101 protein-coding genes, 5 tRNA genes and 3 rRNA genes (2 of these 109 running past the window's edge) are annotated in these 115,343 nt (G+C 44.5%); 57 read left to right on the top strand and 52 right to left on the bottom strand.

The features are described from left to right. From tsf to pyrH, 3 genes are all read left to right on the top strand, one after another. Positions 1 to 722 carry the 3' portion of a translation elongation factor Ts gene (tsf, locus tag GO620_RS13890; RefSeq protein WP_157526971.1) on the top strand. It extends 130 nt beyond the left edge of the window, so 722 of the gene's 852 nt are visible here — the last part of the coding sequence; its start codon lies off the left edge, out of view; its stop codon occupies positions 720 to 722. A gap of 266 nt (positions 723 to 988) precedes the next feature. Then, positions 989 to 2,101 (top strand): N-acetylglucosamine-6-phosphate deacetylase, encoded by a 1,113-nt coding sequence (gene nagA, locus GO620_RS13885; protein ID WP_157526972.1) that lies wholly within the window; start codon positions 989 to 991, stop codon positions 2,099 to 2,101. Between the two features lie 12 nt (positions 2,102 to 2,113). Next, a complete protein-coding gene (gene pyrH, locus GO620_RS13880) occupies positions 2,114 to 2,818 on the top strand; it encodes a UMP kinase (RefSeq protein ID WP_157526973.1) in 705 nt (234 codons plus the stop codon). A 450-nt stretch (positions 2,819 to 3,268) separates the two neighbouring features. Here the strand turns inward: pyrH and GO620_RS13875 are convergent, their stop codons facing one another. From GO620_RS13875 to GO620_RS13865, 3 genes are all read right to left on the bottom strand, one after another. After that, positions 3,269 to 4,021 carry a hypothetical protein gene (locus GO620_RS13875; protein WP_157526974.1) on the bottom strand — a complete coding sequence of 251 codons (753 nt, stop codon included), beginning with the start codon at positions 4,019 to 4,021 and terminating at the stop codon, positions 3,269 to 3,271. Positions 4,022 to 4,092: 71 nt separating this feature from the next. Next, positions 4,093 to 4,818, bottom strand: a complete 726-nt coding sequence (locus GO620_RS13870) for a YebC/PmpR family DNA-binding transcriptional regulator (protein ID WP_157526975.1) — start codon at positions 4,816 to 4,818, stop codon at positions 4,093 to 4,095. Positions 4,819 to 5,078: 260 nt separating this feature from the next. After that, positions 5,079 to 6,026 (bottom strand): NAD-dependent epimerase/dehydratase family protein, encoded by a 948-nt coding sequence (locus tag GO620_RS13865; RefSeq protein WP_157526976.1) that lies wholly within the window; start codon positions 6,024 to 6,026, stop codon positions 5,079 to 5,081. Positions 6,027 to 6,190: 164 nt separating this feature from the next. Between GO620_RS13865 and GO620_RS13860 the strand changes: the two genes are divergently transcribed. The 9 genes from GO620_RS13860 (at position 6,191) to GO620_RS13820 (ending at position 13,406) form a co-directional block, all read left to right on the top strand. After that, positions 6,191 to 7,198 (top strand): aspartate-semialdehyde dehydrogenase, encoded by a 1,008-nt coding sequence (locus tag GO620_RS13860; protein ID WP_157526977.1) that lies wholly within the window; start codon positions 6,191 to 6,193, stop codon positions 7,196 to 7,198. A 179-nt stretch (positions 7,199 to 7,377) separates the two neighbouring features. Continuing rightward, positions 7,378 to 8,277, top strand: a complete 900-nt coding sequence (locus GO620_RS13855; RefSeq protein WP_157526978.1) for a LysR family transcriptional regulator — start codon at positions 7,378 to 7,380, stop codon at positions 8,275 to 8,277. A 54-nt stretch (positions 8,278 to 8,331) separates the two neighbouring features. Then, positions 8,332 to 8,886 carry a type 1 glutamine amidotransferase domain-containing protein gene (locus GO620_RS13850; protein WP_157526979.1) on the top strand — a complete coding sequence of 185 codons (555 nt, stop codon included), beginning with the start codon at positions 8,332 to 8,334 and terminating at the stop codon, positions 8,884 to 8,886. A 43-nt stretch (positions 8,887 to 8,929) separates the two neighbouring features. Beyond that, positions 8,930 to 9,148 (top strand): hypothetical protein, encoded by a 219-nt coding sequence (locus GO620_RS13845; protein ID WP_157526980.1) that lies wholly within the window; start codon positions 8,930 to 8,932, stop codon positions 9,146 to 9,148. Next, positions 9,145 to 9,579, top strand: coding sequence for a type II toxin-antitoxin system VapC family toxin (locus tag GO620_RS17505; protein WP_157526981.1), 435 nt, complete (start codon positions 9,145 to 9,147; stop codon positions 9,577 to 9,579). The genes GO620_RS13845 and GO620_RS17505 overlap by 4 nt, the downstream gene beginning before the upstream one ends. Further along, on the top strand, positions 9,579 to 11,060 hold the full coding sequence (gene crtD / locus GO620_RS13835) for a 1-hydroxycarotenoid 3,4-desaturase CrtD (protein WP_157526982.1): 1,482 nt from the start codon (positions 9,579 to 9,581) through the stop codon (positions 11,058 to 11,060). Before GO620_RS17505 ends, crtD begins: the two co-directional genes overlap by 1 nt. A gap of 25 nt (positions 11,061 to 11,085) precedes the next feature. Continuing rightward, positions 11,086 to 11,700 carry a 1-acyl-sn-glycerol-3-phosphate acyltransferase gene (locus GO620_RS13830; RefSeq protein WP_157526983.1) on the top strand — a complete coding sequence of 205 codons (615 nt, stop codon included), beginning with the start codon at positions 11,086 to 11,088 and terminating at the stop codon, positions 11,698 to 11,700. Continuing rightward, a complete protein-coding gene (locus GO620_RS13825; RefSeq protein ID WP_200230193.1) occupies positions 11,701 to 12,789 on the top strand; it encodes a glycosyltransferase in 1,089 nt (362 codons plus the stop codon). It begins immediately after the preceding gene. After that, positions 12,768 to 13,406: a carotenoid biosynthesis protein gene (locus GO620_RS13820; RefSeq protein WP_157526984.1), complete on the top strand. Its 639-nt coding sequence runs from the start codon at positions 12,768 to 12,770 to the stop codon at positions 13,404 to 13,406. Before GO620_RS13825 ends, GO620_RS13820 begins: the two co-directional genes overlap by 22 nt. A gap of 4 nt (positions 13,407 to 13,410) precedes the next feature. Here the strand turns inward: GO620_RS13820 and recN are convergent, their stop codons facing one another. From recN to GO620_RS13805, 3 genes are all read right to left on the bottom strand, one after another. After that, entirely contained in the window at positions 13,411 to 15,066 is a 1,656-nt protein-coding gene (gene recN, locus GO620_RS13815) for a DNA repair protein RecN (RefSeq protein WP_157526985.1), read from the bottom strand. Positions 15,067 to 15,279: 213 nt separating this feature from the next. Beyond that, entirely contained in the window at positions 15,280 to 17,520 is a 2,241-nt protein-coding gene (locus GO620_RS13810; protein ID WP_157526986.1) for a M56 family metallopeptidase, read from the bottom strand. A gap of 5 nt (positions 17,521 to 17,525) precedes the next feature. Then, complete coding sequence (locus tag GO620_RS13805; RefSeq protein ID WP_157526987.1) at positions 17,526 to 17,909, bottom strand: BlaI/MecI/CopY family transcriptional regulator; 384 nt, start codon at positions 17,907 to 17,909, stop codon at positions 17,526 to 17,528. A 158-nt stretch (positions 17,910 to 18,067) separates the two neighbouring features. Here GO620_RS13805 and GO620_RS13800 point away from each other — a divergent pair, with 158 nt between their 5' ends. Beyond that, a complete protein-coding gene (locus GO620_RS13800) occupies positions 18,068 to 19,249 on the top strand; it encodes a DUF418 domain-containing protein (RefSeq protein ID WP_157526988.1) in 1,182 nt (393 codons plus the stop codon). A gap of 14 nt (positions 19,250 to 19,263) precedes the next feature. Here GO620_RS13800 and porD read toward each other — a convergent pair whose 3' ends face one another. From porD to GO620_RS13780, 4 genes are all read right to left on the bottom strand, one after another. Continuing rightward, positions 19,264 to 20,160 (bottom strand): type IX secretion system protein PorD, encoded by an 897-nt coding sequence (gene porD / locus GO620_RS13795; RefSeq protein ID WP_157526989.1) that lies wholly within the window; start codon positions 20,158 to 20,160, stop codon positions 19,264 to 19,266. Further along, on the bottom strand, positions 20,157 to 21,359 hold the full coding sequence (gene coaBC / locus GO620_RS13790; RefSeq protein WP_157526990.1) for a bifunctional phosphopantothenoylcysteine decarboxylase/phosphopantothenate--cysteine ligase CoaBC: 1,203 nt from the start codon (positions 21,357 to 21,359) through the stop codon (positions 20,157 to 20,159). Before coaBC ends, porD begins: the two co-directional genes overlap by 4 nt. Before the next feature lie 428 nt (positions 21,360 to 21,787). Beyond that, positions 21,788 to 22,132, bottom strand: a complete 345-nt coding sequence (locus tag GO620_RS13785) for a DNA-directed RNA polymerase subunit omega (protein WP_157526991.1) — start codon at positions 22,130 to 22,132, stop codon at positions 21,788 to 21,790. Between the two features lie 23 nt (positions 22,133 to 22,155). Then, a complete protein-coding gene (locus GO620_RS13780; protein WP_157526992.1) occupies positions 22,156 to 23,082 on the bottom strand; it encodes an outer membrane protein assembly factor BamD in 927 nt (308 codons plus the stop codon). Positions 23,083 to 23,940: 858 nt separating this feature from the next. Between GO620_RS13780 and GO620_RS13775 the strand changes: the two genes are divergently transcribed. The 5 genes from GO620_RS13775 to rrf all read left to right on the top strand — a co-directional run bounded on the left by GO620_RS13775 (position 23,941) and on the right by rrf (position 29,596). Beyond that, positions 23,941 to 25,462: ribosomal RNA gene (locus tag GO620_RS13775) — 16S ribosomal RNA — on the top strand. A 402-nt stretch (positions 25,463 to 25,864) separates the two neighbouring features. Further along, a tRNA-Ile gene (locus tag GO620_RS13770) sits at positions 25,865 to 25,939 on the top strand. A 104-nt stretch (positions 25,940 to 26,043) separates the two neighbouring features. Then, positions 26,044 to 26,117 (top strand) — tRNA-Ala (locus tag GO620_RS13765). A gap of 287 nt (positions 26,118 to 26,404) precedes the next feature. Continuing rightward, positions 26,405 to 29,291: ribosomal RNA gene (locus GO620_RS13760) — 23S ribosomal RNA — on the top strand. A 193-nt stretch (positions 29,292 to 29,484) separates the two neighbouring features. Further along, positions 29,485 to 29,596: ribosomal RNA gene (gene rrf, locus GO620_RS13755) — 5S ribosomal RNA — on the top strand. The 16S, 23S and 5S rRNA genes sit together here with 2 tRNA genes alongside, the layout of an rRNA operon. Positions 29,597 to 30,379: 783 nt before the next feature. Here the strand turns inward: rrf and GO620_RS13750 are convergent. Continuing rightward, positions 30,380 to 30,772, bottom strand: a complete 393-nt coding sequence (locus tag GO620_RS13750; protein WP_157526813.1) for an acyl-CoA thioesterase — start codon at positions 30,770 to 30,772, stop codon at positions 30,380 to 30,382. Between the two features lie 79 nt (positions 30,773 to 30,851). Beyond that, positions 30,852 to 34,169: a TonB-dependent receptor gene (locus GO620_RS13745; protein ID WP_157526814.1), complete on the bottom strand. Its 3,318-nt coding sequence runs from the start codon at positions 34,167 to 34,169 to the stop codon at positions 30,852 to 30,854. A 324-nt stretch (positions 34,170 to 34,493) separates the two neighbouring features. On the opposite strand from GO620_RS13745, the gene GO620_RS13740 reads away from it, so the two are divergent. The 3 genes from GO620_RS13740 to GO620_RS13730 are packed head-to-tail and all read left to right on the top strand — an operon-like array spanning position 34,494 to position 40,166. After that, positions 34,494 to 37,619, top strand: coding sequence for a SusC/RagA family TonB-linked outer membrane protein (locus GO620_RS13740; RefSeq protein ID WP_157526815.1), 3,126 nt, complete (start codon positions 34,494 to 34,496; stop codon positions 37,617 to 37,619). 15 nt (positions 37,620 to 37,634) lie between these two features. After that, a complete protein-coding gene (locus GO620_RS13735) occupies positions 37,635 to 39,215 on the top strand; it encodes a SusD/RagB family nutrient-binding outer membrane lipoprotein (RefSeq protein WP_157526816.1) in 1,581 nt (526 codons plus the stop codon). Positions 39,216 to 39,233: 18 nt separating this feature from the next. Further along, positions 39,234 to 40,166 (top strand): DUF4397 domain-containing protein, encoded by a 933-nt coding sequence (locus tag GO620_RS13730; protein ID WP_157526817.1) that lies wholly within the window; start codon positions 39,234 to 39,236, stop codon positions 40,164 to 40,166. A gap of 136 nt (positions 40,167 to 40,302) precedes the next feature. Here the strand turns inward: GO620_RS13730 and GO620_RS13725 are convergent, their stop codons facing one another. After that, complete coding sequence (locus tag GO620_RS13725) at positions 40,303 to 40,686, bottom strand: START-like domain-containing protein (RefSeq protein WP_157526818.1); 384 nt, start codon at positions 40,684 to 40,686, stop codon at positions 40,303 to 40,305. 178 nt (positions 40,687 to 40,864) lie between these two features. Here GO620_RS13725 and GO620_RS13720 point away from each other — a divergent pair. From GO620_RS13720 to GO620_RS13705, 4 genes are all read left to right on the top strand, one after another. Then, positions 40,865 to 40,938, top strand: a tRNA-Met gene (locus GO620_RS13720). 40 nt (positions 40,939 to 40,978) lie between these two features. Next, on the top strand, positions 40,979 to 41,236 hold the full coding sequence (locus GO620_RS13715; protein WP_157526819.1) for a GIY-YIG nuclease family protein: 258 nt from the start codon (positions 40,979 to 40,981) through the stop codon (positions 41,234 to 41,236). Positions 41,237 to 41,392: 156 nt separating this feature from the next. After that, a complete protein-coding gene (locus GO620_RS13710) occupies positions 41,393 to 42,841 on the top strand; it encodes an LptF/LptG family permease (RefSeq protein ID WP_157526820.1) in 1,449 nt (482 codons plus the stop codon). Positions 42,842 to 42,925: 84 nt separating this feature from the next. Continuing rightward, positions 42,926 to 44,131 (top strand): bifunctional 3,4-dihydroxy-2-butanone-4-phosphate synthase/GTP cyclohydrolase II, encoded by a 1,206-nt coding sequence (locus GO620_RS13705; protein WP_157526821.1) that lies wholly within the window; start codon positions 42,926 to 42,928, stop codon positions 44,129 to 44,131. On the opposite strand, the gene GO620_RS13700 is transcribed toward GO620_RS13705, so the two are convergent. Continuing rightward, complete coding sequence (locus GO620_RS13700; RefSeq protein WP_244139494.1) at positions 44,128 to 48,585, bottom strand: translocation/assembly module TamB domain-containing protein; 4,458 nt, start codon at positions 48,583 to 48,585, stop codon at positions 44,128 to 44,130. The two genes, GO620_RS13705 and GO620_RS13700, sit on opposite strands and share 4 nt — an antisense overlap. 64 nt (positions 48,586 to 48,649) lie before the next feature. Between GO620_RS13700 and tsaD the strand changes: the two genes are divergently transcribed. Further along, on the top strand, positions 48,650 to 49,654 hold the full coding sequence (gene tsaD / locus GO620_RS13695; protein WP_200230160.1) for a tRNA (adenosine(37)-N6)-threonylcarbamoyltransferase complex transferase subunit TsaD: 1,005 nt from the start codon (positions 48,650 to 48,652) through the stop codon (positions 49,652 to 49,654). Between the two features lie 101 nt (positions 49,655 to 49,755). Further along, on the top strand, positions 49,756 to 49,932 hold the full coding sequence (locus GO620_RS13690; RefSeq protein ID WP_157526823.1) for a hypothetical protein: 177 nt from the start codon (positions 49,756 to 49,758) through the stop codon (positions 49,930 to 49,932). A 227-nt stretch (positions 49,933 to 50,159) separates the two neighbouring features. On the opposite strand, the gene recA is transcribed toward GO620_RS13690, so the two are convergent. The 4 genes from recA to GO620_RS13670 form a co-directional block, all read right to left on the bottom strand. After that, positions 50,160 to 51,167, bottom strand: a complete 1,008-nt coding sequence (gene recA / locus GO620_RS13685) for a recombinase RecA (RefSeq protein ID WP_157526824.1) — start codon at positions 51,165 to 51,167, stop codon at positions 50,160 to 50,162. 404 nt (positions 51,168 to 51,571) lie between these two features. Next, positions 51,572 to 52,333, bottom strand: coding sequence for an endonuclease III (gene nth, locus GO620_RS13680; protein WP_157526825.1), 762 nt, complete (start codon positions 52,331 to 52,333; stop codon positions 51,572 to 51,574). 309 nt (positions 52,334 to 52,642) lie between these two features. Further along, complete coding sequence (locus tag GO620_RS13675; protein WP_157526826.1) at positions 52,643 to 52,840, bottom strand: hypothetical protein; 198 nt, start codon at positions 52,838 to 52,840, stop codon at positions 52,643 to 52,645. 71 nt (positions 52,841 to 52,911) lie between these two features. Further along, on the bottom strand, positions 52,912 to 53,496 hold the full coding sequence (locus GO620_RS13670; RefSeq protein ID WP_157526827.1) for an RNA polymerase sigma factor: 585 nt from the start codon (positions 53,494 to 53,496) through the stop codon (positions 52,912 to 52,914). Positions 53,497 to 53,782: 286 nt separating this feature from the next. Here GO620_RS13670 and GO620_RS13665 point away from each other — a divergent pair, with 286 nt between their 5' ends. Both GO620_RS13665 and uvrA read left to right on the top strand, forming a co-directional pair. After that, positions 53,783 to 54,016: a hypothetical protein gene (locus tag GO620_RS13665; RefSeq protein WP_157526828.1), complete on the top strand. Its 234-nt coding sequence runs from the start codon at positions 53,783 to 53,785 to the stop codon at positions 54,014 to 54,016. Between the two features lie 313 nt (positions 54,017 to 54,329). Beyond that, complete coding sequence (gene uvrA, locus GO620_RS13660) at positions 54,330 to 57,152, top strand: excinuclease ABC subunit UvrA (RefSeq protein ID WP_157526829.1); 2,823 nt, start codon at positions 54,330 to 54,332, stop codon at positions 57,150 to 57,152. A 113-nt stretch (positions 57,153 to 57,265) separates the two neighbouring features. Here the strand turns inward: uvrA and GO620_RS13655 are convergent, their stop codons facing one another. Further along, positions 57,266 to 58,651 carry an NAD(P)H-hydrate dehydratase gene (locus tag GO620_RS13655; RefSeq protein ID WP_244139413.1) on the bottom strand — a complete coding sequence of 462 codons (1,386 nt, stop codon included), beginning with the start codon at positions 58,649 to 58,651 and terminating at the stop codon, positions 57,266 to 57,268. A 204-nt stretch (positions 58,652 to 58,855) separates the two neighbouring features. Between GO620_RS13655 and GO620_RS13650 the strand changes: the two genes are divergently transcribed. Together GO620_RS13650 and GO620_RS13645 are read left to right on the top strand one after the other, a co-directional pair. After that, positions 58,856 to 59,383, top strand: coding sequence for a DUF2911 domain-containing protein (locus GO620_RS13650; protein WP_157526831.1), 528 nt, complete (start codon positions 58,856 to 58,858; stop codon positions 59,381 to 59,383). Positions 59,384 to 59,646: 263 nt separating this feature from the next. Beyond that, positions 59,647 to 61,515, top strand: coding sequence for a CocE/NonD family hydrolase (locus GO620_RS13645; RefSeq protein ID WP_157526832.1), 1,869 nt, complete (start codon positions 59,647 to 59,649; stop codon positions 61,513 to 61,515). Positions 61,516 to 61,520: 5 nt separating this feature from the next. Here the strand turns inward: GO620_RS13645 and GO620_RS13640 are convergent, their stop codons facing one another. After that, complete coding sequence (locus GO620_RS13640; protein WP_157526833.1) at positions 61,521 to 61,781, bottom strand: hypothetical protein; 261 nt, start codon at positions 61,779 to 61,781, stop codon at positions 61,521 to 61,523. A gap of 35 nt (positions 61,782 to 61,816) precedes the next feature. After that, entirely contained in the window at positions 61,817 to 62,479 is a 663-nt protein-coding gene (locus GO620_RS13635; RefSeq protein WP_157526834.1) for an MBL fold metallo-hydrolase, read from the bottom strand. A gap of 112 nt (positions 62,480 to 62,591) precedes the next feature. On the opposite strand from GO620_RS13635, the gene GO620_RS13630 reads away from it, so the two are divergent. From GO620_RS13630 to GO620_RS13620, 3 genes are all read left to right on the top strand, one after another. Further along, positions 62,592 to 63,026, top strand: coding sequence for a LexA family protein (locus tag GO620_RS13630; protein ID WP_157526835.1), 435 nt, complete (start codon positions 62,592 to 62,594; stop codon positions 63,024 to 63,026). After that, complete coding sequence (locus GO620_RS13625; RefSeq protein ID WP_157526836.1) at positions 63,010 to 64,263, top strand: Y-family DNA polymerase; 1,254 nt, start codon at positions 63,010 to 63,012, stop codon at positions 64,261 to 64,263. The genes GO620_RS13630 and GO620_RS13625 overlap by 17 nt, the downstream gene beginning before the upstream one ends. Before the next feature lie 73 nt (positions 64,264 to 64,336). Then, the gene (locus GO620_RS13620) at positions 64,337 to 64,945 is read left to right on the top strand and encodes an SOS response-associated peptidase (RefSeq protein WP_157526837.1); all 609 of its coding nucleotides are present in this window, start codon (positions 64,337 to 64,339) and stop codon (positions 64,943 to 64,945) included. Between the two features lie 91 nt (positions 64,946 to 65,036). Here the strand turns inward: GO620_RS13620 and GO620_RS13615 are convergent, their stop codons facing one another. The 4 genes from GO620_RS13615 to GO620_RS13600 all read right to left on the bottom strand — a co-directional run bounded on the left by GO620_RS13615 (position 65,037) and on the right by GO620_RS13600 (position 69,045). Beyond that, entirely contained in the window at positions 65,037 to 67,331 is a 2,295-nt protein-coding gene (locus tag GO620_RS13615; protein WP_157526838.1) for a TonB-dependent receptor, read from the bottom strand. A 61-nt stretch (positions 67,332 to 67,392) separates the two neighbouring features. Then, entirely contained in the window at positions 67,393 to 67,710 is a 318-nt protein-coding gene (locus tag GO620_RS13610) for a hypothetical protein (RefSeq protein ID WP_157526839.1), read from the bottom strand. Positions 67,711 to 67,913: 203 nt separating this feature from the next. After that, complete coding sequence (locus tag GO620_RS13605; RefSeq protein ID WP_157526840.1) at positions 67,914 to 68,495, bottom strand: non-canonical purine NTP diphosphatase; 582 nt, start codon at positions 68,493 to 68,495, stop codon at positions 67,914 to 67,916. Position 68,496: 1 nt separating this feature from the next. After that, positions 68,497 to 69,045, bottom strand: a complete 549-nt coding sequence (locus GO620_RS13600) for a hypothetical protein (protein ID WP_157526841.1) — start codon at positions 69,043 to 69,045, stop codon at positions 68,497 to 68,499. Between the two features lie 174 nt (positions 69,046 to 69,219). Between GO620_RS13600 and GO620_RS13595 the strand changes: the two genes are divergently transcribed. From GO620_RS13595 to GO620_RS13585, 3 genes are all read left to right on the top strand, one after another. Further along, on the top strand, positions 69,220 to 70,590 hold the full coding sequence (locus tag GO620_RS13595; RefSeq protein WP_157526842.1) for a peptidylprolyl isomerase: 1,371 nt from the start codon (positions 69,220 to 69,222) through the stop codon (positions 70,588 to 70,590). 1 nt (position 70,591) lies between these two features. Then, positions 70,592 to 71,560, top strand: a complete 969-nt coding sequence (locus GO620_RS13590) for an AAA family ATPase (protein WP_157526843.1) — start codon at positions 70,592 to 70,594, stop codon at positions 71,558 to 71,560. 244 nt (positions 71,561 to 71,804) lie between these two features. Then, positions 71,805 to 72,266: a cupin domain-containing protein gene (locus GO620_RS13585; protein WP_157526844.1), complete on the top strand. Its 462-nt coding sequence runs from the start codon at positions 71,805 to 71,807 to the stop codon at positions 72,264 to 72,266. Positions 72,267 to 72,351: 85 nt separating this feature from the next. Here the strand turns inward: GO620_RS13585 and ku are convergent, their stop codons facing one another. Beyond that, entirely contained in the window at positions 72,352 to 73,119 is a 768-nt protein-coding gene (gene ku, locus GO620_RS13580) for a non-homologous end joining protein Ku (RefSeq protein WP_157526845.1), read from the bottom strand. A 194-nt stretch (positions 73,120 to 73,313) separates the two neighbouring features. On the opposite strand from ku, the gene GO620_RS13575 reads away from it, so the two are divergent. Next, positions 73,314 to 74,357: an NAD(P)-dependent alcohol dehydrogenase gene (locus GO620_RS13575; protein WP_157526846.1), complete on the top strand. Its 1,044-nt coding sequence runs from the start codon at positions 73,314 to 73,316 to the stop codon at positions 74,355 to 74,357. A 570-nt stretch (positions 74,358 to 74,927) separates the two neighbouring features. Here GO620_RS13575 and GO620_RS13570 read toward each other — a convergent pair. Beyond that, complete coding sequence (locus GO620_RS13570) at positions 74,928 to 75,911, bottom strand: pyruvate dehydrogenase complex E1 component subunit beta (protein WP_157526847.1); 984 nt, start codon at positions 75,909 to 75,911, stop codon at positions 74,928 to 74,930. A 223-nt stretch (positions 75,912 to 76,134) separates the two neighbouring features. Continuing rightward, complete coding sequence (locus tag GO620_RS13565; protein WP_157526848.1) at positions 76,135 to 76,998, bottom strand: hypothetical protein; 864 nt, start codon at positions 76,996 to 76,998, stop codon at positions 76,135 to 76,137. 246 nt (positions 76,999 to 77,244) lie between these two features. On the opposite strand from GO620_RS13565, the gene GO620_RS13560 reads away from it, so the two are divergent. From GO620_RS13560 to GO620_RS13550, 3 genes are all read left to right on the top strand, one after another. After that, complete coding sequence (locus GO620_RS13560) at positions 77,245 to 77,931, top strand: SIMPL domain-containing protein (protein ID WP_157526849.1); 687 nt, start codon at positions 77,245 to 77,247, stop codon at positions 77,929 to 77,931. Between the two features lie 39 nt (positions 77,932 to 77,970). Further along, positions 77,971 to 78,918, top strand: coding sequence for a helix-turn-helix transcriptional regulator (locus GO620_RS13555; protein WP_200230134.1), 948 nt, complete (start codon positions 77,971 to 77,973; stop codon positions 78,916 to 78,918). A gap of 76 nt (positions 78,919 to 78,994) precedes the next feature. After that, positions 78,995 to 79,486 (top strand): DinB family protein, encoded by a 492-nt coding sequence (locus tag GO620_RS13550; RefSeq protein WP_157526850.1) that lies wholly within the window; start codon positions 78,995 to 78,997, stop codon positions 79,484 to 79,486. A 294-nt stretch (positions 79,487 to 79,780) separates the two neighbouring features. On the opposite strand, the gene GO620_RS13545 is transcribed toward GO620_RS13550, so the two are convergent. From GO620_RS13545 to GO620_RS13520, 7 genes are all read right to left on the bottom strand, one after another. Beyond that, on the bottom strand, positions 79,781 to 81,100 hold the full coding sequence (locus GO620_RS13545) for an MFS transporter (protein ID WP_200230128.1): 1,320 nt from the start codon (positions 81,098 to 81,100) through the stop codon (positions 79,781 to 79,783). A 61-nt stretch (positions 81,101 to 81,161) separates the two neighbouring features. Further along, a complete protein-coding gene (locus tag GO620_RS13540; RefSeq protein ID WP_157526851.1) occupies positions 81,162 to 82,550 on the bottom strand; it encodes a M20/M25/M40 family metallo-hydrolase in 1,389 nt (462 codons plus the stop codon). Between the two features lie 363 nt (positions 82,551 to 82,913). Beyond that, positions 82,914 to 85,019, bottom strand: coding sequence for an ATP-dependent DNA helicase RecG (gene recG, locus GO620_RS13535; protein WP_198173621.1), 2,106 nt, complete (start codon positions 85,017 to 85,019; stop codon positions 82,914 to 82,916). A gap of 5 nt (positions 85,020 to 85,024) precedes the next feature. Further along, positions 85,025 to 85,957, bottom strand: coding sequence for an EamA family transporter (locus GO620_RS13530; RefSeq protein ID WP_157526853.1), 933 nt, complete (start codon positions 85,955 to 85,957; stop codon positions 85,025 to 85,027). Further along, positions 85,957 to 86,337 (bottom strand): RidA family protein, encoded by a 381-nt coding sequence (locus GO620_RS13525; protein ID WP_157526854.1) that lies wholly within the window; start codon positions 86,335 to 86,337, stop codon positions 85,957 to 85,959. The genes GO620_RS13530 and GO620_RS13525 overlap by 1 nt, the downstream gene beginning before the upstream one ends. Continuing rightward, entirely contained in the window at positions 86,334 to 86,477 is a 144-nt protein-coding gene (locus GO620_RS17380; RefSeq protein WP_317198306.1) for a DUF6728 family protein, read from the bottom strand. The genes GO620_RS13525 and GO620_RS17380 overlap by 4 nt, the downstream gene beginning before the upstream one ends. Before the next feature lie 66 nt (positions 86,478 to 86,543). Continuing rightward, complete coding sequence (locus GO620_RS13520) at positions 86,544 to 87,872, bottom strand: OmpA family protein (RefSeq protein ID WP_157526855.1); 1,329 nt, start codon at positions 87,870 to 87,872, stop codon at positions 86,544 to 86,546. Positions 87,873 to 88,016: 144 nt separating this feature from the next. On the opposite strand from GO620_RS13520, the gene GO620_RS13515 reads away from it, so the two are divergent. Next, entirely contained in the window at positions 88,017 to 89,306 is a 1,290-nt protein-coding gene (locus GO620_RS13515; protein WP_157526856.1) for an aminopeptidase P N-terminal domain-containing protein, read from the top strand. Here the strand turns inward: GO620_RS13515 and meaB are convergent. Genes meaB through GO620_RS13495 form a run of 4 tightly spaced genes read right to left on the bottom strand, consistent with a single transcriptional unit; the run spans position 89,303 to position 93,119 of the window. Beyond that, positions 89,303 to 90,187 (bottom strand): methylmalonyl Co-A mutase-associated GTPase MeaB, encoded by an 885-nt coding sequence (gene meaB, locus GO620_RS13510; RefSeq protein ID WP_157526857.1) that lies wholly within the window; start codon positions 90,185 to 90,187, stop codon positions 89,303 to 89,305. The genes GO620_RS13515 and meaB overlap by 4 nt on opposite strands. 9 nt (positions 90,188 to 90,196) lie before the next feature. Next, positions 90,197 to 90,994, bottom strand: coding sequence for a DUF5672 family protein (locus tag GO620_RS13505; RefSeq protein ID WP_157526858.1), 798 nt, complete (start codon positions 90,992 to 90,994; stop codon positions 90,197 to 90,199). Then, positions 90,994 to 92,049 (bottom strand): glycosyltransferase family 4 protein, encoded by a 1,056-nt coding sequence (locus tag GO620_RS13500; protein ID WP_157526859.1) that lies wholly within the window; start codon positions 92,047 to 92,049, stop codon positions 90,994 to 90,996. The genes GO620_RS13505 and GO620_RS13500 overlap by 1 nt, the downstream gene beginning before the upstream one ends. 14 nt (positions 92,050 to 92,063) lie before the next feature. Then, positions 92,064 to 93,119, bottom strand: a complete 1,056-nt coding sequence (locus GO620_RS13495) for a glycosyltransferase family 4 protein (RefSeq protein WP_157526860.1) — start codon at positions 93,117 to 93,119, stop codon at positions 92,064 to 92,066. Positions 93,120 to 93,169: 50 nt separating this feature from the next. Between GO620_RS13495 and GO620_RS13490 the strand changes: the two genes are divergently transcribed. Both GO620_RS13490 and GO620_RS13485 read left to right on the top strand, forming a co-directional pair. After that, positions 93,170 to 94,150 carry a glycosyl transferase family 90 gene (locus GO620_RS13490; protein ID WP_157526861.1) on the top strand — a complete coding sequence of 327 codons (981 nt, stop codon included), beginning with the start codon at positions 93,170 to 93,172 and terminating at the stop codon, positions 94,148 to 94,150. 88 nt (positions 94,151 to 94,238) lie between these two features. Then, positions 94,239 to 96,068 (top strand): ABC transporter ATP-binding protein, encoded by a 1,830-nt coding sequence (locus GO620_RS13485; protein ID WP_157526862.1) that lies wholly within the window; start codon positions 94,239 to 94,241, stop codon positions 96,066 to 96,068. Positions 96,069 to 96,092: 24 nt separating this feature from the next. Here the strand turns inward: GO620_RS13485 and GO620_RS13480 are convergent, their stop codons facing one another. Further along, positions 96,093 to 97,073: a GlxA family transcriptional regulator gene (locus GO620_RS13480; RefSeq protein WP_157526863.1), complete on the bottom strand. Its 981-nt coding sequence runs from the start codon at positions 97,071 to 97,073 to the stop codon at positions 96,093 to 96,095. A gap of 156 nt (positions 97,074 to 97,229) precedes the next feature. Here GO620_RS13480 and GO620_RS13475 point away from each other — a divergent pair, with 156 nt between their 5' ends. Genes GO620_RS13475 through GO620_RS13460 form a run of 4 tightly spaced genes read left to right on the top strand, consistent with a single transcriptional unit; the run spans position 97,230 to position 99,041 of the window. Further along, complete coding sequence (locus GO620_RS13475; protein ID WP_157526864.1) at positions 97,230 to 97,613, top strand: VOC family protein; 384 nt, start codon at positions 97,230 to 97,232, stop codon at positions 97,611 to 97,613. Between the two features lie 48 nt (positions 97,614 to 97,661). Then, positions 97,662 to 98,072 (top strand): DoxX family protein, encoded by a 411-nt coding sequence (locus GO620_RS13470; protein WP_157526865.1) that lies wholly within the window; start codon positions 97,662 to 97,664, stop codon positions 98,070 to 98,072. A 2-nt stretch (positions 98,073 to 98,074) separates the two neighbouring features. Next, complete coding sequence (locus GO620_RS13465) at positions 98,075 to 98,632, top strand: SRPBCC family protein (RefSeq protein ID WP_157526866.1); 558 nt, start codon at positions 98,075 to 98,077, stop codon at positions 98,630 to 98,632. Beyond that, a complete protein-coding gene (locus GO620_RS13460; RefSeq protein ID WP_157526867.1) occupies positions 98,619 to 99,041 on the top strand; it encodes a VOC family protein in 423 nt (140 codons plus the stop codon). Before GO620_RS13465 ends, GO620_RS13460 begins: the two co-directional genes overlap by 14 nt. 54 nt (positions 99,042 to 99,095) lie before the next feature. On the opposite strand, the gene GO620_RS13455 is transcribed toward GO620_RS13460, so the two are convergent. From GO620_RS13455 to GO620_RS13445, 3 genes are all read right to left on the bottom strand, one after another. Next, entirely contained in the window at positions 99,096 to 99,980 is an 885-nt protein-coding gene (locus GO620_RS13455; protein WP_157526868.1) for a class I SAM-dependent methyltransferase, read from the bottom strand. Positions 99,981 to 100,087: 107 nt separating this feature from the next. Continuing rightward, positions 100,088 to 100,840 carry an ABC transporter ATP-binding protein gene (locus GO620_RS13450; protein ID WP_157526869.1) on the bottom strand — a complete coding sequence of 251 codons (753 nt, stop codon included), beginning with the start codon at positions 100,838 to 100,840 and terminating at the stop codon, positions 100,088 to 100,090. Beyond that, positions 100,837 to 101,568 carry an MlaE family ABC transporter permease gene (locus GO620_RS13445; RefSeq protein ID WP_157526870.1) on the bottom strand — a complete coding sequence of 244 codons (732 nt, stop codon included), beginning with the start codon at positions 101,566 to 101,568 and terminating at the stop codon, positions 100,837 to 100,839. The genes GO620_RS13450 and GO620_RS13445 overlap by 4 nt, the downstream gene beginning before the upstream one ends. Positions 101,569 to 101,643: 75 nt before the next feature. Here GO620_RS13445 and GO620_RS13440 point away from each other — a divergent pair, with 75 nt between their 5' ends. From GO620_RS13440 to GO620_RS13430, 3 genes are read left to right on the top strand one after another with little or no spacing between them, the layout of a single operon-like run. After that, positions 101,644 to 102,348, top strand: coding sequence for an SDR family oxidoreductase (locus GO620_RS13440; RefSeq protein WP_157526871.1), 705 nt, complete (start codon positions 101,644 to 101,646; stop codon positions 102,346 to 102,348). Positions 102,349 to 102,367: 19 nt separating this feature from the next. After that, positions 102,368 to 102,964, top strand: a complete 597-nt coding sequence (locus GO620_RS13435; protein WP_157526872.1) for a PspC domain-containing protein — start codon at positions 102,368 to 102,370, stop codon at positions 102,962 to 102,964. Further along, positions 102,961 to 103,953 carry a LiaF transmembrane domain-containing protein gene (locus GO620_RS13430; protein ID WP_157526873.1) on the top strand — a complete coding sequence of 331 codons (993 nt, stop codon included), beginning with the start codon at positions 102,961 to 102,963 and terminating at the stop codon, positions 103,951 to 103,953. The genes GO620_RS13435 and GO620_RS13430 overlap by 4 nt, the downstream gene beginning before the upstream one ends. A gap of 86 nt (positions 103,954 to 104,039) precedes the next feature. Here the strand turns inward: GO620_RS13430 and obgE are convergent, their stop codons facing one another. From obgE to GO620_RS13410, 4 genes are all read right to left on the bottom strand, one after another. Further along, the gene (gene obgE / locus GO620_RS13425) at positions 104,040 to 105,044 is read right to left on the bottom strand and encodes a GTPase ObgE (protein ID WP_157526874.1); all 1,005 of its coding nucleotides are present in this window, start codon (positions 105,042 to 105,044) and stop codon (positions 104,040 to 104,042) included. A 158-nt stretch (positions 105,045 to 105,202) separates the two neighbouring features. Then, positions 105,203 to 105,775 (bottom strand): adenylate kinase, encoded by a 573-nt coding sequence (locus GO620_RS13420; protein WP_157526875.1) that lies wholly within the window; start codon positions 105,773 to 105,775, stop codon positions 105,203 to 105,205. A gap of 56 nt (positions 105,776 to 105,831) precedes the next feature. Continuing rightward, positions 105,832 to 105,905, bottom strand: a tRNA-Arg gene (locus GO620_RS13415). Between the two features lie 94 nt (positions 105,906 to 105,999). After that, a complete protein-coding gene (locus tag GO620_RS13410; RefSeq protein WP_157526876.1) occupies positions 106,000 to 106,461 on the bottom strand; it encodes a redoxin domain-containing protein in 462 nt (153 codons plus the stop codon). 135 nt (positions 106,462 to 106,596) lie between these two features. Here GO620_RS13410 and GO620_RS13405 point away from each other — a divergent pair, with 135 nt between their 5' ends. The 5 genes from GO620_RS13405 (at position 106,597) to GO620_RS13385 (ending at position 110,540) form a co-directional block, all read left to right on the top strand. Next, entirely contained in the window at positions 106,597 to 106,845 is a 249-nt protein-coding gene (locus tag GO620_RS13405) for a hypothetical protein (RefSeq protein ID WP_157526877.1), read from the top strand. A 16-nt stretch (positions 106,846 to 106,861) separates the two neighbouring features. After that, positions 106,862 to 107,173: a hypothetical protein gene (locus GO620_RS13400; protein WP_200230121.1), complete on the top strand. Its 312-nt coding sequence runs from the start codon at positions 106,862 to 106,864 to the stop codon at positions 107,171 to 107,173. A 34-nt stretch (positions 107,174 to 107,207) separates the two neighbouring features. Further along, positions 107,208 to 107,558, top strand: a complete 351-nt coding sequence (locus GO620_RS13395) for a TfoX/Sxy family protein (RefSeq protein WP_157526879.1) — start codon at positions 107,208 to 107,210, stop codon at positions 107,556 to 107,558. Positions 107,559 to 107,654: 96 nt separating this feature from the next. Then, positions 107,655 to 110,099, top strand: a complete 2,445-nt coding sequence (locus GO620_RS13390; RefSeq protein WP_157526880.1) for a TonB-dependent receptor — start codon at positions 107,655 to 107,657, stop codon at positions 110,097 to 110,099. 120 nt (positions 110,100 to 110,219) lie between these two features. Continuing rightward, complete coding sequence (locus GO620_RS13385) at positions 110,220 to 110,540, top strand: hypothetical protein (protein WP_157526881.1); 321 nt, start codon at positions 110,220 to 110,222, stop codon at positions 110,538 to 110,540. Positions 110,541 to 110,611: 71 nt separating this feature from the next. On the opposite strand, the gene GO620_RS13380 is transcribed toward GO620_RS13385, so the two are convergent. Then, on the bottom strand, positions 110,612 to 112,135 hold the full coding sequence (locus GO620_RS13380) for a S41 family peptidase (RefSeq protein ID WP_157526882.1): 1,524 nt from the start codon (positions 112,133 to 112,135) through the stop codon (positions 110,612 to 110,614). Positions 112,136 to 112,295: 160 nt separating this feature from the next. Between GO620_RS13380 and GO620_RS13375 the strand changes: the two genes are divergently transcribed. Next, positions 112,296 to 112,383 (top strand) — tRNA-Ser (locus GO620_RS13375). A gap of 146 nt (positions 112,384 to 112,529) precedes the next feature. Here the strand turns inward: GO620_RS13375 and GO620_RS13370 are convergent. From GO620_RS13370 to GO620_RS13355, 4 genes are all read right to left on the bottom strand, one after another. Then, positions 112,530 to 113,399, bottom strand: coding sequence for a GNAT family N-acetyltransferase (locus tag GO620_RS13370; RefSeq protein ID WP_157526883.1), 870 nt, complete (start codon positions 113,397 to 113,399; stop codon positions 112,530 to 112,532). Positions 113,400 to 113,561: 162 nt separating this feature from the next. Continuing rightward, the gene (locus tag GO620_RS13365) at positions 113,562 to 114,026 is read right to left on the bottom strand and encodes a DUF6428 family protein (RefSeq protein WP_157526884.1); all 465 of its coding nucleotides are present in this window, start codon (positions 114,024 to 114,026) and stop codon (positions 113,562 to 113,564) included. Between the two features lie 39 nt (positions 114,027 to 114,065). Then, entirely contained in the window at positions 114,066 to 114,395 is a 330-nt protein-coding gene (locus tag GO620_RS13360; RefSeq protein ID WP_157526885.1) for an ArsR/SmtB family transcription factor, read from the bottom strand. Positions 114,396 to 114,460: 65 nt separating this feature from the next. Beyond that, positions 114,461 to 115,343: the 3' portion of a sensor histidine kinase gene (locus GO620_RS13355; RefSeq protein ID WP_198173622.1), read on the bottom strand. The gene runs 254 nt beyond the window's last position; the window shows 883 of its 1,137 coding nt (coding positions 255-1,137); the start codon falls outside the window, past its right edge; it ends in the stop codon at positions 114,461 to 114,463.

The raw sequence follows: 115,343 nt of genomic DNA, 5'->3' as shown, positions 1-115,343 counted from the left end.
GAAAAAAAGGTGCTAAAGTAGCAGCAAGCCGCAGCGACCGCGAAAGCAAAGAGGGTGTAGTTATTGCACGTACTTCTGCTGATGGCAAAAACGGTGTGATCATTGTTCTTAGCTGCGAGACAGACTTTGTTGCTAAAAACGCTGAGTTTATTGCTTTTGGTAACGCTGTAGCTAATGAGGCGGTACAACAATTACCGGCTTCTTTAGAAGAGCTAGGCCAGTTAGAAGTTGATACAGAAACCAGCCGTGTTAAAATTGCTGATGCAGTTTTAGACATGACAGGTAAAATTGGCGAGAAGATCACTGTTAGTACTTACGAAGTATTGACCGGCGAAAAGATCATCGCTTACATCCACGGTAACTTTCGTTTAGGGGTATTGGTAGGATTAAGCGCAAACGTAGCCGGTGCTGATGAAGCAGGTAAAGACGTTGCTATGCAAATTGCAGCTATGAACCCCGTTGCGGTTGATAAAGACGGTGTTGATGCCAACACTGTTGAGCGCGAGATTGCGATTGCCAAAGAGCAGATCCGTGCAGAAGGTAAACCAGAGGATATGGTAGAAAAGATCGCTCAGGGTAAACTGAACAAATTTTACAAAGATTCAACCTTGTTGAACCAGGAGTTTGTGAAAGACCCTTCAAAAAATATTTCTCAGTTCCTAAACGGCGTTGAGAAAGGGCTCACCGTTACCGCATTTAAGCGGGTTGTTTTAGGAGCTTAATTTATTTATCCCCTCGTTTTTAAAACGAGGGGATTTTTTTTGCTTAAATATTCACATTTGTCATTCCGAGTGTGGCGAGGAATCTTCTGCAACGTTTCGTTTGTTCCAGTTGTTATCTGGAGGAAGCACTAACGCATAAGACCCTTCAACAAGCTTAGGGTGATAAAACTGATAAAAAAGTCCCTCTCCTTGGGAGAGGGATTTAGGGAGAGGTGTATAACACACCCCCAACCCCTCTCAAGAGGGGAATAAAAAGAGGCTTAATTATGCAAACCTACTTACATAACCTGCAACTGATAGACGACGGCGCGATCACCGTTGGGAAAGCCATTGTGCTCGACGGTAAGACTATCAAAGCTATCATCAACGAAGCCGACATTCCTGCAGACGCAGAGAAGGTGGACCTAAATAATAACTATGTGGCGCCCGGCTTGCTTGATCTGCAGATCTACGGCACGGGTGGAAAGTTGTTCGGCGGCACGCCAAGTGAAGAGGCGTTGGCGCAAATGGAGAGAGACCACCTGGCACAAGGCACTGTCGGTTTCTTCGCTACAATTGCCACCAATAGCGATGAGATAGTTGAGCAAGGTATCGCGGCAGCGAAGGCCTATCGCAGCAAGGCCAATGGTATTTTTATGGGCTTGCATCTGGAAGGGCCGTTTCTTAACCCTAAGAAGCTTGGCGCCCACCCGGCCGAGTTTATTCAGAAAGCGACGGTTGAAAAAGTAAAGCGTTGGATAGAGTCCGCCGAAGGCGAAATAAAAATGATGACCATCGCGCCCGAATTACAGGATCAGGACGTGATAGATTACCTGTATAACGCCGGTGTGATCATTTCTTCAGGGCACAGCAATGCCACTTATGCCGAAGGAAAAGCTTTTTTAAATAGACCAATACCTGCGGTTACCCACTTGTTTAATGCTATGCCGCAAATGCATCACCGTGAGCCGGGCTACATTCCGGCGATATTCGAGGAGCGGCCGTACACCAGCATTGTGGCCGATGGCATGCATGTAGATTTTGCTATGGTACGTTTGGCCAAACGCGAGCTGGGCAATAAGCTGTTTTTAATCACCGACGCGGTTACCGAAACTAATGAAGGTGTTTACAAACACCGCCTGATAGATGGAAAATATGTAATGCCCGATGGTACGTTGTCCGGCTCGAGCTTAACCATGCTAAAAGCTGTACAAAACTGTGTCGAATATGCGTATATAGATCTGGCAGAGGCTATCAATATGGCTTCTTTATACCCAGCGCAACTGGCCGGCCTTAACAAAGGCAGAATTGCCGAAGGCTGCGATGCAGATTTAATTATTTTTAATGATACTTTTGAAGTCGCCGGGACATGGTTTGGCGGCCGGTACTTTCAAGCATAAAACCTTTATTAGATGAAATACAAAAGAATATTACTTAAGCTAAGTGGCGAAGCTTTGTTGGGCGAGCGCCAGTATGGTATTGACAATAACCGCGTTTTGCAATATGCGCATGACATTAAAAAAGTGTTAGACGCGGGTATTGAAATAGCGATAGTTGTTGGTGGTGGTAATATTTTCAGAGGTTTAAGTGCAGAAAAATCGGGCATGGAACGAGCCCAGGCAGACTATATGGGTATGCTGGCCACAGTGATCAACTGCATGGCGCTGCAAACTTCGCTCGAAGGTATTGGTGTAGATACCCGCCTACAGTCGGCTATAAAAATGGAACAGATCTGCGAACCTTACATTCGCCGCAGGGCTATGAGCCACTTAGAGTCGGGCAAAATAGTAATCTTTGGTGCCGGCACAGGTAACCCATATTTTACTACAGATACGGCTGCGTCTTTGCGTGCTATCGAGATCAAAGCAGATGTGGTTTTGAAAGGAACCCGTGTTGACGGCATCTACACTGCCGATCCGGAAAAAGATCCATCAGCCACACGCTACGACGAGATCTCTTTCCAGGAAGTTTACGACAAAGGCCTAAATGTAATGGACATGACGGCAATTACATTATGCCAGGAAAACAACTTGCCGATCATTGTTTTCGATATGAACAAACCCGGAAACTTTGAGCGCATTGCCAACGGCGAACATATTGGTACGTTGGTGAAATAATTTACCCCCTCTATTCTTACAACCCGTCATTGCGAGGAATGAAATGACGAAGCGATCTAAATTTACAGGGCGGTGAGCAATTTTGGGTATTTCCCACATCGCTGCGCTTCTCGCGATGACGTGCTGTAAAAAATGTTTTCCGAATTGTTTCGGCATCTCAAATGCCCTATTTGTTGTGTCATGCTGAGCCTGTCGAAGCATCTGTACAATAATCTTATAGTTATCATTTTTGAACGCCTTAAATCCCGTAGCTATCGGATTATTTGGCAAACGCCTAACGCATAAGATGCTTCGCCAGGCTCAGCATGACAAAGTGTATGATCTCGTCATGCCGAACTTGTTTCGGCATCTCAAAGGTCATTCAAGTTTTATTTCTTAAAGCGGAGAGGGAATCGAGTTCTTTCAGGTGGGATGCCGAAACAAGTTCGGCATGACAGATTGATAATAAAATTATTTCTGCGGAGGTTTAAACCTCGGCGTAAAGCCAACTTTAGGTTTTGCAGGTTCGTCAACCTTAGGCTCTTCACTAGCGTCTTGAGGCGACTGCTCTGTCGGTTTAGCACTGGTAATCCCCGCTTTAAACCTCGGCGTAAAGCCAACTTTAGGTTTAGCCGGTTCTTCAGATTGTGGCTCTTCTTTAGCCTCGTCGGCTGATTGCTCGGTTGGTTTTGCAGTAGTCACTCCTGCCTTAAACCTTGTTGTGAAACCAACTTTCGGCTTTGCCGGTTCTTCAGCTTTCGGCTCTTCTTTAGCGTCTTCGGCTGATTGCTCTGTTGGTTTAGCAGTAGGCACTCTTGCCTTAAACCTTGGTGTGAAACCAACTTTCGGCTTTGCCGGTTCGTCAACCTTAGGCTCTTCACTAGCGTCCTCGGTTGGCTGCTCTGCAGCTTTGGAAGTTATAGCCCCAGATTTAAATCTTGGTATAAAGCCAACTTTTGGATTTTCTATAGCGGGCTCGGTAAGCGACTCAACAATGGTTTGCTCCGCGATAGGGTTTTCAATGATCACCTTCTCTACCTTAGGTTCCGGCGGTAAAACGTATTGCCTGCGTAATTTATTGAACCAGTACTTCTTGGTATGGTCGAAGCTTTTTTCGCCCATGGCGGCGTAGTGGCTCTTAAATTCTTCAAAAAGAGCAGGCTCTGCCTGCTGTAAAAGCGGCAGGTTTATCTTTTTCTTCTTAAAAAATTCTTCGAAGGTCATATGTTTAGCCTCACCCAACCCTCTTCAAAGGAGAGGGCTTTTTATTATCCCCTTTAGGGGGTATGAGGGTTTTATTCCGCCATGTTATGGTAAACCGCCTGCACGTCGTCGTCCTCTTCCAATTTATCTATGAGTTTTAAAGCGTCAGCAGCTTGCTCTTCGGTAACTTCTGCGGTAGAAAGCGGAATGCGCTCTAATTTAGCCGAAATGGTTTCGATGCCTAACGCCGCCAAAGCGGTTTGCATCTTGCCAAAATCTTCAAACGCCGTATGGATAACGGCAACATCTTTACCCTCTTCATTGGCTTCAACAAACAGATCCTCCAATCCGGCGTCTATCAGTTCAAACTCCAGTTCTTCCAGGTCGCGGTCGCCCGGATCAAACGTAAAAACCGACTTACGGCTGAAAATAAAATCCAGCGAACCTGTCTTGCCTAAGGTTCCGCCTACTTTGGTAAAATAACTGCGCACATTAGCTACTGTACGGTTGGTATTGTCAGTAGCGGTTTCAACTAATATAGCAACGCCATGTGGCGCGTAACCTTCATAAACGATCTCGTCATAATTAGAAGAATCTTTGCTTACTGCGCGTTTAATGGCTGCTTCAACACGGTCTTTAGGCATGTTTACCGCCTTGGCATTTTGCATGGCAGTACGCAGGCGCGAATTGGTTTCGGGGTGGCCGCCACCTTCTTTCACTGCCATTACAATTTCTTTCCCCAAACGGGTAAACTGCACGGCCATTTTGGCCCAGCGCTTAAATTTTCTCTCTTTTCTAAATTCGAATGCTCTTCCCATATTTATAATTACACTGATGTAATTGATTACACCGGTTATTCCGATTTGTCATTAAGTCCCGATTGTTATCAGGAGAAGCAAAGAATCTTTTTCGGGATTCTTTACCTGTGCTAAATTTATTTGGCGTTCCCCTGCTACGCAGGGTCGGGCTATACAGTACAAGTCCTCATGCTGCTCAAGCAGCATTCCGGGCTTTCCCTTTCTATCCCTAACGCAGCTTTATTAATTATGTAACTGGCAACTACTCACCACTCACATAATTAACTATTCGCCAAGTTTATTAACATCGCTTCCACCATTCGCGGCAGATCATATTCCGGCTGCCAGCCCCAGTCCTGCTGCGCTCGGCTATCGTCTATTGTCTTTGGCCAGCTGTCTGCAATCGTCTGCCTCGGGTCGCCATCCACGTAACTTAATTCAAAATTGGGTATATGTTTTTTGATCTCTTCACCAAGTTGTTCGGGAGTGAAACTGATACCCGCTAAATTATAACTTGACCTTATCTTAACCTGCTCCGCCGGCGCGTCCATCAATGTAAGCGTGGCGCGTATCGCGTCGTCCATGTACATCATGGGCAAAGCGGTTTGTGCCGATAAGAAACTGCTATAGCTTTTGGTTTTTAACGCCTCATGAAATATGTGTACCGCGTAATCTGTTGTACCGCCGCCGGGCGCCGCCTTCCAACTGATCAGGCCCGGGTAACGGATGCTGCGCACGTCGACACCGTGTTTATTAAAGTAATATTCGCACCAGCGCTCTCCGGCAAGTTTGCTGAAACCATAAACCGTATTTGGGTCCATTACGCAATATTGCGGCGTGCTTTCTTTTGGAGAATTAGGCCCAAACACCGCGATAGAACTTGGCCAGAATACCCGGCCCACATTAAATTCAACAGCCAGGTCCAGCACATTTAAAAGCCCCGTCATATTTAACTCCCACGCCATTTTTGGTTTTTGCTCACCTACGGCAGATAGGATCGCGGCCAATAAGTAAACCTGCGTTGGTTGGTGTTTCTGGAATATATGATGCAGGTTATCCTGATCTAAAACATTGGCGAACTCATAAGGGCCGCTATGGCGAATAGCATAACCTGCGTTATTAATGTCTGAAGCGACAACTTGTTCTGCACCGTATTTTTTGCGCAGCGCTAAAACCAGTTCTGTCCCTATCTGGCCGTTAGCTCCAATCACTAAGATCTTTTCGTTCATGCAAAACGCGTTAAAAAACAAAGGTAAAAATTTGCATCAAATGCGTTTGAAATATTCCTTTACCCATGTGCTGTAAAGGTTTAAACGGCCTGCAAAGCGGCATGTTTGCCAAAAAATGCGATATTTGAAACTCAGGTTTAATTTTTAAATATTTTAATCGCAAAATGAAAGTCGCTGTAGTAGGTGCTACCGGTTTGGTGGGCACTAAAATGTTGCAGGTTCTGGCAGAACGCAACTTCCCCGTAACAGAATTGATTCCCGTAGCATCGGCCAAAAGTGTAGGTAAAGAAGTTACCTATAAGGGTAAGCCGTATAAGGTGGTTTCTGCCGGAGATGCGATTAAGCAAAAACCCGACCTGGCCCTGTTTTCTGCAGGTGGTAGCACGTCACTTGAGCAGGCACCCATGTTTGCTGATGCGGGCATTACGGTGATAGACAACTCCTCCGCCTGGCGTATGGACCCAACAAAAAAATTGGTAGTCCCTGAAGTAAATGCTGATGTATTGACCGCTGATGATAAGATCATAGCCAACCCAAATTGTTCTACCATACAAATGGTAGTGGCTTTAAAACCACTGCACGACAAATATCAGATCAAACGTGTTGTGGTATCCACCTACCAATCGGTAACCGGTACAGGCGTTAAGGCTGTTGACCAGCTAATGAACGAGCGGAAAGGGATTGACGGACCTATGGCATATCCTTACAAAATAGATTTGAACGTGTTGCCGCATATAGACGTTTTCCAGGATAACGGCTACACCAAAGAAGAAATGAAAATGGTGCTGGAAACCAAAAAGATAATGGGCGATGACAGCATACGCGTTACGGCAACCACCGTGCGTATACCTGTAATGGGCGGCCACTCAGAGTCGGTTAACATAGAGTTTGCAAATGATTTTGACCTTGCGGAAGTACGTGAAATATTAAGCAAAGCGCCGGGCGTGATTGTGGTGGACGATGTAGCTAACCTGCAATACCCAACCCCGCTTGAAGCACACGAGAAGGACGAAGTTTTTGTGGGCCGCATCCGCCGCGACGAAACCCAGCCCAATACGTTAAACTGCTGGATAGTATCTGACAACCTGCGTAAAGGTGCTGCTACCAATGCCGTGCAGATCGCAGAATACCTGGTTGCTAACCACCTGATAGGTGTAGCGCAGGAAGCGTAGTTTTTATTTCGAATTTCGAATGTTCGATTTCGAATTTAAAATATAGGCCCTGCTATAGCGGGGCTTTTTTATTTGCTCGTCGCTATTAGGATACTTAATTACTTTAGTGCCGGTGTTACCCTGAGCTTATCGAAGGGTCGACATGACAAGTTGGAGTATTTAAATTATCTTAGTCGAAAATGATCTCCTTTAGCCACCGGGTATTTCTGGAAGTTGCTACCAACTTAAGTTTTTCTAAGGCGGCACAGGTGCTTTTTATTACCCAGCCGGCTATCAGCAAGCACATCAAGTCAATGGAAGACCAGTACAAACTTCCGTTGTTCGAACGTAAAGGCAATAGCATCATTTTAACAGAGGCGGGCAAAAAATTATATGACCACTTGTTGCAGGCTGTAGAGATTGAGCGCAAGATAGAATACGATCTTTCTGTGCTTAACAATATCTCGCAGGCACATGGGCATCTGCGTTTGGGTGCCAGTACAACCGTAGCACTTTATGTACTGCCATCTATACTATCGGGCTTTCAGCAAGAATATCAAAATGTAGATGTTTTGCTCGTGAACCGCAATTCGGAATATATACAAAATGCCCTGTTAAGCCACGAAGTAGACGTTGGAATTATAGAGGTAGACAGCAAGCTAACTACCATAGCTTACAAACCGTTCATGAGCGACGAGGTTATACCGGTATGTTCCGCTAAAAGTCCGTTGGCAGGTAAAAAGCTGTCGCTTAAACAGCTGCAAAAAACGCCCGTTGCACTTCGCGAAAGAGGCTCGGGCACACTTAATAGTTTGCTTAAATCATTGGCGGCATTAAACATTTCCCCTGCCGACCTTACAGTAAAAATAAGGCTGGGTGGTACCGAAGCCTTAAAAAATTTCTTGCTGGCCGACCATTGCCTTGGTTTTATGCCGCGACCATCAATTGTAAGGCAACTTGCAGAAGGCGATTTGGTAGAAGTGCCTATAGAGGGGCTAAAGATCACGCGCGATTTTTATTTTATCCGTCGTAAAGGCACAGAAGATTATGGCCTCACCAGTAATTTCATTAATTACGCCCTTGATGCAATAAAAAGTTAAGCAGCCCGAAACCTTAAGCCCGGTGTTGATGTTGCTTTGTATATTAACATTTTTATGGGACAGCTTAATAACAAAGTAATCGCGATTCTTACAGAAGAAGGTTTTGAACAAGTAGAACTTACCGAGCCTAAAGAAGCGCTCGAAGAAGCGGGTGCAACCGTGCATGTGATCTCGCCTAAAAGCGGAAAGATCAAAGCTTGGAACAAAGACAATTGGGGAATCGAGATTGATGTTGATATTGAGTTGAGCAAGGCCAACACAGACGATTATGACGCGTTGGTTTTACCAGGCGGCGTGTTAAACCCGGATAAGCTACGCCAGAATAAAGAAGCGGTTTCATTTGTATCTACCTTTTTGGAAGAAGGCAAACCAGTTGCCGCCATTTGCCACGGGCCACAAATGCTGATAGAGACAGGCATGATTAGCGGCAAAACCTTAACATCGTTTCCATCCCTGCAAACCGATTTGAAGAATGCCGGCGCGAATTGGGTAGATGAAGAAGTTGTTGTAGATAACGGCTTGGTGACCAGTCGCCGACCGTCTGATCTAAATGCCTTCAACAGCAAAATGATCGAAGAGATAGCAGAGGGCGTGCACGAGCTGGATTAAACATCGTTTACACTTTAACAAAAATGATTTGTTATTTTTGAGTATGGTACAGTTAAAAGGGGTATATAATCATGGAGATATCATCTTCGAAGAAAAGATAGCATCGTCCGGCCCCCAAAAAGTTATCGTTACTTTTTTAGATGAGCCATCGGATGATGAGCAACTGTCTTCCTATTCTTTTTCAAGGTCGCGTAATAGTCTGAAAAATGTTTCCGCAATTTTTTCGGCGGCAGTGATTGAGGAGCGCAGAAACGAATTGTGAATATATACATTGACACCTCGTCTTTATTTAAGCTTTATCACGAAGAATCTGGAAGCGATGAACTGCTTAAGTACCTGGAAGCAGTTCAATCTTTAAATTTTTTTATATCGGCAATCACGCCTATTGAATTTACTTCGACGTTATATAAAAAGCTGAGAACCAAAGAAATTGATTTGAATACATTGCAGGTTCTTGAAGATTGTTTCCGAACAGATATTGACAAGTTTCAAATTGTCCCGATAAGCGCCGGCATAAGCCAACTAACATCACAGCTTTTTTCAAGATATGGCCAGAGGGGTTTAAGATCACTTGACGCGTTACAGCTTTGCTCATCTTTATTAGTAAAGCCGATTATTGACGTGGTTATAACTTCTGATAATTTATTAAGTAGTTTTTTTCGGAGTGAGGGTTTTGAAGTTTTTGTGTGTTGATGCCAAAAAAGAAAGCAATAGTTATTGGCGCCGGTATTGGCGGAATTGGTGTTGCGATAAGATTGGCCGTTAAAGGTTATGCAGTGGAAGTTTTTGAAGCCAATAGCTATGCCGGCGGCAAACTTACCTGGTTTGAAAAAGACGGATATTTTTTTGATGCTGGCCCCAGCTTATTCACCATGCCGCAATATGTCGACGAGCTATTTGCATTGGCCGGTAAAGATCCACGGGCACATTTTAACTTCTCACGGTTAGACATTATCTGCAATTATTTCTTTGCCGACGGTACAAATTTGATCCAGCATGCTGATCAACAAAAAACGGCCGATGAGTTTGAAAAGAAAACTAATGAACCTGCTGTCTCGATTAACACATTTCTAGATAACAGCCGTAAAATTTATAATGCTACACACGGCATCTTCTTAGAACGCTCGCTTCATCGCCTTAGCACTTACTTTAACCGGGATGCCTTTGCTTCTTTCTCAGATCTGTTTAAGATTGATCCCATGCGGACTATGCACGAGGCAAATGAAACTGCATTCAGCGATGCGCGTGTGGTGCAGTTCTTCGACAGGTATGCAACCTACAATGGCTCTAACCCATACCAGGCGCCGGCTACGTTAAATGTGATTCCGCATTTAGAAAATGGTTTGGGTGCATGGTTTCCAGAAGGCGGGATGCGATCAATAACGGATTCTCTTGTCTCCCTGGCTGAGTCGATCGGCGTAAAGATGAACTATAACTCGCCTGTTGAGGAAATTACTACGAAAGGCCAAAAAGTAACGGGCGTAATCGTTAACTCGATCACTCGTAACGCCGATGTGATCGTAAGCAATTCTGATGTTTGGTTTACCTACAACAAACTGCTAAAAAAAAGGCCGGAACTTGCTCCGAAAAAGATCCTGCAACAAGAGCGCAGCAGCTCCGCGTTGATATTTTACTGGGGTATTAATAAACAATTTGTGCAGCTGGATCTGCATAATATTTTCTTTAGCGCTGATTATAATACAGAGTTTCAACACATCTGGGAAAACAAGACCATTAGTGATGACCCCACAGTTTACGTAAACATCAGCAGCAAATGCAAACCTGATGACGCGCCACTTGGACATGAAAACTGGTTTGTGATGATCAACGTTCCGGCAAACATTGGCCAGGATTGGGACGCTTTGATAACTAAAGCCCGCGCGGATATCATCAAGAAATTGTCGGCAGTACTCAAACGAGATATTGGCGCCTTGATCACTTGCGAATCTGTACTCGACCCGCGAAGTATTGAGGGCAGAACATCGTCATATCAAGGTTCCATTTACGGCAGCAGCTCCAACAGTAAGTTTGCCGCGTTTTTGCGCCATGCCAATCGATCATCGAAACTGAAAAATTTATTTTTCTGCGGCGGCAGCGTGCATCCCGGCGGTGGCATTCCGCTTGCGCTGCTGTCGGCTAAAATTGTGAGTGACTGGGTGCCCGATCCGGCCTGATTTTGTATTTTGCGTTGTCGCAACCATGATCAAACCCGCCCGAAATATTTTTATCTCAACATTTTTCGAACGTTACATCAGCTTTATTCTTAGTCGCGATTTTCAAAAGATCAACGTTAACAGTATTGAGGTTAGTCGGGATAAGTCGGTTCTGTTGCTGGCAAATCATTATAGTTGGTGGGACGGCTTTATTGCTTTTTATATCAATAAAAAACTTTTTAAGAAAAAGGCGCATGTAATGATCATCGAGACGACAGCGCGCAAGTATGCTTTTATGAAATATTTGGGCGCTTATACAGTTAACAAAGGCACTAGGGATATGATCACTTCTTTGGATTATACTGCCGAGTTGCTGACAAACCCGGCTAATTTGGTGTTGTTATTCCCGCAGGGCAAAATATACTCCAACTTTGCTGATAGCGTTGTGTTTAGTAAAGGGCTGTCAAGGATCATAGAAAAAGTGACCGGGAAATTTGAAATCGTTTATGCGGCAAGCTTCACGGAAACATTACATCACAAAAAACCGACTGTAAACGTTGCCCTTAAAAAGGCCAAGGCTTTAAAGTTTGAAGGAATGGAACAGGAGTATAACGCGTTTTATAAAGAAGTCCGCGACAGGCAAAGCAAAATAGTTATATAAGTGGTCATCATTTTATCTGTTATATTCTTTTTCCTGATCCTGCGCTTTGCCGTAACGCTGTTCAATTTTGTATCTAACCCAAAACTGAGGCGAGTGGTGCGCCATTATCATGATAAAGTTTCCATCCTGATCCCTGCCCGCGACGAGGCCGCTGACATCATTTTCCTTTTAGAATCGATAAGGGACCAGGACTACTTGGACTATGAAGTGTTGATTCTCGACGATAACTCATCTGATGATACATATTTTTTGTGCCAAGCTTTTGCCGCTAAGCACCCTAAATTCAGGGTGATAAAAGGGGAACCATTGCCTGCAAATTGGCTGGGCAAGAACTATGCATGCTATCAGCTGGCTCACGACGCAACGGGGAGATATTTGATGTTCATAGACGCAGATGAGCAGATCTACAAAGGCCTGATCAATAGTGCTGTGCACCGCATGCAGCAAAACAAATTAGCCTTGCTTAGTTTGTTTACAGACCAGGAGATGCTTACCTGGGGCGAAAAACTGGTGGTGCCGTTAATGCATTATACTTTACTAAACTTGTTGCCTTTAAAGCTTGTTTACTTTTTAAAGAGCCCACTATTTGCCGCTGCAAGCGGGCAGTTTATGCTTTTCGATGCCGAAGTCTACCGCCAAAACCAATGGCATGAGCAGGTGCAGGCAGCAATTGTAGAGGATATAGAGATCATGCGAAATGTTAAAGCCGCCGGTTACAGAGGCGAAGCTTTGCTGGCTAATGGTTTGATCAGCTGCCGCATGTACACGGGTTATAAAGAGGCAATTGATGGCTTCAGCAAAAATTTTCTCGCTGCTTTTAATTATAACATTTTGGGCTTGCTCATTTACCTGGTGCTGGTGATCGGCGGGCCATTGATCATTATTTCGACGCTTAATCTGCAACTGATAGTTTTCATGTGTGGCATTATTATGCTTGGCAGGTCGATGATCGCGTTTGCGGCCGGGCAGGATAAAAATTACAATATGCTTCTGCATCCTGTCCAAATGGTTAATATGGCCTACATAGGGTTTCTTGCTATACAGCGCCACCTTACAAAAACGAATGTATGGAAAGGTCGGCGGGTTTAGATGCTGCCCTGATAAGGGCAGTGATCATTATTCATGCGGTGGGTTTTGTGGGCCTTGCCATTCCAACAACGCAGCCTATTTTTTTGGCATTAGTGCCTTATCATTTGCTGACGATGTTCGGCATCTTGATTTTCAGTTATACCGGCAAGCTGTCTAAAGTGCTATTCTTAGCATTAATACTATTTATTCTAGGTTACATTGCCGAGTACATTGGTGTGCATACAGAGATATTATTTGGCAAGTATGCTTATGGGCCGACGCTTGGATTCAGTGTCGCAGGCATCCCCCTTGTAATGGGTATCAATTGGTTCGCGCTTATTTATGCAGCAGGTATAGTACTAAGCACCAAATTGGAAAATTTATTGCTGCGAATTTTAATCGGCGCCGCGTTGCTTGTATTACTTGATGTACTAATAGAGCCCATTGCTATAAAATTTAACTATTGGCACTGGAACGAAGGCATAGTACCTATTCTCAATTACGTATGCTGGTTTATAGTCGCTTCGATGTTTTTGGGGATATTTGAACTCTTTAGGTTTCAAAGTCAAAACCGGCTGACGTTGGTATTTCTTATTACCCAATTTGTATTTTTCGCTTTGCTGAATTTTGTGATCTGATGGACTAAGCACCCAGCAGTTCCCTCGCATTTTGCAAGGCGCTTTCGCCGGGCTTGTCGCCGCTTAACATCTTGGCTATTTCGGTAACACGTTCGTCATTGGTTAACTGCCTGATGCGTGTTTTGGTAGTCTCGCTGTCATCATCCTTGTAAACAAAGAAATGGCTGTCGCCTTTGCTGGCAATTTGCGGCAAGTGGGTTATGGTAATTACCTGAAGGTTTTTCGTTAGTTGCTCCATTACACGGCCAACCTGGTCTGCCACCTGGCCAGACACACCCGTATCTATCTCGTCGAATATGATTGTAGGCAAAGCGGTGTTTTTTGCAATAAGCGACTTAATGCTCAACATTAAACGTGACAGTTCACCACCCGAAGCAACTTTGCTCATCTCTGAAAGCGCATGGCCCTTATTGGCAGTAAATGTAAATCTTATTTGATCTGTGCCAGTAGCAGTAAGTTCATTAACGGATGCTATGCTAACTTTTAGCTGAGCCGAAGCCATACCCATTTCTGCAAGTGTCTGCATTACCTGCGTTTCTATTTCCGGGATGGCGTTTAAACGGCCTTTATTTAACTGTTTTGCAAGTTCTTCAAGTGCCGATTTCTGCGCAGCAATATCAGCCTGTAATTTTTCTATTTCCTCGTCGCCGAAAATAGCTTGCGCAATTTTACCGGATAGGTCGTTCTGCAGCGTAAGTAATTCTGCGTTGGTATTTACCCGGTGCTTCTTTTGCAAATTATAGATCATGCTCAGGCGGGTGTTCACCTCTTCGGCGCGGACTTCGTTGGTTTGGGTTTGCTGCTCTAAATTTCCTGCCTCGGCGGAGATATCTTTCAGTTCAATGATTACGCTTCCCAAGCGCTCTTTTAACTCAGCTATCGCCGTATTAAATTTTTCAAGGGACGTCAATTGCTGGCTCGCCTCTTTCAACATGGCCAAGGCATTAGACTCACCGTCTTCCAACAGAAAACTCGCGTTCAGCAGATTGCGCTTTATTTCCTCAGCGTTATTTAAGGTGTTTAGCTCTTGTTCCAGCGGTTCCTGTTCGTCGGGGTCGAGGTTTGCTTTTTCCAACTCATCAAATTGGAATTGATAATAATCCAGATCAGCTTTTGCTTTTTCACTGTCAGCCTGCAACTGTTTTAAACGGCTAATGTCGGCCCTGTAAGTCTTGTATCGCGACTGATAATCTGCCATCTGCTTTTCATGTTTCGCAACGGCATCAACCACCATTAATTGAAACGCCGGGTCATTAATTTCTGCCGTAGCGTGCTGGGAATGTATGTCGATCAGCCTCTCGCCAAGGGCTTTTAATTGATTTAAATTGACCGGCGAGTCGTTAATAAACGCCCGCGACTTGCCATCAGCAGAAATCTCACGCCTTAGAATGGTCTCATCTTCGTAGTCTAAGTCGCTGTCGTCAAAAAAACCTTTCAACTGCAGCGAGGCAATACTGAAATGCCCCTCGATAATGCATTTTTTTTGCTGATTAAAAAAGTACCGGCTTTCTGCCCGCTGGCCAAGTATTAAAGACAAGGCACCCAAAATAATGGATTTACCCGCGCCTGTTTCACCTGTAAGGATATTCAGTCCGGCAGAAAATTCTATTTGCAGGGTGTCAATTAAGGCGTAGTTATTTATAGAGAGCTGTTTAAGCATAAAAAAAGTATCCCCGGTGATGAGGATACTAAATTACAACTTTTAAGACCTATGCCCAATCTTTTCAAGACCATAGCCTGCAAAGCGGTTCGACCTCTCCCCAACCCCTCTCCGAAAGAGAGGGGCAAAAAGACTCGATATTCAGGCCTCTGACGGGCTCAGCCTAATAGCTCCACCCAAACCTCCTCGGTAGGGAGGCCTTTATGATGGCTCTTAATTTTTACCGGTTGTATCTTGCGCAGAGATACCGTAAGGATGAGTTTTCTCCCAATCTGCTTTTTTCTGTTTAAACTCGGGTGTTTGCGTATATTCCTTCATTTTTGCACCAAGCTCTTTCATTTTACCTTTTAATTCTTTCAGCTTCGGGTCTTGGTTATAGTTGCGCATTTTAGCGCCCATAGCGCGCATTTGTTCCTCGGCAGCTTTTATTTGTGGATCATGATTGTAGTTACGCATCTGATCGCCCAAGTTGCGCATGTTATCGCGCATTTGCTTCATTTCAGGATTATCATTATTCAGGCGCATTTGCTGGCCTAGGTTTTTCATCTCAATTTGCAGATCTTTAATCTTCGGGTTATTATAAGCCAAACGCATGCTGTCGCCCATGGCGCGCATCAAAGCAGATTTAGCTTTCCGATCTGGAGAATTATAAAGATTACGCATCTCATTACCTAACTTTTTCATCTGCTCCTGGGCATCCCTAACCTCAGCAGGCGTATGTTGCTTGAGCTCCTCTTCATACTGGCGATACTTGCCATCTTTGTCATCACGGTAATTGTGGTTTTCAGGAATACCATATTTCTTTTCCAGTTCGGCATTTAGCTTTTTAAACTCGGCGCTTTCATAGTAAGCACTCATCTTTTTGCCCGCCTCTTCCATCTGCTTACCAAGCTTTTCGCCCTGGCCATTGTCGTTAAAGGCAGCAGCGTATTCTTTGCCCACGCGCTCCATGTCGGCATTGGCTTTTTTCATTGCCGGGGAATTATAGTAGGCTTCCATCTGCTTGCCTATCTCTTCCATGCGGCTTTGCGTTTTTTTGTAGGCGGTGCTGTTATAATACTCTTCCATCTTTTTGCCGTAGGCTTCCATGTCCTGCTGCATTTTCTTGTACGATGGGTTATTATAATAATCTTCCATGTACTTGCCCGATCTCTCCATGTCGCTTTGCATTTTTTTGTATTCGGAGCTGTTAAAATGGGCTTCCATTTCCTTGCCATAGGTTTCCATTTCTTTACCCATAGCTTCTAATTTTGGGTCGCGGAAACCGTTGTCGTAGTAATCACCGCCATTATAATTCCACGAGGTGCGCGGGCCCTTTGGCGGTTTAGGTGGCTTTGGCAAATGTTTATTGATCTTTGGCGGCTTAGGTACTACGGGTGTAGTATCCGCGGAAGCGAACATGGCTCTAATAGCCGGCTTAATTGACTTTACAGACAGTTTGCCGTTGCCAATAGCCGGGTTAAACCAGGCAACACTAAGTGACGATGCGATAAGTATAGCAACCGCAGCCATTAAGTGGCGCATGTTGGTAATTGGTTTTTTGGTTTTCATGATTCTTTCAATGCGGGTTAATAAATGATACTTTTTGCCTGTTGCGGCGAGGGCCAGTGGTAAGTGGACAGTTGTGTTCTGCTCTATTTTCAAAAGAGCCTGCGCATAAACCAAAGGTTCGCTGGTTTGGGCTACAACCATATCGTCGCAAGCGTCCTCGCGGTAATGGTCTATTAAACGGTTTATTAGGTATACAAAAGGGTTAAAGAAGAATAGTACAGACATGATCTGCTGTAGGGCATTCACCAGGTAGTCACTACGTTTTACATGCGATAGTTCGTGCAGCAAGATGGCTTCCACTTCTTTAGCAGACAGGTAAGTGGTCATAGATATTGGCAGCATGATCATGGGTTTGATATATCCGGCTACACAAGGCACATCTATCCGTTCTGACAATCCGGCCAGTACTTTTTTCTTCAGGTGGATCTCTTTTGACAGCTTCTCGACCACGGCTTGCAGCCTGATGTTACTGGTGATGCTTTGTTTAAGCTGCTTAAGCTGTATCCATGCTGATGCCAATCTTAAAGAATGGAACGTTACACCCAAGGCATATGCAGTTGTGATGTATGGCAGATATTTGTCAATGGTGATCTCATACCTGTCGCCGGCGCTGGCCAGATGCTTTAATGTAGTAATAAGCGGTAAGTGCGGCTGGGTTGTAAAATTGGTTGAGTGGCTAATGACCCAGTTGTAATGCGACGCCTGATCGAACAACGTGTAAACAAACCACAACGTCGCGTAATAAAGCGCAGCTACACTAATGTTATGTTTTACTGCTGCCGAAAAGTTGATAGCACCTGATAATATTATGCGCACTACCAGCCAGATAAGCAGGCATTGCCATAGTGAGTGGATTATGCTTACCGCGAAAACTTCACTTAGGTTGTGCAATAACGTTTCCATATATTTTATTTATTAGGGTTTTCAAATTGGTCAAGGTACTTGCGTATGGCATCCAGTTCGTCGGCAGAAGCACGATGCTGGCCTAATGCCTGTATTACCAGATCTGCGGTAGAGCCTGTAAACACCGTATTGATGATCTTATCCAATGCTGTCTTCTGTGCGTCTTTCCGACTAACCAATGCCCAATAGACGTGCGTTTTTACCGAAGCGTTGCGCTCTAACAAATTCTTTTCATGCATGATTTGCATTAGCTTAAGCGTGGTAGTGTAACCCGACTCTTTGGTCTTGGTCAATTCTTCGTGTACTTCGCGAACGGTAGCTTCTCCTTTTTCCCAAAGGATGTTTAAGATCTCCAGTTCGCTTTCAGTAGGTTTTATGTCGGATTTCATTATATACGAATTTCTTCGTACAAATATCTACGACAACTTTCGTATTTGCAAGAGTTTTTTGAAAAAAAATTCTTTTCTTTAAAAGTGCAATGTCAGGACAATGGTTAAAGAAAGGCTTACCGATCTCATATACAACGTACAATCTTCATGAAAAGATTATGAAAGAACAAGCAGCAGCGCCTATCCGCTCGTCTAACCGGGTGGCCATTATAGATATACTTAGAGGCTGGGCGATATTGGGAGTTGTGTTGGGTAACTACACCGACTACAGCTTTATGGGCAAAGAAGTGAAGATAAAGCCCGATGTTGCTTCAACTATTTTAGAGGGGATAGACCAATACGTGTTTGCAGCAAAGTCGTGGACATTACTAAGCGTGCTGTTTGGTTACGGGTTTGCGGTAGTAATAGCCAACGTAACGGCTAAAGGAAAAAGCCCTGTGGCGTTCTTTATTAAGCGTATGTTTTGGCTGCTGGTTATTGCATTTGTGAACTCTGCTTTTTGGTTCGGTGATATTCTAAAGGACTACGCCGTACTTGGATTATTATTACTACTTTTTTATAAAGCATCAGCAAAAACTGCTTTTTACAGCGGCTTGGTTTTACTTATATCCATTCCTTTAGTTGGCGTTTTTGTAGCTAACCAATTTCCATCTGATTATTACGGCGCAGGACTTAAACATGTGCTGCCCTTATACTACAGCCACAATTGGGCAGACATGTTTAAAATGAACTTGTTAGGCACCTGGTATCTTGAAGTATTGCTGCCGGGCTATGCGATCACAGTACATGTGATGATGTTTGCGTGTATGCTGTTTGGGTTTAGCGCACAGCGCATAAATCTCTTCAGCCGACTGCCGGAATTTAAAAAACCAATAAAGCAAACCTTTTGGATCAGCTTGGCCGCTGCGACCTTGATTAACTTGATTATCCTGGTCGTAATAAACAATAATCGGCCGGTATTTAAATATTTTAAGCCCCGTTACTGGGCCGTTTTTGCTACCATGATCGTGATCCTGTCCGGTATTTGTTGGTTATACATCAATAATAGATTGCGCGGTTTTTTTGCAGGCATGCAGGCTGTGGGTAAAATGACTCTAACCAACTATATGACACAAAATATAATAGCAGTTTTCATATTCTTAAATGTTGGGTTTGGCTTATTCAACACTCAGCCATATTGGATTTATATTGCTATTGCTATTTCAGTTTTTGCGATCCAAATACCATTGAGCATTTTGTGGCTAAAGCACTTTAATTATGGCCCCGTAGAATGGATATGGCGCCAGTTAACTTATGGTAAACGATTGCCCTTAAAAAGAGAGAAAACAGAAGAACTGTAATTAATAGATCTGCACTAATTTTTCTGAAGACGGGCGTATTTCGGCCCATTGGACGGGTCTGCCTGCAACAATAGATTGTACACGCCGGCTTTTTCCTGCGGCGACGATGCGCTAAAGATGTTTACTAACTCGTCCGACTTGGCGGTGAAAAATAATGTTGGTAAGGTTGCCCCTAACCGCTGGCGATCTAACTGTGTCAGTATCGGTAATTGGTTTAAGATGTTTTTCCGGGCGACGGATGGATTGTCGGCCATCAAATCCAAACCATTGCGGTGATACTCATAAATAAAGTTACGCAGCGGAATGTAGGTTTTATTACCCAGGTTTTCTGATAGCCAGTAACGGTTAAAGTTATTATCAAAGGCTTTCCATCCTTTATAAGCTGAGGTTTGCGCGTTAATAACTACGGTTTGCGCATTGGCAAAATAAGGAGTGCCGCCATAGCGGGAAAAGCTGTCATAATCAAACCCTAAAATAATATAAGCATAATAGGCCATGATAGAGCTTAAGTTACTCTGAAAGTTCTGATTACTGTAATCAATGGTTTGGCCTTCGGTGTAAGTAAAGTCTACGTCTTTATCATTGATAGTAAATATCGTGCTGGTATAAGATGAGTTAAAAACAGGTCTCGACGATTGCACCTGTAGCTCACCTGTGAAATTGCTTGCGCCATCCCAAGAGGTTACGTTGAGCAAAAAGTTGCAGTCTATCTTCTCATTATTAGCAAACTGATCTACGCTCCATTTACGGCCCGCTAAAAACTCACGCATTGCCGTTTCGAGCGATGAAAATATCCGGCGGTTAGTGGTGGCGACCTTTGGTGCCAAAACCTGTACGCGCGCATTAAGGTCTTGCGCCCCGGCCTTGTAAGCCAACAAAGTAAAAACAAAAAGGGTAAGCAGTTTTCTCATGCTTGTATTAGTTCTATCAATTTAGCACAAATATCTTTAGCGGTGTCGGTTTTGCTCTTTAAAGGATAAACCGTTTTCTGCAGCGACTTATCAATGATGGTTACCTTATTTGTATCGGTTGCAAAACCGGCGCCTGCATTGTTCAGCGAGTTGAGCACGATCATGTCCATATTCTTATTTTGCAATTTTGAGATGGCATTTTGCTCTTCATCATTTGTTTCCAGCGCAAAGCCAACCAAAACCTGGCCGTCTTTTTTTAGCTGACCTAATTTCTTGATGATATCTACAGTGGGCTTCAGCGCTATATTCAATTCCGCATCTTTCTTTTTAATCTTTTGCGCCGATGGCGATGCAGGCGTATAATCGGCCACCGCGGCGGACATGATACAGGCATCAGCTTTGGCAAAGTTATCTGTACACACTGTCAGCATCTCCTGAGCGGACGTAACGTTAATGCGTTTAATGTTTTTGTATTCCGTTGTTAAAGCAGTTGGGCCGCTGATCAAAGTTACATCGGCGCCCAATTGCGCCAGTTCTTCGGCAATAGCAAACCCCATTTTCCCTGATGAATGATTGCCTATAAAACGCACGGGGTCTATAGCTTCGTATGTTGGGCCCGCAGTAACCAAAACTTTGTAACCATTCAGTTTTAGTTTGCTTCGAACAGCTTCATTCAAAAATGAGACTATGTGCTCCGGTTCGGCAAGGCGTCCGTCGCCATGCAGGCCGCTGGCCAATTCTCCGCTCTCGGGCGCGATGAGAATGTTACCCGCGGATTGAAGCGTTTTAATGTTTTGTTGTGTTGACGGATGCGCCCACATATCCAAGTCCATCGCGGGCGCAAAATATACCGGGCATCGTGCCGAAAGGTAAACAGCCGTCAGCAAGTTATCGCAAATGCCGCCGGCCAGTTTGGCTATTGTATTGGCACTGGCGGGAGCAATAAGCATTATATCAGCCCACAAGCCCAATTCTACATGGTTGTTCCACTCGCCGCTTTCCTTATTAAAGTAATCTATCGGGACAGGACTTTTAGATAAGGTTGCCAAAGTTAGCGGCGTGATAAATTCTTTGGCAGCGGGAGTCATTACAACCTGCACCTCCGCTCCTTCCTTTATCAGCGAGCGTACAATCAAAGCCGCCTTGTAAGCCGCTATGCTTGCGCAAACACCCAACAGTACTTTTTTACCCTTTAGCATTTATGTTGCTAAGATATAGAAAAAGCGCGTTAGGCAATTGCTTGCGTTAGGGATAGCGATGGAACCCAGCAGTGCCGCGCCAGCAGCACTAGCAGTTGGAATACTTTGGTTGGCTCAGTACAGGTCCAGCCCGGGCCATCCCGATGACCATTAGGAGAAAGGTAACGCCCTGTATAACACTCCAACCCCTTTCAAGAGGGGAATTAAACCGCATGTTTCTTAAAGCGCCTCTCCAGCGGAATGTTTAGGCGAAGCGAAAATGCTGAATAATCCCGCACGTGCGGGATTCGCATCTCCCGATAGCTATCGGGACTGAATAACAAATGTTTTTCGAACTCCCTCTCCTTTAGAGGGGATGAGGTGAGGCGCTACAATAAAGCCCCATCCACTCATCATGAACAGGGCTTAATTTTCAAAAAGTAAGGCGATTATAAGCCTTCGTTTAACGCGTCTTTTTGCGGGTTGCGGTAGTACACCTTTTCCTCTAAAAATTCATTAATGGCAACCAATGTTGGTTTCGGCATTTTTTCGTAATGCTTAGATATTTCTATCTGCTCGCGGTTTTCAAAAACTTCTTCCAGGTTGTCATTTGCAGATGCAAACTCAGACAGTTTCTGGTGAAGTTCTTCTTTAATGTTGTTTGATATTTGGTTTGCCCTTTTAGACATGATCACTATAGACTCATAAATGTTGTCTGTTGATCTGTCAAGGTCGCGCAGGTCGCGGGTAACGGTGCTGCCTGCTACGGTGTGCTTGCTATTTGGTGTGCTCATATCTTTGTTGTTAAACGTTAATATTATGGCATTTTTTCGTTGCCGTTCCCTTTTTCAGAAGGGGGTTGTGTTTTTGTAGTGTCTTTGCTTGCTATTTTTTTTGCCAGCTTAGGGTCGGTAACGGCAGCTGCAATAAGGCGTTTGGCACGGTCTATTGCTTGCTGGCTGTCTTTCTTATAATCGTTAGCGCTACGAACATATTTGCTTTGCGGGTACTTCTCTGTAAACTGGTCTGCAAATTGTATTGCCTGGCCAAACCGTTCTTCTTGTTTGTATTCAAGGCTATGCTCGGCATATTTATACTGTGCCTCAATGGTCAGGTAATCCATTTCCTCGGCAAACTTGGTATCCGGATAATCGCGTAAAGCATTTCCGAAAGCAATAACAGCCGATTGATAATCGCTGATGGTCAAATACAATTTTGCGTTGGCGTAAGCTTTCTCTTCTAACTTAAAACGCAGGTTCTCTATCAATTTAGAAGCTTCGGCAACACGGTCGCTCTTAGGATATAAGTTAATAAATAACTGCAGCGATTCGATAGCCTTTTGTGTATTGTCCTGGTCTAAAGAATAGATAGGCGAATCAAGGTAAAAGCAATATGCCGACATAAAACGGCACTCTTCTGCTCTCGGGCTTGTTGGGTATGTTTCTGCAAAGTTTTTAAAGTGGTAACGTGCAGAAGTGTAATCCTTTAATTTATAGTTCGCGTAAGCATAATAGTAAAAGAGATCCTCTGCCCCTTCGCGGCCTTTATAACGCGGGGTAAGGTCTTCAAATAATACAAGTGCTTTAGAGTAGTCTTTCTTATTATAGTATTTAACCGCTTCCTGGTATTTCTTAGCTACGTCATTACTGGCTTTTAGTTTTTCGAAACTGCTTTTACAGCTGCCTATAGTGATTATAAAGGCGGCTAACAAGCTCAAAAAGACAGTGCTTTGTTTTTTAAACATCCTGCAAAGATAACTGATTAATATAAATACGTCAATTTTTTATTGATTGCTAAGATATATAGGCTTATAATAACGCCTATTTATTTAACATTCTTTAACGCCGGCAGCCGCCAGAAAGTGTATGCCTGCATTTGTTTGCGTTGCAGTGATATTTTTTGTTGCTGATTTGCAGCGTCTTACTGATAAAGTGTGTAATTATTACACAAACCATTTGCAGAAACTAAAATGTTGCCTACCTTTGCAGCCCGCAAACGAAGTAATGCGGGTTTGTTCATTGACACGGCGATCATAATATTTTCAGGAAGCAATCATGCGACCTTGAAATAAAAGCCGGGAAAAATAAAAAATAAAATTTTGGAGATAAGAAAAAGGTTTCTACCTTTGCAGTCCCAAAACGGAGGGAGCCCGATAAGGGTGAGAAACTTAAAGCGATTTTAAGTTTTGAAATTTGACAAGTTAAGCTTTAAACAGAGTTAAAATTAAAAGCTTATTGACGCCAAAAGCAACAATGAGTAACTAAACTGACAACGGATAAAGATTATCATACGAGCCACCCTGAGAAGCAAGTGGCGATAAAGTTCTTTTTTTAAGATAACATGTAGCGTAGCGGGAGGGTTTATCTACGGATAAGCTCACCACCGGAAGAGACCTTGAGGAAAAGGTAAAGAGATCAGCGATGATCACCAATAAAGATTCTGGGGATACTGTATAAAGATAATATGATGAGTGAATGGAGAGCGGTGAGTGGAGAATGGTTTTAGGACCAGGAACTACTTAACAACTCACAATGAACCACTCACCAACAAATACAGATTTCTATTTTGAGTGAATAGGGTCTGGATACAAACAAAACATTTTACAATGGAGAGTTTGATCCTGGCTCAGGATGAACGCTAGCGGCAGGCCTAATACATGCAAGTCGGACGGGATTCAGGAGCTTGCTTCTGATGAGAGTGGCGCACGGGTGCGTAACACGTATGTAACCTACCTTTATCAGGGGGATAGCCTCTCGAAAGAGAGATTAAGCCCGCATAAAATCACAGTACAGCATTGTACAATGATCAAATATTTATAGGATAAAGATGGGCATGCGGAACATTAGCTAGATGGCGGGGTAACGGCCCACCATGGCGACGATGTTTAGGGGATCTGAGAGGATGGCCCCCCACACTGGTACTGAGACACGGACCAGACTCCTACGGGAGGCAGCAGTAAGGAATATTGGTCAATGGGCGGAAGCCTGAACCAGCCATGCCGCGTGCAGGAAGACGGCCCTACGGGTTGTAAACTGCTTTTGTACGGGAATAAACCCAGATACGTGTATCTGGCTGAATGTACTGTAAGAATAAGGATCGGCTAACTCCGTGCCAGCAGCCGCGGTAATACGGAGGATCCGAGCGTTATCCGGATTTATTGGGTTTAAAGGGTGCGTAGGCGGCCTGTTAAGTCAGAGGTGAAAGGCGGTAGCTTAACTATCGGAGTGCCTTTGATACTGACGGGCTTGAATACAGCTGAGGTAGGCGGAATGTGACAAGTAGCGGTGAAATGCATAGATATGTCACAGAACACCGATTGCGAAGGCAGCTTACTAAAGTGTGATTGACGCTGAGGCACGAAAGCGTGGGGATCAAACAGGATTAGATACCCTGGTAGTCCACGCCCTAAACGATGAATACTCGATGTTGGCGATATACGGTCAGCGTCTAAGCGAAAGCGTTAAGTATTCCACCTGGGGAGTACGCCCGCAAGGGTGAAACTCAAAGGAATTGACGGGGGCCCGCACAAGCGGAGGAGCATGTGGTTTAATTCGATGATACGCGAGGAACCTTACCCGGGCTTGAAAGTTAGTGAATGAGACAGAGACGTCTCAGTCCTTCGGGACACGAAACTAGGTGCTGCATGGCTGTCGTCAGCTCGTGCCGTGAGGTGTTGGGTTAAGTCCCGCAACGAGCGCAACCCCTATGTTTAGTTGCCAGCATGTAATGGTGGGGACTCTAAACAGACTGCCTATGCAAATAGAGAGGAAGGAGGGGACGACGTCAAGTCATCATGGCCCTTACGTCCGGGGCTACACACGTGCTACAATGGATGGTACAGAGGGCAGCTACCTGGCAACAGGATGCCAATCTCAAAAAGCCATTCACAGTTCGGATCGGGGTCTGCAACTCGACCCCGTGAAGTTGGATTCGCTAGTAATCGCGTATCAGCAATGACGCGGTGAATACGTTCCCGGGCCTTGTACACACCGCCCGTCAAGCCATGGAAGCTGGGGGTGCCTGAAGTGCGTAACCGCAAGGAGCGTCCTAGGGTAAAACCGGTAACTGGGGCTAAGTCGTAACAAGGTAGCCGTACCGGAAGGTGTGGCTGGAATACCTCCTTTCTGGAGCAGTATCCCAAACAGAATTACGCCTTAAGACAAGGTTATAAAGAAGGTAAAGAGCTGCGCCGCATGTTATACTTAAAAAGATATTAAAGTTTGGTAAATGGCCAAAGGTTAAAAGTGGAAAGGTAAACGCCAAACGGCGGTACCCATGAACTAATGACCAATGAACCAATAAACCAAACAAAAAGGAAACCCGGAAGATGAAGCCATCAGAGGGTGCTTGTGCAGACCATAGCCGATGGACGATAGATCATAGGATATACTGCATAATTAAACAAAGCACAAGACAATGATTGGCAGAAAGTAGTCGTAAAGTCAACGGTCAATAGTCGGTAGTCGGAAACAACATCGGGCTATGGGCTATAAGCTATGGACTATGGACTGCGAAGCAAAAGAAACAGTCTCGTAGCTCAGTTTGGTTAGAGCACTACACTGATAATGTAGGGGTCAGCAGTTCAAATCTGCTCGAGACTACAGCGAATGACAGAATGGGGTAATGATAGAATGATAGAATGGGCACTACGTAAGTAACCATTCACACATTCACTCATTATAACATTCACTCATTAATCTAACACGGGGGATTAGCTCAGCTGGCTAGAGCACCTGCCTTGCACGCAGGGGGTCAACGGTTCGAATCCGTTATTCTCCACTAGCCCAATGTGCGAATGAGGGAATGTGAAATGTGCGAATGATAATTCATTTACACATCTGCACATCATCAGATATGCACATCGGCGAACGTTCTTTGACATATTGGAAGAAGTAATTGAAGAAAAAACTGAGAAACAACAGTAGGGAAGTTGTTTAGTAGGTATCAAGTACTGAGTATCAAGTAGCAAGACTTCGGTCTTGATTCTTGTATCTTGATTCTTGACTCTGAAAAACGACCGAACAAATAATAAAGACATACCATAGCGAGCAAAAGCGTTATAGGTAGAAGAAAGTAAGAAAGGGTACACGGGGGATGCCTTGGCTCTCAGAGGCGATGAAGGACGTGATAAGCTGCGATAAGCTCGGGGGATTAGCAAATATGAATTGATCCCGAGATTTCCGAATGGGGAAACCTATCCATTTGAAGAATGGATGCATAAATGCGCGAACCTGCTGAACTGAAACATCTAAGTAAGCAGAGGAAGAGAAAACAATAGTGATTTCCTGAGTAGTGGCGAGCGAAAGGGAAGAAGCCCAAACCGTTGTTGTTACGGCAATAGCGGGGTTGTAGGACTGTGACATGGTACATTAACGTGAAGCTGAAGAGGTTGGGAAACCTTGCCAGAGAGCATGAGAGCTGCGTAAGCGTAAGCAATAATGACCTAACAGGATCCTGAGTACCGCGAGGTTGGAGACGCCTTGTGGGAATCAGCCGGCACCATCCGGTAAGGCTAAATACTACTGAGAGACCGATAGTGAACCAGTACCGTGAGGGAAAGGTGAAAAGAACCCCGAACAGGGGAGTGAAATAGAACCTGAAACCGTGTACTTACAAGCGGTCGGAGCCCGTAAGGGGTGACGGCGTGCCTTTTGCATAATGAGCCTACGAGTTACTCTTCTCTGGCAAGGTTAAGTGTTTAAGGCACGAAGCCGAAGCGAAAGCGAGTCTGAACAGGGCGTGCAGTCAGAGGAGGTAGACGCGAAACCTTGTGATCTACCCATGACCAGGTTGAAGGTGCGGTAACACGTACTGGAGGACCGAACCGATAAACGTTGAAAAGTTTCCGGATGAGTTGTGGGTAGGGGTGAAAGGCTAATCAAACTGGGAAATAGCTCGTACTCCCCGAAATGTTTTTAGGAACAGCGTGGCGGTAAAGTTATTAAGAGGTAGAGCTACTAATTGGGTGCGGGGGAGTCAAATCCTACCAAATCCAGATAAACTCCGAATGCTTGATAATATACGCTGCAGTGAGGCTCTGGGTGCTAAGGTCCAGGGCCGAGAGGGAAAGAACCCAGACCATCAGCTAAGGTCCCAAAATTACCATTAAGTTGAACTAACGAGGTCCGGCTGCACAGACAGCTAGGATGTTGGCTTGGAAGCAGCCATTCATTTAAAGAGTGCGTAACAGCTCACTAGTCGAGCGGCCGGGCATGGATAATAATCGGGCATTAAATGGTATACCGAAGCTATGGATTTGTACTTTACAGTACATCTGGTAGGGGAGCATTCTGTTGGCGGTGAAGCATGACACGACAAGTGCATGTGGAGCTTACAGAAAAGCAAATGTAGGCATAAGTAACGATAAGGCGGGAGAGAAACCCGCCCACCGAAAGACTAAGGTTTCCTGATCAACGCTAATCGGATCAGGGTTAGTCGGGGCCTAAGGATAACCCGGGTGGGGATTCCGATGGACAACTGGTTAATATTCCAGTACTTTTTACAACTGCGATGCAGTGACGGAGTAGTGACACATCCGCGTGCTGACGGAATAGCACGTTAAAGGCAGTAGGTATAGGTTTCATTGTAAAGTACGTGAGACTTGCTGAAAGCTGATAGTACCGCGAACCTTCGGGGGAGTGGATAGTGATGGTAATCAGACTTCCAAGAAAACCTGCTAAGCTTCAGGTTGTAAAAACCCGTACCGTAAACCGACACAGGTAGTCGAGGAGAGAATCCTAAGGTGCTCGAGTGAATCATGGCTAAGGAACTCGGCAAAATGGCCCTGTAACTTCGGGAGAAGGGGCGCTTGTAGCAATACAAGCCGCAGTGAAAAGGCCCAGGCGACTGTTTAACAAAAACACATGGCTTTGCAAAATCGAAAGATGACGTATAAGGCCTGACACCTGCCCGGTGCCGGAAGGTTAAGAGGGGATGTTAGTTAGCAATAGCGAAGCATTGAATCGAAGCCCCGGTAAACGGCGGCCGTAACTATAACGGTCCTAAGGTAGCGAAATTCCTTGTCGGGTAAGTTCCGACCTGCACGAATGGTGTAACGATCTGGGCGCTGTCTCAGCCATGAGCTCGGTGAAATTGTGGTATCGGTGAAGACGCCGGTTACCCGCAACGGGACGGAAAGACCCCATGCACCTTCACTACAACTTAACATTGATATCGGCTACAGGATGTGTAGGATAGGTGGGAGACTGTGATCTTGCTTCGCCAGGAGTAAGTTAGTCAACGTTGAAATACCACCCTTTCTGTATCTGGTGTCTAATCCTGCAAAGCGGGAGACATTGTTTGGCGGGTAGTTTGACTGGGGTGGTCGCCTCCAAAAAGGTAACGGAGGCTTTCAAAGGTAAGCTCAGTACGCTTGGTAACCGTACGCGGAGTGCAATAGCATAAGCTTGCTTGACAGTGAGACAGACAAGTCGAGCTGGGTCGAAAGACGGATATAGTGATCCGGTGGTTCTGCATGGAAGGGCCATCGCTCAAAGGATAAAAGGTACGCTGGGGATAACAGGCTGATCTCCCCCAAGAGCTCATATCGACGGGGAGGTTTGGCACCTCGATGTCGGCTCGTCACATCCTGGGGCTGGAGAAGGTCCCAAGGGTTGAGCTGTTCGCTCATTAAAGTGGCACGCGAGCTGGGTTCAGAACGTCGCGAGACAGTTCGGTCCCTATCTGTTGTGGGCGTTGGAAGTTTGAGTGGGGCTGACCTTAGTACGAGAGGACCGGGTTGGACTAACCTCTGGTGAATCTGTTATGCCGCCAGGTGTACTGCAGAGTAGCTACGTTGGGAATAGATAAGCGCTGAAAGCATCTAAGTGCGAAACTAGCCACAAGATGAGACTTCCATTGAGGGTCGTAGCAGACTACTACGTTGATAGGTCACAGGTGTAAAGGTGGTGACACCATAGCCGAGTGATACTAATTGCCCGAAGCTTTCTTCGACAACAGATAAGTGGTGCGGGTTTCCGCCCGCACCACCCAATCAAAAACAACAAGACTGTTGTTTACTCAGTACTTCAAGTACTTCTTTCAATTATTGTCATTGTTTGTGATAGTGAATAGTGAGCAGAGAATAGAGAGTGGTTGTAAACTACTTAACTACTCACCACTTAACCACTCACCAACTATAAAATATTCAGGTGCCTATATCGGCGGTGTCCACCTCTTCCCATTCCGAACAGAGAAGTTAAGCCCGCCAGAGCCGATGGTACTGCGGTAATACGTGGAAGAGTAGGTCGGCGCCAAATCTTATCTCCTTTATTGGAGCTACTTAAAGCCTCATCGTTCATTCGGTGAGGCTTTTTTGTTTGCCTTAGCTTCACTTATCACAGCAATCAGAAGATCTCCGACCAACAACCGGGCCTTAGACCTCTCCCGCCAACACTCCCTAATCAAGTTCGGGATAGGTCGCCAGATAACTCTCCCTATCCTCCTTTAAAGACCAAATAAGAATCGATCAGTAGATAGTTTCAGAATTCGCAGAAAGCCCCTTTTCCTTGGATAGGGGTTGGGCCACTTATTGGTATGCCGATTATACCAGAGTGCAAAATCGCTTTAAAATCTTGCTAACATTCCAACACTGCTGTAACATGATGTGACAGTATGTGACACTTTTTGAGTAAAAAAACGGCAAAGCTGAAACACTGACACGATCGTGCATTGTTGATTTACAATTACTTATAATGATGACATGATCTCGCCAGATACTAATAAGTCAGTATTGTTAGAGAAACTGTCACATGTTACACCCGTCCGTCACTGACTGATGGAAGAGTAGGGCGCCAACCCGATAGCTATAGGGAGTTATCTCCTTTATGAGAGTTACTTAAAGCCCATCGTTCGATCGGTGAGGTTTTTTGTTTAATAGCTGGTTATCGGTACTACCCTTTTCCAGCCCTCTCCAAAGAAAAAGGAGCTGTGGAACAGATTAGCTATGTCATTCAGAGTGAAGGATCTTATCGAAGAGATAAAACCTTGAGAAGGTAATCCCTTTCAAGGTTCGATATTCAAAATTCGGCATTCAAAATTCATTAAATTACCTTCACCGGGTTCTTGTGCTGGTCTATAGCTACAAAAGTAAATGTACCGGTGATGGCCTTCTGCCTAACTTCGGAGTACATCTCTTCAATGAAGATTTCTACCAATACCTTTAAACTAGTATTGCCTATATGCGCGATGCTGCCAACTAATTCTATGATGGTTCCGGCTGGGATAGGTTTGTTGAAATCTATGCGGTCAGACGAGACAGTTACCACACGCTTTCGGCTAAAGCGGGTGGCAGCTATGAAGGCCACCTCATCCATCAGGTGCATGGCCGTACCGCCAAAGAGGGTGTCGTAGTGATTAGTAGTATTCGGAAATACCGCTTTAAATATGCGCGTTTCAGCGAGTTTCACGCGTTCTTCTATTGTTGAATGTTCCATTAGAAAATATAAGAACTTAAGGTACAAAAAAAGCCGGCTCAAATAATCAAGCCGGCTTTGAGCTATAAAGTTATCGGTCTTAGTTAAAGATATATCTTAAACCAATTTGGGCGTACCAGCGTGAACCTGCACTTGTGTCATTAATGAATGACTGTGTAGGGCCGGTTGCCGAACCTGTAAGCTGAGGGAACGCATAAGTTGCACGCCCGGTGGCTGCATCTAAGCCTGCATAACGCAATACCGTTGTTGCACCGTTACCGAAACCGCTGTAAGAATTTTGATATAAGCCCCAGTTTTTATTCAGCAAGTTAGTGAAGTTGATCACGTCAAAAGTAACCTGTAGCGTGTTTTTAACTTTACCTGTTTGAATAAAGATATCCTGAGCAGCATGGAAATCTAAACGTTTAAAGTAAGGTAAGATAACGCCATTACGCTCTGCAAACTGACCGCGGTGGCTGTTCAGGTATTTATCCTGGCTAATGAAAGCATCCAGTTGTTGCCAGATCTGGTCAGTAGTACGGGTATCAGTCGCGCTGTTTTTAACCAGGATAATGTCGCTTTGATTACGCGGAATGTACATCAGGTCGTTGGTAGCACCGTCGTTGTTAGGGTCACCGCTGGTGATGTATGATACTGCACCACTGTTTGCCATCTCGAATTTGAAACCAACTGTTGTAGTACCGATCTTGCCTTCATTCAACTTATAGTAAGCTGTCGCGATAACACGGTTAGGCATTACATAAGAGCTGTTTGAAACCACATTAGCGTTAGGATCGTTAGCTACATAACGTGTACTCCAGATGGTAGACGCGGTAGAACCACCATCGTTTACGTCTTTGGCGCCGCTATGTGTATAAGCGATATTAGCATATAAACCGTTTGCAAAGCTCTTTTGCAATTGTGCAGTTACAAAGTAAGAATAACCTTTGCTGCTATTGGTCATATAATATAGGCCGGTGATTGCAGGATTGGTAGCACTTTGAGGTGAAGCGGCAGATGGTGTAATGTTACGGGATGCGTAACGGATCTGGCCTTCTACACCCGGAAGTGTTGCGTAAGCATTAGACAATACCAGGTTTTGGTGATAAATGGCATTGATGTCTTTAGTATACGCACCCTCTATAGTACCGATGATACCCCACGGTAACCTTTGGTCAACTGCTAAGTTAGTACGGAAGATTTGAGGGTATTTAAGATTCGGGTCTGTAACGTCTAACTCATAAGAAGTGTTAGCTGCTGTAGAAGCCGGACGGTTAGCATCAACATTTGGATTGAAGATCAAACGGGGATCATTAGGGGTAGCAGCTTTTGTAACTGTACCCGAACCGAATAACAGACCATTGTTTGATGCCTGGTTAGATATCCAAACAAAAGGGATTAAACCAGTGAAGATACCTGTACCACCACGTAGTTGAGTGGTTTGGTCGCCAAATATATCCCAGTTGAAACCAACACGTGGTGATAATAAAACACGGTTGTTTGGCAGTTTAGATGGATCAACCTGTATGCCGTTTGGATAACCACCCTGGAATGTTAAGGCCGCTGCATTAGGGTTTGAAGCTAAGCTGGTTGGGAAGATATCATAATCTGCACGTAAACCGTAAGTAATACGCAGATTATCTGTGGCATGCCATTTGTCCTGGGCATACAAGCTCAAGATTGCTGCTTTGATCTTTGCATAAGGGAAAGAACCATCAGGCAGGGCCGAGTTACGATAAGTATAAGCTTGGGCAGGCAAACCATTTATAAAGTCTGATGCAGAAGCATAAGTGTATAGACCGTTATAATCCGGAGCGAAACCATTTACATAGCTTTGGATTTGATTATTAGTACCGATGGTGATCTCATGTGCGCCGGCAAAAATGCTCACATCATCAGAAAACTGAGTGATGTTGGTGCTTAACAAGTTACCTGCAGTATAAAGTTCAGACCCAAAGCTGGTTAATGTAGCGCTTGGAGCGGTAGTAATGACACCTGCAGCAGTTGTCGTTCCGTTACCGATATCTACCATCGGAATGGTAGAACTACCAGAGAATGCACGGAAGTCGCGCAAGGCTGAATACCCAACAGTCAGCTTATTAGACACCTTGTTGCTGAACTTGCTGTCTAACTCGATGATACCGATGTTAAAGTTGTTATTTATACGATAGCCGGCACCAAAGAATGGCAGCGTATTAGGACCTGCCGCCCGGGTTGTGCCATAGCCAACACCACCGTTAGTGATACCAGAGTTACTTGGCGGTTGGTCTGCGTATGATTTTAAGTAGAAATACTTAGCACTCAACACGTTGTTTTTATCGATGTTCCAATCTAACTTAACTGTTGCTTTATCGCTGTAGGTAGCAAAGTTAAACTGCTGGTATGGCCCCGGATCATAACCATACTTGGTTTTCAACGTATTCGCTATGTCATTGAGTGTGGATGCGTTAACGTTAGACGCGCTGCCATCTGCACCGGAACCTGCAGCTACATAGCTATTAGCAGGACGTTGTATACGCTCTTGCTCGCCGGATACGAATAAGAATAATTTGTTTTTGATAATAGGTCCACCTATAGCAACACCTGTTGAGCGGTACGTAAATGGCGTTTTAGCAATAGTAACATCACCCGCTTTGTAGCCGGTTAAACCGGTACCGCGAATGAAATCATAAACGGTACCTTTTACAGTGTTTGTACCTGATTTTAACACCGTATTGATACCTGCACCCGTAAAGTTACCCTGACGAACGTCGAAAGGAGCGATATCAACCTGTATCTGGTCGATCGCGTCGAGAGATATCGGTTGCGAACTTGTTTGACCGCCCAATGTACTCGATAAACCAAATGAGTTGTTGAACAATGCACCATCAACGGTCAAGTTGTTAAATGTACTGCTGCGGCCGCCAAAGTTTTGGCCGTTTGCCGATGGTGTTAAGCTTGTGAAGTCGTTCAATGAACGGTTAACTGTTGGCAAGTTGTCGATCTGGCTGCGTGTAACTGTCTCACGCGCACCGGTGCGTGACGAGTTAATTACTTTGCTGCCGGTACCGGTAACCTTTACTTCTTTCAACGCAATGTTGTTTTCTTGCAAGGGGGCGTCGATACGCTGGTCCTGGCCAATGTTTAAAGTGAGGTTATCTTGCTGAAAGGTTGAATAGCCGATAAAGGAAACCTTCACAGTGTACGGCCCGCCAACCCTTAAGTTAGGAATGTTGTAACGGCCATCTGCACGGCTTACTGCTGTGTAAACTGTACCTGTTGGGGTGTGGGTAGCGGTAACTGTAGCCCCGGGGATTGGCCCCTTGCTGTCGGATACAATACCGTTTAAACTTGCAGTAGTTACCCCCTGGGCATTAGCCTTAAATTGGGTTGTCGCTACGGCAATAAGCGCTAAAATAATAAGTAGAAACTTACGCATAGTTGCTGTTTTAAGTGATTAAATGAACTTTCGCAAAAATCTATAATGTTTTTGGAAGCAATGTTAAAAATTTGTTAACATTCATACATTTTTCATAACAGATGTGGACAATGAATGTGGATTTGAAATTAGCATTCATTCGTGTGTAAGTCAAACACGAAGGCCATCATCCAATGGTAACAAACATGTTACAAAACAAAATACCTTGCCTCTCCTGCGTGGAAATCCAATTTTTTGAAGTTTCTTTACATCTGCGTTGTCATGTTATTATCAGATTTGATGACTTGAGCGCAGGCTAACCTCTAATAAAATATAAACGCGCGTATGAAGAAAATTCTACTCCTGTTTTTCCTGGTAAGTTTATGCGGTGTAATGCAAGTTATGGCGCAGGCGCTAACCATTTCCGGAAAAATTACTACAAGTGAAGACGGCAGCCCACTGCCTGGTGCCACTGTAAAGGTCAAAGGGACCACAAACGCTGTTAGCACAGATGCTAACGGTAACTATTCTATCAGGGCCAATGCCGGCCAGGTACTGGTTTACAGCTTTACTGGTACGGTAACTACAGAACGTACTATTGGCTCGCAAACAACCATTAATGTACAGCTGAAAGCAGATGTTACTTCACTTCAAGAAGTAACCGTTACAACAGGTTTTGGTGTTAAGCAAGAAAAGCGCGACCTGACGTCGTCTACACAGACAATATCCGGTACCGCGATTGCTCAAACCAACCGCGAAAACTTTGTAACCGCGTTGCAAGGCCGCGTGGCCGGTGCTACGGTTACCAGCTCTACCGGTTTGCCCGGTGCGTCTGCGACTGTGGTTTTACGTGGTATCACGTCAATTGGTGGTAATAACTCGCCGCTGTATGTCGTTGATGGTATCCGTGTAAACAATGACGCTACGGCGCAAAGTTCATTGGCTTCCAACGGCGATAACCGCCGCGAGGACTTTACCAACCGTATTGCTGACATTAACCCCGATGATATTGAGACGGTAACCGTATTGAAAGGGGCGGATGCCGCCGCTGTTTACGGTTCTGATGCTGCAGGCGGTGCCATTATCATTACTACTAAAAAAGGCAAGAGTGGCGATGGCAGCATTGCTTACAACAACAACTTTAGCTGGGCCAGTGAATATCGCTTTCCTCAGATCCAAAAAACATTTGGACCGGGCAGCAGCGGTTATCTTGACCCAACTGTGAGAAATGCTTTCGGACCGGCGTATGCACCCGGAACGCAGACCTACAATAACTTGCAGAACACCTTCCAGACAGGTATGTCGCAAACACATGACATATCATTCTCTGGCGGTAATGATTTGTCAAGCTATCGCGTGTCTGCAGAATACCGCCATTCAGGTGGTGTGTTACCTGTAGCTTATAACGATAAGTTTTCTTTGCGTTTAGCAGGCCAGTCTAAGATCACTTCAAAGTTAACCAGCAGTGCCAGCTTCAACTATTTTAATATAGATAACCGCAAGCTAAACAAAGGCAATTCGGGTACGTATATCAATGCCTTATCATGGCCTACTAATGATGATGTGCGCGTTTATGAAAACCCTGACGGCAGCCGCCGTACGTTGTTACCGGCAAAGCTGACCAACATCGTAACTGACGCAGCCATTGATTTTGACAACCCGTTTTGGGATGCTCATCACAACATCAGCCGGGACAGAACAAACCGATTAATAGGTAATGTTGACTTGTCTTATGACCCTGCCAAGTGGTTAAACCTGCGTGGCTTGGTGGGTATCGACTACTACACTACCCAAGGCAATAACTTATTAAGCCAGTATAGTTCGTCATACCAAAATTCGGTCGTAAATACATTTGCTGCTACTAATGGTATTTTCTCTGGTGGTATCATAGATAACTATGACGATAACAACTTGTTATTGAACGGCTCGTTCTTCGCAACGGCTAAACATCAGTTTGGCGGCTTGCGCGCTACTTTAGCAGTGGGTGCCGAGGTTTACGATGGTAAGGATATTGTGAATAGCCAATACGGTGAGAGGTTCCTTCAGCCCGATTTTAATACCATCAACAATACTACACCTACAACACAACGCGCTGTAACCAACTATGCAGAAACACGCCGTATTGGTGAAATTGCCCGTTTAAGCTTAGTGTGGAAAGAATTGATCACTTTTAATGCTACTGCACGTAATGATTACTCATCACGTTTAGCAGGCACTCAAAAAGATTCTTATTTCTATCCTTCGGCAGGTGTTGGTTTTAATTTCTCTGAATTGCCGATGTTAAAAGGCAACCAAACTTTAACTTTTGGTAAGATACGCTTCTCTTACGCAGGTGTTGGTAAAGACCCGTTTGCGCCGTACAAAATCAAATCCAGTGTATTGCAGCAAGCAACAACTGGTGGTGGTTACGCGTATGACGTTACAGGTAACAACCCTTTCCTGAAACCTGAGAAAGATTATCAAATGGAGTTAGGTACAGAGTTACAATTCTGGGGAGGCAAATTAGGAGCTGAGATCAACTTCTATAAATACCGTGCAACTAACCAGATATTTGACCCGCGTATTAGCTACGGTTCCGGCTACATCTTGGAATTGGTAAACGGTGGCGAGATCCAAAATCAAGGTATAGAGATCTCATTGAACGGTACCGCTTACTCAAGCAAAAACTTTACGTGGAAGCCGTTTATGAACTTCTTCCTCAACAGAGGTAAAGTGATCAATTTGGGTAACCTGCCTGAATATTACAACTCTGATACCTGGTTATATGCTAACGCACGTGCAAGTATATTCCCGGGCAGCAGCTTAACTAACATCGCATCTTACACTTATGCAAGGAATAATGCAGGCCAGATATTGGTAGATCCATCAAGCGGTATGCCTGTTAGCAATGGAACATTTGTTACCACTGGTGACCGCCAGCCTAAATTTACTTTAGGCGTAGGTAACAGCTTTACATACAAATCTTTCGCGCTTACTTTCTTAGTAGACTGGCGCCAGGGTGGCGATGTGTTTAACGGTAATGAGTTGTTCTTAACCCGCTATGGCTTAAGCACCCGCACCTTGAATAGGTTGACACCTATTGTGGTGCCGGGCGTATTAAAAGACGGCAACGAAAACTCTGCTAACCCTACAGTAAATACAATAAAGGTTACGCCTTACTATCAAACCGGTTACTATACCAATGCTATCGAGTCTGATTTTATTGAGCGCAACATTTACACAATTCGCTTACGCGACGTAACGTTAAGCTATACGTTGCCTCAATCAATTTTGTCGCACCAGAAGGTCTTCAAGTCGGCGGGTGTGTTTGTTACCGCAACAGATTTGTTCCTGATCACTAACTACACAGGCGCAGATCCGGAAGTTAACGGTACAAACTCTGCTACCAGAGGTGCAGGTGCACAAGGTTTTGATTATGGTGCGGTGGCAACGCCAAGGGTTGTTTCTTTTGGTGTAAGTGTGAAATTATAAGGAGATTAAAAGGATATGAAAAAACTCATATATATCATAACTGCAGCGTTAACCTTAGGTACGCTGGACAGTTGTAAGAAATTTGTTGATATAAACACCAACCCTAATGCGCCCACCAGCGTAGACGCAGCTTCATTGCTGCCGCCTATTGAAGCAGGTATGGAGCGTGGTGTATGGTATGACAGCCGTTACATTGGCCAGTATTCACAAATGTGGGGTGCGTCTACCGCCAACAATGTTTGGGACCAGGAAGGTTACGTTCCCGGAAGCGACTCAGCAGGTGAAATGTGGCGTACAGTTTATTTTAGCTTAGGCCAAAACGTAACCCTGATGATGCAGGACGCGATGGCTAACAACAAGTACGAATACTTAGGCGTTGCGCATGCGTTGCGTGCCTGGGGCTGGCAAACAGGCGGCGATCTGTACAATTATATGATCGTTAAAGAGGCGTTTGACCCAACCAAGCTGACCTTTAACTATGACTCGCCGGACTACGTCTACGCAGAGGTAATCAGAGAGTGCCGCCAGGCCTTAAGCTTTTTTGCACAAGCGACAAAGGCTGATGGTAATGCAGGCGTTTCTGCAACTTTAGCTAAAGGTGATTATATGTATTATGGCGACCGTTCTAAATGGGTAAAGTTTATTTACTCAATAATGGCTACTAATGCATTACACCTAAGCAACAAGGCTACTTTTAGCGCAGACTCTGTAGCCAAATATGTTGATCTTTCTTTTGCCAGCAATGCAGATAACGCAAGCGTACAAAACACCGGATCAAACTCAGGCGACGCCAACTTCTGGGGCCCTACACGCGGTAACTTAGCAGGATTCCGTCAATCTGATTTCATCGTTAGGTTACTTGATGGTCGAATCTTAGCAGGAAAAGCCGCGCAAGACACACTTGCAGACCCTCGTTTACCTTTACTTTTAAATAGAAGTAAAGACAGGACCTACCGAGGTGTTATACCACCTCTTGGAGATCCGAACTCATCTGACGCCAATACATTGATCCCACAGTTTGCAGGTGCTACAACTGCTAACTCCGGAACTTCGGCAGCTAAATACCTGTTCAACGACAATTCACGTGGTGTTTTAATGACTTACCCGGTTTTGCAATTCATGAAATCCGAGGCTTTATTTAAGAAAGGTGACCTCGCAGGTGCTTATACGGCCTACATTAATGGTGTAAAAGGAGCATTGGAATTTGCAAGCAATCCGCCAATTGGTGGCGCTTTAACAGGTAGCACGAATTATATTTCGGCGACTGCACAAGCAGCGTATTTAGCAGGTCCAAGCGTACGCCAGTCCGCTGCTACATTAAAACTGAGTGATATCCTACAACAGAAGTTTATCTCATTGTTTTTATGGAATCCGCTTGAGCAATGGGCAGATGAACGCCGTTACCAGTACGACGCAAATATTTTCCAGGGATTTGTTAAACCTGGAACCCTATATGCCGACAATGCAGGTAAACAGGTTTATGTAGTTAGGCCGCGTTACAATTCAGAGTACATCTGGAACATTCCGGCTTTGCAGTCATTTGGCGCTACAGCACCGGATTACCACACCACTAAACCTTGGTTTATTTTGCCATAACGCTTAAAAAGAATTACAATGAAAAAAACAAAATATATATTTCTGGGCTTGCTGGCGCTTAGCGCGGTAGCATGTAAAAAAAGCGTAATTACTCAGTTTGGCGATGTTAAAACCGGTACAAACTTAAAGTTTGTGCAAACAGCTCCGGGTTTACCTGCGGTTGACGGTTATGTAAACGGTACCAAGATCACACCGTCACAGTCGCTTTCTGTTACAGATAACAGCCTGACTACCTCAATTACCACCGGTATCATTTATAACTATACCGGTTCTACAACAACTTACCTGGGGCTGTTCCCGGGTAGCAACTATGCGGTTGTAGGTTCTGGTGCAACTGCTATCAAAGTGGTGACAACCACAAACGTACCGGCCTTAGCAACGGCACAAACATCTGCGCCGGGCACCACAATTGGTTCTGTTACACAAAACACCTCAGATGATTCTTATTACACCATCTTTACTTTAGGACTTCCGGGGTCTGCTACCGCACCTGTAGGCATTAAAGTTATTGAAGATAAATTCACACAAACAGATGGCACAAAAGCTTACGTGCGTTTTGCCAACATGATCCCTAATGCTACAAGCGCGTTAGATCTGGCATCAACCGTAACGCTTACCGGCGCGTCGGCTGCAACTACAACTACATTTGCTACAAATGTTGCTTATGGCAGTGCAAGCGATTTTATCGCGGTTCCGGTTAATAGCTCAGGCCTATCAAGTTATACCTTCCAGGCATATGCTACAGCTACAACTACAAAAGTTGGAGCAGTATCAAGCACCGTATCATTAGCGCCGGGCAGATATTATACCATTATAGGTCGTGGCCTGGCTGCTGACTACGCTGTACCGGGCACCACGATTACATTAAAAGCATCTGCAAGGCCGGCAACATCAACATTGCCCGAGATTTACTTTGCACCTGCACAGTTGGTATTTTATACCAATAAATAAGAAGCTCAAAACCAGATCTTTTTTACAATCGAAACCCTTGCAGCAAGCTGCAAGGGTTTTTTATTGATCAGGTTTCGAACCTTGGGAAATAAAAAAGCCACTCGTGAAAGTGGCTTTGTAAATATTGTAAGGTAGATTAAGCGCCTATAACGCTCACCAGATATTGTATTTGACTGTCCCAGATTTGTTTGCGTTCTGCAATCGATTCTTGCGTTGCAAAATCAGTTATACTTAATGCCACATCATTGGTAAGTTCATCCTGCACTACTTCCATCTCAAAATAGCATTGCGGTTCGTCGTCGAGCCATTTAAATCGTACCAGCTTATTCTCTTTGTAGATAAGCAACTTTGCTTTCTGCTGCTCTCCATCATCCCAAATAAACGTGTAGTCGTTATCTCGTGCCAGCACCTGGTCGGCAAACCACTGCATTAAACCGTTGGGTTCACTTATAAAATTGAAAAGAATACGTGGAGAAGACTTAATCTCATATTCAATATGAAATTTCTTTTTTTCGGACATAAGGGTCAACACGGTTTAAGTTAACGGGGAGTAAAAGTGAACATATTTTCTAAAGAAAGCGATTTTATCCTATATTTGCAAACCTTTTTAAGAAAGGCACGGCGGGGTAGCTCAGATGGTTAGAGCGTAGGATTCACATCCGTTAGCTAACGGACGTTTGTTCTTAAATAAAATTTTTGGCGGGGTAGCTCAGATGGTTAGAGCGTAGGATTCATAACCCTAAGGTCGGCAGTTCGATCCTGCTCCCCGCTACTTTTAAAGCCCCTTTTCGGGGCTTTTTTATTTAATGATTATGTTTACGGTATACGTTTTGCATTCGCCTTTACACAATCAGATCTACGTTGGTTATACGGCCGACCTGCAACAGCGCTTTTTATCACATAACGAACTTGCAACTAAGGGGCACACCATAAAATATCGACCTTGGGTGATTGCACATACGGAGGTTTTCAAATCTAAAAGCGAAACGCTTAAACGGGAAAAAGAATTAAAGTCGCAGCAAGGGCGTAAATTCATTTGGAATTTAGTTCACGAGATCAACAAAGTGTAGTGTTCATATCCGTTAGCTAACGGACGGCAGTTCGATCCTGCTCCCCGCTACAGTAGAGCCACTTGCTAAAGTGGCTTTTTTGTTGTCCAATTTTCCGCTTTTCTTATCGTTATAATTACAAAGCTTTGCATTTGGCAAATAGCTAACTTTGCGTTATTGAAAAAGATACATCTTTTAATTCTTAAGTCATTCATCAGGCCGTTTATCGTCACGTTTTTCGTGGTGATGTTCGTGTTGTTGATGTTATTCCTCTTCAAATACATCGACGACCTTATAGGCAAAGGCTTTCAGTGGTATATCATCCTCGAGCTAATGGCTTACTCGTCCGCCACTAATGTAGCAATGGCGTTGCCGCTATCTGTGCTGTTATCATCCATCATGACATACGGCTCCTTAGGAGAGAACTACGAACTGGTGGCCATCAAGTCGGCCGGCATTTCGCTAAGAAGAGCTATGTACCCCATGATCATTGTAATCAGTGTTCTGGCCATATCGGCTTTCTTGTTTTCTGATTACATGCTGCCTATCGCCAATCTTAAGTTTTATTCATTACTGTATGATGCCAGGCAGCAAAAGTCTGCGTTCCTGATTAAAGAGGGCGTATTTAACAATAGCTTTCAGGGATATTCCATCCGGGTAGATCGTAAAGACCCCGACGGTCAAACGCTTCACGGCATTATGATCTATCAGCGTAATCCTGCAGAGAATAACAATAATGTGTTGTTTGCGAAGGAGGGCCTCCAGTATCGTACGCCAAACAATCAATACCTGGTATTGCAGTTAAAGGACGGCATTAGGTACGAGGAGAATCCCGGGCAGTACGGCAACAACAATAGGCAGCGTTTTACACGGTTTAGGTTTAAAACTACCGAGCAAAAGTTTGACCTTTCTGTTTTCGATTTGAAACGTACTGCGGAGAGCGACTTTAGCCGCAACTTTCAAATGATGAACGCTAAGCAGCTGCGTCATTACCGCGACTCAACGCAGCATCATATAGACAGTGGCGCTACCACTAATTTTAGACTTGTTGGGGCATACTACCGATACTTCGCTTTCCCGCATAAATACAAAAATAAAACGGTGGCTTATATACCTTATAAACCAGACTCTGTTGTAAAAGATCGCATCCAGGATCTAAACATAAAGTCGACAGCAATTGCAAATGCCTCAAATGAAGCCACATCTATTAAGAACGCAATAAAGCTACGTGCGGATAATTACAAAAATGTTTCGCGCGAGATACGAAGTTCCATTGTAGAATACCAGAAGAAGTTTACGCTATCTGTAGCCTGCCTTGCCCTGTTTTTAATCGGCGCGCCCTTAGGAGCAATTATCCGTAAAGGAGGATTAGGGTTGCCGGTTGTTGTATCGGTTATATTCTTCCTTATCTATTATATTATTTCTACCATAGGTGAGAAGTCGGTTAAGGAAGGCGACATGTCGCCATTGGTAGGTATGTGGATAGCTATCTTTGTGTTAACCCCAATCGGACTTTTTCTTTCCTACAAAGCAGCTACAGATTCGGTATTGTTTGATGTCGACCTTTATAAAAAGTTCTTTTCGAAATTTATTCCCAAACGTTTTCAGAAAAACGCCGCAAGGTGATTTTACATACAAGCGACCATCTTTGCAAGCTTTTGATGTAAATTTGATAGGAGTTGTATCTATCGCGCTCAATTGAAACCTAGTATGCTGAACACTATACCCGAAGCCATTGAAGCTATTAAGGCTGGTAAAACTATCATAGTTGTTGATGACGAAGACCGCGAAAACGAAGGCGACTTTTTAACAGCGGCCAGGAATGCCACCCCGGAGACCATCAACTTTATGGTCACTCACGGGCGTGGGCTTGTATGCGCACCAATTTCGTTAGAACGGGCACAACAATTGGAGCTATCCCCAATGGTTGGACAAAATACGGCCTCGCACGAAACTAACTTTACGGTTTCTGTTGACTTGTTAACGCAGGGCTGCACTACCGGTATATCTGCCACCGACAGATCAAAAACTATTTTGTCTTTAATAAATGAAAATACCCAGCCGCAAGACTTGGGAAGGCCCGGGCATATCTTCCCGCTAATTGCTAAAGATGGCGGTGTGTTGCGTCGTGCAGGGCACACAGAGGCGGCTATCGATCTGTCAGTAATGGCAGGATTTGAGCCTGCTGGTGTGATCTGTGAGATAATGGATGAAAACGGCGACATGGCCAGGTTGCCGCAATTGCTGCAGATCGCAAAGAGATTTGATCTGAAAATTGTTTCAATAAAGGACCTCATCGCCTATCGTCTCACAACGGAATCTCTTATTAAAAGAGAGATTTCTGTAAAAATGCCAACCGAATGGGGGGATTTTGATATGGTGGCCTACACCCAAATCGACACCGGCGAGCATCATCTGGCTTTAATTAAAGGGACTTGGGAGCCGGGCGAGGAAGTACTGGTACGTGTGCACAGTTCATGCGTTACCGGCGACATATTTGGTTCTTGCCGCTGTGATTGTGGTCCTCAATTGCATAAAGCGATGGAGATTATCAGCAAAGAAGGTAAAGGCGCAATTGTTTACATGAACCAGGAAGGGCGTGGTATTGGCTTAATCAACAAACTTAAAGCTTATCACTTACAAGAGAATGGCTTAGATACCGTTGAAGCCAATATTAAACTTGGCTTTAAAATGGACCAGCGCGATTACGGCGTTGGTGCACAGATCATCCGCAGCCTGGGCATTTCTAAGATGCGCTTATTAACCAACAATCCAAAAAAACGAGCCGGTTTGGTAGGTTATGGCTTAGAAGTGGTAGAGAACATCCCTATAGAGATAGCCTCAAATCCACATAACGAAAACTATTTGAAAACTAAGCGCGACAAAATGGATCATGCCATTTTGTTAAACCACTAAAGCGGATTTTTTTCTTCGTTGGGGTCATAGGGCTCTGTTGTTGAGCCATCACTTCTACTTATAGGCGGCGGTGTATTTGCAGGGGCTTTTGAAACGCGTTTTCTGCGTGTGAATAAACTTTTCAAAAACTCGCCCGGAGAGTCAAAGTCGCGTTGGTACACTAAGCCCACACCGTTTACGTACTGCACATCTATCGGGCCGGTATTATTAAGATTACTTAAAGTAGTACTATTCAACACTCTATATGAGTATCGAGCTTTCAGACGGCCATCAGCCCTTAAAAGATAATCTGCCTCAAAGTCTTTGGTGTAGCTGTTAAGGTTAGAATTGAATAATGCCTGTGTGCCGCCGCCGCCAAATATGTTGTTGTTAGAAGCAGTATTATATAAGCTACCGCTTAATGATAAACGTTCTTTAAATAACCTTACAGAAGCACTGGCATCGCTAAAGGAACGGAAGCTTAGATCCACATTCTTTAAATTTTGAGATAAAACGTTATTCAACTGGTTAAAGAATACTTCGCTAACAGCATCTTGTGCAGTGCTTTTTACCTGGTCTGTTACGTTACTTCCATAACCTGTGGCAAATTGCCGCCTTACAATGATGCTTAGCGCCTGCTGGCTTCTATTATTATAATCTGTAAGGTATTGGCTTACATCATCCTTTACAGAGGGGTCTGTAGGGAAGTTAAAGTCGAAATCGATGTTTGGATGCAAAAGCGACTTGGTAAGTATTAATTCTGCCTGCACTAACTCAAACTTACTGGTTGGTGCTGCTAAGCCTGCCGCGGTGTACAAGTTGTTGATATTTGTTCGTACCTCGTAAAATGCCTGCATATCTATGTTGGCATTGGCCGGGTCGCCGGTCCAGCGAATGGTACCCCCTTGGTTAACCTGAAAGAGTTTACTTATAAAGTTCTTAGCTGTAAACAAGAACTTGCCGGATGAGATGAGATAGTCACCAAAGATCTCGAAATCGCCCAGACTATTAATATTTAGTTTGAGATTGTTGGTAATTCCGCGGCCTTCTAATTGGCCATAGTCTGTAGTGATGCGGACGACAGTTTTTTCATCAGCAGTCAGATCAAAGTTTAGTGTAACACCGTTAAAGCTATTGGTGAGCGGCACAACCCTCGCCGAATCTTTATGCGCCACAAAACGGATAAAGTCATAATCGCCGGCAGTGGCAGATGTGTTAAGCGGTATGTTAAACACCGTGCTGTCTTCTGTGCGTGCCCTAATGTCTATCTTCATGTTATCGATAGGGCCTGCGAAGCTAAACCGCCCTGTCGCGAACGCCTTGCCGTAATACTGGCTATTCTCTTTTACTGTGGTATTAAGCGCCAAAAACTTATTGGTGTTAAGCACCACGTTAATATTAGGGTTCGACAGGTTGTTTAAATCAACGGTACCATTGGCCGTAGCCTTACCTCTGTGCCCATCGGTAAGCTGCATATTCTTTATCTGAATGACACTATTTTTTACATCAAGCTTGTCATTAATGATATATGACGTGTTGAGATAATCAACTTTGACGCCCGTATTTGAAAGAGTAAGATCGCCGTTAAGGGCCGGCTTTGAAGCTGTGCCTGTAAGTTTCAAATTAGTTGATATAGTACCTTTAAGATCGGACACCAAACCTTTTACAAACGGGCTGAATATAATAGCCTCCGTTTGGTTCATCTTTACATCAAAGTCCAGTGTATTGTTGTCCCCGCTTAAATGATAAACGCCACCTATCTTCATCGTCTCCAAACCGCGGTTCAGAATATTCATGTTGATGTCGGCTTCATTCCGTTCATTATCCAAGCTGGACGCGATGGCAACATTCCCCACCTGTGTGTCGTTCATCTTAAGTGAGTCGATCTTGAGCTTGGCGTCAACCCCCGGCTTGCCGGTTATCGCCGTCGCTACAACCTCCCCGTTAAGCGTTCCGGAGAGTTTTATACCGGCGGCTTTGGTCAACTGGTCCAACGTACTCATCCTGAATTTTTCAAAATCCAGTTTTAACTCATCTTCCGGGCTGTCAGAAATAAATCCGTTAATCTTTGCTTTTTGCTCGCCGTTGGTCAGCTCAAAGCCGGATATTTGCGTTTTGCCGTTTAATAAGCGAATGCGCACTTGGTTATTCAAGTGCCATTTCTGATTCTCGAGGATTACATCTGAGGGCAATAATTTCAGCTTAGCAGTAGTGTCGCGACCAAATTCAACTAAACCGTATAGGTCCAACTGGTTGACGGCATTTTTGTCCGATAATTTAATGTTAAAATCTAGGCTGTCTTTTTTAAGGAAGTTGGTAACTGTAATGTTTTTTATAAATAAGCTGTCCGTGATATCAACCTTGCTTAGCGATAAGTTGACGCCCAAAAAGTCATTATTCGTGCTTTCGTCAATAATAAAATCATGGAAAACGGTTTTACCATATTTCAATGTTTTGATATAACCGTTCAGCACAGCCTGGTTGGTCGCCGAGTTGAATTGTCCCGTAAATGTCCCACGTTCCGGGATGCGCAGTTGCGGCATAAATGCCGTTAGGAATGGGTCGAGGTTTTTAAGCTGAAGCGTGAATTGAAAATTTTGCGGCCCCGGTTTAACGATCGTTGTTTTAAGCGAAGGAATGTATTGCTTAACAATGGTTTTGAAGTACGAAGGCAGGGTAGCAAGATCGTACGTTCCGGTTAGGGTGCCGTCCATCAAATCAGACCGTAAAGTAATCATGCGGTTGCTGCCAAGACCCCGCGCTTTTACCTCTATCGAATCTACAACGTAATTGTGGCGCGGATCAACTATCCTGATTGGCGTAAAGCTGGCAACACCTTGCAGGTTCTTAAGATCGTTACCCGATATTTTTACTTTAAATATTGTACTAACGGTAACGGTATCCTTCAGAAATTTCAGCCTGTAAAGGTTAGCTTCATTTACATTAGCATTTACCGTGTAAACCGGCAGATTTGGTTTAAGGTCAATGCTGCCATTTAGATCGAGCTTGATATTCCTGTCATTAACTTTTACGACGGCTTTAGCTGCCTGATTAATAAACTGGCCGTTAAGTGCGATGTTGTGATACTGATATTTATTGAAAACAAGGTAGTCTATCTTAGCGTCGGTTTTGATGTTTAGGTTTTTAAGATCGTCGCCGCTGCCATTAATGTTGGCGGCGAGTGTGGTCCGGCCTAAAGATGCCTCACCAAGCATGGCACCTACATCAAAATTAAACAGCTTGATCTTGCCTGCATAAGTTGGCACGTTTTTCAAAGTGATGTGCAGATTAGGGTCAAAGCGGCCCAGCTTAGTTTTGAAAGTTCCCACCATTTGGAAATTTTCTTGCAGGCCATTCATTCGTCCGGTGAAATTGATATTGCCAAACTTGTTCAGAAATTCCGGCAGGGCAAATTTGTAGTCGCCTGAAAAGCGGCGGATCAGGTAATCAAGGTCTTTCTTATTTGTGGCCAGCTGGTCGAAATCAAGATTAAGGTGAGTGCTGTTCCAGTCGGGGAGGCCTTTCAGCGTAAAATTTCCTTTAACATAAGTAGCTTGTCCGCCCGTAACCTGTAGGTTTTTGGCAATCAGGTTGTTTACCTTTCCGCTAACATGGCCACTTACACCAAGGTCGAACTGAACTTTATCCAATGAACTGGTGAAGAAGGCAATGTCTTTTGATGAAATAAAAGACGAGCGGATGTCTGCATCCATTAATATCTTGTTTTCGAAGTCGCTGAAATCATCAAAGGATTTAAACTTCATACTCAGATAATTTTTCAGGTCTGAGTTGCCGGTTTTAAGATGAAAATCTTGCAATAATATCCGGTTGCTATCTATGGTAGCATTGGCAGCCAGTTTTTGTAATAAAAATCCGCTTTTCTCGCGCAGGCTAAAACCTTCAATACGCGATTTAAAAATGTGATTTTTAACGTCGATGTTATGCAGTACTGTGGTAAAGTGATTGATATCCAGATCGGCAAAGTTTACCTCGTGAGGCGTAACGCGATGAACTAACTGGTTTTTATAGCGAAAATGGAAATTATTAAGCCCGATACGGTTAAAAGTAATAGTCCAGGGCTTTGATGGGGTTTTAGGCTTCGCCGGATTGTTAAAATAATCTATGATGAACTGCAGGTTAGACGTACTATCCTTTTGTTTCTTCAGATATGCCGAACCGTTGTCGAGTGTGATGTTCTCGAAATGAATGGTGCGCGCTGTAATGCTGCTGAATATAGAAAAGCGGTTCAACTCCACGCTTAACTTTGGTGTGCTAACCAAAGTGTCCTGCTGCTTATCCAGCACATAAAATCCTTCTAATACAACTGATGAGAACGGCACCAGGTAGATGCTCTTAATACCGATTTTGGTGTGCAGCTCTTTTGATAAATAAGCAGTGGCCTTTTTAGCAGCCCATGTTTGCACCGGTTTGTATTGAAGAATGAGCAGGAACACGCTCACCATAAGTAAGAGCACCAATACTATCCCCAGCGCTATTTTAAGTGCTTTTTTAATAACTTTGTCTTTTTAAAAGCCCCGCGTGCCTGTAATTTTAGGAATTGAATCTTCTTGTGACGAAACGTCTGCCGCTATTTGTATAGACGGACAAATGCTTAGCAATATTATTGCCAATCAAACTATTCATGAGGCATATGGCGGGGTTGTGCCCGAACTGGCCTCTCGTGTTCATCAGGTAAATATCATTCCGGCTGTACAACAGGCCATCCTGCTAGCAAAAGTAAACAAAAATGAAATAGATGCGGTGGCTTTTACGCGCGGCCCCGGACTTTTAGGTTCTCTGCTTGTAGGCGTTACATTTGCCAAGGCTTTCGCCCTTGCTAAAGACATTCCGATTATTGAAATAAACCACATGCAGGCGCACGTGTTAGCGCATTTTATTGGTGATAATAAACCTGAGTTTCCATTTTTATGTCTCACCGTTTCGGGTGGGCATACGCAGATAGTTTTGGTAAAGGATCATTTTGACATGGAGATCATTGGCCAGACGCAGGACGACGCCGCGGGCGAGGCACTGGATAAAACCAGCAAGGTTTTAGGCTTGCCATACCCCGGCGGGCCGTTAATTGATAAATTTGCACGTCAGGGCGATCCGGACAGATTTAAATTCCCCGAGCCACAGATACCCGGTTATAACTTCAGTTTCAGCGGGCTAAAGACATCAATTCTTTATTTTATAAGGGACAATGAAAAGATAAATCCAAACTTTATCCAGGAAAATATTGCAGATATATGCGCTTCTGTTGAAAAACGGGTTGTCACTATTTTATTAAATAAATTGAAGAAAGCAGCCCTTGATCACGGCATAAAAACTATCGCGCTTGCAGGAGGTGTTTCGGCCAATACAGGTTTGCGTCAGGGCATACAACAATTAGCAGATGAACAGGGATGGAAAAGCTTTATCCCGGCGTTTCAATATTGCACAGATAACGCGGCCATGATAGCCATTGCAGGATATTATAAATATCTAAAAGGCGAATTCACCGGGCAAGATGTCGCGCCATTGGCCAGGATGCCCTTTAGATAATGAGTGAATTTTGAATGAGTGAATGATAGAATGTTATCCTTTATCTTCGCTCTTCTTTAATATTCTATCACTCTATCATTCACTTATTCTATCATAATAAAATGTCTTTCCCTTCCCTTATCTTCTGGCTCATATTTGTAGTTCCATTAGTCATATTCCTCGTTTGGTTAATGCGACAGAATAAGGATAAAAAGAACGGTACATGGGGATTGATCATTGTTGTAGTGATCGTCGCTGTGGCGATCATTTACATGTATGCTAAGACTGGCGGGAAGTAATGCCTTACCCCTGCTTTCTCCAACGGGAGAGAGTGAAATTTAATTATCAGTGTCATGCCGAACTTGATTCGGCCTCTTAAAGACAAGTGCGCATAGACGCCGTTAGTCAAGCATGTAAGATGCTAAAGGTCCGGCATGGCTAGAGGTAGAAAAAAAGGCCATCCGATAGCTAACGGATGGCCTTTATATTTTAGGTCCTCACCTTTGGAGAGGATTAGGTGACACAATTAAACCTCTGCCAGGCTATCGCCGGTAACGGTTTCTTTGATCTTTGTTTCCAATTCTTCTGCCAATTCAGGGTTATCCATTATCAGCTGTTTAACCGCGTCGCGGCCCTGGCCCAGGCGGGTTTCTCCGTAGCTAAACCAAGAGCCAGCCTTTTTAATGATGTTGTAATCAACACCCAGGTCAATGATCTCGCCCGACTTAGAGATACCCTCTCCAAACATAATGTCGAACTCGGCAATACGGAATGGCGGCGCCACTTTGTTCTTAACGATCTTCACCTTTACGCGGTTACCCGATACCTCGTCGGTATCTTTGATCTGCGATATACGGCGAACATCTAAACGTACCGAAGCATAGAACTTCAAGGCATTACCGCCGGTAGTGGTTTCGGGGTTACCAAACATTACACCTATCTTATCGCGCAACTGGTTGATGAAGATACAGCAGCAGCCTGTTTTTGCAATGGTGCCGGTCAGTTTACGCAAAGCCTGCGACATTAAGCGTGCATGTAAACCCATTTTAGAGTCGCCCATCTCGCCTTCTATCTCGCTCTTTGGTACCAACGCGGCAACAGAGTCGATAACGATAATATCAATAGCTCCTGAGCGGATCAGGTTGTCAGCAATTTCTAAAGCTTGCTCACCATTATCAGGCTGAGAGATCAGCAGGTTCTCTACGTCTACACCTAATTTCTTAGCATAAAAACGATCGAACGCGTGCTCGGCATCAATAAACGCTGCAATGCCACCTTTTTTCTGGCACTCTGCAATGGCGTGAATAGCCAAAGTGGTTTTACCAGACGATTCAGGTCCGTAAATTTCAACGATACGGCCTTTTGGCAAACCACCGATACCAAGCGCAATGTCTAAACTAATAGAACCGGTAGCAATTGCTTCCATGGGCTCTATCTCGTTATCGCCAAGTTTCATTATCGTTCCTTTGCCGTACGACTTTTCCAGCTTATCAAGTGTAAGCTGCAGTGCTTTCAATTTATCGGGGTTGCTCATGCTGTAATTGTTTCTTGAACAAATATAAAACTATTTTTATTAAATGCTAAAATAATTAGTAAAATATTTTAGGGTCTATTTCGAATCGTCTATGATTAATTATATTGTTGTGAGGAAGGAGGCAATATGCCTTATCTTTTTAATTTACGTAGGTTTTAAATGGAATACTTCTAACAATTATCATGACGTTACCCTTATCCCGATAGTGATCGGGATCGGGTCGGGCCATCCGCTGTATCTGCTTCGCAGGATGCCGCTTCTGTCCCTAACGCAAATCATCAACTCTGTCATGCTGAGCCTGTCGAAGCATCTTATGCGTTATTGCAATGCTGAAGAAGATTCTCCCCTGAGCTTGAACAACATCTTGGTTTATGGTTTAAACTTACCCAACCTTCGAATTAGTATCAATTCTTTTTATCAACACTGATCTTTTTCAGCCCTCTATCCATCGCCTTTTGCAGTTTAGATTTCTTTATGTCCTTAGCCTTCTTCAACCTAGCTTTTTCGGCGCGCAGCAAGGCGGCTTCTGTATTGGCTTTTTCGAAGTATCGGCAGAAATAGGTAAGGGGGCATACTTCGCATTTGGGGCGGCGGGCAATGCAAATATAGCGCCCATGTAATATGAGCCAGTGGTGCGCAATGCCGAATAACTCTTCAGGCATGTTTTCCATCAGCTGTTTTTCTACAGCCAACGGGGTCTTCGCGTTTGTAGTCAGACCTATTCGGTTTGCTACGCGAAACACGTGCGTATCCACAGCTATAGCCGGAATATCAAATATCACCGAGGCGATAACATTAGCGGTCTTGCGGCCTACGCCGGGCAATTTTTGCAACTGGTCTATATCGCCGGGCACTTCGCCGTTGAAATTACTGATAAGCATTTTGGCCATGCCTACCAGGTGCTTAGCCTTATTATTTGGGTAGCTAACGCTGCGGATATAGCGGAACACCTCGTCGACAGACGCGGCTGCTAAAGATATTACATCCGGGAACCGCTGAAATAACGCTGGCGTAACCTGGTTAATGCGCTTGTCTGTGCATTGTGCAGATAGGCTCACTGCAACTAATAATTCGTATGGATTAGTATAACGCAGTTCTGTTTCTGCTATTGGCTGATTAGCAGAAAAATATTCTATAAACTGACGATAACGTTCTTGCTTTAGCATAGACAAATATAACCAAGCAATTTTTAGCGTTGCTTTGTGTTATCGCAAAAGGTTATATTAATATACAAGTGACAAGCTGCGTTAGCGATAGTAGCGCTTACCACCCGCGCCGAAGGCGGCGGGAGTATGAGCGGATAGCGCGGGCCCGCAAAGCGGGAAACGCCCCAATAATGATGATTTTAAACCAGCGTCTTTTCTACAGCTTTATTTACGATACACACAGAAACATCTTTAAAACTTCTTTCTTCCTTGAAAATAAAACCGTCATATACTAAAAAAGCCCTCTGTTAAAGGGCTCTCTTAATTTCGCTAACGCTTTTGCTTGGAATGCTTTAAAATGTTGTGGATAGTTTGGAGACTGGGTTTCATTTGCAGTTTGTCCAAATCTGTACGGATAGCGTGATAGAAAAGTAATTCATCAGCTTCCAGGTTTTCTGTAACAAGTTGTTTTTCCATAGCATCCTGGTTATTGATTACATTAAAATAAGTAGTAAAAGTTTCACCCATAAGCTTACAATTGTTTGTTTACATTAACAAACGTAAGCCAAATAGGATTATTTTAACTAATTAAAAAATAATTAGTTTTTTAAACTCAACTCCTTAGTCTGCATCATTTTACGCAGGTTGTTTAGGGCGTAACGCATACGGCCAAGCGCTGTATTGATACTTACATCCGTTATGTCGGCAATCTCCTTAAAGCTCAGGTCGCCGTAGTGGCGCATAATCAACACTTCCTTTTGCTCTGCAGGTAGTAAATGTATCAATGCTTTAAGGTCGCGGTGGGTTTGCTCGCGCACCATTTTGTCTTCGGTACTCTCGTCATAATTGCCCAGTACCTCAAATATGTCGAAGTCTTCGCCATTGCTCACTAAAGGCGTACGTTTCTCCCGGCGGAAATGGTCAATTACCAGGTTGTGCCCAATGCGGGTAACCCACGGTAAAAACTTACCCTCCTCGTTATACTTGCCTGCCTTTAAGGTGTTAATTACTTTTATAAAGGTATCCTGAAAGATATCCTCGGCCAGGTATTGATCCTTAACCAGCAGATATATCGAAGTGTAAATTTTTGATTGGTATCGACGAATCAACTCCACTAATCCACCTTCATCGCCAGCAATATACAGATGGATTAATTCCTGATCACTTTTCAATTGAAAATCCATAGCACTACTACTTTAAAAATTAGTTTAAATTAATTACTTAACAAGTAGAGCTTCTGATCTATAGAATTCGTTTTTAGTGTTTGATACAATAGTTATCTCAAATAAAACAAAAATTAATTTTAAAAACAAATATTTTATAAAACCGTATTGTGCCGCCAGTGAAGGATTACAAACGGCTGATAATTGTTAAGAGAAGGTTAAGGATAAATGTTGATTGACCAAGTTGTTTTGCTCGATATAGATTATCATGCCACATATTGCGTAAACTGGTTATCAGGCGATGAGGATGACAGATAGGCGAAAATTAAATAAGGCATTAAAGACAGATATAAACTTCAATTACGAGGGCCACTTGGGCGTTCCGGCTATTGCCGTCGCGCTATCCGCTATATCTGCTCCGCAGGATGCCGCTGCTATCGCTGACGCAGATCTTCCGAACCCGAATTTTGAGATTTTGCAGAATCCTGTTGGCACTGCGTTTACAGAACCGAAAATGCGGCATCAGTCTGTGCGGCAATAACAGGCTTTGAAACTAGCAGAACCTTTGTAGCGCAGGGTGCAGCCGCGAGTTCTTTTGGTTACTTTTCTTGACGGCCAAGAAAAGTAACATTAAAAAGCGAATGAGTTTTGTAAACTAATTGTCCTTTAAGATTGCCGAAACAATCCCACTTGCTATTGGGACTGCATGACTGCGACAAGAAAAGAAGGAAGTGCTTATTAATCACAATGTCTTTTTCTTCTCGCTATTTGCTTCTCGCTAAATATTTTAGGAATTTTGTGCCCCGCAATTTCATTCGGGAAACTTCTTTTGATTTAGAGGGTTTTAATTAACAATGAGCAAAGCCGCAGCAGCAGATCCGCAACAAAATATCATCATTAAAGGTGCCCGTGTGCACAACCTTAAGAATATTGATGTCGCTATTCCTAAGAACAAACTCGTGGTTATTACGGGCATGTCGGGCTCGGGCAAATCATCCCTGGCGTTTGACACGCTGTATGCCGAAGGCCAGCGCCGGTATGTAGAAAGTTTGTCATCATACGCCCGCCAGTTTTTGGGCCGCATGAACAAGCCCGATGTTGACTATATTAAAGGCATTGCACCTGCCATTGCGATCGAGCAAAAAGTAATTACATCCAACCCGCGGTCTACAGTCGGCACGTCTACAGAGATATATGACTATTTAAAGCTGCTATTTTCCAGGATCGGCCACACGCTGTCTCCTGTATCCGGTCAGCGGGTAAAGCGCGATTCGGTCACTGACGTGATCAAATTTCTAACTGGTTTGCCTGAAGATACCTCCGCTACGATACTTTGTCCGCTGCATCCGCATAACAACCGCTCTTTAAAAGAAGAATTGGCGGTGCTGATGCAGAAAGGGTTTGTGCGTATAGAAAACAACAGCAAAGTTAAGCGTATAGAAAATATTCTTGAGGATACATCTGTCGCGAATGATTCGCTCGCTGAAGGGCAGGTACGCATTGTTGTCGACCGTATTTCTGTGGGGAAGGATGATGAGACCATAAGTAGGATGGGCGACTCCATACAAACCGCATTTTTTGAAGGCCGCGGCGATTGTTACGTACGTTATCCGGATGCTGAAACAGGCGAAGAAACAGAAACGTTTTTCTGTGACCGCTTTGAGCTTGACGGGATCAAATTTGAAGAACCGTCGCCCAACTTCTTTAGCTTCAATAATCCATATGGTGCTTGTAAGCGCTGCGAAGGTTATGGTAAGGTAATAGGGATCGATGAAGACTTGGTCATTCCTGATAAAAGTAAGACTATTTATGACGGTGCCATAGCCCCATGGCGCAGCGAGAAAATGCGCGAGTGGAATGACCGGCTGGTAAAAAACGCTATCAAGTTTGATTTTCCTGTTCACCGGGCATATAACCAGCTGACTGAAGCCGAGAAGCAATTATTGTGGAAAGGCAACCAATACTTCCGCGGGCTCGACGACTTTTTCGAGGAACTGGAAACCCAAACCTATAAAATACAATACCGGGTGATTCTTTCGCGCTATCGCGGTAAAACCACCTGCCCCGAGTGTAAGGGAAGCCGATTGCGCAAGGATGCTTCTTATGTAAAGATCTACGGTAAATCGATTACGGACATTGTGCTGATGCCGCTCGACAAAGCCCTTGAATTTTTCAACGGGCTGGAGTTAAATGAGCATGATGAAAAGATAGCCCGCCGTTTGCTAACGGAGATCACCAACCGGTTAATGTTTTTGAATGATGTTGGCTTAAGCTACCTAACATTAAACCGTTTGTCGAATACTTTATCGGGCGGTGAGTCGCAACGCATTAACCTGGCAACATCGTTAGGCAGTAGTTTGGTCGGTTCGGTGTATGTACTGGATGAACCAAGTATCGGCCTTCATCCGCGTGATACACAAAGATTGATCACTGTTTTAAAATCGCTGCGCGATGTGGGCAACACAGTTTTGGTGGTAGAGCATGAAGAAGAAATTATGCAGGCAGCCGATTACCTGATTGACATTGGCCCGGAAGCAGGCACACACGGTGGCGAAATGATATTTGCCGGAACTTATGATGAGATCATTGCCGATGACGATAGTCTTACCGGTAAATACCTGAGTGGTAAGGAACAGATAGAAGTACCTGCGCACCGCCGCAAGTGGAATAATTCCATCGTAGTGAAAGGCGCACGCGAAAACAACCTGCAGCATGTTACTGCTAAATTTCCTTTAGGTGTGCTCACCGTCGTTACTGGCGTTTCCGGTTCGGGTAAAACAAGTTTGGTAAAACGCATTTTACACCCGGCATTGCAAAAGGCATTGGGCAATTACAGCGGCGAACAAACAGGTTCATACGACGAGATCACCGGCGACTATTCATTAATTGAAGCGGTTGAAATGGTAGACCAAAATCCAATCGGCCGTTCTTCGCGCTCGAATCCTGTTACCTACGTTAAAGCTTGGGACGAGATACGCAACTTATATGCCGCTCAGCCCGCTGCAAAAGCGAACGGGCTTAAGCCATCAGCTTTTTCATTTAATGTAGAGGGTGGCCGCTGTGATGTTTGCCAGGGTGAAGGTGAGGTAAAGATTGAGATGCAATTTATGGCAGATATTTTTCTGCCATGCGAATCGTGCGGAGGTAAACGCTTTAAGCAGAATATCCTCGAAGTTACTTACCAGGAAAAGAACGTAGCCGACGTATTAGAAATGACCATCGATAACGCGCTTGAATTCTTTAAAAAAGAATCTAAAATATTAAACAAGCTTAAGCCATTGGTCGATGTTGGGTTGGGTTACGTACAATTAGGGCAATCGTCAAATACATTATCAGGCGGCGAGGCACAGCGGATCAAGTTGGCATCTTTCCTGATAAAAGGTAACAATACCAGCAAAACCCTTTTCATTTTCGACGAGCCGACTACCGGCCTCCACTTCGCGGATATTAAGAAATTGCTCAAATCTTTCGATGCATTGCTTGACCAGGGCAATACCATTATTGTTATAGAGCACAACATGGACGTGATCAAAAGCGCAGACTGGGTGATAGACATTGGCCCTGAGGGTGGCGACCGCGGAGGTAACCTGGTGTTTGAAGGCCTGCCCGAAGATTTGGTGAAAAAAGAAAATTCCTATACAGGCAAGTTTTTGAAGGAGCGGCTTAGCGTTAAATAAAAGTTTATCGCCCCTGTAACAAAGCCGCTACCCGCAGCATCTTATAAGCAGTATTTTGTTCTTTTTAGGTCAGTTAGTTATTAATGCGGTTGATGATACTTCGGCCGCTTTTTTTATTTTAAGAGGTTAGCAATTGTTGCAGGCACCTGCCGCATTACTTCTCCTGCCAAAACAACTGTTTTCTTATTTGGCAACGCCAATTCGTCCCCGGCAAGGCCGTGTACATACACCCCAATAAGGCAGGCTTTTACCGGAGGATATTTTTGCGCTATAAAGGCTGTAATGATTCCTGTCAATACATCGCCCATTCCCCCCGATGCCATGGCTGCGTTGCTGGTGCTGTTAAAATACACTTTGCCTTTCGGCGAGGCGATGATCGTGTAGTCATTTTTAAGCACGATGTTAATTTTCAATTCTGCGGCTTTCGCAGCCGCCGTTTGTAAACGCTGCCACCAATTTTTATGTTCGCCAAATAACCGGTCAAACTCTTTCATATGTGGCGTGATAACGCTATTCTCAGGGAGCTTCTCTAAAAGATCTTTACTGACCGACAACAAATTCAAAGCGTCGGCATCTACAACAAAAGGTTTATTAAAATTTTCCAGTAAGTCGGTCAAAATTTCTAAGGCGTCTTTCTCTTTTCCAAGGCCGGGACCGATGCCAACCGTTGTAAATTTACCCCACGTTACTTTAGGTTTCTTATGTTCTTCACGAGGCAGCACCATTACTTCGGGCTGATAGTTATTTAAAGCGGTTAATCCACTTTGCGGTATGCAGGCCGTTGTTAACCCTGCGCCCGCGTGCATGCAAGCCGAAGAACACAGCAAGGCGGCGCCCATTGTCTCCGGCTGGCCGGCTATGACTAGCGCATGGCCGTAAGTACCCTTGTTGCTGAATTTGCCCCTTGGTTTTAATATATCAACGATGTCTTCTCGTTGAATGTACTGATATGTTGAATCAAGGGCGTCTATGTATGTTTTATCGATGCCGATATCAACGGCTACCCAGTTCTTTATAGCCTGCTTTGACTCGGGCAACAAGTAATTGATTTTAGGCTGTTGGAATGTGATGGTTAGTTCTGAATGAATTGTTGTTGCATCCGTGTCTGCCTCGCCTTCAGTAAACAATCCTGTCGGCACATCTACAGACACTATCGGTTTTCCTGATTCATTCAAAGCCTCAACCAGCGTCTTGTATTCGCCTGTCAGCGGCTTGTTTAGCCCGCTGCCTAAGAGTGCATCTATAATAATGTCAGAGTCGATTTTTTTTACATCGGCGGCTTTGCTCAACTCAATAATTTCGAATTTGAGTTCTTTTAACCGCGCCAGATTGGTTTTAAAATCGTCTGATGCCTTGTCAGAAAATCGTGCTACAAACACTTTTATGCTTTTATACCCCTTAACGAATAGCAATTGCGTTATAGCCAAGCCATCGCCGCCATTATTGCCGGTGCCGCAATAAACAGCGATCGATTTTTTTTTTGTCCGGATAATGCTCAAAAAAAGCGCTCACAAAAGCATTTGATGCCCGTTCCATCAGATCGATGGAAGAAATTGGCTCATGTTCGATAGTGTATTTATCGCCGGCGCGTATCTGGTCAGAAGTTAATAAAGCCTGCATGTGAATAAAAAGATTTATATCTTGCCATTGTTTTACATTAACCCCGAAACTAAATTTTAACCAATATTAAAATCTAAAAAATCATGAAAAACTTAAAGTTCAAAGCAGTTTTCTCATTCCTGGCATTAATGCTGGTTTACCTTGGCGTAAGCGCGCAACCTATGGACCGCAAAAGCCCGCACGAAACCGTTAAAGGCACAATAGGGTCTGCCAATGTAACTATAGTTTATGGTAGCCCTCGCGTAAAAGGCCGTACCATTTTTGGCGGGTTAGAAGCATGGGACAAAGCATGGCGCGCCGGTGCCGATGAGGCAACCACTTTTGAAACAGATAAAGACCTGATGGTTCAAGGCCAAAAATTGCCTGCCGGTAAATATTCTTTATTCTTTACACCAAGCCAGGGCGAGTGGACCGTAACTTTTAATTCACAAGTAGGTCAATGGGGTATAAAACGCACGGGCGAAGCTAATTTCGACGCAGCTAAAAACGTTGTGGTTGCAAAAGTTAAAGCTAAAAAGACCCCGCTTACAGAAAATTTAACATACGCGTTTACGCCAACCGGTTTTGCTTTAAACTGGGAAAATGTAAGCGTGCCGGTCATGGTAAAATAAACAGCCGGTATTGATATTGCTAAGGCCATCTGTAAAACAGATGGCCTTTTTGTTATGTTATGCAATGGCTTAAATTAACGAGTGATCTTGTGTAGTGAATTATAGTTTTGGCGTTACCCGTTAGCTAACGGGCAATGCTTTCATTCGTAGTCTTTGAGCTATCCGTTCTAAGTGCAACGCTACATTCATTTTAAAGCTCCCTCTCCTTCGGAGAGGGTTGGGGTGAGGCGTAATTTTCTTACATTCGCTTAAACCACCCTGCCATGAAAAATATCCTTCTTGTCGCTATTGCTGTTCTTATCACCGCGCCTTTATTTGCCCAGCCCGGGCCTGGCGCTGACGCCGCTTATGTGAAAGAGAACTTTACCAAGTATGAGTATAGCATACCTATGCGCGATGGCAAGAAGCTATTCACATCGGTATACGTGCCAAAGGATCAATCGAAAAAATATCCGTTTATGATGGACCGTACCTGTTACAGCGTAGCGCCGTACGGGGCGGATAAATACAGGCCAAGCTTGGGGCCATCTACACAGTTTTTGCATGACGGCTATATTTTTGTATATCAAGATGTGCGCGGCCGCTGGATGAGCGAAGGTATTTATGAAGAAATGACGCCTGAATTGGAGGATCATAAAACCAATAAAGATGTCGACGAAGGCACCGATACTTACGATACTATAGACTGGCTGTTAAAAAACATTCCCAATAACAACGGAAAAGTGGGTGTATGGGGTATTTCATACCCCGGCTTTTATACAACAACTGCCCTGCTAAGCCGGCACCCCGCTTTAGTTGCGGCTTCGCCGCAGGCGCCTATTGCAGACCTGTGGCGCGACGACGGCTGGCATAACGGCGCGTTTATGCTGGTTGCCAACTTTGGTTTTTATCCTGGCTTCACCAATCGACAGGACGATAAACCAACCCAACGCCGCGGCGGCAGGTTTGACATGGGCACCGATGATGGCTACGAGTTTTTTATGCGCCTGGGCCCTACTCGCAACACCAACGACAAATACTTTAAGGATACCATTCGTTTGTGGAACGAGATGATGGATCACCCCGACTACGACAAGCATTGGCAAGACCGTAACGTCCTTACTCATCTGCACGATATAAAGACGGCAGTTTTAGTTACCGGCGGTTGGTATGACGCCGAAGATCTTTACGGGGCGATAAATACCTACAAAACCCTGGTTAAGAAAAATCCTGCTACACCTGTTTATTTTGCTATGGGCCCATGGGTACATGGTGGCTGGTCGCGCGGCGCGGGTGACCACTTGGGCGATGTAGACTTTGGCGGGCCAACAGGGCCGTTCTATCGTGAAAACATCGAATTCAAATTCTTTAGCCATTATTTAAAAGGGACAGAGCTAGACCTTCCCAAAGTGAACACATTCGAGACGGGAGAAAATAAATGGAAAACTTACAAAACCTGGCCGCCAAAAGAAGCTGAAGAGAAAAACCTGTATTTACTGCCGAACGGCAAATTAGCCTTCAATGCACCTGCAGGGACAAGAGATACCTTTGAACAATTCGTTTCAGATCCTAAACATCCCGTTCCGTTTATTGGCGGTATTGACGGCGACATGAAGCGCGAATACATGACCGGCGATCAGCGCTTTGCCTCGCAACGGCCTGATGTGTTAACCTGGCAAACGGATGTCCTTAACAAAGATATTACTCTTGCCGGTAATATATGGGCAAATTTAAAGGTAGCCATTACCGGCACCGATGCAGATTGGATTGTTAAAGTAATTGACGTTTACCCGGACTCGACCAAAAACAATAAGTGGACAGGTAAGGAGACTTTTCTGTCGGGCTATCAGCAAATGGTGCGGAGCGAAGCAATGCGGGGCAAGTACCGGAACAATGTTTCAAAGCCGAAGCCTTTTGTGCCGGGTAAAGTTACACCCGTAAATTTTGAGTTGCAGGACGTGCTGCACACGTTTAAGAAAGGCCACCGCATTATGATGCAGGTACAAAGCACATGGTTCCCGTTAATAGACCGTAACCCGCAAAAGTTTGTTGATATCATGAAAGCGCGTGAAAGCGACTTCCAAAAGGCAACGCACAAGGTTTATACCTCTAAAGCCAACCCAAGCTTTTTGAAGGTTCGGGTGATAGACTAGCCGCTTTATTGTAAAGACAATTTCCAGTTAGGTTGGGGTAAAGCTTCCAGTTTATCTGCAAGCAAGTTCAAGATTTCCGGCTTTACAATACCGGCGTCTTTACAAACGTACAGGTGTTTATGCCTGTCGGGCTCCAGGCTGGCAACAAACTCGCCGTTTGCATAGATCTCAAATTTGCAGTGCTCGTCTGTATGGTGCAGGTAGTCCGCTACTTCAAAGTCCAGCACCTGCTTTTTATGTGTTATGGTGATATTGAATCTTTCCATTGTTATATAACGGGCAACAGTGAAGTTTTGTTGGTTTAATTAAGTTCAACAAAATCGCCGGGCTTTATTGGCTGATGAAACCTGATGCCTTGTTTTTCAAAATGCTTGCTATAGTTCTCATAACGCTGTTTTAAAAAGAACTCTTTAGCGTAACCATCATGCACGGGTAATATTTGCTTGGGTTGCAACTCATCAGCAAAATCGGCAACAGCTATTTCTGTGGTAAATGGCGCCATAACCGGCAACAACAACAATTCGATGTCCTGATATTGCTGCATCTTTTGTTCAAACGAATCGACAGGGTGCAGCACTTTGCCGTTCAAAACCAAGGCGGTCATCTGCGGTGTCGGGCTATCTAATAATGGCTCGTGTTCCACTTCAAAAGCATTAAGTATAAATGGCCCGATAATATTTTCTCCGTCCCTTAGTATTTTACTGTTTATTCCGGCTTTGTTAATCTCTTCGGACACCTGTCCATTGGTATGCACCGGTGCGCCGCTTAATCCGACAATTGATTTCAAGATGTCCGCGTCCAGATGGTCGGGGTGGTTGTGGGTCACGATGATCGCGTTCACATCTCTAAAATCTTCGGGGCTAATCAACCCTTCGGCAAAAGAAAATTTACCGGGATCTATCAATAGTTTAAAACCGTCTTCCTCAAAAACGAGGCATGAATGCAGGTATTTATAAATTTTCATCGTCGAGACCTTTCTTATGTCAACCCTGCGAAACGCCTGTAAGTTTTAATGAGAAAGAAAATAAATTTAAAAGAGAAGACAGCATCGCTTATATTTGCTAATAAAATTAGCAATGCTTCGTTTTAAAAAGCAAAAGGTTTCACGTGCAGTAAAAGGTTTCAGATTGCCGACTATAGAGTATGAAGAAGACATGCTGGATATCGCGGATAAGATCGTTGTGGATGCCGATAATACTTATTACATGCAAATGGACAGCGATGCCATGATAGCACACGGTATTTACAAAGGCAGTTTGCTGGCGGTTGATAAAACACTTAATGCCGCGCATGGCTGCATAGTAGTTGCTTTTTTAAACGGTGAATGGTTTGTGCGTCAATACAATTGCCAAAACGAGCAGGTTAGCCTTAAAGGATCGCAGCCTCATCATACCATAAATATTTCTAAAGGCGATACGCTAACGATCTGGGGCGTGGTTACCGTAACCGTAAGTTGCATGTTACCTAAAACCATGCTCAAAGGAAAGTACAGGGATGTTTGCGCATGTTGATATAAATAACTTTTATGCCTCTTGTCAGCGCCTGTTCAGGCCGGAATTAGAGGGTAAGATAATCGTGGTGCTAAGCAATAACGACGGCTGCGTTATTGCCCGCTCTGACGAAGCTAAGGCATTAGGTATCAAAATGGGCGATGCCGAGTTTCAGGTGCGCGACCTGCTGAACAAAAATGGCGCGTACATTTTTAGCAGCAACTACGCGCTGTATGCCGACATGAGCGCGCGCATGATGAACAACCTGGCACGCTACACCTACATGCTGATGGTTTACAGTATAGACGAGTGCTTTATGGCAATAGACCACATGCCCGGCGTCGATCTGGAAGAGTACATTGCTAACATGCGGGATGCTGTAGTTCAAAACACAGGGCTGCCTATTACCATTGGCGTAGGCAAAACGGCATCATTGGCAAAATTTGCAAACCGTGCTGCTAAACGCGCCAGGAAAAAGTATATGGTACTCGACACCATGGACAAGGTTGACGCCATCATCAATGATTTCGATATAGAAGACTTATGGGGTGTAGGCTTTTCTTACTATAAAAAGTTGACCGCGGCGGGAATAATGACAGCAGGTGATTTTCGCCGTCAGGAGCCGGGCTGGGTGCAAAAGCAAATGACCATACAGGGATTGCGACTGTGGCGCGAACTGTGGGGCGAGCAATGCCACGTGCTGAACGACCTTTTTGAACGCTCAAAAGCTATTTGTTCCAGCAAAAGTTTTAATACTTATCAAACCGAATTGTGTTACCTGGAAGAAGCCATTGCCACCTATACGGCGACTGTGGCAAGCAAGCTGCGCGTGCAGGAGAGCATGGCACTCAATATCAACGTGTTTTTACGTACCAATAAGCACCGTAAAGACCATGATCAATACTATCCTTCCATCACCCTAAAGCTTCCGTTTTCGTCAAACAGTACTGCCGAATTAACCAAGGTTGCTTTGCAGGCTTTGCGGGCCATTTACACGCCGGGTTATTATTATATGAAGGGCGGGGTAACGGCTATTGGAATCGTTCCGGCTGGCGAGGTGCAGTATGATGTGTTTACCGAGTACCAAGGTGAGCGGCAAACCGAGTTATCGGGTCTGATGGACAAGATCAATGCGCGGTATGGTAAGGGTACTTTACGCGTTGCGATAGAGGGTTACAAAAAGCATTGGATAATGAAACAGGACTATTTAAGCCCTAATTATACCACACGCTGGCAGGATATTATCAAACCGATTTGATAATGTTTATTGTTTTAATTAATTTTATAAACTACTGAAATAATTTAGCAGATGCATTCGTTAGTAAGTTAATATGTGCGGAAGGGTTTTAATAAGCGAAATTAAAGGCGGTACCGAACAAACAGGCATCCGTGGCGAGGCCGGGCAAAGCAAGGCAGGCAAAAGCGGAAATCCCGGGTCTATGCTGCCTGTAGTGACTGATGCCATGCCAACCAAGGTGCAGTATTACCGCTGGGGATTGCTGCGCACATGGGATAACGAGATCCACTCGCGCTATAAACATGCACGTGTAGAAACACTGCAAAACCTGCCTACCTTTAAAGACCTGGTTGGCCATAACCATTGCGTTACCAAAGTGGATGGTTACTTTGAGTTCAACCGCGCGTCGAAAGAACTGTATTACATCACCAACGCAGATGGCAGCCCGCTCTATCTTGCCGGATTATGGGATATCTGGATGGACATCGATACGAACGTATTGATCCCAACTTTTACCATGATCACTACAGAACCTAACGCGGCCATTAGCGAAATACATGACCGTATGCCGGTTATGCTTAAACGCAGTGAAGTAAGCACATGGCTAAACTCCCGCCTGCCTGTTCAACAGCGTCTGGCTTTGTTACAGCAGCCATACACGGCAGAACTTAAGATCTGCCTGGCATCTGAGCGGGACAAATAAATTTTGACTAATTCATAGTTAGTGTTTTTTAGATTTAATAAATGACAAAGGCCCCGATCGGGGCCTTTGTCATATCGTAGAAATTGAAAATTTATTTGATGTTAAGCGGCAGATAAAACCCAAAGGTGATATTTCTGCCCGGGTTGTAAACACCATACGTCGGGTCTTCCTGCGATAAACGCCCCGGCCTTAAACGGCTAAGCGCGTCATAATAAGCTTTGTTAGTAAGGTTATTACCCGAAATGTAGAGCTTCAACGGTTGGCGGCCTATTTTCACTGTTGCGCCAATGCCGGCGTTTAACAGGGTATATGAGTTTGTCGGTGTCTCAAATGTGGGATCTATACGGTACTGGCTGAAGTAATTGTCCAGGCCGATTGATGCATAAAAATCGCGCAGACCTTTAATTTTTGGCTCAAAGCGCAGGGTGTTATGCACCACTCCTGCGGGGATTAGCGGCAGCGGTTTATCAAACGATGTGTTTTGCGCGTGGGTATAGCTAAAGCTGTTATCCAGGTGTAAGAAACCGGTTGGGTGCAAATTCAGGCTGCCTTCAACACCATAAAGGTTTGCATTAACCTGCCCGTAGCGATATACATCATAGGTTTGCGGGTTGCCGTTATCATCCACAATCGTGATCTGGTCATTTTTAGCACCCGAAGCATAGATATAATCATGCACATAGTTTTCGTACACGCCAATGCTGCCCGTAATTACGTTGTGTCCAAATTCTAATGCCGCGTCTGCCTGGTAGCTGCGTTCGGGTTTTAAAGTCGCGTTACCGATCTCATACCTGCTGGTCCCCTCATGCACACCGTTCGAGCCTAATTCGGCCGGGTTTGGTGCGCGAAACGCGGATCCAGCATTAGCTTTAAAACTTAAGTCCTCGTTAAAAATATGGGTATAACCTGCCGCGGCGCTTACATTGCTAAAGTTGTTTTTAAAACCCGGGAACTTCTGTGTGCCGTCTGCCAGTGTTAATGCCTTACCGTTGTTATTTACGTAATCGAAACGCAGGCCTACGTTAAAGGTGCTTTGTTCCCATGTTTTTTTGATGTAGCCGAACGCCCCGACAGATGTTTGGTCGTAAGCTGGGATCAGGAACTCTGTGCCTTTGTTTAAGCTATGACCTTCGCTGGCGCTAATACCGATAATCGGTTGCCATCCGTTTTGCGCTGCCAGGTAATATTTGGCGTCTAAGGAATAGGTGTTCAGGTCAAAGAACAAGCCCGGTACGGACGAGTCTAACTCTCGGCGCTGGTTTTTTTGGTAACCTAAGTCAAGTTTTAAATTACCCGATCCCAATATAAAGTTATTGTTCAGCGCGATCTTGTATTGCCTGATGTCCTGGCGAGGATAATCTAACGTACGGCTGGTTCCATCATTGGTATACAACGGATCGCCCGGATCCGAGTCGTAAAAACCAATGTTGTTCTTAAAGTAAGAGAAGTTTAAATGCGAATAGCCCCAGCTTTTATTGAAGCCTAACATACCGCTAAAGCTGGTGTTGTTATAGCCGCTGTTAATGTAGTATCCGGCAGGGGTTTTAAATGAATACGCGTTTTGATATGATCCGCGGCCACGCCAAACAAAACCATCCTGGTTACCTGTAAGCATTACCGAACTGTTTGTCAAACCGTTATTGGTGGCATAGCTGCTCAGCACTTCGCCCTTAATGCTGCCCGGCGACGGTGACAATGGCTCCAGAACATTGATAACACCACCAATGGCGTCAGAACCATAAATCAGCGATGCGGCTCCGCGCAGAACCTCCACACGGTCGGCCTGGTTTTGGTCTATCTCGATACCATGTTCATCGCCCCATTGCTGGCCTTGCTGTTTCACGCCATCCATCAGCGTAACTACACGGTTGTAGCCTAAGCCACGTATAACCGGTTTTGATATACCCGCGCCTGTAGTGATCTGGCTTACGCCAGGCACTTGTTTGGCCAACGCGTCAATCAAATTTGTAGACGGTATAAGCAGATCCTCGCGCGATACACTGCTTGCCGATGTGCTGTTGTTGCGGCTGCTGGCAGATATGGGCGTGCCGGTGATGACCACTTCGCGCGTCTCGATGATACTTGCTTCCATAGCAAAGTTCAGCGAAGAAACTGCTGAAATATCAACACTTCTTACAATGGTCTTATAGCCGATGTATTGTACCTGGATAAGGTAAGTGCCCTTTTGCGGCAATGATTTTATATTGAACTGCCCTTTGGCATCTGTGATAGTTGTAATATTTAACTGCGGAAGCGTTACTGTTGCCCCCGGTAAGGTTTCGCCGGTTTTGGCGTCGGTTACTTTACCTGTAACATTAGCGTTGGCAAAAAGGTAAAGCGGTAATATAAATATCAGCACAATGCTGAATAATGTCTTTAATTGCATGATCTGGGTTTTCTTGTAAAAAAATAAACATGTGCCGAAAGGATTCGGCCGTCAGGGCTTATTAGATTGCAGGAGGGCCCCTGTTACAAGAATGATTGATCTGTACGCTATGGCAGGCGTAAGTATACTCGCGATAGCTATTTTCGCGCGTTAGCGCAACAGTAAATAAGGTTCGATGCTGCTGTAAAAATAACTGCACATGGCTGTTATGATCGCAAATGCGGCACTTATCGTCTGTGTTGTCTTTTTTGGTCTGGTGATTGTTGGTGTAATCTGCCTTTGTGTGGGTGTGGGAAATAACAATAAGCTGACCTGTGGCAAAGGTCATCAACAGCAATACCGCCGTTAATATTTTAGCAAATTGTTTTTTAACCAGCATTTATGCGCAAATATAACGACAAACCTGCCTGCCGAACCAAATTTAAAGGCACAAAGTTGTTACAGAATTTAGAACAAGATACATTTTGTCATTTCAACAGAGCCGCAGGCGATGGGAATCCTAGTTCCTATAGGGACTCCTGCTTCATGCTTAAAGAAGAAGATTTCTCACTATGTTCGAAATGACAAAATGATTTTGAGAAACTACTGCTGTTTTAAAAACTCCACCAAGTTCTCAACCGCTTTTCCGCGGTGACTGATTTTGTTTTTCTCGTCGAGCGACATTTCAGCGAAAGTGATATCATAACCGTCGGGCTGAAAGATGGGGTCGTAACCAAAACCGCCAGCGCCAGATAATTCGCCTCGGATGCTTCCCTCAATCTTGCCTTCAAAAAAATATTCGGCACCGTTCCAAATCAGAGATATCACCGTGCGGAAGCGGGCCTTACGGTTTTCAGTCCCTTGCATTTGGTTAAGCACCTTCTCTATATTGGCGGTATGATCGCCATGCGTGCCGGCATACCTCGCCGAAAATATCCCCGGCTCACCATTCAAAGCATCGATCTCCAGACCACTGTCGTCGCCAAAGCAGTTGTAATCGTAATGGGCAGATACGTATTTAGATTTTAAAGATGCGTTTTCCTCGAAACTTTTACCAGTCTCGGCAATGTCTTCGGTGCAGCCAATATCATCGAGGGTAAGCAGGGTAAAAGCGCTGCCAATTTTAGCGGCAACCTCTTCTAGCTTATGGTGGTTGTTGGTAGCGAATACCAGTTTATGCGGCATGTTAAAAGTTTTTCATTTCGGCCCAGAAAGCGCGCTTTTTCTCATCGCTTGGCAGCATCTCTTCAAAATTGTTGGTGTACAGAACTTTTACATCCGCCATTTGCAATGCTGTATTTAAGGCCGGCATTTGCAAACCATCGGGAATCGCATCTGCGCCCATGATCAATAATCTTTGCGGCACAAAGTATTGAATAATTGCATTAAAACTTACCACATCCTGCTTTGCCAGGTTTAAAATGGTAAACCCGCCTGTGGTGATATTCTTCCGCCCCAGGATGCCTTCTAATGGTTGCAGGTGCGCGGCGGCGATATACTCTTCACCGGGATAATGTGTCAGTATTAAAAAACCGGAATCTGCTGGGCCAAGGCAATTAAAAATTATCTGTTTCGTTTGTTCTGCAGGTATGGCAATAGGCTCAGTAATTTCGGGCTGTTGGTTTGCGCTTACTGCCGCAGTTTCAGACGGCGCAATAGCAACATTATCGCCCGGAAGCAGATACAGATCGTCCTGTAAAAAGTCTTTCAACCAATGCAGGTTGTCTTGAGCCATATTTAACAATTTTTAACCAAAAGTAAGGAAAGCAAGTAATGCATTTTGGCCATATTCGCAAAATTTGTACTTTTTGCCTTTGTGACAATTACAAAGCTGAGGTTCAATAAAATTTGCGAAATTTGCACCTTGTTTGTCGTGCCATGTTTGGCCGGCGGCAATTGAAAAGATTAAATGAAAAGATCAGTAATAACTTTAGTTTCTATACTGCTGTTAGCGGCAGGCGCAAATGCGCAGCGCACAGTTGATAAGATAGCCGGCGTGGTTGGCAGCAGCATTATTTTAAAAAGCGATATAGAAATGCAGTATGCCCGTTATACCGCGGAAGGCGGCGCTGCAAACCCCAACATTAAGTGCCAGGTGATGCAGAATTTGATCACCCAAAAAATACTGGCGGCGCAGGCCGTGATCGATAGCGTTACCGTAAAGGAAGATGAAGTTGACAGCGAAATAGACCGCCGCATGCGTACCATGACTGCCCGTGCGGGCGGACAGGAGCGTTTAGAGCAGTTTTTAGGCCGATCTGTTATCCAATACAAAGACGAAATACGTAACGAAGTGCGAGAAGGCATGGTTGCTGATCGTATGCGGTCTAAGATCACCGAAAAGATTAGCGTAACCCCGCAAGACGTTACAAATTACTACAGCAAGATCCCGAAAGATAGCTTGCCAACCTTTAATAAAGAGGTTGAGATCGGCGAGATAGTTTTTAATCCAACCCTGACGAAGGAAGAGAAAGACTACGCGCGCCAAAAAACAGAAGACCTGCGCAACCGCGTAAAAAAAGGCGAAGACTTTGGTACGTTGGCGCGCTTATATTCGCAAGACCCGGGTTCTGCACCAGAGGGTGGTGATTTGGGTTTTGGCGAGCGCGGTGGTTACGTGAAGGAGTTTAGCGCAATGGCGTTTAAGCTTAAAGCGGGCGAAATTTCACCGGTCTTTGAAACAGAGTTTGGATACCACTTTTTACAGGTAATCGAACGACGCGGCGAGCAAGTGCATGTTAGGCACATCCTGATCATCCCGACTATAACGCAGGCCAGCGTAGACCGTTCTAAAGCAAAGGCCGATAGTATATACGACTTGCTGACCAGAAACAAGAACATCGTTTTTTCGAGCGCGGCATCTGTATACTCTGACGATAAAGAAACAAAATATAACGGCGGTATGATGCTGAACGCGGATAACGTTCAGGCACGTTCTACCTTTATCCCAACTGATAAACTGGACCCTCAAATGGCCTTAGTTGTGGATACCATGAAAGTAGGTGAGGTATCAAAACCGTTATTGTACGCCGGCCAGGATGGAAAAAAAAGCTACCGGGTTCTTTACTTAAAATCTGTTACAGACGCGCATAAGGCAAATCTTGCGCAGGATTTTCCAAAATTGAAGGAGGTTGCTTACCAGGAAAAATTAAACCGCGGTATGAGCGAGTGGTTTGAGAAAAAGCGTAAAGGAACCTTTATACATATCGATCCGGAGTACCAGTCGTGTTCTATCCTGAAACGTTGGATAGACACCCCAACCGTTGCCGCTAAACAATAACATGCTTGTTAATTACGCTAACGAAGTGGAAGCGGCCGACGGCCTAAGGCAGTCGTACGAGACCATTAGAAAAGAGATAGCGAAAGTTATTGTCGGGCAGGACGATGTTATTAAGTCTGTACTTGTCGCCATTTTCAGCAATGGACATTGTTTGCTGGTGGGCGTACCAGGCTTGGCTAAAACCCTGTTGGTGCAAACTGTTGCGCGGGTGTTGGATCTGGATTTTAACCGCATCCAGTTTACGCCGGATCTGATGCCGAGCGATATCATAGGGTCTGAGATATTAGGAGAGAACCGCGCGTTTAAATTCATCAAAGGCCCTGTTTTTTCTAACATTATCCTTGCAGACGAGATCAACCGTACGCCACCTAAAACGCAGGCTGCATTATTGGAGGCGATGCAGGAGAAATCGGTTACCGCGTCGGGTGTTACACACAAATTGCAGCAGCCATTTTTCGTGCTTGCAACCCAAAACCCAATAGAGCAGGAGGGTACTTATCCTTTACCTGAAGCACAGTTAGATCGCTTTATGTTTAACGTGTCGTTGGATTACCCAACTTTTGCGGAAGAGTTACAGGTGGTAAGAAACACAACGGGTACATCAGTATCCGAAGTGAATAAAGTACTGAATGCAGAGCAGATCATTTACTTTCAGCAACTGGTACGCAATATTCCGGTGACAGACAATGTGCTGGAATACGCTGTAAGGCTTGCGGCCAAAACCCGCCCGCAGGGCGAGTTGGCAACACCTGCCGTTAAACGTTTGCTTACCTGGGGCGCAGGGCCAAGGGCGTCGCAGTTTTTAGTTTTAGGTGCCAAGTGCCACGCGGTCATCAGCGGTAAATATTCGCCCGATATAGAAGATGTGCAGGCCGTTGCTAAAGCGATTTTACGCCACCGCATTGTGCGCAGCTATCAGGCAGAAGCAGAAGGCCTTTCTGCAGATCAGATCATAGAGCAGTTGTTTTAGCAAGAATAAACAATGCTGTCATGCCGTCCCGATAGCTATCGGGATTGATTCGGCATCTCAAAGGACATTGTCTTAAAGCACTCATTCGCCGCTGAAGCTCGACACTTTTGTCTTAGCCACAAAAGAACCAAAAAATGCCAAGTCAGCGCAAGGCTTCTTTAGCCGCACAGGCCATCCCTGCAAGCCATGCAAAAACACGGGCCGGATATTTTCGCCGGAATAAATATAAGACGTAGAAGACTGCATGCGAAAATATCCAATGCCCTTTCCGACGCTTAAGCCCACCATTGTTTTGCCTGTCTTCATCCGAAGCTGCGCGCTGGCGTTTGAAAAACGCAGAAGTTTTAGACTGTGGTTGATGTTGTTCCCGCCCATGCATGTTCATAACCGCGAGGACGAAATGTTTTGCGTACTGGAAGGCGAAGTAATTTTCCAGATAGAAGATAAAAAATATCACGCAAAAAAAGGCGACACGGTATTTGCACCACGCCAACTATCGTATAGGTTTATGATCCAAAGCGAAGAGGCGCGTATGCTGGTTACTTTAACACCAGGTAAATTCGCCGATTTCTTCTTGGAACAAAGTATACCAACCATCGGCGAACCGCGTACCATAGCACCTCAAGGCCCGCCGCCACCGGAGGCGATTCAATACATGATAGAGCATTTACGTGCCGAGTATGACGTGCATTTTATAGCGGGATAAATTACGTCTTTCTGAGCAAAGCGAATCCCGATAGCTATCGGTACAGCATGACACCACTCAAGCAAGCGACGCCTTAGGCGTCGCTTTACGCGCCCTTTTTGCTCAAACTTGCCATCAATTGGTCGTATAGATCGTCGCTCTTGGTTTTCACCACTTTCATTTTTTTGATGGTTGGGCGTTTACCTTTGGCCTTTAAGTGAATGATCTTTAATAGCTCGTCCTGGTAATTGTCTTTAAATTTCGATACGTCGAATTTTTCGGCGTACTGGTTAATAAGTGCAAGGCCCATGTCTAATTCCTTCTTGCTTAACGTAGCTTCTTTGGGTACGTTTAGATCTTCAGAGTCGCGTATCTCCTGCGCAAAGCGGATGCGCGTTACCACCAGCACACCTTTCTCGGGGTGGATGATGCACAGGTTTTCAGTATTGCGCAGCACAAAGCGTGCAAGCCCCGCTTTTTTACTTTTTTCTAGCGCTTTAACCAGCAGCGTATAGGCTTTGCTGTTTTTCTGGTCGGGTTCGGCGTAATAGGATGTTTCATAGAACATGGGGTTTACGTCGGCCATTTCTACAAAACTTTCTATTTCTATCAGTTTGGTTTTTTCGGGACTGGCATCTTCAAAGTCCTGCGCTTCGAGCACTACATAATCATCGTCCATTTTATAGGCACGCACTATCTTATCGTACGGCACTTCTTTGTGCGTATGCTCATTTACCCGCTGAAAGCGGATGCGCGAATGGTCGCGGCCGTCCAGCATGTCCAGGTCGAGCGAACTGTTTTGCACCGCCGAATACAGTTTAATAGGGATGTTAACCAACCCAAACCCAATAGAGCCTTTCCATATCGATCTCATAACCAGCTTTTTTAAATAGCCTTGTTATAACCCCTAAGGTTGTAAAAGGGTTTTTGCGTACGATGGATTTGTAAAATTGATGTCATACGGCCATTGCAGGTTGGCATCAACCAAAACTTACTGCTAACTATGTATTATAAAGGCTGTAGCTATCTACACTGCCTTTTTCACAAATACATTTATCTTAAAAAAACATGATCGAAACAAAAGGTTACGCTGCCCAAAATGAGCATACAGATCTTGCTCCATGGGATTTTCAGCGCCGCGATGTTGGGCCGCACGATGTGCAGTTCGACATTTTATTTTGTGGCGTGTGCCACTCAGATTTACACCAGATCCGCAACGAATGGTTTCCGGGTATATTCCCGATGGTGCCCGGCCACGAAATTGTTGGCCGCGTCGTAAAGGTTGGCGATGCCGTTACTAAATTCAAAGTTGGCGACCTGGCAGGTACCGGCTGTATGGTAGACTCTTGCCAGCACTGCGAAAATTGCAAAAAAGGATTGGAGCAATATTGCCTTGAAGGTAATACCCAAACTTACAATGGGATGGAGCGCGACGGTTCGCGCCCTACTTACGGCGGCTACTCAAATACTATCGTTGTTCGCGAAGAATTTGTGCTGCACGTATCAGAAAAACTTAACCTTGCTGCGGTTGCGCCATTGCTTTGCGCGGGCATTACCACCTACTCGCCGCTGCGCCACTGGAACGTAGGTAAAGGGCATAAACTGGCGGTTTTGGGCCTTGGCGGCTTAGGCCACATGGCGGTTAAATTTGGTGTGGCATTTGGTGCAGAAGTTACCGTACTCAGCACATCGCCTAATAAAAAAGCTGACGCTGAAAAGCTTGGGGCGCACCATTTTGTAGTGACCACAGACCCTGAACAATTAAAAGCAGCCACCGGGACGTTCCACTTTATATTGGATACAGTTTCTGCAGAGCACGACTTTAATTTATACCTGTCGCTGTTGCGTACAGATGGTGTAATGATCTGCGTAGGCGTTCCGCCGAAACCTGCAGAGATCGCGGCCTTCAGTTTGCTGGGCGGCCGTAAAAGCCTCGCCGGTTCCGGCATTGGCGGTATTCCCGAAACTCAGGAAATGCTTGATTTCTGCGCCGAGCACAATATCGTGTCAGACATTGAGATCATAGACATTAAGGACATCACCGCCTCATACGAGCGTATGGTAAAAGGTGATGTACGTTACCGCTTTGTAATAGACATGGCGACGTTGTAGTTCCCATTCCCCTCTTGAGAGGGGTTAGGGGTGTGTTTAAGCCTTGCTGAGAAATCAGCAGGGCTTTATTTTTGGCATATACTTTATGGAACAGTTATTGCCTTTATGATGAAAAACATACTACTATGGCAACTAAAGAAAAGAAAGACCCATGCTGGTCTGGTTATACCAAAAAGGGTACAAAAGAACAACATGGCAAAACTGTGCCTAACTGCGTAAAGAGTTCGTCTAAGAAGAAGGATTAGACCGGTGTTTCCCCTCTTGAGAGGGGTTAGGGGTGTGTCGAGAATAGAAAAACCTCTTCTGAAACACCTCGAAAGACCTCTTCCCAAGCCCCTCTCCATCGGAGAGGGCTAGGAAGAGGTAACTAGTCCTTCAACAAGTTCAAGGTGACAAAACAAAATGTCATTTCGAACGCAGAGAGAAATCTTCTGTAAAATCTTGTCGAAGAAGATCTCTCATTTCATTCGAGATGACAAGATGATTTTAAATTCAACGAAAAAGCCCTGCTAATTTCTCAACAGGGCTTTCAATATAATTGCCTAATTCCCCTTCAGAGGGTTAGGGGAATTACTTTTTAACGTACATCACTTCTTTTACCGCTTTGATTACACGCTCTGCGTTCGGCAGGTATTCCTGGATCAAAGTAGGCGCGTAAGGCAACGGCACGTCGCCACCCATAATGCGCAGGATAGGTGCATCAAGATAATCAAAGGCGTCTTTTTGTACCTTGAAGGCAATCTCTGTAGCGATAGAACCTAAAGGCCAGCTTTCTTCTACTAATACCAAACGGTTGGTTTTCTTAACCGAGTTGATCACGGTTGCATAGTCAATAGGGCGCACGGTACGTAAGTCGATCACCTCTGCTTTAATGCCTTCTTTTTCCAGTTCGGCAGCAGCGGCGTTAACCACCTTCATGATCTTACCAAAGCCAACCAAAGTAACGTCTGTACCTTCTTTAGTTACATCAGCTTTACCTATTTCAATATAGTACTCGCCATCAGGCACCATACCTTTATCGCCATACATCAACTCAGATTCCATGAAGATCACGGGATCCGGGTCAAGTATAGATGATTTTAACAAACCTTTGGCATCGGCAGGGTTACTTGGAACAACCACCTTTAAGCCCGGGCAGTTGGCATACCAGTTCTCAAAGCACTGGCTGTGCTGCGAGCTTAGCATACCCGCGTTACCGGTAGGGCCGCGAAAAACGATAGGCACAGAGAACTGGCCACCGCTCATAGACATGATCTTTGCCGCACCATTTATCACCTGGTCAATAGCCACCAACGAGAAGTTGAAGGTCATGAACTCGATGATAGGGCGCAGGCCGTTCATTGCCGATCCTATGCCAATACCGGCGAAGCCCAGTTCAGAAATCGGCGTATCTATAACGCGTTTTGCGCCAAACTCGTCAAGCATACCCTGGCTCACTTTGTAGGCACCGTTATATTCGGCCACCTCTTCGCCCATCAGGTAAATTTTATCATCCTTGCGCATTTCTTCGCTCATTGCTTCGCGAAGCGCTTCCCTGAACTGTAATTCTCTCATTTATTTATCTAAAAAGATTTTTTAAGCGGAGCAAATATAGGCAATACACTATTAAAAACAATTTTCGAAAAGGCTAAAGTGCAGCGCCGCATACAGGTTGCAAAAAAGTTACAAGCGGCAGATATGAGTAAACGGTGAGCCCTAAACTTCCCAGTGTCGTCGTGAAAAAAACCTTTAGTTTATAAATATATTAGTTATCGTTAAGGGCATCTTTAACAAGCGTTTATGAACTTTTAAAAACTTCATAGCTCGCGTTGCACAACCAAGCAGTTAGAATTATGAATATAATTTGATGAAAAGCTAAAAAAACGTTAGCGAAAATACTCTGAGCTTTTATATTGTCTGTATTAAATATATTTAGTGCGTAAGGGAAAATCGATTCATAATTCCAAAACCTGCTTTTTAAAACTTGAGACATTGCTATATCGTAATCTTTTAAACGTATGTCGTTCTCATTAATAAAGGTTTTAAAAACAAAGGATAAAGAGCTAGTGTCAGCTATTGAATTAAAACTTTTTGAAACCTTACCAATAATATCGCCTTTTTGAGTGGAAATTAAAATCATTCTCTGAGGTAATTCTCCTCCGTCTAACTGAGTAGAGATTACTAAGGTATCGATGATTAAAGGAGAAGCTACAACTCGTTGAAATCTTGTCTTATCGAGGGAAGGAAACCTAGAGAGCAACTGCTTAAAAACATGATTAACCGCTCTTAAGTTGAAATCATCATATGAATCATGTAAACGTGTTTTAGAGGCGTCATATTCCTTTTGAAAAATTTTCTTATCAATTAAAAAGTTTTGTGGGTCCGAGTTTTGCAACACCGCGTACATTACTGGGAATATTAATAAATGAATTACTTCGAAAATAAGTAGCACTCGAAGAAATCTATTTTCAAGAAACGTGCGAAGTGCGAAAGTGATATTTGTTACTACAAGTACAAATGTTCCGGCACCGAAAAAAACTCTGTTTGACTCAAAAGACAATAGCGCAAAAAATCCAACTGGAACTACCCAAAGAATTATATATAAAAATAATTCCAACCAATCATTTTTTTTGAGATACTTGTGTTTTTGTAGCGTCTCCATAACTCAAAGATAATCAATCGGATGGCTTTCTTTAGCCGATATGGCTAATTTATATACGAAGACGTCCGCCAACATCCGCTTAGAAATAGGATAAGTAGGATTAATTATTCTCCCAGTAAGTTACTAACATTTTATTGCGTGTTAATCTTTTAGTTGCACTTGCAGTCACACCATAAACATTTATAAATTTTACGTGTTGACGTTACACTTTACAAACCCGATCCGTCATAGAAACTAAACATCATTATGAAAAAATTACTTTTAATAGCTGCGCTTGGCACACTATCCCTAAACACGTTTGCACAAGTTGCAGATCTTCGCCGCAAAATTGAGGTGAATGGTACCGCAGAACAAGAAGTTACGCCCGATATCATCAACGTATCTATATCACTCAAAGAATATATGGATGGCCGCAACAAGGTGACCATTGACGTTTTGGAACGCCAGTTAGAAAAGGCAGTTACCGATGCCGGCATCGCCAAAGATGACCTGACTATCTCAAACGTATCTGCTTATAATGTTTATCAGAAAAAGAAGAACCCCGACTTTTTAGCGTCTAAGCAGTACCGCATTAAGTTCCACGACTTAAATACTTACAACATTATCTTAAGCCAGATAGACCCAAAAGGTATTCAAAGCACAGGTGTTGATAGCTACGACTATTCGAAGATCGTTACCCTAAAGCGCGACCTGAAGATCAAAGCATTACAAAATGCTAAGGACAAAGCAACCTACCTGTTAAGCAGCATAGGCAGCCTTGTAGGTAATGCCTTAAATATCGAAGAAATAGATAACGAAAGCTTCCCCCTACCGGTGTACAGAAGTTATGCTATGGCCAAGGTAGCTGACGCACCTGCACCCGAGCCATCTGACATTGACGTCAAGAAAATCAAGCTGAGCTACCAGATACACGCTATCTTCGAGATCAAGTAAGCCGGGCATAGCTTATGGCAGAAATACGTAATTTGCCGCGTGAACCGCATCGACCGTATTTCTGCTATTTTGATTCAGCTGCAATCGCGCAAAACGGTACGCGCGCAGGATATTGCCGATAGGTTTGATATTAGCCTGCGTACGGTTTATCGGGATGTAAAAACGCTTGAAGAAGCGGGGATTCCGCTGATCGGCGAGGCAGGTGTAGGTTATTCCATTGTTGATGGGTACCGCCTGCCACCGGTAATGTTTACCCGCGATGAGGCAGCCGCTTTCCTCACTGCCGAGAAGATGGTAAACAAGTTGACTGATGCCGATAATAGCGCCAGCTATAGTTCGGCCATGTTCAAGATCAGGTCGGTATTGCGGTCGGCAGAAAAGGACTACCTTGAAAGCATTGAGCAAAATATCGAAGTGCTTAAATTCCGGGGACACCATGCGCAAAAGGCTGCCCCACAAAACCAATTACAACTTATACTGCAAGCTGTAGCCAAAAAGGAAGTGCTAAGGCTTAAATATAAACGCCCCTGGGGCGAATTGGTGGAGTCGCGCGATATTGAACCGGTGGGTGTTTTTTATCTGGACAATTACTGGCACCTGATAGCTTGGTGCCGTTTGCGTAGCGACTATCGCGATTTCAGGTTCGACAGGATGGAGTCGCTCGGCGAAACAGGCCTGCATTTCGATACTATACACCCGCCTTTAAGTGAGCACCTTAACAAAATGTATAAGGATACAGAGCTGTTAAAGATCGTGATCCGCATCACCAGAGAAGCTGCGCCTTACTTGGGCGAGCAGCGATTTTATCATGGTTTTGTTTCGGAACAGTTGGTTGGCGATGAGGTAGAAATGCAGTTCCTGTCGCCCTCGCTCGAAGGTTTTGCCCGATGGATGATGGTATTTGCCGACCAGGTTAGGATCATCTCGCCGCCCGAACTAAAACAGCGGGTTAAGGCTATCGCTAAAATTATTTTAGAAGAAATTTAAATCAGCTAAACGCTGCTGACATAGGGTTGTCATTGGCTCATGGTTTCTTTGAGCCATAAAACCAATAACAACAGTCATGAAACTATTACCCATCTTTTTAAAAGAGCTTCAGCAAGAGGCAGAGATCACCCGTAAATTTTTAACGCTGATACCCGAAGACAAGTTCGATTGGGCGCCGCACCCTAAAAGCATGAAGATGCTAAGGCTGGCCAAACACATTGCCGACCTGCCCGCATGGCCTTGGATGATATTGGAAAAAGACGGGCTTAACTTTGAGACCAGTACCTGGAAGGAAGATGACGTTAACAGCGTTGAAGAGATACTTGCTTACCACACCCGCTCGATAGAAAAGGGAAGCAACAGCATCAACAATTCGACAGAAGAGGAACTGGAAAAGATTTGGAGCCTGCAAGCAGGCGGCCATATTATTTCGCAAGACCCAAAGCGCGACGTGATGCGCATGGCGCTTAACCAAACCGTGCATCATCGTGCACAACTCGGGGTGTACCTGCGCTTATTGGATATTCCCATCCCGGGCAGCTATGGACCAAGTGCGGATGAAATGTAGGTTCACATACCACGTCAGTGCGATTCCCAATTATCGGGAGAGGCAAATCTCCAACTTGATAATTTGGGGATTGCTTCTATAAATGGTTATCGCCAAATAAAACTGTAACACCTGTGACAACTGTGTTACACTTTTTAGTTAAAAACGGTAAACCAGAAACACTGACACGATCGTGCATGCTTGATAAACAATTAGTTATATCGTTGACAAAACGGTGTCAGATACTAATAAGTCAGTATTTGGTATAGAAACTGTCACATGTTACAACCACACAATTAAGCCGATAAAAAAAGACTACGCGACCGGCATAGTAGGAGGTTCGTCGGCAAGTTTTACGTCGGCTAAAGTGGCCGGCACCAGGTGGCGGGTCTTGAAGTAAGTAAACGTGACTATAAATAAAGTCATGCCGCCGCCAAATAGCACCGCCGGAACTGTTCCCAGGATGTTCGCTGCCATGCCCGACTCAAAGTCGCCTATCTCGTTAGACGAACCAATGAACATGGAGTTTACGGCAGATACCCGTCCGCGCATGTGGTCCGGTGTAAGCAGTTGCATAATTGTTCCGCGGATGATCACACTCACACTATCGAAACCGCCCTGCAAAAACAGGAAGATGAGCGACAGCCACAGCACATGCGACAAGCCGAAACCAATAATGGCCAACCCAAACCCTAATACTGCTATGAGCAGGTTTCGCCACGGCCGCCCCATCGGCGAAAAGCGTGCCATAGAGATCATGGTCAGCGCTGCGCCGAGTGAAAAAGCCGTACGCATTATACCTAAACCTTCTGAGCCAACTTTCAAAATGTCCAGCGCATAAACAGGCAGCAATGCAACCACACCGCCAAACAGCACGGAGAAAAGGTCGAGGCTCATGGCATAGAACATCATCTTGTTGGTAAAAACAAAACTTAGCCCGGCCTTCAGGCTTTGCCATATCGGTTCCTTCGGCACAAAAACCGGCGGATATTTTCGCAGGCGATAAACGAGCACGAATGAGGTTGACATAAAAAGCAGTACCACAGCGAACGTTGCTGTGATACCTGTTATGCCTGTAAAAAGTTTTCCGCCGAAGCCGTAAAGCAAACCACCCACCAACGGCCCGAAAATGGACGCGATCTGCCAGGTACTGCTGCTCCAGCTGCTGGCGTTGGGATAGATTTCTTTAGGGATGCTATGCGCGTAAATGGTAAAAGTGGCGGGGCTGTAAAACGCGCGCGCCACACCATTGCAAAATATCATCGCGTAAAGGATAGGCAATATGAGTGGATGGAATTCGTGGTCGAGGCTTTGCAGCGTAACAACAAACATCACCAGCGCCGAAAAAAACACCCCGCCTAAAACGATGAGCAGCATCTTGCGCTTCTCGTACTTATCAGCAATGTAGCCGCCGTAAAGCGCAATGCCCACAGCCGGTATGGCCTCTGCCAACCCCACAAAAGCAAGGGCTACTTTGCTATGGGCTAACTCGTAAATATAAAAGCCCAGCACCGTAGTTTGCATGAGGTAAGCAAACGTGAAAAAGAAGCGTACGCCTATATATGACCTGAAGTCTTTATACCGCAAAGCGGCAAACGAATCTTTTTTCTGGGGCTGACTATCTCCGTCGGGCACTTGGGTGTTGTTTAAGGGTGATGCCGTAAAGTTACGCCATCTGTGTTAAAGGCTGTATAACTTAATTGAACTTAAGGCCATGCTGGTCTATCAGGTAAATAAGCGACGCCATGCTTGCAGCGCCTAATTCAAGCTCGCGCTTGTTTACATTCTCAAACACATCATTCGGGGTATGATGGATATCAAAGTAACGCTGCGAGTCGGGGCGAAAACCTATCAGTGTAACGCCGGGCATAGCGCGTAACGGGCCAATGTCAGACCCACTGCCACCTGCAACCAGCATATCCGCTTCATACGGTTCTAATAGTTTTTTCCAGGCATTATTGATGTTAGACAAAAAACCCGCAGAAGGTCTTTCGAAACTAAATCCGCGTGGGGTAAATCCACCTTCATCACTTTCAATAGCGGCAATGTGCTCTTCTTTGTTTGCTGCTGCCTGCTCTGCGTACTTTTTGCCGCCGGCACCGCCGTTTTCCTCATTCATAAAAAATACCGCGCGGATGCTGTGTTTTGGTTTATAACCCAGCGCTTTAAAGATGCGCAACACTTCTACTGATTGCATTACACCTGTACCGTCGTCATGGGCGCCTTCGGCCAGGTCCCACGAGTCGAGGTGACCACCAACGGTAATTACTTGTTTGGCATTTTCTGTGCCGGTCAGTTCGCCTACAACATTATAAGAAACAGCGTCGGGCAGCATACGGCAGTTATCTTTCAGAAAAAACTGCACAGGTCTGCCGTTTGCGTTTTTGATCAGATCGCTCAATTTATTTGCAGCTATGGTTGATATAGCCGCCGCCGGAATGGCAGGGTAGTTTTTGTCATACCGGGTAGCCCCTGTATGCGGGTAATCATTCAACGCAGAGGTAAGCGACCGCACAATTACAGCCGCGGCGCCATATTTAGACGCAGCCGCCGGGCCAAGGTTACGCTGATCGCCTGCTGTTCCGTATGCGCCGCCTTGCTCTATAAAACGCTCGTCGAAAGGGCGGTTAAAGAAAACTATCTTGCCCTTTATTCCTGCTTCGCCCAAGCTGTCCAGCTGCTTTAGAGAATGCAGTTCAATAACATCAGCGGTAATACCGTTTGCCGGTGTAGCAATTGACATACCCAACGCGCAAATTGCAACCGGGATGCGGCTTTTTCCCGCGATAATCAGCCCTTGCTCTTTTGCGCCCCGTTCCCAATGCGGCACCATTACCTCTTGAAGGTAAACCTTATCAAAGCCATAGCTTTCCATCAGCTTTTTACCCCAATCTACCGCTTTTTGCGCGTTGGCAGAACCGCTAATCCGCTGGCCAATGTCCTTGCATAAATAATGCAGGTTTTGATAGCACTTACCGTTAACCAGCTCTTCGTCGTAGATCTTACGCAGGTAGACCGAATCGGTTTGGGCGTTCGCGGTAATGGTGGCTAACAGAAATGCTGAAAGGGCGTAAGCAAACTTCATAGTGCAGGATTAAATTGAATTGGAAAGGTAAAGCGTTGACTATTAAAATCAAAGCGATTTAAACAGGTAGCGGAATTTTTACTGTAAACAAGTAAGTCAATTAAAATTTAGAGATGTGTTTTTTAAGAGAATTGAGTGTAAATACAAATTAGATAGGTCATGGGCGTTCCCGCTGCGCGGTCGGGCTATCCGTTACAAGTCCTCGTCCCCGCGGTGCCGTGGGTACTGCGGGCTTTTCACTACTATCCCTAACGCGGGTTCAACTTTATAAACTTATCATATCGAATGGATCTCTAAATTAGGCAAGTCGTTGTAGAATATTTCTCTCTTCGTTCGAAATGACACAACAGTAGGGGATTGCTTTCACGATATCTTATCCCAACTCAAGCCGCCGTTTTTAGCGGTAAGCATGTGGTGCAGTATCTGATTTTCGGGCAATGCCAGTTGAGGGTCTTTATAAAATATTTCTATCACCTCATCGCGTACCAGCATCAGCAACTGTTGGTCTGTAGCCAGGTTGGCGATCTTTAGATCAAGCACGCCGCTCTGCTGTGTGCCTTCTATATCACCGGGGCCACGCAGTTCAAGGTCTATTTCGGAAATCTTAAAACCATCGTTGGTCATTACCATGGTATCTAAGCGTTTTTTTCCATCGCGGCTTAACTTGTGGCCGCTCATCAGCAAACAGAACGACTGCTCTGCTCCCCGGCCTACGCGACCGCGTAACTGGTGTAGCTGAGATAACCCAAACCGCTCGGCGTTCTCAATGATCATCACAGAAGCATTGGGCACATTAACGCCAACTTCTATCACAGTTGTGGCTACCATGATATGTGTTTCGCCCTTTACAAAACGCTGCATCTCAAATTCCTTATCTGCTGCAGACAGTTTGCCATGCACCACACTTATGCGGTACTGCGGTAACGGGAACTCGCGCGACATCACCTCTACGCCATCTTCCAGATTTTTCAGGTCGAGTTTCTCACTTTCTTTTATCAGCGGATAAACCACGTACACCTGCCTGCCCAAAGCTATCTCGCGCTTCATCAGGCCAAACATTGCCAGCCGCTGATTTTCATAAAAGTGCCTGGTCTCTATCGGCTTCCGGCCGGCGGGTAATTCATTGATCACAGACACATCCAAATCGCCGTATAAGGTCATGGCCAATGTGCGGGGAATAGGCGTAGCGGTCATCACCAGCACATGCGGTGGTAATATATTTTTACGCCAAAGTTTCGCCCGCTGTTCTACACCAAAACGGTGCTGTTCATCTATCACTGCAAGGCCAAGATTTTTGAAAACTACCTTGTCTTCTATTAAGGCGTGGGTGCCTATCAACAAATTTAATGTCCCGTCTTCCAGCTTTTGGTGGATCACCTTACGATCCTTTTGCTTTACAGAACCCGTGAGCAAAGCCACTTCAATAAACCCATCGCCTACCAAAGCCTTAATGGAGTGGTAATGCTGCGTGGCTAAAATTTCTGTTGGCGCCATTATACAGGCCTGGTAGCCGTTATCAAGCGCCAGCAATACATTCATCAGCGCCACAACCGTCTTCCCGCTGCCCACGTCGCCTTGCAGTAAACGGTTCATTTGTACACCGCGCAAAGTGTCTTGCCGTATTTCTTTCAGTACTTTTTTCTGCGCGGTGGTTAGTTGAAACGGCAGACGGTGCTCATAAAACTCGTTGAAATAATCGCCCACTTTTTCAAAGATCGCCCCCTTGAATTTCTGCGTGCGGGTCATTTTATTGCGCAACAGTTTTAGCTGAATGCTAAACAATTCTTCAAACTTTAAACGGTGTTCTGCTTCATGCAAAGCTGCAGCATTCTCGGGGAAGTGAATATTCCGGAACGCCTCTACCCGCGGCATCAGCTTATATTTTTGCAGAATATACAGCGGAAGATTTTCCTGTATGTCGCGGCTGTGCTGTTCAAGCAGGGTAGCTGTAAGGCGCTGGATACCCTTCGTATCTAGCGTAAATTGCTTTAGCTTTTCCGTAGAACTATAAACCGCTTGCAGCGTTAGGTTGCCTTTTCGTTTCAGAGCTTCAGTGCTGTACGGTTCCACTTCGGGGTGGGCCATTTGGGCTTTGCCATTAAAACTGCCGGGCTTGCCAAAAATGATGTAAGCTTTGCCAACGGCAAGGATCTTTTCTGTCCATTTAATAGCCTGGAACCATACCAGTTCCATAACGCCGGTATCATCCTGTACATGTGCCACCAAACGTCGCGTATTCTTTTCGCCGATGATCTCTTTGTACGTTAGGCGGGCTATGACCTGTACATGCGGTAGCTCGGGATTGATATCACGTATCTTGTAGAATTTCGTCCGGTCTATGTACTTGTAAGGATAATGCCTTAGCAGGTCTTCATAACTTTCTATGCCCAGGTCTTTTTTTAATACATCCGCACGGGCAGTACCTACGCCCTTTAGATAAACAACCGGTGTATTAAAGATCTGGTTCAAATGCGTCAGGTGGCTTGGGCGGCAGTCTGCTCCTTATTTTTTAATGCGCCGCCGATCATTTCCCAGTTAAAGATAATAACAGAAGCCAGTAAAATTGAATAACCCATTAATTGCCAGGCTGCAAAACTTTCATGGAAATAAAAATAAGCGACCAGGAAGGTGATGACAGGATTGATGTAAATGGTTATACCGATGGTTGACGATGGCAGTCCCGACAAGGCATATAAACTTAACAGCAGCGGAATGATGGTGAACAATACGGCCGTGACTATGATGTCTGTCCAAAATGCGGATTGCTCAGGCAGCCCATTAAATTGGTGTATATAAAACGGACCAAGGATAATGATGGAGATCAGCAGCTGGATGGCCAGCGTATTGATCTTATCAAACTGCGGTATCAGCCTTTGCAGCAGCAAATAAACGGCATAGCTTATAGCTACCACGATAGACCATAAAGTTTCGCTGACAGACCCTGTTGAAAGTATAATAATGCTGATAACCGCGAGAGAAATACCTGCAACTTTTAGTCTGGACAATTTTTCTTTTAGCAGAAGAAACCCGCCGCCGGCGGTAAGCAACGGGCATATGAGATATCCAAAACCTGCAACTTTTACGCCGATGTTGTTCACTACGTATATATAAGTGAACCAATTGGTGGTTATAAAGATGCCGGTAAGTAATATGATCCAAATGGATTTACGGCGCTCACGGGCAGGCATTTGCCGCAGAACGGACACATCATGAATTAAAGGTTTTCGCCTGAATAACAATACGTAGATCCAAAGCGCGATGAAAGACATCAGCACCCTGTAATACAGGATCTGCTCCGGCGCGTAGTTAAGCGTGTGAAGATGCTTAAGGGGTATTGTTAAAAACCCCCATATAAACGCGGCGCCGATAGCAGCAGATAAGTATCTGATCGCGCTTTTCTGCGCCATTAGCTCAAGTCGGCAATTACCGAAATTTCTACGTTAACGTTTTTTGGTAAAGCTGCTGCCTGCACTGTTTCACGCGCCGGAAAGTCGGCCGTAAAGTATGAGCCATAAATAGCGTTTACGGCGGCGAAATCACCCATATTTTTCAGGAAGATGGTGGTTTTGATCACATGTTCAAAGCCTGCACCTGCTTCTGTTAAAATTGCTTGCAGGTTTTTCATTACCATAGTAGTTTCTGCTTCTATGCCGCCGCTTACAATTTCGCCGGTTGCAGGGTCGGCAGGTATCTGGCCCGATACAAATAACAAGTTACCCGTTTTAACAGCCTGGCTATAGGGCCCGATAGGCTCGGGCGCGTTTTTAGTATAAATAATGCTTTTCATTTTTTTAGGATAAATACACTTACCAGCTTCCAGATTATTGCACCCACAAACATGATTATTGCCGTGGCATTAATAACATGCATGACTTTAAGATTAAAGCTTTGCGGCCTGTTTGGGTCTTTTTTTCTGAAGAAGTACATAAACAAAGTTAAACAAAAAAAGGCGTCCCGGTATCGGGACGCCTTTTAGTAAGCTGTCAGAGCTAATTATTTTTTGAACTCAACGCGGCGGTTTTGAACGCGGCCTTCTTCAGTTGAGTTATCAGCAATTGGGTGAGTTTCGCCGTAAGCTTTAACTTTTAAACGTTTAGCCTCAACACCAGAGTTTACTAAGTAAGTTTTAACTGAGTTAGCACGGTCTTTAGATAACCTCATGTTGTGAGCAGCAGTACCTTCTGATGAAGCGTAACCGTCTAACTCAACAGATTTACCGGTGTTAGCACGCAGATCAGCAGAAACAGCGTCTAAAGTTGGGTAAGATGAAGTTCTTAACACAGAGCTATCAAAGTCAAATTGGATGTTAGTGTAAGCAGCAGGAGCAACAGCAGCGCCACCCATCATAACTGTATCTTTCTTCAATGGGCAACCAGAACCATCAACTACAGTACCTGCAGGAGTGTTAGGGCATTTGTCGAATTGATCAGATACACCGTCACCGTCAGAATCTTTTTTCAGATCATTAACAGCGTTTTCTACGTTAGTTACACGGCCTTTTAAAGCTTCAACTTCTTGACGAAGAGCAGCATCATAAAGCTCGTCATACATCATAGCTACAGGGTTAACCCAGTCTAAGTTAGATTTAGATGAAGAACCCAAAGTGAATTCTAAACCTGCATAACCATAAGAGTATTTGTCTTTAGTAGGGTAACCTCTTTTTAAACCGTCAAGGATATCATCGTCAACAAAGTTTTCGGTGTAACCTAAGTTTAAAGCAACCGCGTCTGTTAAACGGAATTTAACACCGGCACCTACAGGGATAACCAAGCTTTGTGGATAGTGATCATAAGCAACCGGAACACCGTTACCGAAAGTTACAGTTGGTTTATACCAAACCATACCTGCGCCACCGGTTAAGAAGAAGTTGATAGCATTTTTACGACGTAAGTAGTCAACAGTAGCAACGTTAACCACACCGCTTAAAGTAGCGCTGTAAAAATCTGTTTTGAAAGCTGTAACACCGTCACGGATACCGCCTGCTGCAGTAGAGTTGTCACCTTCTAAACGGCCACCGTGGAAATCACCCTGGATACCGAAAGAGTGTGCAAGTTGCAAACGCAATGAAGCGCCGTAACCATAAGAAGCTTTCCAGTGAGTGTAATCATTAGATCCGCCTGTAGCAACAACCGGTGCAGTTACGCCGCCGTTGATACCAATGCTAAACCTGTTGTACTGACCAGCACCGCCAAATACCTTGGCAGTAGTTGTTCCAGAAGACATTTTCATGGTTGTGTCTGCCATTTGCGCGTTTGCTACGCCTACAGCTAACACAGCGGCACATGATAAAGCGACTGTTTTCTTTAGAGTAGAATAATTCATAGTTTTTAGATTAACGATTAATTGTGATTTTTTTCAAAATTAGTAATTATGTTTGGAACGCTACCAAACACCGTTCCAAAAATGAAAACCTTGGTGCAAATAGAACAAAAAAAAGTCTAAAACAACTATATTAAACTATATAAAATGAAATATGTCGCCCCTGAAAATACGTTATTTACTCACAATAGAAATAATTTCGTTAAGCGACTAAAAAACAACTCAATAGCAATATTTCATGCTAATGATGAGTTTCCGCGAAGCGGTGATCAAGGCTTTGTTTTCAAGCAAAATGCCGATTTTTTTTACTTATCAGGAATAGATCAGGAGCAAAGCATCTTAGTGCTATATCCGGATTGTCCTAATCCGCTATACAGAGAAGTACTTTTTTTAAGACAAACCAGCGCACTAATAGCAATTTGGGAGGGTCATAAATATACAAAGGAAGAGGCAGAGGCAGCATCAGGCATTAAAACCATTTTTTGGCTGGACAGCTATGACACTATTTTGCATAGTATTATAAACTATGCCGACAATATTTACATAAATACCAATGAGAATGACCGTTACGTGCACCAGGTGCCTTATCGCGACTTACGGTTCTACAATGCTTTAAAAGAAAAATACCCGCTTCATAATTATTTAAGGTCGGCTCCCATACTGCGCGACCTGCGTGCGGTAAAGTCTGACATAGAGGTGCAGTTGACCAAAAAAGCATGCAGTATAACAAAGGACGCTTTTGAACGTGTGCTAAAATTTGTTCACCCCGGTGTAGGCGAATATGAAATAGAGGCAGAGATCATTCATGAATTCATCCGCCAGCGCGCTACCGGCCATGCCTATACACCAATTATAGCCAGCGGCAATAATGCCAACGTACTGCATTATATAGATAACAATGCTATATGTAAAGATGGTGACGTGATCTTATTTGACTTTGGTGCCGAATATGCTAATTACAATGCTGACATGAGCCGCAGCATACCGGTGAACGGAAAGTTTACCCAGCGACAGCGCGACGTGTACAACGCTGTGTTGCGCGTAATGCGAGCAGCAACCAAAATGCTGGTGGCCGGTACCATTTGGAACGAGTATCATGACGAGGTTGGCCGCATAATGACTGACGAATTGATCGGCTTGGGTTTACTGGATAAAACCGATGTAAAAAACCAAGACGCTGCTTCGCCGCTCTACAAAAAGTACTTTATGCACGGCACGTCGCACCATTTGGGCTTGGATGTGCATGATTATGCCAGCCGTTACAAAGCTTTCGAGGTTGGCAACATTCTAACCTGCGAACCTGGTATATATATTCCTGCCGAAGGCTTGGGCATACGTATTGAAAACAACATACTGATTACTGAAGGCGGTAATATAGATCTGATGGCCGACATCCCTGTAGAGGCAGAACACATTGAAGAGATCATGAACAGTTAGCTATACGCTTCGGCAAAACTGTAAAGATTAAAGGTGTTATTTTTTTCAAAAGCTTCGGCCACATCAAGCCGGAGCTTTTGTCTGTCTACGCCGGCCATACGCTTTTCTTTAATGAGCTGATAAACCTTTTCGGCAGCGAGGAATAATTTCCGCTGGTTATCATGCATCCGGTCTTGACGGATAAATTTGGCAATTTGGCTAATGCCGCTATTTTCTGTGGCGATGGCTTTAATGATAGGGACCACTTTTGGATTTTGATGCAGCAGCTTTTGCAATTGATTAGCAAATTCGTCGGCACCAGGGCGGTCGGCTTTATTTAGGATAAAAGCGTCTGCGATCTCCATCAATCCGGACTTAATATTTTGTATCTCGTCTCCTGCTTCGGGCACAAGCACAACAAATGTCATATCGGCAAGGCCGGCAATTTCAACTTCGGACTGGCCTACGCCAACTGTTTCAACAATCACGTAATCAAAACCGGATGCCCGCAGCACATCTGCCATTTCTATGGTTTTGGCAGATAAGCCCCCAAGTGAACCGCGCGTTGCCAATGAGCGAATAAAAACGTTTGGGCTATTAAAGTGGCTGGCCATGCGTATACGGTCGCCAAGCAAGGAGCCGAAATTGAATGGCGATGTTGGGTCGATGGCCAAAACCGCTACATATTTGCCGTTTGCTGTAAGGTTAGTGATCAGCTGATTTACCAGCGTACTTTTCCCCGCTCCCGGCGGACCTGTAATACCGATTACAGGGCACTGGTTATTGAAAGACAAATTCTTGAGTAAATCTGCAGAGCCGGGCAGGTCATTTTCAACCAGGGTAAGCGCGCGCGCCACTTCTTTAAAATTGCTCACCTTTAGGTTGTCTAATTTACCGGGCATATCACAAAACTATAAATCGTAACCTAGTTCTTTAAATATAGGTCGCCAGAAATCGGGATAGGCGTCCCAATCATGGCAGCCGAAAGGCAATTGGTGACCGGTTAATTCAAACGCCCTGTCCGGATAGGTTTCATAACAAAACTCCAAAGCCTCGCGCCAGACCGGGATTTCTAATCGCTTTTTATGGCGGTTAACTTCTAAGCTCCAAAATGCATCTTCATTATATTGATGCGCAGTTTGAGAAAGATAGTAATCGATCTCTTTAACCATTTCATCACATAAATCGGCAAAAGCACTTACCCGCCTGAGTGAAAAGCCGCCATTGCCTACCCGGTTCTCGAATTGATATTTATTAGGAACGCCTCTTTTTTTAAGATCGAAGCGGTACGACCAATTTCGTTGGATGTTAACAAGAACCTGTTTTAGAGGAGACCGGCTTTTCCGACTTATCCATGGTGCACCTATGTAATCGTATCCTTTGCTGCACCAGTTTTCGAGTTCGTCTTTAAAGACAAAGGCATCTAACTGGTATATCAGGATATACTCAAAGCCGGTAAATCGTTTATAAAATTCTGCCGACAGCATCAATCTGTTATAGCCTGCAATGTCTGCAAAATAGTTATCATCAAAATTTACTGCCGCGCAATCGGCAAAGTCTAATATTTCGGCGGGTAAAATCAGGCTTTCGGGTTTGGCGATCCTGACAGGATACTGGCCCAAAATCTTTTTGCATTGCGCCAGCGCGATCTCCTCATGTTTGGTAAGTGAGCTTTTGTAACAAGGAATGACTATCGCGACTTTCTGCATTACTTACCAAGCAATTCGTTATACAGGTTAAGGTAAGCATCCGCACACTTTTCCCATGAAAATTTTGCCGCTTGCGCCATGGACTTTTCGGCACCATTGTTTTCCTTGAAGTGCTTCATGCCATCGCTGAACACTTTCTGCATGTGCGCAGGGTCAAAGCTGTCGAAATAATATGCGGCGTCGCCGCCGATCTCGGGCAGGGAAGTAAATTTTGACAGAAACGCGGGCTTGCCAAGGTGCATAGCCTCTATAACCGGTAAGCCAAAGCCTTCTGTTCGCGACGGGAACACCAGCGCAAGGCAATGCGCGTAATACCAGGCTTTGTCATCGTTACTTATCTCGCCAACAAGGTGCACCCTATCTGTACAATTGTACTTAGCCGCCTCTTCTAAGATCACCGCTTTGTGCGTTGTCTCTATACCGGCTATAACTAGTCCATAGTCGTTACCGTTTAACAAGGCAGGCAGATAATGAAAGCCTTTCTGCGGCGACATTAAACCGATGGTAAAAAGATACGGCCTGTCGGGAATAAAGTTAGGCTGATGGCTTGGTTTGACTTGCAACTTTTCCGCACCGTTATGTATGACAGAAATTTTACCTTTTGCGGCAGGCAGATATCGCTCTACGTCATTTGCTACAAATTGTGATATAGTGACTACCCTGTCGCAGTGGCTTACTCTTTTGTTTAATTTATTCAGGTAAGCGATTATGCGATGCGGCTTACTCTTTTTAAGATGCACTTTGTTAAGATCGTGAATGGTAATTACCTTCTTAGCGTTAACATTCCACGGCGGGAGCCTGCAGCGCTGGTCAGAAAAATGTACCACATCGAAATCATTTCTCTTTCTAAAAAAGATTTGGTCTGCAAACCAGCGATAAACAATTTTGACTAGGTTGTTAAAAAGCGTAGGTGTTTTTTTAAATAGATAATACGCCAGATCAAACCTGCCGTTGTTCTGTTTGATCAGTGCATCGCCGAGGCCTTTACCAAAAGAATAATAACCGCGGTTAATATCCTTCATAGAATCGAACGTGACGAGTACTTTGGGTTTCATGTCAGATATCAGGACTATGCGTCAAGGGTTTGTTTATACAATTGCAAATATGCCTTGGCGGCGTTTTCCCAGGTGAACTTAGCGGTCTGGCGCAAAACCTCGTTTGTACGGTTATTTTCTTCAAAGTCTTTTAAGCCATCAGCAAGTACATCACGCATGTGTTGCGGCTCAAAACTATCGAAATAATAAGCAGCTCGTCCGCCAATTTCGGGCAACGACGTCTTTTTGGCAAGGAATACTGGTTTGCCAAAATGCATGGCTTCTATCACAGGTAAGCCAAAACCTTCTGCAGATGATGGAAAGATAAAAGCCTTGCAGTTGGCGTAATACCAGGCTTTATCGACATCTGCTACAGGGCCGGTAATAAAAACCCTGTTCTCACAACCATATTTTTTTGCTTCAGCTAAGATCACTTCTTTGTGCGGGGTTTCAATCCCGGCTATCACCAGGTTTAAATTATTGTTCTCTAACAAATTGGGCAGGTAATGGAAGCCTTTTTGAGGCAAAAGTATACCAATGGTAAATAAAAAATCGCCATTCGGTATTACTGCGGGTTTGTAGTTCTTCACCAACTGCGGTTTTTGCGCTCCATTATAGATGACGGATATCTTGCTTGCAGCTTCCGGGTACAACTTTACTATATCATCAGCAACGAATTGCGAGATGGTAACCAGCTTATCCACACCTGAGATGAATTTTCTTAACCGCTCCAGGTACTGGCGGGTTTGTGGCGAATCATGGCCTTCCAGATGTATGCGGTTAACATCATGAATGGTCATTATTTTTTTAGCGTTCACCCACTCGGGCCGCAGCCTGCACTCCTGATCGGTAATGTGAACCAGTTGAAAACGATTGCGATAAGGAAAATAAAAAGGGTGCAGCTTAGACAAACGCAAGATCTTTACATCGCCGTTAAACCTGGTGTTTGTGCGGTTATGCAGATAAAAGGTAAGGTCAAATTCATCATTGTTGGCATCAATCAGCGCGTTACCTAAACCCAAGCCAAAATAATAGTAGCCGGTGTTGATGTTCTTCATCGAATCAAAGGTGACGAGTATTTTGCTGCCCATGCGTTATAATTGCGCTGCAATTTACATTTATATTAACTTTAACTTTTGATTTGAAAAACGCTTTTCGCATAAAGAAGCTTTACCGGGGCAAAACGGCTTACTATGCTAAGAACTTACTTCGGCAGCTTTTGCCTGTGAGTGCTTACGGTAAATTGCTAAAACGAAAACTGGCACAAATCGAAAACTACGACCGCACTTACCTTACATCAAGGGTCGAGTACTATAATAAGCTTTCTCCGAATAATAATGCCGGCAGCCGGGCGATAGCGTTAGGCGATATGAAAATGTTTGTAAGCCCGAAATCTTACAACTTCGACACATTCGAAGTCAGCCGGTATTTCAGTAAGCGCTTCAAAGCCAATTTTTTATTCGGCGATGCAACCCATGTAGAAGATGTGCCGACTATACAGAAAAGCAGGCCTGTAGTTGGCGACAATAAAAGCGCGGTGCTACTCAACCTTGATAAGTATCGCCATTTTGTTTTTGTTGACGATAACATCAGCTACGCAGATAAAAAGGACATGCTGATAGGTCGGGGGGTGATGACCCAACCGCACCGCATCCGTTTTATGGAGCGTTACTTTGGCCACCCAATGTGCGATCTGGGCCAGGTAAACAGTGGCGGCAACCCCCAATGGCATAAGCCGAAGATATCTATTCAAGACCACTTGCAATATAAATTCATCCTGAGTTTAGAGGGCAACGACGTGGCAACCAATTTAAAGTGGATCATGTCGTCAAACTCTATAGCAATAATGCCTAAGCCCAAGTACGAGACCTGGTTTATGGAAGGCACTTTGCAGGGCGGCGTGCATTACATTGAGATAAATGAAGACTATAGCGACCTGGAAGATAAGCTAAACTGGTACCTGGCTCATGAAAGCGAAGCACTGAAGATCGTTAAAAATGCTAACGCCTTTGCGAGGCAATTTTTTGATAATAAGCGTGAAGAGTTGATCTCGTTACTGGTGTTGGAAAAATACTTTTACTGTACAGGACAGATACCTAATTACTCGTTAAAAGATGGTTAAGCCCATTTTTGTGTTGCGCGAGTCATATCCTATGAACACAGGTTGTAATCGGCAGGATATTAATATTTTTGCAGACTTAATTTTTTAAATGAAGACTTATTTCAGGCTGCTTTCTTTTGCCAAACCGATTGAAAAGTTCGCCATCCCATACATTCTATTTACCCTGCTATATGTGCTTTTCAGCACATTGGTATTCGCGCTGCTGGGGCCCTTGCTTAATACGCTCTTCTCTGCCGACGCAAACATAGTTGGCCATACGGCAGAGATAGTAAAACCAACATCTGTTTTCAGTCTCGAAAAATGGTTTAAGTATTATTTGCAGGAGATCATTAAAACACACGGATCATGGGGGGCCTTGCAATTCGTAGTAGCCACGGTTATCGTGGCGGTTGTTTTGGGTAACCTATTTAGGTATCTGTCTGCCCGGACAATGGAAAACCTGCGCCTGCATACACTGCTCAACCTGCGCCGCTCTGTATTCAATAACGTGATGGACCTTCACTTGGGTTACTTTAATAACGAGCGTAAGGGTGATATCATTTCTAAGATAGCTTCAGACGTACAGGTAGTACAGTTTTCTGTAACTTCTACTTTGCAAGTGATCTTTAAAGAGCCGGTAACACTCATCGCGTTCCTGGGAATGCTCTTTATTATTTCTGCGAAACTTACCTTATATTCTTTACTGGTGATCCCTGTTTCGGGATTTATTATCTCACGAATTGTAAAAAGGTTAAAGGCACAAGCTGTTGCGGCGCAGCAATCATACGGAAACATGATCAGCTATCTGGACGAGGCGTTATCAGGTATCAAGATCGTCAAGGCTTTCAACGCCGTTGGCTTTATCAAAAACCGTTTCGATACGGAAAATATGCGTTATTCTCGCATCTCAAGATCAATGGCGCGCAGGCAGCAGCTGGCATCACCGGCATCTGAGGCCATGAGTGTTACCATGATAGCCTTTATTGTTTTGTACGGCGGATATCTTATTTTAAATAAACGTTCTGAGTTAGGTCCCGGGCAGTTTATCGCTTACATCGCGTTGTTTTCGCAACTGATGCGCCCGGCAAAGAACATTTCAGACTCGTTTAGCAATATCCACTCTGGGATTGCCGCCGGTGAACGTGTGTTAGAGTTGATTGACACCAAACCCGGTATCAATGACGCGCCTGGTGCAAAGGCGATCACGGGTTTTGAGCACGATCTTACGTTTAGAGGCGTAAGCTTTGCTTATGACGAAAAGCAGGTGTTGTCTGATATAAACCTGGTAATCCCAAAAGGGCAGACCATCGCGCTTGTAGGGCCGTCAGGTGGTGGTAAGTCTACGCTGATGGATATGATCCCCCGTTTTATCGATCCGCAGCAAGGTGCGATCATGATAGACGGCCAGGACATCCGCCAGCTAACAATGGAATCGGTTCGCTCATTAATGGGCGTAGTAAACCAGGAATCTATATTATTTAACGACTCTATTTTTAATAACATCGCCTTTGGTAAAACCGACGCGACAATGGAAGATGTTATCGCGGCAGCCAAAATTGCCAACGCGCACAGTTTCATAGAGCATACAGAAAACGGCTATCAAACCAATATCGGCGACAGGGGTACAAAGCTATCAGGCGGCCAGCGCCAGCGCATTTGTATTGCACGTGCTGTATTGGCCAACCCGCCTATCATGCTCCTGGATGAAGCTACGTCTGCCCTTGATACCGAATCTGAAAAGCTAGTACAGGAAGCTTTGAACAAGCTGATGAAAAACCGCACCTCGCTGATCATTGCGCACCGTTTAAGCACTATCCAAAACGCGGACAAGATAGTAGTACTTGACCAGGGTAAAGTTGTGGAACAAGGCACCCATCAGCAGCTGATAGAAAATAATGGTGTATACCGCAGGCTGATTGAAATGCAAACTTTTGCTTAGTCGGCCGGTTGTTCGGGAATACCGTTAAGCGACTAATGCTTTATTGTATTTGTTGCGATATTCTATCGGCGACAACCCTGTTATCTTTCTAAAGATGGTACGGAAGGCTTTGGTATCAGAATAGCCTACATCATACATCACTTCATTAATGTTCTTGCGACTGGTTTCGAAATCCTTTTTGGCAGCTTCAATTTTAACGCGTTGTAAGTACTCCACGATTGTGTTGCTGGTCGCTTTTTTGAACCGGCGTTCCAGGTTTCGGCGACCTAAAGCCAGCATATCTGCCAAACCTTCGACGGTAATCTTATCCTGATAGTTGCTTTCAATAAATTCCTGTGCTTTCTTTATCGGCTCATCTTCGTGTTTCTTCTGCCCCTGAAACATAATGAATGGCGACTGACTCACCTTGTCAATATCGATCATAAATGCTTTAGCCATCATAATGGCAATGTCGCGGCCTGCATATTTTTCAATGAGGTAAATAATTAGGTTGAGATATGAATAAGCGCCACCGCTGGTGTAGATCCCGTCCTCTTCGGTCATGATCTTATCGTCAACAAGATTTACTTCAGGATACATCTGCCTAAAATCGTTCGCGGTGCGCCAATGCGTTGCGCATTTTTTGCCATTCAATAAACCGGTGCTGGCTAAAAAGAACGCGCCAATGCACAGGCTTGCCAATTCTGCGCCTTGTTTGTATTGTTCTTTTATCCATGGCAGCAGAGCCTTGTTAGCTTCAATCGTTTCCATGGGGTTACCGTGCACAGCGGGAATAATGATCAGGTCGGTTTTCTTCACATCCCCAAAAAGCACATCGGGCTTAATGGTAAACATACCATTGCGCTGAGGGGTCTCGCTGGCCAGCCCTACCATATGCAGATCAAACATGGGCTCGCGGCCTTGCGCTACAAACATGTTGTTTACTTCTGCGAACAACTGGTGCGCACCTTCAATATTGCTGATGCTGCTGGTGCCATATGGCACAAGGATAGAGATGTGTTTCATTGCAATGAATGGATTAACGTAGTAAATGTAATAAATTGGGACAGCGCAAACAACCCCTCACAATGTCGTATTTGCACCAGCCGGGTTGTATATCATGCGGCTACCTTTGTTATGTAAAATAAATAAGTAACCAATTATCCACTTAAAATAGAGATCATGTTTAAAGGCACAAAAGCATTCGGGGGTTTCGCGGTCAAAGATTCAGACCAATCGTTAACGTTCTATCGTGACGTGTTAGGGGTTAACGTAGTACAGAATAAACAGATGGGAAATATTCTTACCCTAAGTTTTCAGGATGGCGGCACAATCATCGCCTACCCTAAACCAGACCATCAGCCGGCCACATTTACTGTGCTAAATTTTAATGTTGCCGACGTAGCGACAGCAGTGCAAGATCTCAAAACCAAAGGCGTAAAGTTCGAAAGCTATGACATGCCCGGTTTTAAAACAGATGATGACAACATATTTCGCGGTGGCGGGCCGCTTATTGCCTGGTTCACAGACCCATCGGGAAATATTATGTCTGTAATTCAGGAATAGATTTCATAAGTTTATCATAACCTTTTAATTAAACACAACCTTACGATTATGACCACATTAACAGTTGCCGCTCCGGCATCAAAAAAAGACAAGATCATTTATTGGATCTTTACCACAATTTTCTTTTTATTCGACGGACTTTTACCAGCCCTAACTTTTAATAACCAAATGGCCAAAGATGGCATCCACGGACTGGGCTTCCCGGATTACTTCCGCATTGAATTAACCGTAGGAAAGATCATTGGCGGTTTGCTGCTCATTTTACCTATGGTTCCGGCCAGGTTTAAAGAATGGGCTTATGTTGGTTTTGGTATTTCTATCATCTCAGCCTTTGTTGGTAATATCGTGGTGATGAACAACGCCAACGGCGGCGGCTACATGGCTATAGGCGCTTTTGTGGTATTGCTGATCTCTTATGTATACTATCATAAAATTTACCGCCCCTTTAAATCAGAATAATAATGAGCATAGTTTTAGGCATACTAGGCATCATTGCCGCATTGATAATTCTGGTATTTATCATTGCCATTTTTGTAAAATGCGATTACAGCGTGCAGCGTGAAGTTTCAATTAATAGAGACGTCACTGCGGTTTATGATTATGTAAAATATCTCAAGAATCAGGATAATTACAGCAAGTGGGTAATGATGGACCCCAACATGCAAAAGGATTATTATGGCACCGACGGTACCATTGGTTTCAGGTCGGCGTGGGATAGCAAAGACAAAAACGTTGGCAAAGGCGAACAGGAGATCACAGGGCTTACGGAAAATCAAACGGTAGATACCCGCATCCACTTCATAAAGCCGTTTGAGGGTTTTGCAAACGCACAAATGAGCACCATAAGCACCGACCCTAACCAAACATTAGTTCGGTGGGCTTTCGACAGCAAAATGAAATATCCTATGAATTTTATGCTGCTGTTTTTAAATATGGAAAAGATGGTGGGCGGCGATCTTCAAATTGGCCTTAATAATTTGAAAAACGTTTTAGAAAATCAGACGAATGAAAGTAATTAATCCATACCTCAACTTTGCAGGTAATAGCAAAGAAGCATTTGATTTTTACCGCGCTGTTTTTAACGGTACAATAGTGATGTCGCTTCCGTACAAAGACACGCCAGAAGCCAACAGGGTAAAACCGGAAGACAGAGATAAGTTAATGCACATTTCGCTCGACCTAAAAAATGGTAACATCTTAATGGGTACCGACGCGCTGGAAAACATGGGGCATAAACTTAATCCGGGCAACAATATCAATTTAAGCATCGGAACAGAAAGTAAAGAAGAGGCTGATCAATTATTTAATGCCTTATCAGATGGTGCAAATGTTACTGTGCCTATGTCAACTCAATTTTGGGGATCATACTTTGGCATGCTGACAGATAAGTTCGGCATTCAGTGGATGGTAAGTTTCGACGGTCGGTAAAGACCACAATCGTTAGTCTGGCTCCTCTCTTGATAGCTATCGGCAGGGATAGAATTATCGATTTTTATAAAACTTCCCAAACACGCCTAACGGCAGCTTTATTCCGGACGTGGCCTGCAGGTATAGTTCGCCCGTTTGCAGGTTTTGCACTTGCGGATAAGCGCTTTTAATGAGGTTCTCAACTATAACAGACGAAAACCCCAGCGAGTAGGTATTCAAGATCAGGAAGTGTTCATCAGGGTCTAAAAGCTGCACTACGTCCTGCATCATTTCGCTGATGTGATCTTCCAGTTTCCATTTTTCGCCATTAGGTCCGTGGCCATAAGCGGGCGGATCCAGTATAATTCCGTTATACTTTTTACCGCGTTTTAGTTCGCGTTTTACGAACTTTAAAGCGTCTTCTACAACCCAGCGAATGTTATCCAGACCGGATATGTCCTGGTTCTCGTTTGCCCAGGTAACCACCTGGCGGATAGAGTCGACGTGAGTTGTGTCTGCCCCGGCAGCCCGTGCTATCAATGATGCGCCGCCTGTGTAAGCAAATAAGTTTAATACTTTTGGACTTTCTGTTTTGAACGACCGTACACGCTCAGAGATATAGTCCCAGTTTACCGCCTGCTCAGGGAAGATGCCTACGTGCTTGAACGAAGTGAGCCCTAAGCGGAATTTAATGGCAACGTCGTTATTCTTGTAATCGATATGCCAGCGGTCAGCAGCGTTTTTGTCTTTCTTGATCCATTCGCCGCTGGTTGCAGAACGGCCCTTAAATTTTATGGTATGCAGTCGCTGCCATTCTTTTTCGGGCAATACCTTTGCCCAAACCGCCTGCGGTTCAGGGCGTATCAGAATCGCATCACCGAAACGCTCCAGTTTTTCAAAGTCCCCGCAGTCAATTAGTTCGTAATCTTTCCAATGTTGGGGGGTGAGGAGCGCGATCATTCAGTTTTTAGTTATAAGTTTTCCGTTGTCAGAAAACCAATTGCTTGCAAAGATAACATCTTAAAAACAATGATACCGGCAACAGACAGCCATCAACTATGAACTAATTATAGCTTCTCTTTCGCCGCCTGGGTAAACTTGCTGGCGAATACAAAGTCATTCAATTCCTGGTTGTCAGTGTGGGCGATTTCTTTATTGGTGCCTTCCCACCATTTTTTTCCCTGATGCAGAAATATAATATGATCGCCAATGCCCATAACAGAATTCATATCGTGGGTAACCATTACGGTTGTGATCTTGTATTCGCGGGTGATCTCGTTGATCAACTCATCAATTACGATTGACGTTTGCGGGTCCAGGCCTGAATTGGGTTCATCCACAAATAGATATTTAGGTTCCATAGATATAGCACGGGCAATACCTACACGCTTTTTCATGCCACCCGAAAGTTCCGACGGGTAGAGTTTGTTTTTCTCCTTCAGGTTTACCCGTTCAAGACAAAAATTAGCACGATCTAACTTTTCTTTGGCCGACATGTCTGTAAACAGGTTTAGCGGGAACATGATGTTCTCTTCAACCGTCATGGAATCAAACAATGCCGAATTTTGGAACAGCATGCCTATCTGCTTTCTAATCGGCACGCGCTGCTCAAAATCCATATCGGTAAAGTTTTCGCTGTCAAAGATCACCTTGCCTTTTGTAGGCTCATGCAGGCCCACTATACATTTCAACAAGGTTGTTTTACCAGATCCGGAGCCACCAATAATGAGGTTGTTTTTCCCCGGATGAAATGTTGCTGATATGCCTTTAAGCACTTCGTTTTCACCAAAGGTTTTATAGATGTCAGTGATTTCGATCATAACATGGCACGGGTTATCACCAGGTCGGCAAATAAAACCATAACGCAGCTGTATACAACGCCCTTAGTTGCAGACTGGCCAACCTCTAACGCGCCGCCCGATGTGTAAAAGCCCTGATAGGAACATATGGATGCTATCAAGAAACCAAATACAGTAGCTTTAACCAAGGCAACACGGATAGTTAAACCGTTGAACCCATCGCGTAAACCGGTAACATAGTCTGTTGGTGAAATATCGCCCGATACCAGACAGGCGATATAACCGCCGGTAATACCTAAACATATTGCCGCGATAACCAGAATGGGAAACATAGTTACACCTGCAATGATCTTCGGCGATATAAGGTAACCAGGAGCATTTACCCCCATAATTTCCAACGCATCTATCTGCTCCGTTACACGCATGGTGCCAATCTGCGATGCCATGCTCGAACCTACACGGCCGGCAAGCACCAATGCAGAAATGGTAGGGCTAAATTCCAGGATGTTTGAGTCGCGGGAAATAGTACCCGCAATACTTGGGGATACCAGTGGACTCGCTAACTGAAATGCTACCTGGATAGTTGTGGCTGCGCCGATAAATATTGAAATGATACTGATAATTCCCAGCGACCCTATGCCCACTGAAACCATCTCGCGCATAATTTCACTCCAATACACCTTAAATTTTTCAGGACGCCTGAAACTGAGGCGCATCAGCATTAAATATTTTCCAAGGGCTGTAAACATTTTTATAGGCGATATATGTTAAAAATACATTTAAATAGCCGTTAGGGCTACACACAATTATACTATTTTTAAAGCATGAAAAACGCCGTTATTACAGGCGCCACAAAAGGTATTGGCAGGGCAATAGCTTTCGCTTTGGCTAAACAAGGATTAAACCTCGCAATTTGTTCGCGCAATAGTGAAGATTTGGAAAGAACGCGCTCCGCATTGATTGAAATTGCTCCCGGGATTAAGGTTTTTACTTCCCAGACTGATGCTGCAAATAAGATCCAACTTTTAAAATTCGCGGCAGATGCAGAGCAGCACCTTGGCGAAATTAATGTGCTGGTTAACAACCTGGGCATTTTCATACCGACCTCTATTCTTGATGACAGCGAAGACGCTTTTGATACACTCATCAGCGCTAACCTGCGCCCGGCTTATGAGTTGTACCGTTACTTCGGTAAAAAGGCGAAAGGATCGGGTTTACGGCATATTTTCAATATTTCATCTATAGCGGCATTACATCCTGTTATCAATGCAGGTATGTACACTGTAACAAAAGCATCGACACTAAGTCTTAGTCATATAATGAGGCTCGAAATGCAGCAATATGGAGTTAAAGTGACCGCGGTAGTACCGGGATCTACGCTAACCTCATCTTGGGATAGCGTGGCTACAGACAAAAGCAAATTTGTACTGCCCGAAGATATCGCGGCTGCGGTTACAACGATTTACAACATGAGTGCCGGCGCAAATGTTGACGAAATAACCATAACGCCGCTTTTTGGCCAACAATAAAATACTTAAACTTACAACAATGGAAAAGAAACTTTATCGCGACGAATTCAGAAAGGTGGTAGCGGGTGTCTGTGCCGGCCTTTCAGAATACTTTGATATAGATGTGTCTATCATCAGGGTGATATTTTTGCTGTGTCTTTTACTTAAGGGGGGCGGCGTGCTCATTTATATTGTGCTTTGGATCGTGTTGCCTAAAAAGGGTTTAGCGCGGATACCAAATTCAGATTCGCCTATTCCGCCTTACACCGGCAGCGGTTTCCAGGATAACGCGCCTGCTTATCAGCAGCCACCATTTATCCGTAACAAAAAGAACCCGAGCACGGGCGCACTTATTGGGGGATTGATCATGATCATGCTGGGTGCAGGCTTTCTGCTCGACCAGTTTAAGATCATCCCTGATTGGGATTTTGAAGATTGGTGGCCGCTTATACTAGTCGTTGTAGGTTTGGTGCTGATCTTCTCGCACCGCAACCAGCCGCAGCCAGCGCATTTTGAACCATGGAAGCCGGTACCTCATCCGCCTGCGACTGAGACACCCGCATCTGATCCGTTAAAAGATGATAATAATGCCGATGCCAACCCGGTTAGTGAAAACCCTACAGAACCTAAACCATGAAAAAAGATAGATTAACCCCCGGACTTATACTGCTTGTAATAGGCGTATTCTTACTGTTAAAAAACTTTGGCTTTTTGCCGGCAATTCGCTGGAGCAATATCATCCACCTGTGGCCAATATTCTTAGTGATAGGCGGTATCAACCTCATTTTTGCCAACAACCGTAGTGTATGGGCATCTGTACTGAAAATTACAGTTACAGTTGCAGGTATCGCGCTTATTCTATTGGGTCATTTTGGCGACAACTATTCCTTCTTCCCTGAATTTCATGTTGGCCGAGATTATAACCTGGACGATGATGACGATAACGATTCTGACACCACCAATGCAAAAGGTTTGGTGCAGGTGTCGGGTAGTAGTTTTTATCATGTGCCATTTGCGGCTGATGCGAAATCTGCCAGGTTAGAAATAAGCGGCGGCGGCAACAGGTTCCAGTTATCAGATACCACATCTCAACTGTTTACTGCCAACGTAAATGGCAACGCTAACCGTTATGAGATGGAAACTCGTAAAGAAGACAGTTCAACAGTTGTCAATTTCCGGATGAAAAACAGCCACCACCAGAATTTCCACTGGGGAGATGATAACGATAAAGCCAACACAACCATATTTAAACTGAATAGTGCCCCGTTATGGGATGTTAACCTTAAAGCAGGTGCTACCGATCTTAACTTTGATCTAACTAAATTTAAGATCCGCAATTTCAGGCTTAGCGGCGGCGCAGCATCTTTTGCCGTGAAATTCGGCACCCCTGTTGAATCTGACACTAACGTGAATGTGTCTTCCGGAGTGTCTGACATAAAAATATCAGTACCAAACGGAGCAGCCTGCAGCATTACCAGCAGCACCGGCTTGTCTGACAATAAGTTTAATGGTTTTACCAAAACGTCTGACAACCATTACGAGACGCCCGGTTTTGCGAACGCCAAAAAACGCATCTATATAAACATTAGTGGCGGCATGTCCGACTTTAGCGTTGACAGGTATTAATACAAGCCGTATGATTTGACAAACAAAAAAGCCGCTCATCAAGCGGCTTCTCTGTTATATCTAAGTGCCTTTTAAGAATCGATGGGTCACGCCGGCGCGTTGATCTCTTTCCACAGCAGATCTTTCAATTCGGGGATACCTTTTTGAGCGATGGATGATATGAAAACTGAGGGAATATCTTGCGGTAATTCCAGTTTCATTTCGGCTAATAGTTCATCGTCCAATAAGTCTGACTTGGTGATGGCCAATACGCGTGGCTTATGGATCAACTCCGGGTTGTATTGCTCCAGCTCATTCAGCAAAATGGCGTACTCTTCCTTGAGTGTACGATTGGTATCGGCAGGAATCATGAATAACAATACTGAGTTACGCTCGATATGTCTCAGGAAACGGAACCCCAAACCTTTGCCTTGCGAGGCACCTTCAATAATTCCCGGGATATCCGCCATTACAAAGGATCGGTTGTCGCGATAAGCAACTATCCCCAGGTTGGGCACAATGGTAGTAAAGGCATAGTCGGCGATCTCAGGCTTAGCGGCTGATACAACGGATAACAGTGTAGATTTCCCGGCATTAGGAAAGCCCACCAGGCCAACATCTGCCAATAACTTCAACTCAAGTATGTTCCACACTTCCTGTCCGTCTTCGCCGGGCTGGGCAAAGCGCGGCGTTTGCATAGTGCTGCTTTTAAAGTGCCAGTTACCTAAACCGCCGCGGCCTCCCGGAGTAAGAATCTTGGTCTCGCCATCTTCGGTTATCTCAAAAACGGTTTCCCCGGTCTCTGCATTTTTAGCGATAGTGCCAAGCGGCACTTCCAGTATTTCGTCGCGGCCGGTTTTGCCGCTGCGCAAGGCACTGCCGCCACGGTCGCCGTCACCGGCTATCACATGCTTACGGTATTTAAGGTGTAAAAGTGTCCAAAGCTGGGCGTTGCCTTTAATGGTAACGTGTCCCCCGCGACCGCCGTCGCCGCCATCGGGGCCACCCTTGGCTGTGTGTTTGTCGCGGTGCAAATGTGCAGAGCCTGCCCCGCCATGGCCAGAGCGGCAGCATATCTTTACATAATCAACAAAATTTGAACCTTGAGACATTGTTTTTATATCGGATTTCGGAATTTCAATTTTGAATTTAATCTTGATCGAAGCCGATGAATATATTAGATGTAATTAAATTGAGCTTAAGCCACACATGCAATTTAATCTGCAACTATAATAAATTCGAAATTGAACATTCGAATTTCGAAATTGCTTTAGAAGCTTTTGATCACTTTTTGAATGTTCTCAAAAATCTCTTCTATGGTGCCTATGCCATTTATCTGGTGATACTTGTCGTGCGATTTGTAATGGTCTGCAACAATTGCAGTTTTGCTATTGTACTCGCGTATACGCTTGCGAATGATCTCGGGATTCGCGTCATCAGGCCTGCCGCTGTCTTTGCCACGGTGCAATAAGCGTTTTTCTAATTCCTCGGCGTTGACTTCCAACGCGATCATGCCATGGATCTTAGAATGCTTGCTTTTCAACAAGCGGTCAAGTGCTTCGGCTTGTGCAACAGTGCGCGGGAAGCCATCGAAAATAAAGCCTTTGGCGCCTTTATTAGCATCGAGTTTATTACTGATCATGCCGATAACAACTTCATCGGGAACCAATAAACCCTGGTCCATTAGTTTTTTTGCTTCAAGGCCAAGTTCGGTCCCTGCGGCAATTTCATGCCTTAATAGATCACCGGTTGAAAGGTGAATCAAGCCAAACTTATCTATAATGTTGTGAGATTGAGTACCCTTACCGGCGCCCGGCGGGCCAAACAATACAATGTTTAGCATCCTTATTAAATTTAAAAAGCCTTTCTGCAGTAACGGAAAGGCTTGATCTTTAAATGTGGACCTGAAGGGAGTCGAACCCCTAACCTCCTGATCCGTAGTCAGGTGCTCTATCCAATTAAGCTACAGGTCCAATCCTTTGCTCAAAAAATCGTTAAAAGACAACGATTTCTAAAACGGAATGCAAAAATAGCATATAATTTTATTTTTGCATAAAATATTTCAAACTACTTAACCGCAAGGGCTATTGCTTTAAAGTTTGGCAAATCGCCGGCAGATTCTAAAACCTCGGCATAAACAATGGTTTGATCTTCATCTATCACAAATGCCGCGCGCTTAGACACACCTTTTAAACCAAAAACAAATTCATCGTATAAAGCGCCATAATTAGCAGATGCTGTCTTATTAAAGTCGGAAAGTAATGGAAATTGGTAACCATTTTCTTCTTTAAACTTAGCCAGTGTAAACGGCGAATCGACAGAAATCCCCAGGACTTGCGCATCCAAATCTTCATAATAACCAAAATTATCGCGCATAGTGCACAACTGTTCTGTGCATGTACCTGTGAATGCCATCGGAAAGAAATGGATCACCACTTTATGGCCTTTAAAATCTGCTAACGAAACTTCTTTAAGTTCTGACGATACTAAGGTAAACTGCGGGGCCGGCTGGCCAATCTGTAATGACATGCTGATTTATTTTGAGCGAAAATAGCTATCAAATTTAAAGGCAACGACCTTATTTGTATTTGCGATGTAAAAAAGCAGTTAACAAACTATAAAACCGCGCGAGCGATAATGCGTTATACTCATAAACCGATTATTATGAGACGAGTAAGTATAGTGCTAATTGTTGTGGGCCTGGTGCTCATCATAGCCGGAGGTTTCTTTTATAAAACAGAAGGATCTGCTACAGACAGTAAAGCTGTAACTGTTACTAAAGGCGGAACAAGATCATTTCAATGGCCTGTATATACCGGAATAATCTTACTGTTCCTGGGCGGAACTTTTAACGTGGCGAGCCGCCGTAATGACAGGGTAGTTAACCACGAGGTTGTTGAAAAAGGCGAATAAGTTTATACCTGTAAATATGGACCACAACGTATATCTGTTGGCCACAGACCCCAAAGATCCTTGTCGCGATGTGATACACTCGCGCGACACGAGCCTGAGAGTAAGGGTTTTTTGTGTGGACGAAGAACCATTTGATGCCGATACAAACGAAATACAACTTTACGGTTATGTGAAGGATAAGTTGTACGCATTTGAGACCGTTAATATTACGCCCGAAGATGCGCTGGATATCGTCTCGGCAATACAATGGTATGCCAAATATGTTCACTATCCCGAACTGGAGATATTGCCTGAAGACCCGCGCCGCGATCATGATGTTGCCATCTGAAAAGACAGTATCTTAGGCACCAAACTTCCCAGGAATGCCTTACGATCAATACCTTGCAGAGCGTATACGCCATCTGTTATCACGAACTAAAAATGTAACCGAACGCGAGATGATGGGTGGTTTGTGTTTTATGGTTGATGGTAAAATGTGCATAAATGTAACCAGCCGTGGTAATGTAATGCAGCGCTGTTTGCCCAACCAAACGGAAGAGGTAGTCAAAAAACACGGCGCCAGCCGTTTTATTATGAATGGCAAGCCGCTCAACAAAGGGTGGCTGACACTGGCCCCCGAAGCAATGGACAGCGATGATGACCTGCAATATTGGATTAATATTGCCCTGGCGGGAAATAAAGAGGCTAAATCTAAATCCCGTTCCGGTAAGTAATCCCTTACACAAGCTATTTATACTAATTCTAAATAATTCTTGAAAACAAAGAATTTGCGTTTACCTTTGCGCTTAGAATTAATCTAAATAAACACAATGCGATACATCTACGATAATTTCAGATCATTTACCTTTCTAATACTATTTTTACTACTGGCGGGAACTGCATTTGCCGCGAATATCGGCGGTAACGACGCCGAAAAAAATACCGGCAAAATTGCCGGTATCGTTACAACTAAAGATGGCAAGCCTGCCGCCGATGTAACAGTTACAATCATCGAATTAAACAAGGCGACGGCCACAGAGGCTAACGGAACGTTTATCTTTCAGAATGTAAAACCAGGCACATATACGGTTAGAGCAACATTTGTAGGCAGCGCTACAGAGGCGGGCACAGTAATTGTAGCCGCAGGAAAAACAGCGACAGTTAATTTCATGCTTTCTGAAACGGCTTCGCAATTAAACGAAGTTACTATCCGCTCAGCGAAGACTTTAAACAGCACCAAGGTAACGTTCGATAAGGCAGGCATACGGCCTCTAGACCTTCCGCAGAGCGCGGGAGTAGTAACCAGCCAGGTAATACAAGACCAGCAAATTAACCGCCTTGGCGATGCCGTGCGCAACGTCAGCGGTGTAACTCTTACGCAACAACGCGGCGGCGTTGGCGAAACCTTTACAGCGCGTGGTTACAGCATTGGTATAGGTGGTGGCAGCGGCAGCATATTTAAAAATGGCGTGTTGACAAATACGGCAGGTTTCCCCGAAGCTGCTACTTTAGAGTCGGTTGAGATTTTGAAAGGTACATCGGCTTTGATGTATGGCAATGTATCGGGCGGGGTGATCATTAACATGGTAACCAAAAAACCTAAGTTTGATTTTGGCGGCGAGTTATCAATGCGCGCCGGCAGCTATAACTTCTACAAGCCTGTTATCGATGTCTATGGGCCTATCTCTAAAAATGTGGCCTTCCGAACAATCGGCGTATATGAAAATGACGGCAGCTACCGCGATCATGTGAAAACAGAACGTGTTTATGTAAACCCGTCGCTATTGTTTAATCTGGGCAAAAGTACCACCCTACTAATTGAGGGTGACTACCTGAAATCTAACCTTACACCAGACTGGGGTGTGGGTTCTCTTAATCTGGGCCAGGCAATCCCAACCATGGTGCCGCGCAACCAGTTTATCAATACCAGTTGGGCGTATAGCCGCATGAATCAATACAGTGGTATGGCCACTCTGAATCACTCGTTTAGCGATACTTGGAAATTAAACGCCATTATATCAACGCAAAGCACAGAGATTGACTCTTATGGCTCAAGCTTGCCAAACAACGTTGCCGCAAATGGCGACTGGAACCGTGGCCTGCAACGTGCGCATACAAAAGAAAACAATTATACCGGTCAGTTAAATTTGAATGGCCGCTTCCATACAGGCTTTCTTGGCCACCAGTTATTAATAGGCACAGATGTGGCAAAGGTGGTAAATTTAAGTAAAGCCTATACGGTAAATGGTACACAGATAGCGTCTTATGCTTATGATAAGATCAACATTATCGACCTGACAAAATTTGCCGCCCGCACAGACATGCCGGATGCCTTAGCTACCACACTTACCCATTCGCCGGTTTATCGCTTCGGTTCGTATATCCAGGATTTGATCACTATTACGCCAAAGTTTAAGGTATTGGCAGGTGTGCGCTGGTCGTGGCAGCAAACCTATCAAACCACTATCGACTCATTGCAAAAGTCGAAAAGTATAAATGGTACCGCTCCAACCAAATATGACAGGGCTTATTCACCTAAGGTGGCATTAATTTATCAGCCCATACCCACAACATCTGTTTACGCTACTTACAGCAACAACTTTATATTCAACACTGGTACAGATATTAGCGGCCGGGGCTTAGATCCGTCTATCGTTAATCAGTACGAAGCAGGCGTGAAAAACGAATTTTTGAATGGCAAATTGTCTGTTAACGCGAGTGTATATCGCATCAGAAACAGCAACCTTGCGGTAACTAATCCAAATAATATCGCCTTCAGGATGTTAAACGGTGAGACTACCAGCGATGGTTTGGAGATAGATGTGAACGGTAACCTGTCGCGGAACTTTTATTTCATAATGGGTTATGGTTACAACTTTGCCCGTTATACCAATTCATCGGGCTTAACCGGTTCGCCCATCAACGGCGAGCAAATTGTAATAAACCCTCGCAATACCGCTAACGCATCATTATTCTACACGTTTTATGACGGTGCCTTGCGAGGATTCAAATTTGGAGCGTCGAGCTTTTATACCGGCAAGCGTCTAGCGGGCTACAATAATACTGTTGGGCAAACACAAAACTACAGCCGCTTATTGCCTGTTGGTGGTTTTGCCACGCTTGATCTTTCTGCAGGTTACAGCTATAAAAAGTTCTCGATCCTGGCGCAAGTCTCAAACGTGACAAATACTTTCAATTATCTGATACATGATAACTATAGCGTTACGCCAATACCGCCTACGCAGTTTTTAACAACTGTGTCTTACAAGTTTTAAAGTTCGGTTTTTAGTTAATAATGCCAGGCCATCCATATTTATGGGTGGCTTTGGCATTTATGCCGTTTGTTTAAACCTTGCACCTCTATGTTTGTCTATCTATTACAAACATCGATAATTATGAAAACTAAATTAATTGGAGGCTTACTTGTGGCAATGTTCGCAGTGAGCACGGCAGCAGAAGCTCAGACCCGTACACCGGTCATCAATGGCAGAGAATCTTATCAAAAGGCCCGTATACGCCAAGGGGAACGTAGCGGACAACTTACTCATGCAGAAGCACGTAACCTTGCACGCCGGGAAAATAGTTTGCAGCGCCAGAAGATGATTGCTAAATCAAACGGTTATGTATCACCTGCGGAACGTGCGCATTTGCAGCGAAAAGAAAACCGGATAAGCCGCGCCATCTATCGCAAAAAGCATAATTACAGGCATTATTAATACGTTGTTACAAAACGAAAAACCCTGCCGATTCGGCAGGGTTTTTTTATTAAAAGCATTTAGGCTGTTGATTATTTATGCCTAAAATCCTTAATTATCATGCCATTAAACTTGTTACCATCCAACGCGTGACCTGCGACATTTTGCTGGTCTACATTTAAGCCATTGGTGCCAATGCTCTGTGTAGAAACAGAGTTGCTTAAATATCTGCCCTGGTTAATGTAAGACAATGCATTTGCAAGCAGTTTTTCGGTTGGATCACCAAAATCTTTGGTCAGGTCGTCGGCACCATAATAGCCCGGATAATCTGTACTGCCCGGTTTCATTCCGGTATAGTATCCGCCTATTCCGTTCGCGTTTTTTGTTTCAAACTCCGGCACATACAATTGATATTTGTTAATGTCGATATCAAAGAAGCCAACCGGTTTACCATAGCTGGTGTTCCCGATCAATTGCACGTTTAAGTACGGACGTAAGTTGTTGATGGTCAATTCGCTTGCAGATGCCGTTGCGCCAGTTACGATGAAGTAAACATTAGTGAGCGAAAGGTTGTGGGTGGTGCCAAACTTTACAGTGTTACCCGCGACCGAGAAATCGATCTGCGCGTAATTATATGTCTGCCCGCTCGAAGCATCTTTACGTGTCTGGTTTCTTAATAACACTTCTTTACCGGCAGCCAGTGTACTGTTGTAATAAGCAGCATACATTACCTTGCCGGATGCGGATGCCGGCGCGATAAGGTTATCAAGATATTCAGCAGTACTTACGTAACCGCCGCCGTTATAACGCAGGTCTACAACCAGGTCTGTAATGCCTGCTGATTTAAACGCTGCGAACGCGGCATCCAGCGCCGGCTGTGCAACAGTTGGCGACACAAAGCTATTGAAGACCAGGTAGCCGACTTTTTTGCCGTTGCCCTGATCCAGGACCTTAGCCAGTTGTACCGGGTTGTGCGTATATGTGGCGGTATTAAGGTTGGCTGTAAAAGTTGTACCATCCGGGCGGGCCAAAGTCATGGTAATAGCATTGCTGTTTGAATAGGCGTTTACTACAAAATTAAGGTTGGTGCCACCGTCATAAGAAATGTTGGTACTATTATTTATCGAAGTGATCTGATAACCGCGTTTTATACCGGCAGCATCAGCGGGCGAACCGGCATTCACATATTTGATACGCAGGTCTGTAGTGGTGTTATAAAAAATACCGAAACCAAAATCGCCGGATACACCACTTAACGAGGTTGAGACACCTCCCTGATCGATGAAAGAATATTTTGCCGAACCGGGACTGCTGGCCACATATTCATAAGGCTGGCTTGTTAGCGGATTGATCTTGTATTGCGATAAGCGATTGACTTCGTTCTGTAAAGCAGCCAGATCTGATGAACCCGTAATACCACGCGGATTAAAAGTTGCGTAGTCCGGGATGGCGTCATTCCAGTAATAATCTTCTTTGGTGTACAGGTAAACAGAATCGCGGATAAGGTCTAAAGTAGAACCTGTGGTAGGGGCAGTGCTGGCGTCGGTAACGGTTTTATCTTTTTTGCAGCTTGCAAAAAGTACCACACCGGTCAACATGAACAATAGTTTTTTCATCTAATGAATATAGTTTATAAATAGGGATACGAAAGAATTGCTGAGAAAGTTTCGGTATAACGCACTAAGGTTGAATGCTTAAGCGTATTAACAAACGGAAGACATGGGCGTTTAGTACACAAACCGTTGATAATTATTATTTTTGCGATCCTGTTTATACGGAGAGATGTCTGAGTGGTCGAAAGAGCACGCCTGGAAAGTGTGTATACGTCAAAAGCGTATCGAGGGTTCGAATCCCTCTCCCTCCGCAAAACATAGAAGCCACCTTTGGGTGGCTTCTATGTTTTGGTGAATGACTGATTTGGGGACCCGGTAAGAGGGTTCGGACTATTCTCTTCGCAGTGAGCGAAGCGAACAAGAAACATTTCGCGGTCTATTATCAAACGTGAAGATTTTATATAGCCTTACTACGCCTTTCAAATAACAATGTGTCCCTCCAAATGCCATTCATCTTGCCGATCTTTTCCCGTCGGCCAACGAACCGGAAACCGTTCTTTTCATGAATCCTGATACTCCCTGTGTTTTCAGGAAAGATGCCGGACTGTAATGTCCAAATCCCGTTCGACTCGGATGCCGTGATCAATTGAGAAAGGATAGCACTACCAATGCCTATGGCTGCAAAAGCTGGGTCAACATACACGCTTACTTCAGCCACCCCGGCATAAACGCACCTCGACGATACCGGAGACAGCGCGGCCCATGCCACAACCGTTCCATCAATCTCAGCAGCCAACCGTCCAAAATTAAGATGTGAGCTGTCCCAGTCTTCCCACGATGGCGCTTCTGTTTGAAAAGTGGCGTTATCTGTCGCCATGCCTTTAAGATAAATTTCTTTTACCGATGGCCAATCATTTCGGTTTAGCAACCGTATTGTAATCAATTGAGATATTAATTCTGACACTAAGACTTTTATTTGATCCCGCACCATATTAAATTCTTCAGCATTCATATCTCGTGGATCCGGTATTTGCCAATCTATAAAGTGTTTAGCCGGCATCCATGGGCAAGCGTCACCACAGCCCATAGTTACGACGTAATCAAACGGCGCTTCACTGCTTACGTCATCAAGATTTTTGCTGCTATGCGTTGTAAGGTCGTACCCAAACTCTTTCATCGCAGAAATTGCCTTTGGATTGATCTTTCCGCTGGGGTTTGACCCGGCGCTAAATGCCTCCACCTTGCCATTGCCTAGTATCTTGGCAAACGCTTGCGCCATTTGGCTGCGGTTACTATTCTCTATACAAACAAAAAGTATTTTGGTCATATACTGTCTATTTTAATGACGCTGATGGCTATCCACAGAAGATTGATTATAGTAAATCGCGCATCGAAGCCATAAACAATGTTCAGAACAATAATTGCTGTTAATATGAGTGCAAAGCGTTTATGCCTGGTTAAGTAAGATGTCAGTATTTTCATCGTAATCTTAACAACAGCCCCCACCGGGTTGGCAATTTGACGTTGACAAGAGGTTAGACATCACAACATTTGTCTTTTGCGGAACACCACAACTTTCTTTCGCCAAACAAGCTGTGTATTTTGGTATCAGTAAGAAGTCGTGCCCGTCAAAACCAAGATCAAACTTTCCAATCGTATTTTGTTGATATTCCACTTCGATGTCAAGTTCATCGCTGCCTAAAATTTTGTTAGACAGGTCAAGAATGTGAAGGAATTTTTGTGGCGCAAGACGATGGTCATAGTCACCATCTTCCCAAAGTTGAAAGTTTGCTTTCTGCTCTTTGCGCTGCACACCACCACAGTCGACAAAATGTTTATCAATCAATCCAACTTCGGTCACATGAAAGTGCTTTGGCAGATATGTGCCATCGGGTAATTTAAAGTTCACTACACATACTTCTGCCAGGTGTCGCTTGAGTTGCTTTACGTTCATGTTATTATTGTAATATTACGATTAATAGATTAAATTTTTTTAACAGCAGTTTTTAACAGTATTCAAAATCACAAAAAAATCAGAAAACGTTTGTCTTAACTTGTTCCACATGCGTGGTTCAATGCAATAACAAACGCTGGTCCCGTCAACTGTGCCTTGGATGAGGCCAACTGCTTTCAATTCTTTTAAATGTTGGGACACCGTTGCCTGGGCGAGGCCTAATTCTTCTGTAAGATCACCGCAAACACAAGCATTAATTTTAACAAGATGTTGCAGAATTGCTATCCGGGCTGGATGTGCGATGGCTTTCGCCAAACCTGCGATTTCGTTTTGCTTAACCGTAAAAAGTTCCTTTTTAGTACTCCCCATATTTCATCGCAATATTACGATTAAAAATTGTCAACTCTAAAATTATTGTAAGTGAAATGGGAAATTCATTCTAAAGGAAGAGAAAAATAGAAAGTAGAACCCTGGCCCTTTACGCTTTCAACCCAAATTTTGCCGCCGTGCTCTCGGATAATTTCCGCGCTGAGATATAAACCAATACCAAAGCCCGAGATGTTTTTGGTATCCGTATTCTCTACGCGGTAATATCTGTCGAATACATGATTAACATCCTCTGCGGGAATGCCTATGCCTTGATCTTTAACACTCACAATTACATTGCTGCCTTCTTCTGTGCAATTTACTTCTACATTGTGGGCCTTAGGGGAATACTTAACAGCGTTGTTTACCAGATTGGTAATTACAGAGCCTATCTTTTCTTCGTCGGCCACTACCTTGCAAGGTTCGCCACCGGCAAAGATGATCTCATGGCTTGTGGCTGTAAGTTTAATTTCATCAATAATATCCGCTATTAGTCCGCGAATATCAAATGCGGATTTCTCCAATATAATCTTGCCAACCTCTAGCCTCGAAACGTTTAAAAAGCCGTTTATCATGGCCGACATCTTTCTTACTTGCACGGCGGCCTTGCCCATAGCTTGCGCCAAAAAAGGGTCTTCACTATTCTGCAGCTTTTTGTTGGCTACCTGAATAAGCGCGTTGATTGACGTTAATGGCGTTTTCAACTCGTGGCTAACCATACCAATAAAATCGTCTTTCTGTCGCTGTAGCTGTTTGCTTACCTCTAATTCTTTCTGTAATTGCTTGTGAATCTTTTCAAGCTCTGCTTCCAATTGTTTGCGTATAGAAATATCGCGGGCAATTTTAGACGCACCGATAATCTTACCGTTGCTATCAAAAATTGGAGACACCGTTACCGAAATGTGTATTTGTTCGCCTGACTTATTGACGCGGATCGTTTCAAAATGGTCA

Origin of the sequence: Mucilaginibacter ginkgonis, assembly GCF_009754905.2 — a bacterium.
Classification (GTDB): domain Bacteria; phylum Bacteroidota; class Bacteroidia; order Sphingobacteriales; family Sphingobacteriaceae; genus Mucilaginibacter; species Mucilaginibacter ginkgonis.
Note: the sequence above shows the minus strand (reverse complement) of the source record. Positions and strands in the feature narration are given on the sequence as shown.

What these genes read in the sequence shown, in the direction of transcription:
- GO620_RS13465 (WP_157526866.1), top strand. Translation starts at nt 98,075, where the DNA reads ATGAGCATAGTTTTAGGCATACTAGGCATCATTGCCGCATTGATAATT.
- GO620_RS13725 (WP_157526818.1), bottom strand. Translation starts at nt 40,686, where the DNA reads ATGTCCGAAAAAAAGAAATTTCATATTGAATATGAGATTAAGTCTTCT.
- GO620_RS13690 (WP_157526823.1), top strand. Translation starts at nt 49,756, where the DNA reads ATGTCTTTCCCTTCCCTTATCTTCTGGCTCATATTTGTAGTTCCATTA.
- GO620_RS13635 (WP_157526834.1), bottom strand. Translation starts at nt 62,479, where the DNA reads ATGAAAATTTATAAATACCTGCATTCATGCCTCGTTTTTGAGGAAGAC.
- GO620_RS13430 (WP_157526873.1), top strand. Translation starts at nt 102,961, where the DNA reads ATGAAAAAAGATAGATTAACCCCCGGACTTATACTGCTTGTAATAGGC.
- GO620_RS13745 (WP_157526814.1), bottom strand. Translation starts at nt 34,169, where the DNA reads ATGCGTAAGTTTCTACTTATTATTTTAGCGCTTATTGCCGTAGCGACA.
- GO620_RS13475 (WP_157526864.1), top strand. Translation starts at nt 97,230, where the DNA reads ATGTTTAAAGGCACAAAAGCATTCGGGGGTTTCGCGGTCAAAGATTCA.
- GO620_RS13640 (WP_157526833.1), bottom strand. Translation starts at nt 61,781, where the DNA reads ATGGAAAGATTCAATATCACCATAACACATAAAAAGCAGGTGCTGGAC.
- obgE (WP_157526874.1), bottom strand. Translation starts at nt 105,044, where the DNA reads ATGTCTCAAGGTTCAAATTTTGTTGATTATGTAAAGATATGCTGCCGC.
- GO620_RS13365 (WP_157526884.1), bottom strand. Translation starts at nt 114,026, where the DNA reads ATGAACGTAAAGCAACTCAAGCGACACCTGGCAGAAGTATGTGTAGTG.
- GO620_RS13585 (WP_157526844.1), top strand. Translation starts at nt 71,805, where the DNA reads ATGCGAAAATATCCAATGCCCTTTCCGACGCTTAAGCCCACCATTGTT.
- ku (WP_157526845.1), bottom strand. Translation starts at nt 73,119, where the DNA reads ATGAGATCGATATGGAAAGGCTCTATTGGGTTTGGGTTGGTTAACATC.
- GO620_RS13750 (WP_157526813.1), bottom strand. Translation starts at nt 30,772, where the DNA reads ATGGAACATTCAACAATAGAAGAACGCGTGAAACTCGCTGAAACGCGC.
- GO620_RS13715 (WP_157526819.1), top strand. Translation starts at nt 40,979, where the DNA reads ATGTTTACGGTATACGTTTTGCATTCGCCTTTACACAATCAGATCTAC.
- GO620_RS13435 (WP_157526872.1), top strand. Translation starts at nt 102,368, where the DNA reads ATGGAAAAGAAACTTTATCGCGACGAATTCAGAAAGGTGGTAGCGGGT.
- nth (WP_157526825.1), bottom strand. Translation starts at nt 52,333, where the DNA reads ATGCTAAAGCAAGAACGTTATCGTCAGTTTATAGAATATTTTTCTGCT.
- GO620_RS13605 (WP_157526840.1), bottom strand. Translation starts at nt 68,495, where the DNA reads ATGCCGCATAAACTGGTATTCGCTACCAACAACCACCATAAGCTAGAA.
- GO620_RS13400 (WP_200230121.1), top strand. Translation starts at nt 106,862, where the DNA reads ATGGACCACAACGTATATCTGTTGGCCACAGACCCCAAAGATCCTTGT.
- coaBC (WP_157526990.1), bottom strand. Translation starts at nt 21,359, where the DNA reads ATGCTAAAGGGTAAAAAAGTACTGTTGGGTGTTTGCGCAAGCATAGCG.
- GO620_RS13410 (WP_157526876.1), bottom strand. Translation starts at nt 106,461, where the DNA reads ATGTCATTACAGATTGGCCAGCCGGCCCCGCAGTTTACCTTAGTATCG.
- GO620_RS13800 (WP_157526988.1), top strand. Translation starts at nt 18,068, where the DNA reads ATGAAAGAACAAGCAGCAGCGCCTATCCGCTCGTCTAACCGGGTGGCC.
- recN (WP_157526985.1), bottom strand. Translation starts at nt 15,066, where the DNA reads ATGCTTAAACAGCTCTCTATAAATAACTACGCCTTAATTGACACCCTG.
- GO620_RS13525 (WP_157526854.1), bottom strand. Translation starts at nt 86,337, where the DNA reads ATGAAAAGCATTATTTATACTAAAAACGCGCCCGAGCCTATCGGGCCC.
- pyrH (WP_157526973.1), top strand. Translation starts at nt 2,114, where the DNA reads ATGAAATACAAAAGAATATTACTTAAGCTAAGTGGCGAAGCTTTGTTG.
- GO620_RS13485 (WP_157526862.1), top strand. Translation starts at nt 94,239, where the DNA reads ATGAAGACTTATTTCAGGCTGCTTTCTTTTGCCAAACCGATTGAAAAG.
- GO620_RS13860 (WP_157526977.1), top strand. Translation starts at nt 6,191, where the DNA reads ATGAAAGTCGCTGTAGTAGGTGCTACCGGTTTGGTGGGCACTAAAATG.
- GO620_RS13625 (WP_157526836.1), top strand. Translation starts at nt 63,010, where the DNA reads ATGTTTGCGCATGTTGATATAAATAACTTTTATGCCTCTTGTCAGCGC.
- GO620_RS13875 (WP_157526974.1), bottom strand. Translation starts at nt 4,021, where the DNA reads ATGACCTTCGAAGAATTTTTTAAGAAGAAAAAGATAAACCTGCCGCTT.
- GO620_RS13450 (WP_157526869.1), bottom strand. Translation starts at nt 100,840, where the DNA reads ATGATCGAAATCACTGACATCTATAAAACCTTTGGTGAAAACGAAGTG.
- GO620_RS13575 (WP_157526846.1), top strand. Translation starts at nt 73,314, where the DNA reads ATGATCGAAACAAAAGGTTACGCTGCCCAAAATGAGCATACAGATCTT.
- GO620_RS13565 (WP_157526848.1), bottom strand. Translation starts at nt 76,998, where the DNA reads ATGGAGACGCTACAAAAACACAAGTATCTCAAAAAAAATGATTGGTTG.
- GO620_RS13665 (WP_157526828.1), top strand. Translation starts at nt 53,783, where the DNA reads ATGACAGATAGGCGAAAATTAAATAAGGCATTAAAGACAGATATAAAC.
- GO620_RS13370 (WP_157526883.1), bottom strand. Translation starts at nt 113,399, where the DNA reads ATGACCAAAATACTTTTTGTTTGTATAGAGAATAGTAACCGCAGCCAA.
- GO620_RS13600 (WP_157526841.1), bottom strand. Translation starts at nt 69,045, where the DNA reads ATGGCTCAAGACAACCTGCATTGGTTGAAAGACTTTTTACAGGACGAT.
- GO620_RS13650 (WP_157526831.1), top strand. Translation starts at nt 58,856, where the DNA reads ATGAAAAACTTAAAGTTCAAAGCAGTTTTCTCATTCCTGGCATTAATG.
- GO620_RS13505 (WP_157526858.1), bottom strand. Translation starts at nt 90,994, where the DNA reads ATGCAGAAAGTCGCGATAGTCATTCCTTGTTACAAAAGCTCACTTACC.
- GO620_RS13460 (WP_157526867.1), top strand. Translation starts at nt 98,619, where the DNA reads ATGAAAGTAATTAATCCATACCTCAACTTTGCAGGTAATAGCAAAGAA.
- GO620_RS13645 (WP_157526832.1), top strand. Translation starts at nt 59,647, where the DNA reads ATGAAAAATATCCTTCTTGTCGCTATTGCTGTTCTTATCACCGCGCCT.
- crtD (WP_157526982.1), top strand. Translation starts at nt 9,579, where the DNA reads ATGCCAAAAAAGAAAGCAATAGTTATTGGCGCCGGTATTGGCGGAATT.
- GO620_RS13805 (WP_157526987.1), bottom strand. Translation starts at nt 17,909, where the DNA reads ATGAAATCCGACATAAAACCTACTGAAAGCGAACTGGAGATCTTAAAC.
- GO620_RS13360 (WP_157526885.1), bottom strand. Translation starts at nt 114,395, where the DNA reads ATGGGGAGTACTAAAAAGGAACTTTTTACGGTTAAGCAAAACGAAATC.
- GO620_RS13615 (WP_157526838.1), bottom strand. Translation starts at nt 67,331, where the DNA reads ATGCAATTAAAGACATTATTCAGCATTGTGCTGATATTTATATTACCG.
- GO620_RS13735 (WP_157526816.1), top strand. Translation starts at nt 37,635, where the DNA reads ATGAAAAAACTCATATATATCATAACTGCAGCGTTAACCTTAGGTACG.
- GO620_RS13785 (WP_157526991.1), bottom strand. Translation starts at nt 22,132, where the DNA reads ATGAGCACACCAAATAGCAAGCACACCGTAGCAGGCAGCACCGTTACC.
- GO620_RS13845 (WP_157526980.1), top strand. Translation starts at nt 8,930, where the DNA reads ATGGTACAGTTAAAAGGGGTATATAATCATGGAGATATCATCTTCGAA.
- GO620_RS13445 (WP_157526870.1), bottom strand. Translation starts at nt 101,568, where the DNA reads ATGTTTACAGCCCTTGGAAAATATTTAATGCTGATGCGCCTCAGTTTC.
- GO620_RS13630 (WP_157526835.1), top strand. Translation starts at nt 62,592, where the DNA reads ATGCTTCGTTTTAAAAAGCAAAAGGTTTCACGTGCAGTAAAAGGTTTC.
- GO620_RS13420 (WP_157526875.1), bottom strand. Translation starts at nt 105,775, where the DNA reads ATGCTAAACATTGTATTGTTTGGCCCGCCGGGCGCCGGTAAGGGTACT.
- recA (WP_157526824.1), bottom strand. Translation starts at nt 51,167, where the DNA reads ATGAGCAACCCCGATAAATTGAAAGCACTGCAGCTTACACTTGATAAG.
- GO620_RS13380 (WP_157526882.1), bottom strand. Translation starts at nt 112,135, where the DNA reads ATGAAAAAACTATTGTTCATGTTGACCGGTGTGGTACTTTTTGCAAGC.
- GO620_RS13870 (WP_157526975.1), bottom strand. Translation starts at nt 4,818, where the DNA reads ATGGGAAGAGCATTCGAATTTAGAAAAGAGAGAAAATTTAAGCGCTGG.
- GO620_RS13530 (WP_157526853.1), bottom strand. Translation starts at nt 85,957, where the DNA reads ATGGCGCAGAAAAGCGCGATCAGATACTTATCTGCTGCTATCGGCGCC.
- GO620_RS13590 (WP_157526843.1), top strand. Translation starts at nt 70,592, where the DNA reads ATGCTTGTTAATTACGCTAACGAAGTGGAAGCGGCCGACGGCCTAAGG.
- GO620_RS13810 (WP_157526986.1), bottom strand. Translation starts at nt 17,520, where the DNA reads ATGGAAACGTTATTGCACAACCTAAGTGAAGTTTTCGCGGTAAGCATA.
- GO620_RS13440 (WP_157526871.1), top strand. Translation starts at nt 101,644, where the DNA reads ATGAAAAACGCCGTTATTACAGGCGCCACAAAAGGTATTGGCAGGGCA.
- GO620_RS13740 (WP_157526815.1), top strand. Translation starts at nt 34,494, where the DNA reads ATGAAGAAAATTCTACTCCTGTTTTTCCTGGTAAGTTTATGCGGTGTA.
- GO620_RS13540 (WP_157526851.1), bottom strand. Translation starts at nt 82,550, where the DNA reads ATGAAGTTTGCTTACGCCCTTTCAGCATTTCTGTTAGCCACCATTACC.
- GO620_RS13675 (WP_157526826.1), bottom strand. Translation starts at nt 52,840, where the DNA reads ATGGGTGAAACTTTTACTACTTATTTTAATGTAATCAATAACCAGGAT.
- GO620_RS13500 (WP_157526859.1), bottom strand. Translation starts at nt 92,049, where the DNA reads ATGAAACCCAAAGTACTCGTCACGTTCGATTCTATGAAGGATATTAAC.
- GO620_RS13820 (WP_157526984.1), top strand. Translation starts at nt 12,768, where the DNA reads ATGGAAAGGTCGGCGGGTTTAGATGCTGCCCTGATAAGGGCAGTGATC.
- GO620_RS13595 (WP_157526842.1), top strand. Translation starts at nt 69,220, where the DNA reads ATGAAAAGATCAGTAATAACTTTAGTTTCTATACTGCTGTTAGCGGCA.
- GO620_RS13670 (WP_157526827.1), bottom strand. Translation starts at nt 53,496, where the DNA reads ATGGATTTTCAATTGAAAAGTGATCAGGAATTAATCCATCTGTATATT.
- GO620_RS13515 (WP_157526856.1), top strand. Translation starts at nt 88,017, where the DNA reads ATGAAATATGTCGCCCCTGAAAATACGTTATTTACTCACAATAGAAAT.
- GO620_RS13560 (WP_157526849.1), top strand. Translation starts at nt 77,245, where the DNA reads ATGAAAAAATTACTTTTAATAGCTGCGCTTGGCACACTATCCCTAAAC.
- GO620_RS13405 (WP_157526877.1), top strand. Translation starts at nt 106,597, where the DNA reads ATGAGACGAGTAAGTATAGTGCTAATTGTTGTGGGCCTGGTGCTCATC.
- GO620_RS13865 (WP_157526976.1), bottom strand. Translation starts at nt 6,026, where the DNA reads ATGAACGAAAAGATCTTAGTGATTGGAGCTAACGGCCAGATAGGGACA.
- GO620_RS13470 (WP_157526865.1), top strand. Translation starts at nt 97,662, where the DNA reads ATGACCACATTAACAGTTGCCGCTCCGGCATCAAAAAAAGACAAGATC.
- GO620_RS13495 (WP_157526860.1), bottom strand. Translation starts at nt 93,119, where the DNA reads ATGGGCAGCAAAATACTCGTCACCTTTGATTCGATGAAGAACATCAAC.
- GO620_RS13855 (WP_157526978.1), top strand. Translation starts at nt 7,378, where the DNA reads ATGATCTCCTTTAGCCACCGGGTATTTCTGGAAGTTGCTACCAACTTA.
- GO620_RS13850 (WP_157526979.1), top strand. Translation starts at nt 8,332, where the DNA reads ATGGGACAGCTTAATAACAAAGTAATCGCGATTCTTACAGAAGAAGGT.
- GO620_RS13550 (WP_157526850.1), top strand. Translation starts at nt 78,995, where the DNA reads ATGAAACTATTACCCATCTTTTTAAAAGAGCTTCAGCAAGAGGCAGAG.
- GO620_RS17380 (WP_317198306.1), bottom strand. Translation starts at nt 86,477, where the DNA reads ATGTACTTCTTCAGAAAAAAAGACCCAAACAGGCCGCAAAGCTTTAAT.
- GO620_RS13830 (WP_157526983.1), top strand. Translation starts at nt 11,086, where the DNA reads ATGATCAAACCCGCCCGAAATATTTTTATCTCAACATTTTTCGAACGT.
- GO620_RS13780 (WP_157526992.1), bottom strand. Translation starts at nt 23,082, where the DNA reads ATGTTTAAAAAACAAAGCACTGTCTTTTTGAGCTTGTTAGCCGCCTTT.
- GO620_RS13455 (WP_157526868.1), bottom strand. Translation starts at nt 99,980, where the DNA reads ATGATCGCGCTCCTCACCCCCCAACATTGGAAAGATTACGAACTAATT.
- GO620_RS13395 (WP_157526879.1), top strand. Translation starts at nt 107,208, where the DNA reads ATGCCTTACGATCAATACCTTGCAGAGCGTATACGCCATCTGTTATCA.
- nagA (WP_157526972.1), top strand. Translation starts at nt 989, where the DNA reads ATGCAAACCTACTTACATAACCTGCAACTGATAGACGACGGCGCGATC.
- uvrA (WP_157526829.1), top strand. Translation starts at nt 54,330, where the DNA reads ATGAGCAAAGCCGCAGCAGCAGATCCGCAACAAAATATCATCATTAAA.
- GO620_RS13385 (WP_157526881.1), top strand. Translation starts at nt 110,220, where the DNA reads ATGAAAACTAAATTAATTGGAGGCTTACTTGTGGCAATGTTCGCAGTG.
- porD (WP_157526989.1), bottom strand. Translation starts at nt 20,160, where the DNA reads ATGAGAAAACTGCTTACCCTTTTTGTTTTTACTTTGTTGGCTTACAAG.
- meaB (WP_157526857.1), bottom strand. Translation starts at nt 90,187, where the DNA reads ATGCCCGGTAAATTAGACAACCTAAAGGTGAGCAATTTTAAAGAAGTG.
- GO620_RS13520 (WP_157526855.1), bottom strand. Translation starts at nt 87,872, where the DNA reads ATGAATTATTCTACTCTAAAGAAAACAGTCGCTTTATCATGTGCCGCT.
- GO620_RS13620 (WP_157526837.1), top strand. Translation starts at nt 64,337, where the DNA reads ATGTGCGGAAGGGTTTTAATAAGCGAAATTAAAGGCGGTACCGAACAA.
- GO620_RS13480 (WP_157526863.1), bottom strand. Translation starts at nt 97,073, where the DNA reads ATGAAACACATCTCTATCCTTGTGCCATATGGCACCAGCAGCATCAGC.
- GO620_RS13730 (WP_157526817.1), top strand. Translation starts at nt 39,234, where the DNA reads ATGAAAAAAACAAAATATATATTTCTGGGCTTGCTGGCGCTTAGCGCG.
- GO620_RS13570 (WP_157526847.1), bottom strand. Translation starts at nt 75,911, where the DNA reads ATGAGAGAATTACAGTTCAGGGAAGCGCTTCGCGAAGCAATGAGCGAA.
- GO620_RS13705 (WP_157526821.1), top strand. Translation starts at nt 42,926, where the DNA reads ATGCTGAACACTATACCCGAAGCCATTGAAGCTATTAAGGCTGGTAAA.
- GO620_RS13610 (WP_157526839.1), bottom strand. Translation starts at nt 67,710, where the DNA reads ATGCTGGTTAAAAAACAATTTGCTAAAATATTAACGGCGGTATTGCTG.
- GO620_RS13390 (WP_157526880.1), top strand. Translation starts at nt 107,655, where the DNA reads ATGCGATACATCTACGATAATTTCAGATCATTTACCTTTCTAATACTA.